This is a genomic window from Kitasatospora sp. NPDC048407 (genome assembly GCF_043200475.1).
In the GTDB taxonomy this organism is placed as follows: domain Bacteria; phylum Actinomycetota; class Actinomycetes; order Streptomycetales; family Streptomycetaceae; genus Kitasatospora.
This window is the reverse complement of sequence record NZ_JBICXW010000001.1, coordinates 231,300-345,269: the sequence shown is the minus strand read 5'-3', so window position 1 is coordinate 345,269 and position 113,970 is coordinate 231,300. Positions and strand designations below refer to the sequence as shown.

Here is a 113,970-nt window from a genome sequence, read left to right as displayed (position 1 = left end):
CTCGTCGGGGCGGCTGGCCATGGCCACCACGGCGGCGGGGCAGTCCGGTCCGTAGTGGGGGAGGAGTTCGTCCACCACGCTGTCGACGTAGCGGGCCGCCAGGTGCAGGACCAGCAGGGCGCCGCTCCTGCCGAGGACGGACAGTTCCTCGCCGGGCGGCATCGGCGTAGCCTGCCGGGCCACCCGGGTCAGGATCACCGTCTGGCCGACCGTCGGGACCGTCAGCTCCCGCTTCAGGGCCGCCGCGGCCGCCGCGAACGCCGGGACGCCCGGCACCACCTCGTAGGGGATGTCCGCCGCGTCCAGGCGACGCATCTGCTCGGCCATCGCCGAGAACACCGACGGGTCGCCCGAGTGCAGCCGTGCCACGTCCTGGCCCTCGGCATGCGCGCGGACGATCTCCGCGATGATCTGGTCGAGGTCGAGGTTCGCGGTGTCCACCAGGCGCGCCCCCGGCGGGCAGTCGGCCAGCAGCTCCTGCGGGACGAGGCTCCCCGCGTACAGGCACACCCCGCACGCCGCCAGCGTCCGTTGCCCGCGCACCGTGATCAGATCGGCCGCACCCGGACCGGCACCGATGAAATAGACCGTCACTTCGCTGCTCCTCCGAGTTCCTCGGCCGCACCGGACATCCCGGCGCCGCCGCCCTTGACCACGCTCCACTGAGTGACCGGCATCGCCTGCCGCCACCCCGTGAACCCGCCCACCGGCACCGCGTGTGCGACGCTCAGCTTCACCAACTCCCCGCCGTGGCGCCGGTACCACTGAGTGAGCAGCGCCTCCGACTCCAGCGTCACCGTGTTCGCCACCAGCCGCCCACCCGGGCGCAGCGCCGACCAGCAGGACTCCAGCACGCCCGGCACGGTCAGCCCGCCGCCGATGAACACCGCGTCGGGGACGTCCAGTTCGGCCAGCGCAGCCGGCGCCGCGCCGTGCACCACCCGCAGCCGGGGTACGCCCAGGGACGCCGCGTTGCGGACGATCCGCTCCACCCGCACCGGGTCGCGCTCCACGCTCACGGCCCGGCAACTGCGGTGCGCCCGCAGCCATTCGATGCCGATCGAGCCCGAGCCGCCGCCGATGTCCCAGAGCAGTTCGCCCGGCGCCGGGCCGAGCGCCGCCAGCGTCGCCGCGCGGATATGACGCTTCGTCAACTGGCCGTCGGATTCGAAGAGTTCGTCGCGCAGGCCGGAAGTCAGCTGCTGGCGTGGCGAGTTCGGGTCGATAGCCGCGCAGTCGATCGCCAGCACGTTCAGCGGATCGCCCGGTGGCAGCGACCAGTCGTCCGCCAGGCCCTCGCGCACCGTCTCGGCCGGGCCACCGAGTTGCTCCAGCACCCGCATCCGGCTCGGGCCGAAGCCGCGTTCCGTCAGCAGCTTCGCCACCAGTGCGGGGGTCGAGGCGTTCGCGCTCAACACCAGTATTCGGCGGCCGGGGTAGAGCGCGGCGTGCAGCGTCTCGGGGGCGCGGCCGACCAGCGTCACCACCTCGGTCTCCTCGACCGGCCAGCCCAACCGGGCGCACGCCAGCGACACCGAGGACGGATGCGGCAGCACCCGCAGCGACTCGGCCGGGACGCCGCACTCGATCAGCGTCCGGCCGATCCCGTAGAACATCGGATCGCCGCTCGCCAGTACCACCAGCCGCCGCTCCGCGAAACGATTCAGCAGCCCCGGCACCGACGGCCGCAACGGCGACGGCCACGGCACGCGATCCGCTGTCACCTCGGCGGGCAGCAGCGCCAGCTGCCGGGCTCCGCCCAGGACCGCCTCCGCCGTGTGCAACGCCGCCCGGGCCGCCTCCGACAGCCCCGGCCAGCCGTCCGCACCGACCCCCACCACGGTGATCGCAGACACGCGCAAACTCCTCACAGCTCGGGGGACCGGCAGCCGCAGCCTACCGGCAGTAGACCGTCATACCCCCCACGAGCTGCGGAGATCCACCGTGCGACATTGGCCACACCGGAGCTCCCGGGCTCCCGGGTTCCCCGGCTCCCCCGCTCCCGGGTTCCCCGGCTCCCCCGCTCCCGGGCTCCCCGGCTCCCGGAGCCGCGCGGCGCGCGGTCAGTCGGGCGTGGACACCAGTTGGACGGTGGGCGGCGTGGACGTGGTCGGCACCGTGGGGGCGGTGGGGAAGGTGCGGTGGAGGAGCAGCAGGGCGAAGATCTCCTGCTCGATGCCCTCGGGGTGGCGGGAGCGCAGGGTCTGGGCCGGTTGAGGCGGGGTCAGGTGGTCGAGCGCCGTTCCGGTGCGGGACTGGTGGGTGTAGCGGGCGGCGAGGTCGGCGGCCGGGGCGGCGGCCGGATCGAGCAGGCTGGTGAGCAGGCGGTGCGGCGGGGCGCTGCGGCGGTCGGTGTCGAGGGTGTAGTCGATGACGCGGACCTGGGCGGGGCAGGCGTGTTCGCGAGCCGGTCCGGTCGGGTCGGCCGCGCCGGTCGGACCGGTCAGACGGGAGCCGTCGTCCAGGCGTGCGGCGAGCGGGAGTTGAAGGCTGCCGGGCACCTGCCAGAGCAGGTCGGCACCGCCTGCGCGGGCAGCGTGCCAGATCGCCGGATCGGTAGTGCCGCGGTCGGCGAGCACGAGCATGTCGCGGGTCAGCGTCGGGTAGATGGCTGCGGCGAGGGCGCGCTCGTGGGTCGAGAGCGGGCCGACGTCGGCGGTGAGTGTGGTGTGGGTCCCGCACTCGACCAGGGCGCTGACCCTGGCCTGCGGGTAGTTGACCGGCTCCGGGACGGCGGGCCGCGCGGGAGGACCGCCGGTGGTGCGGGGAGCGGTGGTGCGGACGGATTTCCGGACGGTGCTGCCGAGCGTCCGGCCGAAGTGTGCGGCGTTCGGCGGCGTGTCCGGGACGTCGAGGATCGTGCCGTCGAGGGCGACCAGCCGCTTGCCGCGATACCAGGCGTCGGCGATGGTCCGGCCGGCCGGCGGCGGGCAGGTCCGTTCGAACAGGCGGCGCAGCGGTTCCGGGCCGAGCCGCAGCCGGGCCCGGCCGATCGCGGCGGGGGTGGGCAACTGGCGGGTCCTCGGCCACCAGCGTTCCCGCTCCAGCTCGTTGACCAGCAGTTGGGCGACGTCCGGGTAGCCGAGGTCGGCGAACATCGCCATCGCCAGCACGAAGTAGACCACCACGCGGGCCGGCAGCAGGCGGCTGCGCTGCTCGACCCGTCCACAGTCGATCAGTACCTGGTCGACCAGTTCGGGCGGGAAGGCGCGCGTCAGTATCCCCAGCGCGGCACGCTCCGCAGGCCGGATGTCCATCGGTGCGTTGGTCTGCCTTGGCACTGGCACGACCCGTTCAACGAGCCGCCCACAGCGAAGTCACCGCGAACCCGGCCCGGGATGCCAGGCTCCGCAACGCGCGGCGGCCGGAGGTCTGTTGGCGGTGGTTCCGGGCCGGGCGGTGGTCGGACCCGGCGGAGGAGGCACCGCGCATCCTCACTGTCAGTCGAGGTCGTCGGCGGCGTAACGGATGGCGCTGATGGCGCGAGCCAGGAGGTGGCGCAGCTGGTCCCGTTCGGCGGCGGTGAACTCCTCGGACAGCGCCTCCTCGATGGCGCTGGCGCGGTCGTCGGCGAGTTCCAGCGCGGCGCGGCCGCGGTCGGTGAGACGGGTCGCCAGGATGTTGCGGTGCCAGCGGTGCGGGGCGCGTTCCACCAGGCGGCGTTCGGTGAGGTGCTTGAGCGTCATGGCCATCGCCTGCGGGGTGACCTGGCAGGCCCGGGCGAGCGCGGCGCCGCTGATGCCCGCGTTCTCGGCAAGCATGAACAGGGCCGCGTACTGCGGCACCGTCAGTCCGGCGGGTTCGACGGCGGTGCGTTTCGCGGCCAGCAGCTCCTGGACGGCGAGGTTCAGATCGATGCCGAGACGGTCACTGGCAGGCATTCCCATGCGGCGATGCTACAAGGGCTGGTCGACGTATAAGCGTTGACAGTCATCAACTGATTGATGATGATCGGGGTGTTGAGCATGCGGGGGAGCGGATGCTGTGCCGCTGCCGTTCCTCCCAGCATGTTGATTTGTCGATCTGTCAGCCCGGCTGACACCCGTGCCCCGGAGGGCCGCACACCGATGACCGACCTCTCCTTTCTCTCCGCCCCCGGTATGGCCGCCGGCTTCACCGCGGAGACCCGCCCACGCGCCCACGGTGCGGGCGTCGACCTGCACGAGTACGACCGGGTCACCGCGCCGCTGGAGTCGATGCTCCAGTGGCCCGACGTCTGCCGTGCGGCCGCACTCCGGCACCGCGCCGCTGCAGAACAGGCCGCCAAGGCCGGTCGCACCCGGACGGCCGGCGAGCGCCACCGCCTGGCCGCCCGCTGGTTCCACCTCGCGGCCCTGATGCCCGACCCGGACCGGGAGCGGGCGACGGAGGTCGCGAGGGAGGCGGACCGGTCGATGGAACAGTCGCTGGCCCTGCTCGAACCGCAGGCCCGCCGCCTGTCCGGCGACGGCTTCACCGGATGGCTGCGGACCCCGGCGGAGGCAGAGGGTAAGCGCTTTCCGGTCGCGGTGGTGATCCCCGGCATGGACTCCTCGAAGGAGGAGTTCCACGCCCTCGCGGACGCGCTGCTCCGGCGTGGCGTCGCCGTCCTGGCGATCGACGGACCCGGCCAGGGAGTCCTGGCCACCGAGACGCTGCTGGACGCGGAGGGCCACCGCCGCGCGGTCGTCCGTGCCCTGGACGCGCTCGCCGACGTCGCCGCGGCCGGCGAGGCGCCGATCGACCTCGGCCGGATCGCCGTGGTCGGCCTCAGCCTCGGCGGATACCTCGCCGCACGGGTCGCCGCCCACGACCGGCGGGTGCGCGCCGCCGCGCTGGTCAGCGGCCCGTACCGGCTGGACTGGGACGGACTCGTCCCGTTCGTCGCCGCCACCCTCGGCCAGCGGTGCGGCAACGCGGACGCCGCGCGCGCATTCGTCGACGGCCTGGACCTGGCCGCGCTCGCACCGCACCTGCGCTGTCCGTTGCTGCTGGTCGAGGGCGGGGAGGACCGGATCCCCGGCTTCACCAACGCCGAAGCGCTCACCGCGGACCTCCCGCACGCCGAGCTGCTGTACGTCCCGTACGGCAACCACCTGCTCGGCAACGCGCAGTCGGAGTGGCTGCCGGACACCGCCGACTGGCTGGCCGAGACGCTGCGGTCGGCATGACAGGTGCGGCGGAGCCTCCGCCCCGGCATCATCGACCGGATGGAGTCTCCGCTGCCCCTGCTCTACCTCGACGTCGACGGCCCACTGATCCCGTTCGGCGGCGACCCCGCCCGCCACCGCACCCACCTGACGGCGCGCCGGATCCGCGAACTGACCGGCGAGTCCAACCCCCTGCTGGCCCGCCTCGACCCCGCCGTCGGCCACCAACTCGCCGAACTGCCCTGCCACTTGATCTGGGCCACCACCTGGTTCGACGACGCCAACACCTGCATCGCCCCGCTGCTCGGCCTCCCCGCACTCCCCGTCCTGCCCGACCCGCCGCACACCACCCCCCGCCTCCCGCCCGGCGTCCACTGGAAGACCCCCGCACTCACCGCCCACGCCGCCGGAACCCCGTTCGCCTGGGTCGACGACGAGATCACCGAAGCCGACCGCGAGTGGGTCGCCCACCACCACCCCGGCCCGGCGCTGCTCCACCGCGTCAACCCCGAACTCGGCCTGACCGAACGGGATTTCACCATCCTCGAGGACTGGCTGCGCCACCCGGCCTGACGGCGGGCCTCAAGGTCGGTCGGGCGGGGCATCGGTCCCACGACCTGGGCCGATCCGAGGACGAGGCCTACGTCTTCAGTCCGTTATGCGGGCCTGGCGGTTCTGCGTACCGTCCCCAGCATGGATGTCACAGGGACGTTGGACGAGGCGCTCGAACGCCTGCACCGCTCGGGGCCCGAGCGGCTCGGGCGGCTGACCAATCACGCGCCGATGGCGGTGGAGGCCCTCGCCGCCCGCGGGCGGGCGGATGCGGTGCACGGTTGGCTCGACCGGTACGCCCGCATGCTGGAGGAGTTCCCGTCCGGGGTCGAGCGGGTCACGGCCGTCAACTGGCACGAGGCGCTGGGTGATCCGCGCCGTGCGGCCGACTGGATCGGCTTCTTCGAGCGCGAGGTCGCGGAACGTCCGTGGCGCGAGGTGCTCGGCGAGTGGTGGCCCCGCCTGCTGCCCGGGATCTACGGCGGCTCCACCCACCCCGTGATCCGGGTGGGCCACGCCGTGCGCACCCTGCTGTCCGGCGCGGTCACCGAACCCCGGCTGGCCGAGCTCGCCCACGGCCTCGGCTACTGGGCCGCCCGCCACCGGCCCGTCGCGGCTCTCACCCCGCTGCCCGGTGCCGACAGCGCGGCCGCCGCCCTCGGGCTGGTGCCGCGGATCGCCGTCCAGGACGGGGGCTTCCCGGCCCGGCTCGACCACGTCAGGGCCCTGCCGGTGTGGGCGGCCACGGCGATGGAACCGGCCGAGGCGCACCGCCGGCTCGTCGAACTGGTGCGGGCGGCAACCCACCGGTACGCCACCCACGGGCACGGGGAGGAGACGATGCTGGTCCACGCGGCCACGGCTCCCAACGCCGTCCTGCGCACCCTGCCCGCTCTGCCGCACGCCCTGTGGCCGTCGAGCCTGCGGGCCGCCTGGACGGCCTCGGCGGCCGTGACCGCGATGTACGCGCCGGCCGAGGCGGTCCGGTGCGTGCCGCTCGACGACCTCACCCCCGACGAGGTCGTCGAGCGGGCGCTGTCGCACGGCGACGAACACGTCATCAAGTTGACGGACACGGCCCTGGACGTGGGCGACGGGCCCGCGCTGGCGGCGGCGGTGCGCGCCATGGAGTTGACCGCTCCGATCGGATGATCGGACGGGCGGAGGGTCGGACGAGACGGAGTGGGAGGTCGGAACGGCCGGCTTCCCACTCCGGCGCAGCGTGCCTCAGCAGCGCGGCTCAGAGGACGAAGTAGCTCGTCCCGACGGCGTGCTTGGACATTCCGGGATCCACCTCCGCCGTCACCGGTCCCTGGCAGTTCGCGGCTGCGTGCACCAGCACGGCCGAGTTGGTGAAGTTCGTGATGGTCACCGGGGACGTGGTGCTGTAGCAGCCCCGCGCGGGGTTGTGGTGGGACACCCCGTTCACGATCAGCGTGCCCGTGGCGGCCTGGGCGGGGACGGCGAGGGCGAGCACGCCGGCGACGGCCAGCAGGCCGATTCCCGTGAGACGACGACGCATGACTGTTCTCCCTTCCGAGGGCGCCCGGCTGGGAGCGGGTGCCTCTTCGAACGGGGAATTCCCCGCACGGCCGGTTCGTCCCCGAACGGAACCGCCAATCGCTCGAATCGGCGAGCGTGCAAGGGTCCTGGGGGTGGTGGCCGACAGGCCGGACTCCCGGGGCTGCGCCACTGTCGGTCGGTGGCGCTAGCGTGCGCTGCCGTGGACGCTGCTGATCTTGATCGTTGTGCCGGGACGATTCCTCCGCCCCTGGTGGTCCGGCTGCTCGAGCTCGGGCACGCGGAGGAGGTGGAAGTCCAGGCCCGGCAGGGGGAGCGGTTCTGCGCGCGGGCGTGGGCGCGGGTGCTGGGTGAGCAAGGGCGGCAGGCGGAGGCGCTTGCGGTGCTGGTGCCGTACGTCGAGTCGGAGTGGTGGCCGGCCGTCGAGGCGCAGGCGGAGCTGCTGGAGGAGTGGGGACGGCCGAACGAGGCGAGCGCGCTGGTCCGTCGGCATGCGAGGGCCGGTGGGCGTCCGCTGGAGTTCCTCGGTCGGCTGCTGGCCCGGCAGGGGCGTGGCGTCGAGGCATTCACGTTGCTGAGCGCGGGAGTTGAGGACGCGGGCCTAGCCGCCGCGATGGTCGAGGTGGCCGGAGTGGCGGGCCGGGAGGAGGAGGCCGCCGCGCTGCTGGCCGCGAGGATCCCGGCCGGGCACCGGTGCGACAGTCCGTGGTGCTGTCGAGGGCTCCACCCCGGGACGGCGCTCGGCCTGCTGGCCACCGTCCGGGAGCGGCAGGGCCGGATCGCCGAGGCGATCGCCCTGCTTGGCACCGAGCAGCCGATCGACGAAGGCCGGCTGTCCGAACTGCTGGCGCGGCACGGCCGGTTCGAGGACCTGCGCGCGCACGCGGCGGCCGACCCCGGCGGGCCTGCGGCGCTGCATCTTGCCGGGGTGCTGGAGGAACGCGGCGACGTGGCGGGCGCCGTCGCCGTGTACCGCGCGGCCGGGGAGTCGCGGGACGCGGCCCTCGGGCACGCTCAACTCCTGGCCCGGCACGGAAGGTTGGCAGAGGCGATCGCGGTGATGCGAGCGCTGGTCGAGTCGTCCGGCGGGGCGGAGGACTGGATCGTCTCGGCCCTGTGCGCGCTGTACGTCGACCACGGTCGGCCGCAGGAGGGGCTGGCGCTCCTGGAGGACCTGACGGCCCATCATGAAAACGCAGAGGAGTGGGAGTTGTTCAGTTTGCGCCTCAGGCTGATGGCCGACTTTGGGCTGCTGGACGAGGCGATCGAGCTGGCTCTGGCGTACCCCGACGACGACCCGCCGTCCGCCGCTCAGGAGATCGCCGAACTGCTCGCCGACCGGGGGCGGTTCGAGGAAGCCGCCGCCCTGCTTCGGCCGCATGCGGATGACCCGTCCTGCCGCCGCCGGTTGGCCGGCCAGCTGATCGAACTCGGCTGCGTCCAGGACGCGGTGGCGCTGCTCCAGCAGGGTCGGACCACGCGGGGGGTCCGACCCGATCTGTACCGGCTGTTCCACCCCTGACCGGCGGCGAGCGGTGCGGTCAGCCGGTGGTGGGGAGCGGGCCGCCGAGGTGGCGGTTGCGGGTCCGGCGGGCCGCGAGGCGGGTGGGGGTGGGGAGTTGGGCGAGTTCGGCGAGGGCGTGGGTGATGGCGGTGGCCAGGTGGGTGCGCAGGTCGGCGGGATCGTCGGTCTCGGGGACGACCTGGTCGATCAGGCCGGTGGCGGCGAGCGCGGTGGCGGTGATGCCCTGGGCGCGGGCGAGTTGAGGAGCGTGCTCGCCGTCGCGGTGGACGATGGCGGAGGCGCCCTCGGGCGGGAGCGGGGCGAGCCAGGCGTGCTGGGCGGCGATGACGCGGTCGGCGGGCAGCAGCGCGAGCGCGCCGCCACCACTGCCCTGGCCGAGCAGCACGGCGAGGACGGGGGTGCGCAGGCCGACCAGGGTGGTCAGGCAGTGCGCGATCTCCAGTGCCACACCGTCGAGTTCGGCCTCGACGGAGAGTTCGGCGCCGACGGTGTCGACCACGGTGAGCAGTGGCATTCCCAACTCCTCGGCCAGCTCCGCCTGTCGGCGAACCGCCCGCAAATCGGCTGCCGTGAAGGGAAGTTCGGGCCGGTTGGGGCCGGAGCGCTGCTGGGCGACCACCATCACCGGGCGTCCGCCGATCAGCGCGAGCGCCCGGACGAGCGCGCTGTCGCCGTCCAGCGGGAGGAACAACTCGGCGGTGTGGGACAGGAGTTCAAGAGAAGAGAGGCGGTCGGGCCGGCGGCTGCGAAGCACCGACTCCCAGGCGTCCTCGGCGGCGATGGTCGCGGCGGGGGCGGCGGGTGGCGGTGAACTCGGCCGGGGCGGCCGGGTGGTGAGGATGGTGAGCGCGCGGGACAGGAACGCGTGCAGGCGGTCGGGCGGGACGATGGCGTCCAACCGGCCGTTGGCGGCCAGGGTTTCGGCGCGCTGGACGGCGGGCGGCAGCGGCTCGCCGCGCAACTCCTCGTAGACGCGCGGACCGAGGAAGCCCAGCCGGGCGCCCGGTTCGGCGAGGACCAGGTGGCCGAGGGTGCCCCAGGAGGCGAACACGCCGCCCATGGTGGGGTTGCGCAGGTAGGTGAGGTACGGCAGGCCGGCGGCGCGGTGGGCGTGGACCGCCGCGGTGACCCGGACCATGCACAGGAACGCGGCGGAGCCCTCCTGCATGCGGGTGCCGCCGGAGACCGGCAGGGCGAGCAGCGGGAGGCGCTCGGCGGTGGCGCGTTCCACGGCCCGGGTGATCCGTTCGGCCGTGGCGACGCCGATCGAGCCGCCGAGGAAGCCGAACTCGCAGGCGATCAGCGCCAGCGGTCGGCCGTCCAGCAGGGCGCGGCCGGTGATCACCGCCTCGTCCAGCCCGGTGCGGGCGCGGGCCCGGGCCAGGGCGTCCCGGTACTCGGGGTCGGCCGGCTCGGTGCCGATCGGCTCGTCCCAGGACGTGAAACTGCCGGGATCGACCAGCAGATCGAGGAGCTGACGTGCCGACACCTGGGGCCTCCGTCGCAGGCAGGGGGATGGGGCAGAAGTGGGGGAAGGGGCGTTGCGGCCCAAAGCTGGCGCAAAGCCGGTGCAGAGCCTATGGGCGGACGCGGGCCGTCGGCGGGTGCGGCGCACAGTGGTGACACGGATCACCGCCGGTGGGGCGGTTGGCTCGCGCGCCCTACCCAGCGCGCCCGGCGGTGGAACGTGACGCACCAGACACCGGGCTAATTGGTATCCAGGATGCTGAATTGGCTAGAGTCAGCGCCGTGAGGCTGACCAAGAGCACCGACATCGCACTGCGCATCGCAATGCGCCTGGCGGTGCTGGGCGAAGACCAGACCCCGACCACCCGCGAGGTGGCCGAGGCGGTCGACGTCCCCTACAACCACGCGGCGAAGGTGGTCAGTCGTCTCCAGCACCTGGGCGTGGTCGAGGCCCGGCGCGGGCGCGGTGGAGGGCTTGCCCTGACTGCCGCCGGCCGCAACGGATCGCTCGGCCGGATCGTCCGGGAACTGGAGGGCACAGGGGATGTGGTCGGCTGCGAGGACCAGCCGCCGTGTCCGCTGCGTCACTCCTGCCGGCTGCGCGGGTTGCTGCGTCAGGCGCAGGAAGCGTTCTTCGCGACGCTCGACCCGTTGACCGTGAACGACCTGGTCAGTCCGCCGACCGGCCCGGTCCTGCTGGGACTGCCCGGCCGTGGCTAGCCGGGGTCACCAGCGGTGATCAACAACAGTCAACAGTGCACATTCAGCAGTCAGTAGTGCGCAGTAGTAGTCAGTAGCAGTCACCTGTAGTCGTCAGCGGTCAACAGTAGGTGTTTCCACACCGTAAAATGCGCATCTCAGATGCGAGTTTGGAGCTTCGGATGCTGTCCGAGAAGTCCGCGCAGACCGTGCGTGCCACCCTGCCCGTGGTGGGGGCGGCCATCGAGGAGATCACCGGCTCGTTCTACGGCCGGCTCTTCGCTGCTCACCCCGAGCTGCTGCGCGACCTGTTCAACCGGGGCAACCAGGCCGACGGCAGCCAGAAGTCGGCGCTGGCCGGTTCGATAGCCGCCTTCGCGACCGCCCTGGTCAACAACCCCGACCAGCGACCGGACGCCATGCTCGCCCGCATCGCCCACAAGCACGCCTCGCTGGGCATCACCGCCCCGCAGTACCAGGTGGTCCACGACAACCTGTTCGCCGCCATCGTCGAGGTGCTCGGCGAGGCCGTCACCCCCGAGGTCGCCGAGGCCTGGGAAGAGGTGTACTGGCTGATGGCCAACGCGCTGATCGCCCTCGAGGCGCGCCTGTACGAGGAGAGCGGCACCCGCGGCGAGCGCCGCCCCTACACCGTGGTCTCGCGCACCGCCGAGACCGCCGACGTGGCGACCTTCCTGCTGCACCCGGCCGACGGCGGTGCCGTCCCGGCGCACAAGCCCGGCCAGTACGTCTCGGTGCAGGTCGAACTCGCGGACGGCGCGCGGCAGATCCGCCAGTACAGCCTGTCCGGCCAGCCCGACGGCGGCCTGCAGATCACCGTCAAGCGCGTCGCCGGCGACCCGGCCGGTGAGGTCTCCAAGCACCTGCACCAGCACGTCGACCAGGGCGACACCCTGCTGGTCAGCGCCCCGTTCGGCGACGTCCAGCTGGCCGATGAGGACCGCCCCGTGGTGCTGGCCTCGGCCGGCATCGGCTGCACCCCGATCATCGGGATGCTCCACCACCTCGCCGAGACCGGCGCCACCCGCAAGGTGATCGCCGTCCACGGTGACCAGCAGGAGTCCACCCACGCCTTCCGCGAGGACTTCTCCGGCCTGGTCGCGAAGCTGCCGAACGCCGAGGCGCACGTCTGGTACGAGCGACCCGAGGGTGAGTGGCCGGCCGACCGCACCGGCCGGGTCGACCTGAGCGGACTGGACGTTCCCGCCGGCGCCGTCGCCTACCTGTGCGGCCCGCTGCCGTTCATGCGCGCCGTGCGCACCCAGCTGCTGGAGGCCGGCGTGCCCGCCGCCGACATCCACTACGAGGTGTTCGGCCCCGACATGTGGCTCGGCCAGTAAGACCCCAGAGGTCGCTCAACTTCCGCGCCGGACACGGTAGCTGAAGCGGCGGACCCGACGGCCTCTCCTCCCCGGGGAGGCCGTTGCCTTTGACGGTGCCGAAAGCAGGCGCGCTCATCTCAGGACGTCGCGGATCGCCTCGCGCAGTTGCCCGGCGTCCGGTTGCAACGCCCGGTCCAGGCCGAGGGCGAACGGCAGCACCGCACCGTCCGGCCGGGTCACCCGGCGCGGCGGCGCGAGCAGGCGGCCCTCCTCGCCCGCGATCGCCAGCACCTCGGCGGCGAACCCGGCGAAGCGGTTGGAGTCGTCCACCACCACAAGCCGCCCGGTGCGCCGCAGCGAAGCCAGCAGCGCGGCCCGGTCCAGCGGGTACAGGGTGCGCGGATCGAGCACCTCCACCGACACCTCGCCCGCCAACTCCTCGGCCACCGCCAGCGCTTGATGCACCAGATGGCCGACCGCGACCACCGTCACGTCCGTGCCGGTCCGGTGCGTGCGGGCCACGCCCAGCGGCACCGGCGCCAGCGCCGCCGTCACGTCCTCCCGGACGCCCAGCGCGCCCGCCGGGGCGAACAGCACCACCGGATCGTCATCCGCGATCGCCGAACTCAGCAGCCCGTACGCGTCGGTGGGCGTCGCGGGTACGAGCGTCTTGAGGCCGACGTGCGCGAACAGGCCGTACGGATGGTCCGAATGCTGGCCCGCCCAGCCGCTGCGGGAACCCGAACCCGGCACCACCACGGTCAGCGGAACCCGCGCCTGGCCGCCCGTCATCAGCGAGAACTTGTGCGCCTGATTGGCGAGTTGCTCGAACACCAGGAACAGCAGCGACGGGATCTGCAACTCGATCACCGGGCGCATCCCGGACAGCGCCGCGCCGATGCCCGCCGAGGTGAACGCCTGCTCCGACAGCGGAGTGTCCACCACCCGCTCGGCCCCGAACCTCTGTTGCAGCCCCAACGTCAGCCCGGCCAGGCCCGCGCCCACGTCCTCGCCGAACACGCACACCGCGGGGTCGGCCGCCAACGCGTCCGCCAGCGCCCGGTTCATCGCCTTAGCGTACGACAGCAGGGTCACAGTGCCGCTCCTGACCGGGGCCGCAGCCCGCTCGCGTACAAGTGGTCGGTCGCATACAAGTAGTCGCCCGCCGTGGCCGGATCCGGCTCCGCCGAGGCACGCGCGAACTCGGCGGCCGAGGAGAGGAGTTCGCGTACCTCGTCGTCGATCGCGGCCACGCCGTCGGCGGGCAGTGCCGCGGCGGCCGGGACGAGCGGGTCGCGTTCGCGCCAGGCCGCCACCTCCTGCGGGGTGCGGTAGGCGAGCCGGAACCGGCGCTCCATGGTGTGGTGCGCCTCGAAGCGGTACGTCAGGCACTCCAGGAACCCCGGGCCGCCGCCCGCCCGTGCCCGGGCCGCCAGCCGTTCGGCCGCCGCCCGGACCGCCTCCACGTCCATCCCGTCCACCGTCTCCGCCGGAATGCCGAACGCCGCCGCCCGCCCGCACGCCGAACCGCCCACCGCCGCACCGGCCGGCAGCGTCGTCGCATAGCCGTTGTTCTCGCACACGAACAGCACCGGGGCCCGCCAGATCGACGCCAGGTTCAACGACTCCAGCAGCACCCCCTGGTTGAGCGCGCCGTCACCGAAGAACGAGGCCACCACCCGGGGATTTCCCTGCCGCTGCGCCGCCCAGGCCGCGCCGACCGCGATCGGCGCGCCCGCGCCGACGATGCCGTTCGCGCCGAGGATGCCCAGCGAGAAGTCCGCGGCGTGCATCGACCCGCCCCGACCCCGGTTCAACCCGCCTACCCGACCCGCCAGTTCGGCCAGCAGCCGCCCCGGATCGGCGCCCTTGGCGAGCACGTGCCCGTGACCGCGGTGGGTGGACGTCAGCTGGTCGTCCGCCGCGAGTGCCGCGCAGACTCCGACCGCCACCGCCTCCTGGCCGATGTACGGGTGGGTGCCGCCGACGATCAGACCCGAGCGCACCCACTCCAGCGCCAGTTCCTCGAACGAGCGGATCAGCCGCATCGCCCGGTACCGCCCGGCCTGGTCCGCCAAATGCGGCAGGCTCACCGGCCCGACCGCCACAGCACCGGGCAGAACTCCGGGTCCGCGTAGTCGGGTTGGCCGTCCGCCGTGCGCCGCACCACCGCGTCGTGGTTGTACACCACCGGCGAGCCGTCCGGCTTCAGGAACGACCGGTAGCGGTTCGAACCGTCCTGCAGGTGCAGCGAAACGGCGCGGCGTGGCTGGGCGGACCGGTTCGGGCCGGAGCCGTGATAGGTGCGGCAGTGGTGGAAGGAGACGTGCCCGCGCGGGATCTCCACCGGCACCGTGCGCACCTCGGCGCCGTTGAACTCGGCGTTCTCACGCAGGAGTTTGTCGAGTTCGGCGCGGTCGCGGGCGGCGAAGTGCCGGGTCGAGTCGTCGCCGCCGGGGAGTTCCTCCCAGCGGTGGCTGCCGTCCACCATGGTGATGGTGCCCATCTCCTCCGTGCAGTGGTGGAACGGCAGGAACGCCGTTAGCATCCGCTGCGAGGTGGACGTCTGCCAGTAGTGCTTGTCGAAGTGCCACGGCACCACGTTGCTCAACTCGTCCGCCACCGGCGGCTTGTAGATCAGCGTCGCCTGGAACACCCGGATCTCCTCCGCCTGTGCCAGGCGCGCCGCCACAGCGCCCAGCAGCGGCTTGCGAAGAATGCGGCCGATCTCCGCGTGCTCGTAGTGCACGTAGTCGTTGTGTCGCTGCACCGGCCCGTCGGCCGGCGTCCAGGCCGCCAAGTGCGGCGGCCGGGCGGGCAGTTCGCGGACCCGCTCGCCCGCGTAGTAGCGCTCGGTGGCGGCCTGTAGGGCGTCCAGCTCCTGGTCGCTGAACAGCCGCCGCGACAGGTACCAGCCGCGCTCCGCGTACTCCAGCACCTCCTCGGCGGTCGGCAGCAGCGCTGACTCCTCCTCCGACAGTCCGAACGGGTCGGTGGTGTCAGGCATTTGAGGGCTCCCCTCCGGTTAGTGGTTGCGTGGTCAGTGGTCGCGCGGTCAGTTGTGCGCGGTGGCGCGTTCGCGTTCGACGGCTTCGTACAGGGCCTTGATGTTGGCGGTGCCGAACGAGCCGGCGCCGCGCCGCTCCACCAGCTCCAGGAAGAACGTCCGGCGCGGGTGGCTGGAGCGGGCGAAGATCTGGAACAGCTCGCCGCCGTGGTCGCGGTCCACCAGCACGTTGGTCTCGCGCAGTTCGTCCACCGGGATACCCGTCGGGCCGAGCCGCGACTCCAGCGCCCGGTAGTACGCGCCCGGCGTGCTGAGGAACGCCACGCCGCGGTCGGTCAACTCCCGTACGGACGTGGTGATCGAGGCGGTGGAGAACGCCACGTGCTGGGCGCCCGCGCCGCCGTGCGCCTCCAGGAACCCGTCGATCTGGCCGGCGGTCCGCGAGGTGTCCGGCTCCAGCAGGGTGAACGTGACGGCGCCGCAGGGGCTTTGGACCACCCGCGAGTCCATCGCCTGGGTGCCGACCTCGACGTACTCGCGGAAGATCTCCTTGAAGCCCAGACCGCGCACCGCCCACTCGACCGAGGCGTCCAACTGCCCGCCCGGTACCGCGATCGCCACGTGGTCGAGGGACAACAGCCCTCCCCGGCCGGGGAGTTCGTCCGGCGGCAGGAGGTCCTGCGCGTCGGCGAAGCGCACCGCCAGGTCGCCGAACCCGGAGACCGTGCCCGCCCCGTCCAGGCAGCCGCCGCCCGCGTTCAAGGCCCGCTCGGCCGCCGCGGCCGCCGCCACCTTGTCGGTGTGCCGGAGCGCGACCACCGCCACGCCGTCGCCGTGCCGGCGCACCCACTCCGTCACCTGGTGCTCGGCGTCCACCGCCGAAGTCACCAGCAGCCGGATCGAGTTCTGGTGGGCCAGCACCTGCACCGTGCCCGGCGTGGTGCGAACCGGTTTGCTCAGCGTGAAGCCCCAGTCGTCGCGCAGTTGCGCGGCGTACTTGTGGGCGTCCTCCGCGTACAGTTCGAGGTAGGCGATTCCCGACACGGTCATGAGTTACCTCCGAGGTGCTTGGCCGCGATGCCGAGGTGCTCGGCGTCGATGCCGAGGTGCTCGGCGTTGATGCCGAGTTGTCTGGCCGCGATGCTCGGCGGGCCGAACACCAGGCTCAGGTTGTGCCCGCCGAACGCGAACGAGTTGGACAGCGTGTGGCGCACCGGTGCTCGCGCCGCCGAGCCGCGGACGTGCCGCAACTGGCAGTCGGCATCAGGCTGTTCGAGGTTCAGGGTGGGCGGCAGCAAGCCCTCGGCGACGGCCAGTGCGGACACCGCCGCCTCCACTGCCCCTGCCGCGCCCAGCAGATGGCCTGTCGCTCCTTTGGTGGAACTGACCAGCGGGCCCGCGTCGCCGAACACCTCGCGCAGTGCCGAGACCTCCGCCCGGTCGCCCAACTTGGTGCCGGTGCCATGGGCGTTGACGTAGTCCACCGCCGACGGGTCGAGCCCCGCCGAGCGCAGTGCCGCGCGCATCGCACTGGCCGCGCCGGCGCCGTCGGGGCGCGGCATGGTCGGGTGGTGGGCGTCGGTGGCGGCGCCCCAGCCGGACAGTTCCGCGTATGCCGAAGCGCCGCGGGCGGCCGCGTGTTCGGCCCGCTCCAGTACCAGGACGGCGCTGCCCTCGCCCAGGACGAACCCGTTGCGGCGGGCGTCGAAGGGCCGGGACGCCTGCGTCGGGTCGTCCCAACCGGCAGCAAGCGCGCGGGAGTTGTCGAAGGCGGCGGCGATGGTCGGGTGCAGCGGGGCCTCGGCGCCGCCGCACACCACCACGTCCGCGTCGCCGCCGCGGATCAGTCGCAGGCCCTCGGCGACCGCCTGTGCGCCGGCCGCGCAGGCGGTGATCACGGCCGAGCTGTAGCCGCGGATGCCGTGCGTGATGGCGATCCGGGCGGCCGCCATGTTGGACAGCATGCCCGGCAGCAGGTAGGGGCTGACCGCGGCCCGGCCGCGTTCGCGCCGTGCGGCGGCCTGCTGCTCGTAACTCTCCAGCCCGCCACCGCCGGTGGCCATCACCACTGCCACCCGCTCTGGATCGGCGTCCTGACGGATCGTCAGTTTTGCGTCGGCCAGGGCATCATCGGCGGCGGCCAGGGCCAGCAGCAGGAACCGGTCGGCGCAGCGGGTCTCGGTCGGCGGAAGCACCTCGGCGGCGGGCACGGGCGGGGCGATGCCGGCGGCCCGCAGCCACCCCGCCGCCGGGTGGTCCGGAGGCGGGGCGGTCAGCCCGGAGCGGCCGTCGGCGAGGGCACGGAACACCTCGGGGACGCCGCGGCCGAGGGGAGTCAGCCAGCCGATGCCGGTGATCTGGGCGGCGGGGCCGGTGGGATGCGGGGCGGGCGCGCTCACTCGGCGCCGGCCGAGGAGGAGAGGTGCTGCCGGCGCAGCAGGACCTTGCGGACCTTGCCGGTCGGGCCGAGCGGGATCCGGTCGTCCGGCACGGCGAGCACCGCGCGCACGGTGGCGGCGACGTGCGCCTCCAGCGCGGCTAGCACCCGGGCGGTGAGGTCGTCGGATTCGGCTGCATCCGGGGCGAGTTGCAGCAGCACGTCCGTGACCGCCCGGTCGCCGTCGCGGAGCGCCACCACCGTGCAGTCGAGGACGTCCGGGCAGACGGCGAGGACGCGTTCCTCGCAGGCGGCGGTGTGCAGGCGGCGGCCGTTGCCGAGGTCGACGGTGTCGACGGCGCGGTCCACGTGGTAGTAGTAGCCGTCCTCGTCGCGGTACATCAGGTCGCCGGTGAGGAAGTAGTCGCGGATCCGGGTGCGGTGGGTGGTGACGGAGTCGTTCCAGTAGCCGACCGCGAGGGTGGGGGAGCGGGTGCCGAGTTCGCCGACCTCGCCCGGGCCGAGCTCGTTGCCGTCCGGGTCGAGGATCGCGCAGTCGACGAACGCGTGCGGGCGGCCCACGCAGCGGCCGTAGCGGTCGGAGTCGACGGTGTGGGTGATGAAGAAGTGCGAGTGGCCCATCTCGGACGAGCCGAGGCCGTCGATGAACACCGAGCCTGCGGTGCGGACCCGGCCCTGCCGGGTGGCGGTCTCGCGTGAACCCTGGGCGACGAGGCGGCGGATGTGGGTCTCGTGCGCGCAGTCGCCGGTGTTCCACCACAGGCCGACGGAGGACAGGTCGCGGGTGGACAGGTCGTGCCGGGCGAGGTCGGCCCAGGTGGTGGCGAACCCGTACACGCCGAGCGGCTGCCAGCGTTCGATCGCGTCCAGTACCGCCGGGCCCGACTGGCTTGACAGCAGGTGGAGTTGGGCGTCGAAGCTGAGCGCCAGGTTGACCGCGATCAGGGTGGCGGCGTGCGCGGCGGGCAGTGCGCTCAGCACCCGGTCGATGCCCTGCGGGCGGGGCAGCAGCAGCCGGTGCCGGATCGCTGCGTACAGGCTCTGGTGCGAGTGCAGTACCGCCTTCGGCAGGCCGGTGGTTCCCGAGGAGTGGGTGATGGCGACCGGGTCGGTGGGCCAGTGCCGGTACGGGGTGGGTGCCGACTCCGGGTCGCCGTCGGCGAGTTGGGCGGTGTCGGCGAGCAGTGTGGTGCCGAGGTCGAGGCCCGCGAGCGCCTTGGCGTGTTCGGCGTCCGCGAGCAGCCCGGCCGCGTTCAACCGGCGCAGGTAGCGGGCCGAAGTGTCCGCGTCCAGTGCCGGGTTGAGCAGTGCCGGGATGGCGCCGAGCCGGGACAGGGCGAGGAAGGTGAGCACCTGGTCGGCCGCCGCGGACGCCTGCACCGCCACCGGATCGCGTCGGCGCACCCCAAGCGCGTGCAGTGCGGACGCCCGTGCCCTTACGGCGAGGTCGAGTTGACGGAGCGTCAGCATTGTGTTGGCGGGGTAGCCGTCGACGGGGGTGTCGAAGGTGAGGGTCGGCGAGTCGAGGCCGAGGCCCTGCTCGACCCGGGTGGTCAGGACGTTGCCGGCGCCGACGGAACTGTCCTCGGACAGGACGGCGCGCAGGGTGCGGAGGCTCATGGATCCCGTTCTTCTCGTGGTGCGGGACTCGTGGTGATTCGTGGTGCGGGACTCGTGGTGCGGGGCTCGCGGTGATTCGTGGTGCGGGGCGTCGGCGGGTGTGAACGACGTGGGGGGTGTCAGGGGGCGAGCAGGACGGCGGTGGCGCGGTCGGGCGGGCCCTGCGCGGCGGTGATCAGCAGGACCTGCTCGGCATCCCCGTCCTCGATCAACAGGCGGGCCCGGTCGTGGAGTTCGGACTCGGTGTCGAAGCCGGGGCCGAGCGCGACGACCGGGCCGTCGAGCTGCCAGCGGGCGGCGAGATGGCCGAGGACGGCGTTCGGGTTGGACTGGAAGAACAGCAGGGGCGCGACGCGCCGGCCAGTGGTGGTGGCTCGGTCGAGGGCGTCCGCCGTGCCGGTGTCGCCGGTCGGGCTGGCCAGCAGCAGGGCGGTGCGGGGTGCGCCGAGGGCGGGCGGCGGCCCGTAGTGGCGGCGCAGGCAGCGTTCGGCGGTCTCGGCCACCAGCGGATTGAAGCTGGACTCCACGAACCCCGCGATGGACGGGAGTTGGTCGTCCGGACGCTCGGGCCAGGCAGCGGACGCGAGCACCCGCAGCGGGCCGGTCAACTCCCTCGTCGCTAGTGCCGCGTCAGGCAGCCTTTGCCCGTCAAGGAGCGGCGTTCGGTGCGTGCTATCGGCGTGCCGGACGGAAGCCCTCGTACTGGATGTACTTGGGTTTTCGACCGGTGCGGCGAGAGTGCGTGCCTGGGGGTACCTCTCAGCCCCCCAAGGGCTGGGGGCGCGTCGCGACGGGGCGAAGGTTGTCTGACGCGGCACTGGCCGCGGAGTGTCGTCGGAGGTGGTGATCACGCGGCGGCCACCAGGAGTGCGGTGTTCGCGCCGCCGAACGCGGAGTTCAGGGTGAGGGCCAGGCCGGGGGTGGCCGGGCGGGGTTGGTCGAGGACCAGGTCGAGCGGGCAGTCCGGGTCCGGGTGCTGCCAGCCGGCGTTGACGGGCAGCAGCCCGGCCTGCAGGACGCCGACGGTGACGGCGAGTTCGAGCAGCGCGGAGGCCTCCAGGGCGTGGCCGTGCACGGACTTGGTGGAGCTGACCGGCGGGGTGCCGGACGGGAACAGGGTGCGCAGCGCGGCGGCCTCGGCCAGGTCGCCGAGCTTCGAGCCCGCCCCGTTGGCGTTGACGTAGCCGATGGCGTCGGGCCGGGCGCCCGCGCGGGCGAGGGCGTCGCGGACCGCCCGGGCCAGGCCGGTGCCGGCCGGGTGCGGCCGACAGACGTGGTGCGCGTCCCCGGTGCGGGCCCAACCGGCGATCCGGGCCAGCGGGTTGCGGCCGCCGCGACGGTGCAGCGACGGCACGGACTCGAGGACCACGGCCACTACCGCGTCGCCGAGCAGCATGCCCTGCCGGCCCAGGCTGAACGGGCGGACAGCGCCGTCCCCGGCGAGCGCCCGGCCGGCGTCGAACACCGCGAAGGTGTCCGGCTCGACCAGGTAGCCCGCGGCGACCAGCACGCGTTCGCGCCGGCCGGAGGCGATCAGCGCGGCGGCGTCGGCGACGGCCGTGGCGGCCGCCACGCACGCGCCGGTGTACACCCTGGGCCGCAGCCCGGTGCGTTCGGCGACCTCCGCGGCGACCGGTCCGGCCCGCCGGTCGCCGTGCAGGGCGAGCAGCAGTTCCTCGGGCGTGCCGGAGGGTGCTCCGGCGGGCGCGCCGTCGGGCCGGTGGCGCAGTGCGCCCGCCTCGGCGAGCACCGACACCAACTGGTCGGCCAGCCGGGCCGGTTCGGGTGCGACGGCGGCCCGGTCGGTTCGGTGTCCGACGGTGCTGAAGCGGTCCACCGGGACGAACGCCGGCCGTCCGGCCAGCACCCCGTCCAGCAACGCCGCGAGCCCCGGGCCGAAGGCCGAGCGGACACCGATGCCGCCGACCAGGACGGTGCGCCGCGGCGGACCGTTCCGGATCGCGCTCCCATTCATGCGTGGAGCTGCGGATCGAGTGGCGATTCGGGCTGTGACTTGAGCTGGGTGCCGAGGGCGGCCACGGCGTCGTCCACTGTGCGGATGGCGTCCAAGCTGTGGTCGTCCAGGTCGAGTTGGATGCCGTAAGCCTGCTCGACCTCGGCGATCAGCCAGGTCAGTTCGAGCGAGCCCAGGTGTTCGTCGACCTGTTCGGGGGCGCGGTCGCCGTAGCGGGCGAGCATGGCGATCGCCTCGGAGCGTCCGAAGCGGACCTCGGATTGGGTGTTCATCAGGCCGTGCCCACCGTGGAGTTGGCGATCCGGGCGGCGACCTCGGTGCTGAACTCGTCGATGGTCATCAGCGCGGTGGACTCCATGTCGTCGAGCTCGAAGCGGATGCCGAACTCCTCCTCGACCTGCACCGCCAGGTCGGCCAGTGCGAGTGACTCCAGGTCGAGGCCGGCGGGGCCGAGGTCGGTTTCCGAAGTGACCTGCGAGACGTCGTAGTTCATCGCCGCCAGCGTGGTGAGGACGAACGAGCGGATCTGTTCCTGCATGGACTTGCTCACTCCAGCGCGTCGGGGTGTAGGGGGTGTTGGGGTTCGGTGTGGTGCGGGCAGGGCGCACCGACGGACGGGCGGACGGTGTCTGGAGCCGTCCACCCGGCCGGGCGCACTGCGCGCGGAAGGGGGAGTGCGGATCAGCGGGTGGCGTCGACCTGTCGGCGCAGGGCGGCGACGTCCCGCAGCAGCTTTCCGGTGGCGGTCCGGGGGAGCTGCGGCATCAGGTGCAGGCGGCGAGGCAGTTTGTAGCCCGCCAGTTCCCGGCCCAGCAGTTCGCGCAACTGCTGGGCCGCGCCGTCCCGTTCGGACGGTGCGGGGGAGGTGCCGTCGGCGGTCGCGGCGTAGGCCTCGATCGCGCCGTCGGCGAACACCACCACGGCCTCGACCACGCCGGGAAGCGCGGTCAGGGTCTGCTCGACCTCGTTCAGGTCGACCTTGAGGCCGCCGATGGAAATCTGTGAGTCGCGCCGCCCCAGTACCGTCACCCGGCCGGTGTCGGCGTCGAGCAGCGCGGCGTCCCGGGTGTGCAGCAGGCCGTCCGACCAGCGGGTCGGGTCGGTCGGGCCCAGGTACGGGGAGTGCGGGCGGCTGATGTGCAACTCGCCCGCCTCCAACGACAGTTGGAGGCCGTGAACGACTTGCAGGGCCGGATGATGGCGGCCCGACAGGTCGGTGGCGATGACCCCGGTCTCGGTCATCCCGTACATGGCGCCCAGCGGCACACCGTAGCGCTCGCGGAACGCGGCGGGAAGACCGGGGCGGATCAGTTCGCCGGCCACGATCATCCGCCGCAGCTGCGGGAGTTGGGGCGGCGCGGCCACCGCGGCCAGCAGCTCGGCGTGGAACGGCACCCCGATCACGGTGGTCGGGGCGGTGCCGTCGGCGATCGCGGTGAGGATGCCCGCGGGGGTCATCCGCTGCGGCACCACCAGCTCCACGCCCGCGTGCAGGGCGTGCAGCAGCCCGCCGACCAGGCCGAGTACGTGCACCGTGGAGGACAGCAGCACGGTGCGTTCGCCCCGGGTCGGGAACTCGGGCAGCCGTGCGTAGCAGTCGAGTTCGCGCAGCAGGTCGCCCGCCGTCCGGCCGATCACCTTGGACGGGCCGGTCGAGCCCGAACTGAGCTGCACCAGCACGTGGTCGCCGAGTGCGAGCGGCCCGGCGGCCCCTGGGTCGTTCGCGGGCGGCCGGTCCTGCGAGGCGTCCGGTGGCGGCCTGAACTGCGGCCGCCCGCCGACGAGTTCGACCAGCACCCGGGGGCGCAGCCGGTCCACGGCGCGGTCCACCTCGACGGCGGTCAGCCGGTGGTCGAGCAGAACGGCCCGCGCGCCGGCCCGCCAGGCGGCCAGCAGTACCGCGACGAACTCCGCCGACGGAGGCATGCGCAGAGCAACCGTTCCGTGTTCGCCGAGACCGGCCGCGGCCAACTGCCGCTGCCGCTCGGCCACCAGGGCCCGCAGCGTCCCTCTGCTCACCGGAGCGCCGAAGCGCAGGCACGGTTCGCCGTCCGGTCCGGCGAGTAATTGTTCGTCCACCCAGTCCGCGGCAACCGTGCGGCCGCGCACCGGGGTTGGGATCAGCGTCAACGCAACTCCACGCGCTCGGATGGGAAGCATGGGTCGGAAGTTGTGATGCTTCAGTGTGGATCCCCCGTCGGTGCCGACCTTTGCACGGGAGCGCATCGAGGGTCAAGGTCTATACCAGTGGCGGTCGGACCCCTACGCTGTCCCTCGTTTTCGCACGGGGTGACGGATCATCAGGAGGTTCGGAGACGATGGTTCCGCGATCTCTGGCGGAGCGCGGCGCGCCAGCCTCGACAGCCGGCGTCGCCACGTCCTGCGCGCGTCACTCCCCTTATATAGGGGAGCATGACAAGACACCGACAATCGGCCGCTGCCGGACCCCCGATCAAGCGTGAAAGGACCCCGTGGCCACCACCGCAGAACCCGAGCCGGCCCGATCCGAGGCCGCCCGATGCGAGCACGCCCGACCCGAGCACGCCCGACCCGAGCCCGCCCGACCCGAAACCGCCCATCCCCTGTTCGCGGACTGGGACTGGGAAGACCCCGCAGGGCTCGAAGCCCGCACCGAAGCGTTCACCGAGAACCTCGCCCGGTGCACCAGGATGGAGGTCGTCCGTCCCGAAATGCCGTACACGCACCAGGACTTCCAGGAGCTCGGGGTCACCGGCATCGAGTTCGCCGCGTTCCGCACCCGGCACCCGCACGGCCTCGGCACCGATCTCGTCGGCCTGCACGCCGACAGCGAGGCCACCCGCCCCGGACCGGTCTACCGGATCGACGGCGCCGCGCTGTTCACCCAGCTCGACGTCAGTCGCCCGCTCCCGATCGCCGACCACAGCGTGGACTGGGTGTACGCCGAGCACCTGATCGAACACGTCCCGCTCGGCACCGCCGTGCACTGGCTCGCCGAAGTCCGCCGCATCCTGCGGCCCGGCGGCCTGCTCCGCCTCACCACCCCCGACCTGGCGCGCTACATCGACGGATACCTCGACGGGCAGGAGCAGTTCTTCCGCCGCCACCGCCGCCGTCTGCGCACCATGCGGGTGGGCCCGCCGATGCCGGAGCGCCGCGCCTTCATGCTGAACCAGATCTTCTACCATTTCGGGCATCGGTGGATCTACGACGAGGCCGAACTCCGGCACGTCCTCGACCGCGCCGGCTACCACGAATTCGCCATCCAGCGACGGGAGTTCCAGCTCGGCGCACGCCCTGACGTGGCCGATCTCGACACGGCCTTCCGCAAGGACGAGTCGATCTACTTGGAGGCCGTTGCCCCCGGAGGACCGCACTGATGCCGTTGCCCCCGGAGGGCCGCACTGATGCCATTGCCCCCGCAGGCCGAAGCCTGGCGTGCCCGCCGGGCCGCCACTGGCACCCCGCCGCTGTACACCCGCACCCTGGACGAGGCCCGCGCCGCCGACCTCGCCGACCTGCGCGCAGGCACTGGCGCCGGTGAACCCGTCGCCGCCGTCGAGGAGTTCACCATCGACGGCCCGGGCGGCCCGCTCACGGTGCGGCACTGCCCTCCGCAGCGCGCAGCCGCCGATGCCGACCGCCCCGGCCCCGCGCTGCTGTACCTGTACGGCGGCGGCTGGGCGCTCGGCTCACTGGAGACCGGCGACCCGATCTGCCGCTTGCTCGCCAACGCCACCCGCGCCGACGTCCTCGCCGTCGGCCACCGGCACGCCCCCGAACACCGCTTCCCCGCCGCCGTCCACGACTGCTGGGCCGCACTCGACTGGCTTTCCCGCCACGCGCCCCGGCTCGGCCTCGACCCGGCCCGGATCGCCGTCGGCGGCGACAGCGCCGGCGGCAACCTCGCCGCCGCCCTCACCCTGCTCGCCCGCGAACGCGGCGGACCGGCCATCGTCCACCAGCTGCTGAGGCAGGGGAGTTGACGCGGCAGCGGCGTGCGGGGCCCGGCGTGTGGTGCCGGGCTCCGCTTCGTGGTGGGCCGCGCTTCGTGGCGGGCCCGTCTCAGCGGATTCGGCGGGCGAACAGCCGGGCCGCCCAGGCCACCGCGAGGACCGTCATCAGGCCGGTCAGCAGCAGGCCGCGCCACACCTCGGGTGCGTCCAGGTGGCCGGCGAACAGGGCGCGCATGCCCTCGACGGCCCAGTAGCAGGGGTTCCAGGACGCGGCGGTGCGCAGCCAGGCCGGGGCGAGTGCGATCGGGAGGAGGGTGCCGGAGAGCAGCGCCAGCGGCTGGGCGATGGTGTTGACGACGGGGCCGAGGGCGGCGTCGGTGGGCACCAGCAGGGCCAGGCCGTAGGAGACCGAGGACGCCATCAGGGCCATCAGCGCGAGCAGCGCCATGGCGAGCAGCAGATCGGTGAGGCCGACGGTCAGCCCGAACGGGATGGCCAGTACGGCGATCAGCAGGGACTGGACGAGTAGCGCGGTGGTCTCCCGCAGGGCGCGGCCGAGCAGCAGCGCGACCCGGCTGACGGGCGTGACCCGGGAGCGTTCGATGACGCCGGCGTGCAGTTCGCCGAGCAGCGTGAACCCGGTGAACAGGCCGCCCATCACGGCCAGCGCGGACAGCAGGCCGGGCACGTAGATCCGGTAGGCGTCGGCGGTGCTGTGCGCGCCGGAGGCGGCCAGTGCGGAGGTCAGCAGCGGGGCGAACAGCAGGAGGTAGCACAGGGGTTGGAGCAGTCCGACGGCCAGCCACGCGGGCGAGCGGGCCATCAGGAGGAGTTGGCGCTGGTAGACCAGCCAGGTGTCGCGGGCGAGTTTCACGGGGACCTCACGGGGGCGGCAGAGGGGAATTGACGGACCGTCAGTTGTAAACCGGCGGGCGCCCGGTGAGGGCGAGGAACACGTCGTCCAGGCTGGGGCGTTGTAGCTGGACGTTGTCCGGCTCCAGGCCGGCCGCGGCGAGTGCGCGCAGCAGCTGCGGGATCGCGGTGGCGGCGGAGTCCACGTGCAGGCGCAGTCCGTCCTGCTCGGGCAGGGCCTCCAGGCGCTGGACGCACGGGAGTTCGTTGAGGGCGTGGGTGGCGCGGGCGGTGTCCTCGGCGGCGGGCAGGCCGATGGTGACGGCGTCGCCGGAGATCTGCTGCTTGAGCTGCTCGGGGGTGCCCTCGGTGACGATGCCGCCGTGGTCGACGATGCCGATCCGGTCGCACAGGGCGTCGGCCTCGTCCAGGTAGTGGGTGGTGATCAGCACCGTCATGCCCTGTTCGCGCAGGCGGCGGACCTCCGTCCAGACCTGGGCGCGGCTGCGCGGGTCGAGTCCGACGGTGGGTTCGTCGAGGAACAGCACCTTGGGGCGGTGGACCACGCCGAGGGCGAGGTCGAGGCGGCGGCGCTGGCCGCCGGAGTACGTCTTGGAGGCGCGGTCGCCGAACTCGGTGAGGTCGAAGGCCGCCAGGCCCTGTTCCGCGCGTTGCAGCGCCTCGGCCTTGCGGATGCCGTACATCCGGGCCTGGAGGACGAGTTCCTCGCGGGCGGTGGCGTGGTCGGTGGTGCCGCCGCCCTGGGCGACGTAGCCGATCCGGCGGCGGACCTTGCCCGGCTCGGTGCGCAGGTCGGCGCCGGCCACGGTGGCCGCGCCACCGTCGGGCGCCAGCAGGGTGGCGAGCATGCGCAGCGTGGTGGTCTTGCCTGCGCCGTTCGGGCCGAGGAGGCCGTAGATCTCGCCCTCCGCGACGTTGAGGTCGAGGCCGCGCACCGCGTCGACGGTGGCGGCGCCGCGGCGGGGCCGGAAGGACTTGCGCAGCCCCTTGGTCACGATCAACCCGGACTCCTGTGCTCGGTCGGTGGGTTCGGATGCGGTTGCGCTGAGGGGAAGAGGGTGAGGGGAAGAGGGTGGGGCGGCTGATGCCGGAGCAGACCCTAGGGCCCGACCCCACCCGCCGACAATGGTCTGGACCAGGCGGACGGCGCGGACTCAACGCGGTGCGCGCGTGAACCGCTCCAGCCGGTCGACGGCGGCCACCGAGCCTCCACCAGCGGCCAGTTGACGTCCCAGGCGCCGTGCGGCGGCCCGGAACCCCGGGTCGTCGAGGACGGCTCGCAGCGCCGCGCGCAGCTGCTCGAAGGTGGCGGTGGCGAAGTCGACCCGGACGGCCGCGCCGAGTGCCGCCAGCCGGCCGGCCGTCACCGGCTGGTCGTGGCGGATCGGGGCGACCACCAACGGCCGTCCGTGGACCAGGGATTCGGCCACGGTGTTCATCCCGCCGTGGCACAGTACGGCGTCCACCGTCCCGCGCTCAAGCAGTTCCAGCACCGGGACCCGATCGCACGCCACCGCGTCCGGTGGCAGCGGGGCGTCCGCCGGGGCCGCCACCACGGCCTGTGCGTCCGGGAGTTCGGCGAGCGCGGCGGCCGTCCGGTGCAGGAAGTCGCCCGCGACCTCGGCCGACAGCGTGCCCATGGTGACCAGCACCCGGCGGCGTCCGGGCTCCAACCTCTCCCAAGGGAACGGGAGTTCGGTGCGCGCCGCGAGCAGCGGCCCCACCAGGGCGTATTCGGCGGGAACGCGGTCGAGTCCGGCGAGCTCCCGGCAGGTCGGGGTGATCAGCAGGCCGGGGGAGAAGCGCGGGTCGGTGAACTCGTCGGCGGGCAGGCCGGCCCGCTCCCACAGGCCGCGCAGCACCCCGTCCCGCCAGGACGTCAACTCGCCTTCGCCGCCCAGCGGATCGCCGATCTCCAGCGAGGACGGCGCGAACGTCGCCCACCGCACGCCCGCGCCGTGAGCGGCCAACGCGCCCGCCGGGCTGTGCTGATCGACCAGCACCACGTCCGGCCGCCACTCCCGCACGGCCCGGCGCACCGCGCCCAGGGTGAACCTGGTGTGCGGCACCACGAACCCGTCCCAGAGCGAACGCACCGCCGCCGCCCCGCCCACCGCCTGCTCCCGGAACAGCCGGCCGCCCGTGGGATGCACCAGCGCGTCCGGGCCGAGTACCGGGCGCAGCGCCGACTCCGGCCCCACCCAGGAGACTTGGTGTCCGCGGCCGGCCCACTCCAGGGCCAGCGCCCGGGCCGGCAGCAGGTGTCCGGCGAGCGGGGGGACCACGATCAGCAGGCGCAGCGGGGAATCGACGGGGGGCATGGTGGAGTCCTTCCGGGAGGAGCGGCAGAGGTTCAACGGTGCGGCAGAGGTTCAACGGCGCGGCAGAGGTCGCGACTTGCCGGGCCGGTCGAGAAATTCGCACGAGTCGTGTGCAAACGACGGGGAACTGGTACAGACCACAAGGGGGAGTCGGGAAGGAAGCGCCGGAGATCCCTTGTGCGGGCCGGTGAGGCGTGGGAATACTAGCCCGCGTGACCGCTCTGGAAGCAGTCGCCGTCCACCTTCCGCCCGTCGCGGAACCGATCGAACTGGTCGGGGAACGCCTCGGACTGACGGATCGTCAGATCAGGCTCTTCCGCCGGTTCCACGGCCTCGACCAGGTCAGGGTGGACCACGACGGAGACCTGTCCGACCTGCTCACCGCCGCAGCGAAGGCCCTGGCCCCGCTACCCGGCCACGAACACCGCGTGAAGTACGTGCTGCACGCGCGCAGCCTGCCGATCGCGGCGCCCTACCCGCACAACCCGCTGCACGACGTGCTCGGCCGTCTGGGGCTGAGCCACGCCCGTGCCTTCACCATCACCCACCACGCCTGCGCCGGCTCGCTGTTGGCGCTCGACGTGGCCGGTCGGCTGCTGGCGGCAGACCCCGACCCCGAGGCGCTGGCGTTGATCCTGGCGGGCGAGAAGACCTTCACCCGGGACGCCCGCACCGTCCCGGACACCGCCCTCTTCGGCGAAGGGGCAGCGGCAGCCCTGGTACGGGCCGAAGGTGAACACGACCGGGTGCTGTCCTACGCGGTCGACCAGCGCGGCGAGTTCGACGGGCGACTCGCCGACGATCCGGACCTGATGCAGCGCTACCAGCGCAGCTACCCGGAGCTGATGATCGCGGTGATGGAAGCCGCGCTGAACGAAGCCGGCGAGAGCTGGGAGTCGATTCGGCTGCTGCTGCCGCACAACGTCAACCAGATCTCCTGGAAACGGATCTGCCGCCAGATCGGGTACCCGCCCGAACAGGTGGTGCTGGACAACGTCCCGGCGGTGGGGCACAGCTTCGCCGCCGACATCCTGCTCAACCACCACACCGCCACCGGCCGCGGCCTGCTCCGCCGCGGCGACCGCTACCTGGTCGCCGCGTCCGGACTCGGCGCGACCTTCGCCGCCATGGTGCTCCAGCACTGAGGCGCCGCGCACTCCGGGCTCCCCGGCTCGGCGCGGCCGAGCGAAGGCGACGCGCCGATGGCGGCCGTGTGAGCGCCGCTCCCGGCCCGCACATCCGGGCCCCGCCGACAGGGAATCGCCATGACCGACCCCGCCACCGACCGACCCGCCGACCCCTCGGACCCGGCCCACCACGCCATCGACCCCGAGCTGCGCAGCCGCGCACTCGACGGGATCATCCAGCTGCTGCCCCGCGTCCTCAAGCGCGAACTGCCCGAAGTCACCGAGAGCGCCTGCCTGTTCGACGAGGTCGGACTGACCTCGGCCGCCACCCTGGAACTCATCCTGGAACTCGAGGACCACCTCGACGTGCAGATCGACGTCGAAGGCATCGACCAGGACGACCTCCGCTCGGTCGGCACCCTGGCCGGCTTCGTCGCCGGACACGTCATCGCCGAGGACTGAACGTGCGCGTCCGCGGACCGCTCCCCGCCACCACCCTGCCGCGCACCGCCTCCCCGCTGCGCCTGACCACCGCCCACTCCTTCGACCTGGCCGGCCACTCCCCACTCGCCACCGACCCCGACCTGCGCACCTTCACCGCCGACCTGGCCCGCCCCTACGGCGTGGCACTCGACGAGGGCGCGCTGACCGGGGCCCGCGGCCAGTCCTACCTCGCACTCGGCGAACTCGCCGTACGCGAACTCGCGGACGCGGCCCGGCCGGTCGATCTGCTGGTGCTGGTGTATGCCACGCCCGACGTCCGACCCGGGCAGTCGGTGGCGATCCAGCTCGCCGGAGCGTGCCCCGGCGAACCCCTCTCCTTCGCCGTCTGCGACGAGGGCGCCGGCGGCACGTTCAGCGCGCTCGCCATCGCCGACGCCTACGCCCGCACCGGCGGCGCGCGCCGCGCACTGCTGATCACCGTCGAACAGGCCGACCTGCACCACCGGCCGCACCGGCCGGCCCGGTTGCCGGATCGGCACTCCGCTGCGGCGCTGCTCTGGGAGGCCGATGGTCGCGGTCGTCCGCTTCAACTGCTGCTCAGTAAAGCGGATGTGACGGAGCGTCAAAGTGAAGTGGCGTTGGCCGAGTTGTGCGCCGGACTGCCGGAGCGTTCGCTGCTCGTGTTCGGCCCCGGCCTCGCCGACGTGTCGGCTCCCGGCGGCGTGGAGGTCCGGCGGGCCCGCCCTGGCAACCCGTACACCGGCGGCTGGGCCGCGCTCGGCGACGCACTGGCCGACCCGCAGTTCGCGGGCCGCCCGCTCGCGCTCGCGGACCGGGAGCCCGAGACCGGCCGGCTCGACCTGGCCTGCTGGGCGCCCGAGGAGGCCGCCTGATGGTCGAGGTCTGGTTGATCGCCACCGACACCACTCCCGAACGGGCCCGCGCCCTAATGGAGTTGCTCGACCCGGACGAACGCGACCGCGCCGCCCGCACCCCCGACGGCCCGCACCGTCACCGCTGGATCGCCGCGCACGCCGCCGCCCGCCGACTGACCGCCGCGGCCGCGGGCGTTCCGCCGGAGCGTGTCCGGTGGCGGCGTGGCCCACACGGGCGGCCCGAACCCATGGGCCTGGAAAAGGAGTTGAGCGTCGACCTTAGTACTGCCGGCCCATGGGCGCTGTTCGCCGTCCAGCAACGTGCCGACGGAGACGGCGATATCGGCACGGACCTGGAACCCGTCCCGGCCGAGCAGGCCGCCGCCCGGCTCGCCCGGCGCTACTATCCGCCGTCCGAAACCGGCGGCGGGGCCGCCGAGTTCGCCCTCCGCTGGACCCGCAAGGAGGCGTACACCAAGGCCTACGGCGGACGCCTCGCCGACGGCTTGCGCACCTGGGTCGGGCCGACCGGCGGCCCCGGTCCGTACCGGATCGACGGCCCGCTCGGGCCCTGCGCCGTCCACGACCTGCCCGCACCGTCCGGCTATCGGGCCGCCGTCGCCCGGACCGGCAGCCGGCTGCTCCGGTCGACGCCGCTGTGCCACCCGCCGGATCTGGCCGAGGAGTTCGCCGCCCTCGACACGCCCACCCCCGCCCCCGGAGGCAGACCATGACCCGCCACCCAGACGACGCCACCCCGCTGCCGACCGCCGCCCCTGGCGTCCAACTCCAGTCCGCCGCCTACGAGAAGCTGCTTGCCGCTCTGCGCGAGTCGATCGCCCGGCTCGCCGACGACGAACCGTTCGAGCGGTTGGTCGTCCCGCCCGTGATCTCCCGCGCCACCATCGAACGGGCCGGCTACGTCGCCTCCTTCCCGCACCTGCTCGGCACCGTGCACAGCTACACCGGCAGCGCCGCCGACTGGCGTCAACTCGCCCCGCTGATCGCCGAGTCCGGCCCCTGGCACGCGCAGCAGACGGTGTCCGACCTGGTCCTGCTGCCCGCCGCGTGCTACCCCGTGTACGCCACCCTCGCCGGTCAGGACCTCCAGCTCCCCGCCCGGTTCAGCGTCGAGGCGCAGTGCTTCCGGCAGGAGGCCACCGCCGAACCCGGCCGCCTGCGCACCTTCCGGATGGCCGAACTCGTCACGGCAGGCACCCCCGCGCACTGTCTCGACTGGCGCGAGCGCTGGCTGGAGCGGGTCGCCGCCTGGCTGGAGACGCTCGGGCTCAAGCCCTTGATCGAGCTGGCCGACGACCCGTTCTTCGGCGGCGGCCGCCGCCTCTACCAGGCTGCCCAGCGCGCCCAGGAGTTGAAGTTCGAGCTGCGCGTGCCCGTTGCCGACGGGCTGGTGCAGGCGATCGCCTCCGCCAACATCCACAAGGACCACTTCGGCGAAGCCTTCGCGTTCACCGCCGACGGCGCGCCCGGCCACACCGCCTGCACCGCCTTCGGCCTCGACCGGATCGCCCTTGCTCTGCTGCACGTCCACGGCCCCCGGCCCGTCGACTGGCCCCAGGCCATCAGAACCGCCCTGAACGGAGACTGAGCACGTGTCCCAACAGCAAGACGTCGTGGTGGAGTTCAGTGCAGAAACACCCGAGGTGGAGGGCCCGCTCACCCTCGGCCAGGACAACATGATCCGCTGCCTGCGCCACGACGAACCCTCGCACATGAACAAGCAGGCCACCTGGACCGTCCCCGCCGGCGCCGACCTGCCGACCTGCGTGCGCGCCTTGGAGATCCTCGCCGAACGCCACGCCGCCCTGCGCACCGTCTTCCCCGGCCCCGCCGACCGCCAGCCCGAACGCCAACGCGTCCGATCCGCAGGCGAGTTCAGCGTGCACGTCATTGCTCTGGGTGACGACGAGGACCCGGCCGAGCGTGCCGAACGGTTCTGCTGGGACGGTCGCCGCCAGGCCTTCGACCTGGCGGAAGACTTCCCGTTGCGGTGCGCTCTGCTCACCCGGCACGGCGTCCCCGTGCTGCTCGCGGTGGTCATCTGCCACGCCCAACTGGACGGCGTCGCCACCGGGTTGCTCTACCAGGAGTGGCTCACGCTGGCCGCCGGCGGCACCCTGCCGCCACCCACCGCGCCCACCCCCGTCGAGGTCGCCGAGCAGGAGAGGTCGAGCTCCGGGCAGCGCCGCACCCGCGCCGCCCTGCGGCACTGGGAGCACATCCTCGCCGACCAGCCGTCCGCCGTGTTCGCCGACGACCGGATCGGCCCCAACGACACCCTGCTGCCCACCCTCGGCGTCCGCTCACCCGCCGGCGCCGCCGCCCTCGCCCGCGCCGCCCAGGGCACCGGCGCCTCCAACTCGGCCGTGCTGCTGGCCTGTTACGCCGCCCTGGCCGCGCACCGCGCCGCCCGCACCACAGTCGTGATGGCCGCGCTCTCCGCCAACCGCCACCGTCCCGGCCTCGCCGAGCACATCGGCACCCTCGCCCAGGACGCCCTGCTCGCCGTCGACACCGACTGCCCCGACCTGGACACCCTGATCGGCCGCACCCAGGCCCAGGCGCTGTCCGGCTACTGGCACGCCACCTTCGACGCCGAACGCATCTGGCAACTCATCGAGGACGTCGCTCACCGCCGCGGCGCCCGGTTCGCCCGCCACGTCGTCGTCAACGACCTCAGCGCCACCGTCCCCGAGGCCGTCGCCGCCACCAGACCCGACCCGACCGCCGACCCCGACCTGGCCTGGTACCCCGCCGAACCCACCCCCACCCGGCTGATGCTCAACATCTGGCGCACCACCGGCTGCCTCGAGTTCACCCTGCACACCCACCCCGACGTCCTCGACCGCGACGAGACCGAACTCTTCGCCCACGCCCTGCTCCGCCTGCTCGACCTGGCCGGCCGCCGTACCGTCCGACTCGGCCCCGACGGTGAACTCGCCGCCCTGACCGGCCTCCCCGTCGGCCGCCGCGACAAGGGCCGCTGGCAGCAGCTCGGCACCAACTGGATCGACCTGGACGCCGTCACCGACCTCTTGCGCACCGCACTCGATGCCAGGAACGTCGAAGTGAACGTCCAGGATGGAGAGTTGACGGCGACAGTCGACATCGGAGAGGCGACAATCACTCCCGAACAGGCGCACGCCGCCGTGATGGCCGCACTGCCCGGGCACGACACCGCGATGGCACCGCACCGCTATGTCCTCAACGGTGGCAGCGGCAGCGGACGGGACTGACCGCGCACCCGGGTGGAGCAGTCTCCCGGCCACCCGGGCGCGTCGTGCCCGGGCGGCGCGGGACGCCCCGTGAGGATGGGACGCGACACCGTCCCCAACTCACCTCAGCCGGAGCCCACCATGGAGCTGTTCCCGCCCCTGCCCCTGGAGTCCTGGCGGGACACCAAGGAGACCCTGCACCGATTCGCCCAGGTCATCGGCAAGATCCGGCTGGCCGGCAGCCCCCGCCGCAACCACTGGTGGAACGTACCCTTCCACCTCACCGGACGCGGCATCACCACCCGCCCCACCGGCCCGACCCGCGGCGGCGACGCCTTCACCATCGACTTCGACTTCACCGACCACCGGCTGTACATCCGCACCCTCGACGGCGCCGAGGACTCGTTCCCGCTCACCGGCCGCTCCGTCAGCGACTTCTACCGCGACACCCTGCGGGCACTCATCCACCTCGACATCGACATCGTCCCCGAGCACCCCTACCCGTACGACCTGCCCGACGCGCACCGCCCGTTCGCCGACGACGACGAACACCGCAGCTACGACCCGGCCGCCGTCACCACCTACTGGCACATCCTCAGCCAAGTCGCCCTGCTGCTGGAGGAGTACGCCGCCGGCTACTCCGGCAAGACCAGCCCCGTGCACCACTTCTGGCACACCTTCGACCTCGCCGTCACCCGCTTCTCCGACCGCGAGATCGACCAGCCCACCGCCGTCGATCCCGTCACCCGCGAGGCCTACTCCCGCGAAGTCATCAGCGCCGGCTTCTGGTTCGGCGACGACAACGTCCCCGAGCCCGCCTTCTACTGCTACACCGCCCCCGAACCCGCCGACCTGACTGCTCGCCCCCTGCACCCCGCCGCCGCCTCCTGGGCCACGAACCGCGGCAGCCACCTCGCCCTCCTCAAGTACCAGGACGTCCGAACCGCCGCCGACCCCTGGACGACCGCACTCGACTTCCTCGACTCGGCCTACCGCGCCGGCGCCGACCTGGCCGGCTGGGGCCGCGAACGCGAATGCCCGGGCGGCGTGACCGACACCGTGCTGCGCGTCGAGCCGTCGGCCTAGCCGGTTCGGATCAGTAGAAGTGCCGCAGCTGGGACCAGAGTTGGGACCAGGGGAGGCGCGGGCCCGTGCACAGCAGGACCGGGGCGTTCTGCTCCTCGTTGGCCAGGCTGTGGCCGTTGTCGACCCGGGCGACGTCGTGGCAGCCGGTGAAGGCCTGCTCGACCTGCGGGTAGGGCGCGGGGTGGATCAGCAGGACGGGGCCGGTCGCGGAGTCCGGCGGCGGGCCCCAGTCCGCGAACGACATGTGGCCCGAATACGGCGCGGGCAGAGCGTACTTGGCGCCGTAGCGGGCCAGCGCTCCTGCCTCGCCGTAGTTGGTGGTGAAGACCACGGCCCGGCTCCGCTGCTCGGGCGGGATCGCCGCCCAGCCCGTGCCCGCCGCCTCGGCCAGCTCCGGCCAGCCGACCTGCTCCGCCGACTCCTTGTACACCCAGGCCACGGCCGGGAGTTGATGCGCGGGAAGCACCGGCAGGGTGATCACCGAGTTCAGCGTCGCCGCGAGCAGCAGCAGTCCCACCAGCCGTACCCGGTTGCGCCGCACCGGCCACGCCCGGTCGGCCACCGGCTGGCACCCGGCCGCCATGACCAGCAGCAGTGGGGGCAGCGCGTAGTAGGGCTTGCCGCCGAGCAGCAGCACCAGCGCGGACAGGCCCAGGTAGCCGAACGCCAGCGGCCGCGCCCAGCGCAGCTCGGGCTCCTGCCGCAGGCGGCGCAGGCCGCCCAGCCACACCGTCACCAACACCGGTGACAGGTACAGCAGTTGCATCGGCACGAAGGTCAACCGGTTGGCCAGGCCGTCCTGCCCGCTGATGCCCGAGGCCACCGTCAGCTGCGGCCAGCCGTGCGTGGCCTGCCAGTACAGGTTCGGCGCGGCCACCAGCAGCGCCAGCAGCGCACCCAGCGGCAGCCAACGCCCGCGCAGTACCTGCCGGTTGCCGGTGAACCAGATGGCCGGCAGCAGTGCCGCCGCCAGCAGCAGCACCAGGTCCTTGTTGAGCAGCGCGACACCCACCGCCGCACCGATCGGCACCCACCAGCGGCGGTCACCGGTGCGCAGCAGCCGCAGGACCAGCACGCCGATGCCCGTCCAGGCGAACAGGTCGAAGCTCGCCGTGGACAGCATGTGGCCGAGCGCCAGCACTATCGCCGACACCGCCGCGCCCGCCGCCGCCAGCACCTGGCCGCCCCGGCGCGCCCCCAACTCCCGTGCGGCCAGAGCCGTCAGGACGATCGTGGCGGCGGCCAGCAGCACCGCGACAACCCGCAGACCCGCCGGGCTCTCGCCGAACAGCGCCGTCGACAGCCGGGCCAACAGCGGTGTCAGCGGCGGCTGGTCGACATAGCCCCAGGCCAAGTGCCGCCCGGCGGCCAGGAAGTAGAGCTCGTCCCGGTGGAAGCCGTACCGCCCCGTCAATGCCAGTTCGAGCGCCGCGACACCCGCCGCGACGGCGAGCACCGGCCCGAACGAGAATCGCGACAGCCTCGTGGGCGTGGCGACGCTGGTGGATCCATCCCCCCGAATGTCCATGCCGGGGAGTGTGACAGATGCGGCGGGCCGTGCCGCTTCATGAACGGTAAAAACCTGAACGATTGTTCGGCCACGGCCGTCCGGTTAGGCTCGGGCGCTGTGAACGGCACCCCGCACCCCAGTGACCCGCCCATCTCGTCCAGCGCGGACCTCAACCGGCCTGTTGCCGCGGACCTGGCCGCGCTCGCCGGGCTGGCCACCGAGACCCGGCGGCCCGAGCACGCGGGCATCGACCTGCTGCCGACGCTGGAGATCGCCCGGCTGATGAACGCCGAGGACCGCACCGTCCCGGACGCGGTCGCCGCCGAGCTGCCCGCGATCGCGGCCGCCATCGACGCGATCGCCGAACGGATGGGCCGCGGCGGCCGGTTGATCCACGCCGGCGCCGGAACGGCCGGCCGGCTCGGCGTTCTCGACGCCGCCGAATGCCCGCCGACCTTCAACACCGCGCCCGGCGAGATCGTCGCGCTGATCGCCGGCGGCCCCGCCGCCTTCACCGCCGCCGTCGAGAACGCCGAGGACGACCGCGCCGCCGCCGTCGCCGACCTCGACGCCCTGCAACTCACCGCCGCCGACACCGTGGTCGGCATCTCCGCCTCCGGCCGCACCCCGTACGCCGTCGCCGCCGTCGAGCACGCCCGCAGCCTCGGCGCGCTCACCGTCGGCCTCTCCGGCAACCGCGATTCCGCGCTGGGCACCGCCGCCGAGCACGGCATCGAGGTCGTCACCGGCCCCGAACTGCTCACCGGATCCACCCGGTTGAAGGCCGGCACGGCGCAGAAGCTGGTGCTCAACATGATCTCGACGATCACCATGATCCGGCTCGGCAAGACCTACGGAAACCTGATGGTCGACCTCCGCGCCACCAACGAGAAACTCCGCGACCGCAGCCGCCGCATCGTCGCCCTCGCCACCGACGCCGAACCGGCCGCCGTCGCCGCCGCACTGGACGCCACCGGCGGCAAGGTGAAGGACGCCATTCTGCTGCTGCTCGCGGATGTCGACGCCACCACCGCGGCCGCGCTGCTCACCGCGCACGGTGGACGCCTGCGCGAGGCCGTGCAGGCCGCCCTCAAGAACTGACGGGATCAGAGCTGCTGTTCGGCCCAGATGGTCTTGCCGCGCGGCGTGTGCCGGGTACCCCAGTTCCGGCACAGCTGCGCGACCAGCAGCAGGCCGCGGCCGCCCTCGTCGTAGGTGCGGGCCCGGCGCATGTGCGGGGCCGTGCTGCTGGCGTCCGACACCTCGCAGATCAGGGTCCCGCCGTCCCGGATCAGCCGCAGGCCGATCGGCGGCAGGCCGTAGCGGACCGCGTTGGTGACCAGCTCGCTGACCACCAGCTCGGTGACGAACGCGGCCTCTTCGAGCCCCCAGTCGGTGAGCGTCATGGTGGCCAGTTTGCGGGCCCGCGCCACCTCCGCCGGGTCGCGCCGCAACTCCCAACCGGCGACGTCCTGTTCGTGCAGTGCCCGGGTGCGGGCCAGCAGCAGTGCGACGTCGTCGCTGGGCGCGGCCGAGCCCAGCGTCGCGTCCAGCACCCGGTTGCACAGCGCCTCCAGCGAACCTGTGGGCTCGGCGAGCGCCGACGCCAGCCCGTCCAGGCCCAGCGCCGGATCGCCGTGCAACTCCGAGGCCCGCAGCAGGCCGTCCGTGTACAGCGCCAGTACGCTGCCCTCCGGTACGGCCAACTCCATTGACTCGAACGGCAGTCCGCCGAGGCCGAGCGGCGGTCCCGGCGGCAGCTCCGGGAACGTCACCGCGCCGTTCGGGTCGACCAGTACCGGACCGGGATGGCCCGCCCGGGCCATCGTGAACGTCCGCCCCACCGGGTCGTACACCGCGTACAGGCAGGTCGCGCCCACGCTGCCGCCCGCCCAGGTGGTGGCGCTGTCCGGCAGTTCCTCCAGATCGATCCGCAGCACCAAGTCGTCGAGGTGGGTGAGGAGTTCGTCCGGCGGCATGTCGATGTCGGCGAGCGTCCGGACCGCCATCCGGAGCCGGCCCATCGCCGCCGACGCGGGCACCCCGTGCCCCACCACGTCACCCACCACCAGCGCCACCCGGGCGCCCGACAGCGCGATCACGTCGAACCAGTCGCCGCCCACGCCGTCCCGGCCGTTCACCGGCAGGTAGTGGAACGCCACCTCCACCGCCGCCTGCCGGGGCGTCCGGGCCGGCAGCAGCGAACGCTGCAGGGCGAGCGCGGTGTCCCGCTGCTGGGTGTACTGGCGGGCGTTGTCCACGGACAGCGCCGCCCGCGCCGTCAACTCCGTGGCCAGCACCAGATCGTCGTCGTCGAACGCCTCCGGCGAACGGTGTCGCAGGAAGATCGCCACGCCCAGCGTCACCCCGCGTGCCGTGAGCGGCACCAGCAGCGACGAATGGATCCCGAACCGCTCCGCCGACCTCAGCCGCCGCGGCTCCCGCTGCATCCACGTCCGCATCTTCTGATCCCGCATGTCCGTCCGCACCGGCCGGCCCGCGGACAGTACCTGCGCCATCGGCGACTCCGGCAGGATCACGTCGCGCGCCCCCACGGCCACCGCCGACTCCGGGCAGCCCGGCAGCACCGACTGCTGCGCCACCCGGTAGAACACCAGGCCCGCGCTGGACGGCGGACCGCTGCCGAACACCGTCTCCAGCAGGTCCACGCCGACGAAGTCCGCGAAGTCCTCCGTGCCGACGTCCGCCAACTCCTGGGCGGTGCGCTGCACTTCGAGGGTCGAACCGATCCGCAGACCGGCCTCGCCGAGCAGTGCCAGGCGACGCCGGGCCAGATCCTCCGGGCCGGCCTCCCGCTCGGACACCTCGGTGATCGCGGCCGGCGGATCCGCCCCCAGCGGCTGCAACGGCTGCGCGGACACCACCCAGCTCTGCTCGCCGCTCGCGGTCAGCACCGGGACGATCGCCAGCTCCACCGCCACCGGATCGCGCTCCGCGCGGGTCAACCGGACCATGCCGGTGAACGGTTGGCGGCGAACCACCGCGCGCAGGACGGCGATCGGCGCGTCACCGGCGAGCAGATCGAACGCGGAACGCCCCAGTACCCGGTCGGCCGAGAACCCCGACATGCGCTCGGCCGCCGCCGACCATCCCGTGATCGAGCCGTCGCCGTCCACCGTCGCAGTAGCCGCACGGCCCGGTACCCGTGTCGCCATGTCCGCACATTCCCCTTCGGTGCAGCAACCCCCAGGCCATGCCTTCAGCATCGCCCCGCGACACAGACGCCTCAAACCGCCACGCCGAGCCGGAGCCGGGGCCGCGTGCTGTTGCGGGAGGTCGAACGCGGTGGTAACGCCCGGCTTCGCAGGCCGGATGTGCGGCGTTGATCGGACGGTGTGATCAGCGGATCGGTCGGATGTGTGGACCCGGTACGCTGCCGCGCATGAACGGCGGTGGCGGAAGCGAACGGGAGGCCGAGGTGCTGGCCGCGCTCGCCGAACTGGACCGGATCGAACGCGCACGGAACCACCGGATCGGAATGCTGGACGCCCGGCGCACCCTCCGGGCCGTCGCCGAACGGGCCCGCACCGAGCACGGCTTCGAACTCGGCCTCGGCGGCCTGGTGGAGGGCCGCGACCTGGTGCTGCGGGCCTGGTCGGGGACGCTCCACACCACCCTGCACGACCTGCGGATCCCGCTCGGACTCGGCGTCGGCGGCCGGGTGGCGGCCGTCGGCAGCGCCGTCGTGGTCCGCGACTACTACCGCTCCAGCCGGATCACCCACGACTTCGACCAGCAGGTCGGCAGCGAAGCCGTCACCGGCATGATCGGCCTCCCGATCGGCACCGGCCCCGCCCGCGGCGTCCTCTACGGCGCCATCCGCGGCAGCGGCCAGATCGGCGACAGCGCCATCGACGGACTGACCCGACTCGCCCACCTCGCCACCCTCGCCGTGGACGTCGCCGACGGCGCCGCCACCCTCGCCGACGCCGCCGTCACCGGCGAACGCCGCCGGATCGCCGCCGAACTGCACGACGGCGTCGGCGCCATGCTGTTCGGCCTCGGCAGCTCCGTCCGCGACCTGCGCGCCGACACCGCCCAGCACCCCGAACTCGCCGACCGCCTGCGCCGCCTCGAACGCGAACTCGGCGACGCCGCCGCCACCCTGCGCGCCTCCGTCGCCCGCCTCCATCACGACCGGCCCGCCGCCTCCGACGGCACCGCCTCCGACGGCGACCGGCTCGCGGCGGACCTCGCCGAGACACTCCGCGACTTCGAACGACGCACCGGCACCCCCGCCACCTTCGTGCCCATCGGACCCGCCCCGCGCCTGGACGCCGAACGCGCCGCCCTGCTGCGCCGCACCGTCGCCGAGGGCCTGCTGAACGTCGAGAAACACGCCCGGGCCGACTCGGTCGCCGTCACCCTCACCCACGACCGCAACCGACTCGGCCTCGCCGTCATCGACGACGGACCCGGCCCGGAACCCAACGGGAAACCGCTTTCCCGCTGGGGTTCGGCCCCGCACGCACCCGCCACCGGCGCAGGCCTGCCCGCCCTGCGGGCCCAGTACGAACGCCTCGGCGGCACCGTCCACCTGCACAGCGACGAGGACGGCACCACCCTGCGCGGCGAACTCCCGCTCCCCGCCCCGCCGGCCTGAGGACGCGGCCCGACCGGCTGCCCGCTTGCCCCGCCGGCCTGACGGCGCGGCCCGACCGCCTGCCGCGCCGGCCTGACGGCGCGGCCCGACCGCCTGCCCCGCCGGCCTGACGGCGCGGCCCGACCGCCTGCCCCGCCGGCCTGACGACCGGGCCTGATCGGACGCCCCGGCCGTTCCGGTCAGAGCAACTGCTCCTGCTGCGCCCGCCGGATCGCCTCGACCCGGTTGCGGGCCCCGAGCTTCTGCATCGCCGTCTGCAGGTACGTCTTCACGGTGTTCCGGGCCAGCCCGAGCTCCTCGGCGATCTCCGGGTTGGTGCGGCCCGTCGCGGCCGACCGGATCACCTCGTACTCGCGCCGGCTGAGCGACAGCCGGAACAGCCGGGCCTGCAACTGGGCCGGGGCCGAACCGTTCAGGCGCGGGTCCATCACCCGCCGTCCCGCCGCGGCCAGCCGCAGCTGGGCGACCAGGTCGGTGTCTGTGACGTCCTTCAGCAGGCAGCCGTGCGCACCGGCCGCAAGGGCAGCGGAAAGCGCATTCCGGTCCTCGAACGCAGTGAAGATCACCACCCGCGCATCCGGTGCGGCCGCCCGCAGCAGCGGCACGGTGCGCGAACCCGGCAGGTCCGGCAGCCGCAGATCCAGCAGCACCACGTCAGGGTGCAGCGTCGCGGCCAGCGCCACGCCCTCGCGCGCCGTCCGGGCCGAGCCGACCACGGACACGTCCTCGGCCCGCCGAATCAGCGCGGACACGCCGTCGCACACCACTGGATGGTCGTCGACCACCAGGACCCGTACGGTACGACCAGTGGAGCCATCCGCCATCCGAGCGAACTCTCCTCTCCAGGTGGGGGGACCGCAGGCTTGCGACCGGCGGAAATATTGGGTGCGACGGTAACTGAACGCAGAGGGGTCAGGCCATGGGCTCAGCCGAGAACGTCGATAACAATGAGCAACTGCCGTCCCGGCCGGGCGACGGCGCAACCACCGCGGCAGGCTCCGGGGCGCGGCTCGACCGCGCCGCGTCGGTGGCCAACTTCCGGGCCGCCCGCGAGGTGCTGTGGCAGCACGCCACCGACTACGACACCGCGTACCGCACCTTCCAGTGGCCCGAGTTGGGCGAGTTCAACTGGGCGCTCGACCACTTCGACCCGATGGCGCGCGGCAACGACAGGGCCGCGCTGTGGGTGGTCGAGGCGGACGGCAGCGAGCGCATCCACAGCTTCGACCAGCTCGCCCGCCGCTCCGACCAGGTCGCCAACCACCTGCGCGCGCTCGGCCTCGGGCGCGGCGACCGGGTGCTGGTGATGCTCGGCAACGTCAGCGAACTGTGGGAGGTGATGCTCGGAGCGATCAAGCTCGGCGTGGTGCTGATCCCCGCCACCCTGCTGCTGTCCGCCGAGGACCTCGCCGACCGCCTGGAACGCGGCGAGGTGCGCGCCGTGATCGCCGCCGCCGAGGTCACCGACCGCTTCGCCGGCCTCCCCGGCGCCCCGCTGCGGATCGCCGTCGGCGCGACCAGCGGCGCGACCAGCGATGCGACCGGCGGTGCGACCGTCAGCAGCGCGACCGTCGGCGGCAAGCCCGTCGAGGGCTGGCACGACTACGCCGAGGTCGACAACGCCGCCGAGGAGTTCACCCCCGAGGGCGTCACGCTCGCCGACGACCCGCTGCTGCTGTACTTCACCTCCGGCACCACCTCGAAGCCGAAGCTGGTCGAGCACACCCACGCCTCGTACCCGGTCGGCCACCTGTCCACCATGTACTGGATCGGGCTGCGCCCCGGCGACATCCACCTCAACATCTCCTCGCCGGGCTGGGCCAAGCACGCCTGGAGCAACCTGTTCGCGCCGTGGAACGCCGAGGCCACCGTCCTGGTCTTCAACTACGGCCGGTTCGACGCCCAGCAGTTGCTCGAGGTGATCGCCCGCTGCCGGGTCACCACACTGTGCGCCCCGCCCACCGTCTGGCGGATGCTGATCCAGGCCGACCTGGGCGCGCACCGCACCGAACTGCGCGAACTCGTCGGCGCCGGCGAACCGTTGAACCCCGAGGTGATCGAACAGGTCCGCGCCGCCTGGGGGTTGACCATCCGGGACGGCTTCGGCCAGACCGAGACCACCTGCCAGATCGGCAACAGCCCCGGCCAGCCCGTCCGCCCCGGCTCGATGGGACGGCCGCTGCCCGGCTACCGGGTCGCCCTCCTCGACGCGGACGGAAAGCCCGGCGAGGAAGGCGAGTTGAGCCTCGACCTGGCCCACCGCCCGCTCGGCCTGATGCGCGGCTACCGGGGCGACCCGGAGCGCACCGCCGACGCCATGCGCGACGGCCACTACCGCACCGGCGACGTCGCCGCGCGGGACGCCGACGGATACATCACGTACGTGGGCCGCGCCGACGACGTGTTCAAGGCCAGCGACTACCGGATCTCCCCGTTCGAGCTGGAGAGCGTCCTGATCGAACACCCCGCCGTCGCCGAGGCCGCCGTCGTCCCCTCGCCCGACCCGCTGCGCCTGGCCGTCCCCAAGGCGTACGTGGTGCTGGTCGACGGCCGCACCCCCAGCCCCGAACTCGCCCGCGACATCCTCGCGTTCACCCGCGAGAAGCTCAGCGCCTACAAGCGCATCCGCCGCCTCGAGTTCGCCGACCTGCCGAAGACCATCTCCGGCAAGATCCGCCGCGTCGAACTGCGCACCCACGAGGCCGACCGCACTGAGAACCGCAACCCGAACGAGTACTGGGACAGCGACTTCCCGGAGCTCCGCCAGGGCTGAGCCGGAGCTCCGCCAGGGCTGAGCACGCCTGCTCCGCCGAACGGGAAACCGCTTTCCGCATGCCGTCGCCGACTTGTTGGCAGGGGCGTGCGGAAAGCGGTTTCCCGTTGGGTCGGGGGCCAAAGCGGAAAGCGGTTTCCCGTTGCGTCGGAGCGGAGCGGAAAGCGCTTGCCGACCGCCCCGCGCCGACCGGTAATATCCTCCCAACCTCCCGGGCGTAGCGCAGAGGCAGGCGCGCCGCGCTTACATCGCGGACCACGCCGGTTCGAATCCGGCCCCCGGGAGGCTCGGGCGTCGGGCCCGTAGCGCAGAGGCAGACGCGCCGCTTAGCTAAAGCGGAACACGCCGGTTCGAATCCGGTCGGGCCCGGCCTCGTTGACGCACCGCCACCCGGAGGACCCCCGATGAGCACGCCCGCGCCGGACGAGACGGACGAGACGGACGAGACGCTCGACCCCCACGGCCCCACCGAGGCGGAACTCGCCGCGCTCGACCGCACCATCCGGCAGCTTCGCGCCCTCCCCGCCGACCACCCGTCGCGACTGCGCGCCGAACGCGTCGCCGAGTCCTTCGTCCGCGACGGCCGCCAGCAGCGTCGCCGCGAACGCCGCACCGAGGCCGCCCTCGCCGACACCGAACTGACCGCCGCCACCGCCACCGGCGGCGCCGCCCGCCGAGAAGACGCCCCGCTGCCCACCGCCGCCGGGCACACCCCGATCGGCGAACTCGCCCGCCCACAGCGCTGCTACGTCTGCAAGCAGTTCTACCGGCAGGTCGACGGCTTCTACCACCGCCTCTGCCCCGACTGCGCCACCGACCACACCGCCCGCCGCAGGCTCAGCACCGACCTGGCCGGGCGGCGCGTCCTGCTCACCGGCGGACGTGTCAAGATCGGCTTCCAGCTGGCTCTGATGATGCTGCGCGACGGCGCCGAGCTCATCGTCACCAGCCGCTTCCCGCACGACACCCTTCGCCGCTTCCAGGCCGCGCCGGGCAGCGACCGCTGGCTGCACCGGCTCCGGATCGTCGGCATCGACCTGCGCGACCCGCGCCAGGTCCTCGGCCTGTGCGAGCAACTGCGCGCCGAGGGACGGCCGTTGGACATCCTGGTGAACAACGCCGCGCAGACTCTGCGCCGCCCGCCGGAGTCGTACGCGCTGCTCGCCGCCGGGGAGCGTGGCACGGTACCCGCGCAGGTCGGGCACGCGCCCGGATTCCGCCCGATGCCCGCCCTCGCCACCGCCTGGCCCGCCGCCGAACTGGTCTCCGAGGAAAGCGCGTTGGCGCTGCCCGGGGTCACCGCCACGGCGGTGGACGAGGCCGGGCTGCTGCCCGACACCGCCCCGCAGAACTCCTGGTCGGCGACGCTCGGCGGACTCGACCCGGCGGAGGTACTGGAGACCCAACTGGTCAACGCACTCGCCCCCGCACTGCTCTGCGACCGGCTGCTGCCGCTTCTGGAGGCATCCCCGCACCCCGCCCGCTACATCGTCAACGTGACGGCGGTGGAAGGCCGTTTCGCGGTCCGCAACAAGATGCCCGGCCACCCCCACACCAACATGGCCAAGGCCGCGCTCAACATGCTCACCCGCACCAGCGCCGCCGAACTCGCCGACCGCGGCGTCTACATGTGTGCGGTCGACACCGGCTGGATCACCGACGAGAACCCGGCGCCCAAGAAGTCCCGGCTGGCCGACCACGGCTTCCGCACCCCGCTGGACATCGTGGACGGCGCGGCCCGCGTCTACGACCCGATCGTGCGAGGCGAGGCAGGCGAGCCGTTCGTGGGCGTCTTCCTGAAGGACTATCGAGTGGCGGAGTGGTGAACGCAGCCCGTACCATCGCCGCGACGGGGCCGTAGCACAGAGGCAGGTGCGCCGGTCTCCAAAACTGGAAGACGTCGGTTCGAATCCGACCGGCCCCGTCACCTCGGGGAGGGGTCGTAGCACAGCGGCAGATGCGTCGGCTTGCCAAGCCGGAGGACGCCGGTTCGAATCCGGCCGGTCCCGCACCCGGAGGCAGCGCCCGGGCGCCCCGGCGCGATGGCCCGGCGCGAGGGCCCGGAACGACCGAGTGAGCACGGCAAGGAGCGGAAGTGGTGCAGGAGTTCGCCGGAGTCCCGTCGGTCGTGCCCCGCCCGGTCGGCGAACTCGCCCCGCTGCTGGCCTGGTTGCGCACCGGCGCCGGCACCGACCGGCGGATCGACTTCCCGGCCGGCACCGCCCTGCCGGACGGCCGACTCGACCTGTGCAAGCAGCAACTCGGCCCACACGGCGCACAGTTGGTCGCCGACGCCCTCGCCGAAGCAGCAGAAGCAGCAGAAGCAGCCGGCGCAGCCCGTACGGCCCCCGACGGCGGTGAGGCCCCCGTCCGGCACCTGCTGCTCGGCACCGACGGCCTCGGCGACGACGGCGCGGCCGCTTTCGCCGAACGCGCCGCCGAAATACCCGTCCGCACCCTCTACTTGGGCTGCAACGGCATCACCGCCGCCGGTGCCTGCCGGATCGCCGACCGGCTGCGCGCCTCCACCCAGACCGTCCGCGCGCTCTGGCTCAAGCGCAACCCGCTCGGCATCAGGGCCGGCCAGGCTGCCGCCGAACTGATCGCGGCCGTCGAGCAGTTGCGCACCCTGGACCTGGTGCAGACCGGCCTGGACGCGGCCGGCCTGACGGTCCTCGTCGATGCCCTGCTGGCCGGCGGTCGGCACTTCGAACGGCTCTACTTCAGCGGAAATCCGCTCGGCCCGGCCGGAGCCGAACCGCTGGCCCGGCTGGTCGCCGCCGGCGCCACCGACGAGCTGTACGCCTCCGCGGCCGGCCTCGGCGACGACGGCGCGCACACCCTCGCGGCCGCGCTGCGCACCGCCCCGCACGGGCGGCTGCGCCGCCTCTCGCTGGCCAGCTCAGGTCTCGGGCCGGTCGCCGCAGCCGAGTTGACGGCCGCCGCGGCCGCCGCCGGAGTGGAACTGCTCGATCTGGGCCGGGTCCCGGCCGCCCACGTGCTGGGCGCCGCCGACAACCGGATCGACCTGGCCGCCGCCGACCGGATCGGGGCCGCGCTGGCCGCCGCCCCGCACCGCCTCGACCACCTGGTGCTCACGCACACCGGCCTCCGCAGCCGCGAGGCGCACCGCCTGCTCGACCACGCCGCGGTCGCCGCGTCCCCCACCCGCTACGTGCTGGGCAAGGGCATCGCGAGCAGCATCCGCAGCCGCCTGAACACCCTCAGCGCCACCGTCCCCGCGCCCGTCCCCGCCCCGGACGTGGCGGCGGTGCACAGCGTGCACCGTACCGCCGCGCCCGGAGCGGAACAGGGCTGAGCAGGCGTCAGCGCGCGGACATCCGCAGCGCGCCGTCCATCCGGATCGTCTCGCCGTTGAGGTAGTCGTGGTCGGCGACCATGGCCACCAGGCGGGCGTACTCCTCGGGGTGGGCGAGGCGCTGCGGGAAGGTGACGGTGGCGGCCAGGCCGGACCGGATCTCGTCGGAGAAGCCCGCCATCATCGGGGTGTCGACGATGCCGGGCGCGATGGTGACGACGCGGATGCCGAACTGGGCGAGGTCGCGGGCGGCGGTGATGGTCATCCCGGCGACGCCGGCCTTGGACGCGGCGTACGCGATCTGGCCGACCTGGCCCTCGAACGCCGCGATGGACGCGGTGTTGACGACCAGGCCGCGCTGGCCGGTCTCGTCCGGCTCCTGGCCGGACATCGCCTCGGCGGCGAGCCGCATCACGTTGAAGGTGCCGATCAGGTTGACGTTCAGCACGGTGCGGAACAGGTCCAGGTCGTGCGGGCCGCGGCGGCCGACGATCCGGGCGGACGGGGCGATGCCCGCGCAGTTGACGGCCAGGCGCAGCGAGTGGCCGTCGAAGGCGATCCGGGCCAGCGCGTCGCGGACGGGCTGTTCCTCGGTGACGTCCGCGCCGAGCAGGGTCACGCCCTCGGGCTGGGCGGGGGCGGACTCGACGGCCTTGGGCAGGTCCAGGCCGTAGACGTGGGCGCCGAGGCCAGCCAGGTGGGCGGCGGTGGCCGCGCCGAGGCCGGAGGCGGCACCCGTGACCAGGGCGGCGGTACCGGTGAGCTGCATGCTGGAAAGCCTTTCCGAACGGATGGTGACGAACCGACTGGGGGAGTGGGTCAGCGAGCGAACTGGCGGCTGATCACCAGGCGCTGGATCTGGTTGGTGCCCTCGAAGATCTGCATGATCTTCGCCTCGCGCATGTACCGCTCGACCGGGAAGTCCCGGGTGTAGCCGTAGCCGCCGAGCACCTGCACCGCGTCGGTGGTCACCTTCATCGCGGCGTCGGTGGCGATCAGCTTGGCCACGCTGGCCTGGCGGCTGAACGGGCGGCCGAGGTCGCGGCGGCGGGCCGCGTCCAGGTAGGTGGCGCGGGCGGAGTCCACGGCGGCGGCCATGTCGGCGAGCAGGAAGCCCAGGCCCTGGTGGTCGACGATCTTGCGGCCGAAGGTGGTGCGCTCGTTGGCGTACGCGACGGCGGTGTCCAGCGCGGCCTGGGCGAGGCCGGTGGCGCAGGCGGCGATGCCGAGGCGGCCCGAGTCGAGGGCGGAGAACGCGATGGACAGGCCCTGCCCCTCGGCGCCGATCAGGCGCTCCGGCCCGAGCAGCGCACCGTCCCAGTAGGCGGCCGTGGTCGGCACGCCGTTGAGGCCCATCTTCTCCTCCGGCGGGCCGAAGGTCAGGCCCTCGGCCTCGCCGGGCGCCAGGAAGCAGGAGATGCCGTGCGCGCCGGGCGCGGTGCGGGCGAACAGGGCGTAGAAGTCGGCCTTGCCGCCGTGGGTGATCCACGCCTTGGTGCCGGTGATCCGGTACCCGTCCTCGACGGGTTCCGCCTTGCAGGTCAGCGCGGCCGCGTCGGAGCCCGCCTGCGGCTCGGACAGGCTGTAGCCGCCGATCAGTTCACCGGCGAGCATCCGGGGCAGCCACTGCTCCTTCTGCTCCGGCGTGCCGAACGCGTTCAGCGGGTGGCAGGCCAGGGTGTGCACGCTGGTGGCGACCGCGACGGCCGCCCAGCGCGACGCCAGCTCCTCCAACACCTGGAGGTACACCTCGTAGGGCTGCCCGCCGCCGCCGAACTCCTCCGAGTACGGCAGACCGAGCAGGCCGGCCTGGCCGAGCAGCGCGAACAGGCCCTCCGGGTACAGCTCCTGCTTCTCGTGGGACTCGACCTTCGGGGCGAGTTCCTTGTCGGCGAGATCGCGGGTCAGTGCGATCAGGTCGGCGGCTTCCTCGGTGGGAAGCAGGCGGTCCACGGCCATGTTCCGGCTCCAAGCGGTACGCAAAGCGGTACGTCAGTACCGGTGAGGGTAGCGCAGCAGAGCCCGCAACGGGGGACCCGGGAACGGTGAACAGGGAAAAGTCCGAGAAGGGACGGGGAAAACGTGGGCACGGGGGGCGCGGGGCCGGGCCCGGGTGCGCGCGGCGGCCGGATCTGCGGCGGCGGAGAGGCCGACTGTCATACTGGCCGGGTGATCGACAGCGCCGCCGCACCTCAGACCAGTGGACGGGGCGCCGCACGCCGCAGCGCCCTCTTCGAGGAACTCGTCGCACTCTTCGTCGCCGAGGGCTTCGCCCAGTTCACGCTGGACGACCTCGCCGCCCGGCTGCACTGCTCCAAGCGCACCCTGTACGGGCTGGCCGGCTCCAAGGAACAACTGGTCCGGGCGGCCGTCGTGCACTTCTTCCGGAGCGCCACCGCCCGGGTGGAGGCCGCACTGGCCGCCGAGACCGACCCGGCCGCCCGGCTGGCCGCCTACCTGCGTGCCGTCTCCGCCGAACTCGCCCCCGGCTCGGCCCGGTTCTTCGACGACCTGGCAGCCTTCGAACCCGCCGCCGAGGTCTACGGCCGCAACACCCGCGCCGCCGCCCGGCAGATCCAGCGGCTGATCGACGACGGCGTCGCGGAAGGCGCCTTCCGCGAGACCCATGTGGCGTTCGCGGCGGACGTCATCAGCTCGGTGATGGTCCGCATCCAGCGGCGCCAGGTCGCCGAGGCCACCGGCCTCGCCGACGCCGAGGCGTACGGGCACCTGGCCGAGCTGCTGCTGCACGGCCTGCTGCGCTGAGAGTCCTCCCGCTCAACTCCCGCGCGGCCTGCTGCGCTGAGAGTCCTCCCGCTCAACTCCCGCGCGGTGGCTCCGCGGCGGACTCGACCGGCCCGGAATCGCAGACCGGGCACCGCCCGCCCTCCCGCACCTTGCCGCACTCCTCGCAGACCAGATTCAGCCAGCAGGCGGGCTCGCCGCCCTCGCTCTCGACGCGCTCCACGGGGTCCATGACCTCCAGTGTGCCGCCGACGTCCGGCAGGTGGGAGAACGAGGTTCGCGGGCGGCCGCGAAACTCCGTGCACGGCAAGAGCGTTGGCCTCTATCTTGGGCGGATGATCGACAAGGAACTCGCTGTTCCACCTCCTACCGTCTTCATGCCCCGGCGCGGCAGGGTCTGGCGTCAGCCGGCCACCGCTGCGGCCGTCTTCGTAGTGGCCGCGCTGGTCGTCGCGGCGCAGCTGACCCCGATCCTGGTACTCCTGGGGGCGATCGCCCTTCCGGTATCCGGGCTGCTCGTGGTGATCGGCCTGAACACCCTGATCCGACGGACGCCCCAACTGCTCATGGACGCCGAGGGGTTGACGGTCCCACAGCTGGGACGGATCCACTGGGACGAGATCGCGGGAGTCCGCCCCTCGACGGCAGGCACCCACGAGGTGATCCTGCTGACCGGCCACCCCGGCGCACCCTTCCCGCCCCGCCCCCCGATGCTCGGACGCCTGGCCGTCCGCACCAACCGCCGGACGGGCACGCGCGAGGCCATCTTCACCGTTGCCGCGCTGCCGATGGACGCGAAGGCGCTCATCGCGGACATGCGCCGGTGCCACCGCGGCCTGACGGTCCTGCCGTCCGAGGACTGACGGCGCCGCCGTCGCGGTGGGCGAGCAGGCGGGCGGTCAGGCAGGGGAGCTGCGGGGATTGCCAAGATTTGGGGACGGAAGCCCTCGTGGCCCGGGAGCCCGATCGCTAGCTTGTACGCGTGATCGACAAGGAACCCGCTGTTCCACCCCCCCACCGTCCACCTCCCCCGGCGAGGGAGGCTCGGGCGTCAACTGGTGCTTTTCGCCGCCATCTTCGTGGTGGCCGCACTGGTGGTCGTCGCCGCGCGGCCGTATCCGGTCCTGGTGATGCTGGGGGTGATCACCCTTCTGCTCTCCGGGCTGCTCGTGGTGGTCGGGCTGAACGCGATGATCCGGCGGACGCCGCTACTGGTGCTGGACGCCGACGGGTTGGAGCCCCCGCAGCTGGGACGGATCCACTGGGACGAGATCGCGGCGGTGCGGGCCGCGATGCTCGGCAGGAACGAGGTGATCCTGCTGATCGGCCACCCCGGCGCACCCTTCCCGCCCCGCCCCTCGATGCTCGGACGCCTGGGCCTCCGCACCAACCGCTGGATGGGCCTGCGCGTGACCTTCTTCGTGGTCACCTCCCTGCCGATGAACGCGAAGGCGCTCATCGAGGACATGCGCCGGTACCACCCCGGCCTGACGGTCCTGCCGTCCGAGGACTGACGGCGCCGCCGTCGCGGTGGGCGAGCAGGCGGGCGGTCAGGCAGGGGAGCTGCGGGGATTGCCAAGATTTGGGGACGGAAGCCCTCGTGGCCCGAGGGCCCGATCGCTAGCTTGTGCGCATGATCAACGACGTACCGGCGGTCCTGCCACCCACCGTCCACCGTCTCCCGCCCGCCAGGCGCACCCTGGTCCTGTGTGCGCTGTTCGTCGCGGCGGGCCTGGTGCTTGTGGTGTCGGGCGAGTCGGTGACGGCCGGTGTGGTCAGCATTCTGTTCTTCGGGCTCGGCGGCGCGGCGATGCTGGCGGTACGGATCCAGTGGGGCCCGGAACTGGTGCTGGACGCCGACGGGTTGGAGGGCCGCCAGCTGGGCCGGATCCACTGGGCGGAGATCCGGACGGCGCGGTGCAGGGTCGCAGGCAACAAGTGGATGGTCGAACTCACTGGCCACCCCGGTGCGCTCTTCCCGCCCCGGCCGTCGAAGTTCGGCGCCTGGGTGACCCGCGCCAACCGCAAGGCGGAGTTCGGCACGGTCCAGATCCACCAGGACGTCCTGCCCGTCAACGTGGCAGAGGTCCTCGGCCAAATGCTCTTGTACCACCCGGACTTGACGGCCCTGCCGCTCGCGGAGAGGACGATCGAGACCGCTCTGCGCACCCGCGTCGCCAAACCTCGAAACCGCCCCGAGAAGGACCGGCCCGAACCCATGCCGCCCACCCCGCCGCCCCCGGCCGAACCTGCGGAACCGGCCGAACCGGCCGACGTCGACCGCCTGGTCGCGGCCTTCCCGCCCCAACTGGCCGACGACGTCCGCGCGGCGCTGGTCGTCCTGCCGCCCGCCGGGCACCTGACGTCCCACGGGTTCACCGTCCAGGTCTCCGGCCGACCGGTGGCCATCCCCGTCCGGATCTACCACGACGAGCCGTCCGCCGAGGCGGTGAACGCGCTGACCCCGCGGCAGCGGCAACTCCTGCACTGCCTCTACACCCGGCACCACGACGGCCGGATCCGCCAGCGCCACCTGGAACGGATCGTCGGCTCGACCGACCCGTGGGTCGCCCCGTTCGTCCTCCAACTGGCCGGCGAATACGTGCTGGTGATCCTGCGCCTGATCCACGACCACCTCACCGAACTCGCCGCGCCCGGCACCGAGGGCCGCCGCGTCTACGGGCGGTTCGTCGCCGACAACCCGGCGTACTTCGCGCTCACCGGGCAGCGCGTACTGAGCTACTGGAACGCCTACCACCGCGACGCGTACCCGGACTTCCGGACCTACCCGGGCAGCGCCCTCCTCGACCTGCTCCGCGCCGCCGCCGACGACGCCGCCGACGACGACGAGCCGCCACGAGTGAACCGGGTGCACCAATGAGGCGCCGGGAAACCACCGTTACCGAATCTTGATCTTGATGGCGCGACGGACGGCCCGGATGCGGCGTGTATTCAGCACGTCGACGAACACCTTTCCATCCGGGGGACCACATGACCGAGGGACTCGGCTTCGACGAGTTCGCGGCCAGTCGGGCACGCCGCCTGTTCCATCTCGCGTACCTGATGTGCGGGGACTGGCACCAGGCACAGGATCTCGTGCAGACCGCACTGTCCAAGATGTACCCGGTCTGGGGGCGGCTGCGGCGCGCCGACGGGGACGCCGGAGTCGACGCCTACGCGCGGAAGGTGCTGCTGCGCTGCTACCTGTCGCACCGCCGGCTGCGCCGCTCCACCGAACTCGCCGTCGCGGAGTTCCCCGAGGAGCCGGTGGTCGGCGCCCGGGAGGGCAGTTCGGCCGCCCTGCGGATCACCCTGGTGGCCGCGCTGCGCCAACTGCCGCCCAGAAACCGGGCCGCAGTGGTCCTCCGCTACCTGGAGGACTACAGCCTGGAGGAGACGGCGGAGGCGATGGGCATCACCGTCAGCGCCGTGAAGAGCCTCAACTCCCGTTCGATGACCCGCCTGCGCGCGATTCTCGGCCCGGACCGCGCCCTGCTGCTCCAGGACTGACCCGGGGCCGACGCCCCACCCCTCGGCCTCAGCACCCCCGGCCACTTCTGTGACATACACCTGCCAGACCGGAAGGCATCGGACATTGGACCTGGACCTGGAGCTCTCCCGGATGATGGAGACGAGCGTCAAGGAACTGAGCGTCCCGGTTGCCGTGATCGTCGCCGAGAGCAACCGCCGGGGCCGCCGGCGCAGACTGGCCCGGCGGCTGCGGGTGGCGGGCGCCGCGCTCACCGTCGCCGCGCTGGCCGCGGTCGGCGCGAACGTCGGACTGTCCACCGTGGCCTCGAACCTGCCCGCCCACAGCACCGGCCCGGCCGGCGTGGGCATGCCCTCGCCCACCACCTCGCCGAGCCCGTCCGACGGCGCCGCGGCGAGTTCCGGGACCGAGTCCGGGACCGAGTCCGGGACCGAGTCGGGTCCGATGCTGGAGATGCCCCCGGCGTCCACGCTCGGCCGGCCGCCGAGCAGCGGCACCTCGGCCCCCAAGAGTCTGCAGACGTTCACGCCCGAGGCGGTGTTCGAGGCGCTCGGCGCCATGCTTCCCACGGACTACCGGTTCCTCAAGGACGCCGTCGTCCACCCCGGCCCGCTTCCCAGCGGCACCGCCGGGGTGGTGATGAAGTTCGTCGACGGCACCGGCCGACCCGCCACCCTGGAAATGACGATGCGCCAGTCGCGGCTGGTCTTCCCGAAGAACGGGCACGCGCCCACCGACCCCGGCGACCTGCCGTTCCAGTGCGCGGAGAGCGTCCTGGGCAACGGAGCCCGCACCGTCATGGGCTGCGAGTACGGCTTCCTGCCCGACGGCACCTGGGAGATGGTGGAGAGCAACGACGCGGTGGCGCCGACCCTGTACAGCTACCGGGTCCGGCTGTGGCGGATCGACGGCACCGTGCTCGAGTTCACCGAATACAGCGGGACCCGCGACTTCACCGGCGACGGGGAGACCTTCGCCCGTGGCGACCAGCCGATGAACGCCCGCACCACGCCGCCGATCCCGATGCCCATCTGGCGCGGCGTCGCCGAGAGCCAGGACTGGCGCTGGTTCACCCTCCCCAAGGACTGACACCCCGCCCGGTTGCGGCGTCTCCCGGTCAGGGCCCGTGCCACCGCGTAGGGTTGGCGCGTGACCGAACAGACGCGCAACGTGGTGGGCGACCACGCCCGGGTGGACACCGTGGTGCAGGCGCAGCACGTCAGCACGGTGAACATCCACCAGGCGGCCGCCGTCGTCCACGCCCCGGCCTTCGAACTGCCGCCGGAGCGCGCCCACTTCGTCGACCGCACCGAGGAACAGGCCCGCATCGCCGAGCTCCCCGAGCCGGACGGCGCCAACCAGGGCACCCCGCAGGTGGTGACGATCAGCGGCCTGGGCGGCATCGGCAAGACCGCCCTGTGCCTGCGCGTCGGCCACCGCCTCGCCGAGCGCCACCCGGACGGCGCGCACTACGTCGACCTGGACGAGTACCGCCGCGACGGCGCGGTCGACCTGGCCGCCGTCCTCGCCGACCTGCTCTCCGGCCTCGGCGTCGAACGGGCCTGGCTGGCAACGGACTTCCGCTCGCTGGCCCGCCAGTACTGGGCCCGCACCCGCGGCGGCCGCCGACTCCTGGTGATCGACAACGCCCGCACCGGCGCCGAGGTCCAGCCGCTGCTGCCCGCCTCCGCCGCCAGCCTGGTACTGGTCACCAGCCACGGCCCGCTGTACGACCTCGGCGACACCGCCCCGCTGGAGCTCGCCCTCGCGCCGCTCTCCACCGACCACACCGCCGAACTGCTGCGCCTGCTGTTCGGCGACAAGCGCTGGGCCGCCGCCGACCCCGCCACCGTGCACACCCTGGCCACCGCCTGCGCCGGACTCCCCAAGGCCGCCGAGGTGGCCGGCGAACTCGCCCGCCGCGTCCCGCACCGCACCCTCGCCGCGCTCGCCGAACGCCTCACCGCCGAACTCCACCAGCAGGGAAGCAGGCCCGTGGAAGCCGTCTGGGACGCCGCCTACGCCGAACTCGGCGACGACGCCGCCCAGTTGTACCGCACCCTGGCCGAGTGCCCCGGCCCGTTCGCCACCGAGTACACCGCCGCCGCGCTGCTCGGCCAGGGCCTGGCGGCCACCGAGGACGCCCTCGCCGAACTCGTCGCCGCCGGACTGCTCGACTACCGGGCCGGCGGCTACCGCCGACACGCCCTGGTCCGCGGCCACGCCGACCGCCGGGCCCGGCAGGCCGACCCGGACGGCACCGAACGGGCCGACGCCCGCCGCCGCGTCCTGCACTGGCTGCGCCGCCAGAGCGCCCGCGCCGACCTGGTGATGGCCGGCGCCCGCCTCACCGTCGAAGCGGAGGTGCCGCCGCTGCCGGGCGTCCCCGACGCCGACCTCGGCACCGTCAAGTCCCAGGCGCTGCACTGGATGGAGGCCAACCGGCAGGCCCTGTACGGCGCCGTCGCGCTCGCCCACGACAGCGGCCGCGACCAGGACGCCGTGGCACTCGCCGAATCGCTGTGGACGCACTTCCTCGACCACCCCCGGCACGCCGACGCCATCGAGGCCTTTGCCGCGGCCGTGGCCGCCGCCGACCGCGCCGACCGGCTGCCCGCCCGGATCCGCACCCGCTGCCTGCTCGCCCGGCCGCTGTGGGAGACCGCCCGCTTCGAGGAGGCCGCCACCGCCGTCGACCGGGCCCGCGCCCTCGCCGACCTGCTCGGCGACGCCTCCGCCGACCGCCGACTCGCCGCCTCCGCCATCGACTTCCACGGCCAACTCGCCCTCGCCGAAGGCCAATGGGCCACCGAACACCGCGACGCCGACACCGCCCGCGCGCACTTCGCCACCGCCCGCGCCGACTTCGACGCGGCCCGCGCGATCCACCAGGAGATCGGCAACGCGTACGGCGCCGCGCTGCAGACCTACCAGTGCGCCAAGGCCGCTGCCGCCGCCGACCAGCCGGACGCCGCCGACCTGTTCGCCCGGGCGTACCAGGCGTTCACCGGCATGCCGGGCCGTCAACGCATCTCCGCCCGCGCCCGCTTCGGCCTCGGTCTGGCCCTGCTGCGGGCGGGCCAATTCCTGGACGCAGAGCCCCACTTGACCGCCGCACTCGCCGACGCCGAAGCCCGCCGCTCCACCTTCGACGAGGCCCGCATCCGCACCGACCTCGCCACCCTCGCCGAGCGCACCGGCCACCCCCAGGACGCCGCCCGCCATCGCGCCAGGGCCGCCGAACTGCGCGCCGAGCACGGCGGTGTACCGGACGGCGGTGTACCGGACGGCGAGTAGGCCGCGGACCGGACCGCGATCAATCTGCGGGTTCTGCCCCCGCAGCGGGTCCCGGTCCGGTGGGCCGTTCTGCGTGCCGTGAGTTCAACTGCCGGATGCAGAAGGGGAGTTCGCCGAGCCATTGCTTGACATGCGCACGGTGTGCTGTCCGGGCCTCGGACTGTCCGATCGGCGACAGCCGAAGGCCCTCCCGGGCCGCTGTCGGATGGGCGAAGCCATTGATCGCCGCCAGGGAGACCGACCGGGCGGCGAACCCGAGCGAGTGCCAACCGCGGGGCGCTGCGGCCTCGGCCGGGGCTGATCCGGCGGCCGTGGTCGCCCGCGGCCACCCGGCCGTACTCCTGCCGGCCCGTCGCTGATTCCCATCAGCACCGGCTGTCGGCCGAACTCTTGGCGTCGGCACCCGGACGCGATCGCTGTTCCTGCGGGACAGCCGTCTGCCGGCCCGCACCGGGCCGAACCCGGACGCCCGGGACGCCGCTCCACCGTCCGAACCGCCACGAGGCACTCCACGTGCCCTCACGGTGCGATGCCGGCTGCCCCTGCTGGGCAGCCGCCCCGCCCCGCCTCCGTGCCGCCCCGCGACGCCACCGCTCGAGCGGATGCCCCGCGACGCCACCGCTCGAACGGATGCCCCGAAGTGCGGGCACCGCCATGCCTTCTTACGTTTTGTCAAGGAGTCCCCATGTCTAGCCCTACCCTTCGTGTGGCCGCCGCGTTCGCTGCCGCGTCCGCCCTGCCCATGGTCCTGAGCCCCGGCGCCCAGAGCGCCTCCGTGAGCCCGCTGCCCGCCAAAGGCCAGACCGTCACCAGCTCGCCAACGCCCGGTATCGCCTCGAAGGGATACGGAACCGCGTTCACCCCGACCGTCAAGAACCCCGCGACGGCCACCCAGGCCGAACTCGCCGCAGCCGGCGTCGCGAAACCCCAGGGCCTCTCCGCCGGAGCTGCCGCTTCCGGGGTCAATGGCGCGATCACCCGCGACGAGGTCATCGCCCGCGCCCAGTCCTGGGTCGACCAGGGCGTCCCGTACAGCCAGACCAGCTACTGGACAGACTCCAACGGCACCTACCGCCAGGACTGTTCCGGATTCATCTCGATGGCCTGGCACCTCTCGACGGCCGGCACCAACTACGGCGACACGACCTGGACGCTGCCCAACTACGCTACGCAGCTCGGAAGTTACGACGACCTGAAGCCCGGCGACATGCTGGACAACATCGACACCCACGTCGTGCTCTTCAAGGAATGGGCCGACTCGGGCCACACCGTCGCCACCGTGATGGAGGAAGCCCACAGCGGCACCAACGCGCGCATCTCCACCCGGACCCGCAGCGATCTCACCTCGGGCAACTTCAGGCCCTACCGCTACGACAACATCGTGGACAGCGCCCCGGCCCCCACGTCCCTGTCGCACTCCTCCTCGACGGTGGTGGACCAGAACGGCACGGTGCGGGTCTACCGTCGCGGGGCGGACAGCCACATCTACGAGAACCACCTGGACAAGGGCGGCCCGTGGTCGGGCTGGTGGGACATGGGCGGCAACGTGGCCGGTCAGCCGGCCGCGACGGTGGCCAAGGACGGGACGATCATCGTTGTCGGCGTGGGTGCCGACCATGTCCTCTACGAGGCCGACCTGCGTCCGTTCCAGGGCTGGAACAAGTGGATGAACCTCGGTGGCAGCAACCTGGACAACAACCCTGCCGCGGTCACCGACAACAACGGCACCGTCCGGGTGTACGCGCACGGCACCAACGGCCACCTGTACGAGAAGACCGTCGTCCCGGGTGAGCCGTGGTCGGTGACGTGGGACATGGGCGGCGACAACTACCTGACCGGCTCTCCCTCCGCCACTGTCGCGGCGGACAACACCGTCATCGTGGTCGCCGTCGGCGCCGACCACAGGCTCCACGAGAACGACCTCCGCCCGAACCAGAAGTGGAACGTCGGCATGGACCTCGGCGGCAGCAACCTTGACCACAACCCCGCCGCGATCACCGACAACAACGGCACCGTCCGGATCTACGCGCACGGCACCAACGGCCACCTGTACGAGAAGACCGTCGTCCCGGGTGAGCCGTGGTCGGTGACGTGGGACATGGGTGGTAACTACAACCTGGTCGGCTCGCCCTCCGTCGCCATCGGCCAGGACAACACCGTCATCGTGGTCGCCCACGGTGCCGACCGGAAGCTCTACGAGAACGACCTCCGTCCGAACCAGCCCTGGAACATCGGCATGGACCTCGGCGGCGAAATCCTCGCCGGTTCGCCCTCCACGGTCACCGACACCGACGGCACGGTCCGGGTCTACTCCGGCGCCACCAACGGCAACGTCTTCGAGAAGTCCGTCGTCCCCGGCCAGCCCTGGTCCGTGATGTGGAGCCTGGGCGGCAGCTTCCCCGCCTGATCGCCGGTCACAGCTCCGCTTCGAGCTCCTCCGCGCGGGCCGGGCGGACGGTGAGGCGGGCGGTGAACGGGCCCAGCACGCAGTCGAGTTCGAAAGGGCCGTCGGCTGTCGGGTGGGCGCCGAGCCAGGCGTGGACGGCGGAGACGGCGGCGGTCGGGTCGATGCGGTGGATGCGCCCACCGGACCGGCCCGGGGCGAGCTGCACGGTGAACGGGCCGCGGTGGCGGTGCCGCAGCACGAAACGGTCGGCGGACAGGACGGCCGCGGCGGTCAGGCAGGCGGGGAGTTCGGCGAGCACGTGGGCGGTCCAGCCGGCCACCGTCCAGCGGCCGGAGCCCGGGCGCCGCCACAGCACGGCGGCGCTGCGCACCTGGGCCAGCGCGGCCACCGGGTGCTCGGCGGACAGGTGGTGGATCGGCAGCTCGGTCGCGGCCGGGAAGCGCTCCACCCGCACCCGCTGCCCGTCCACCTCGGCGCGCACCGCGAGCGCCGGCGCGGCCGACCGCGGCACCGACGGCAGGGGCAACGGCTGGGCCAGCACCGGCTGCCGCGGGGGTGTCAGGTCGAGCAGCCGGTACAGCTCGGTGCGCAGCAGGCCCAGCGCCTGCCCGGGCCGGTCGAACGCGTCGGCGGCCGGGCCGGGGGGAGCGGTGGCCGGGGTGAGGTCGCGGACGGTGTCCAGCCCGGTGAAGCGTGGTGCGGCGGCCAGCAGCCGGGCCATCGGGGTACCGGCGATCAACTCCCGGCCGCCGTCGTAGGCGTTCAGCACCGGACGGCCGAGCGCGGCGGCGTACAGCGCGGTGGAGCCGTGGTCGGTGATCACCGCGTCTGCGGCGACCAGGACCGCCGCCCAGTCCTGGTGCGGGGACGGCAGCAGCAGACCGGCCCGCAGCTCGGGACGGAACTGCTCGGCGAGATCGAGCCGACTGCGCTCGCCGACCTCGTTGGGGTGCACCAGCAGCGCGACCCGGTACCGGTCCACCGGCAGGCCGAGCACCAACTCGCCTGGTAGGTCCGGGCGTTGGACCAGAAGACTCTCCGGCCCCCAGGTGGAGAGCACCGCCAGCAAGGTCCGGTCGCCGAGGTCGAGCGCGGCCCGGTACGCCTCGCGGCGGGGGTCGGACTCCAGCATCCGGTCCAGCGTCGGATCGCCGACGACGACCGCGCGGGTGGCCGCCGGCGGGCAGAACTCGGCCAGCCGGGACAGCTGTTCGGCATGACCGAGTCCGTGCAGATCGGCCCACGGCGCGCCGTCGGAGAGCAGGAACGCCGGGTCGAGGCCGGACGGCAGCTCGGGCGAACCCTCCTCGCGCAGCGCCTTGTTGAAGCCCGCGCCGTGCGGCAGCAGCGCCCGGGCCCGAGCGGACAGGCTGGCCAGCGCGCCCTTCGGGCTGGTGGTCAGGACCAGGTCGAACGGCCGGGCGGTGGCCTGCTCGAAGTCGATCACCCGGGCGCCGGAACGGTCCAGCGCTGCCAGCGCCTCCAGGTCGAACCGGGAACCCGGCACCAGCGTGAACCAGCGGGAGATCCGCCCGTCGCCCTCGAACACCGGCAGTACGTCCAGCAGTCGGTGCAGTGCCACCGCCGAGCGGAACGCCAGCAGCACGGAGCGCCGCTGGTCCCCGCCGGTGTCACGCATGGGCCGATGGTATCCGTGCGCCCGCCGGGACGCCCTCCGGGACACGGCCGCTGATGGCCGGTCGGGCAGCGCGAGGCCCGGCCTGATCCGCCGTCGGAAAGGCTCGGGCCGGGACAAGGAAACGCCTGCCGCCGGTGCCCGATTGACGAGACATCGGGTACCGGCGGCGGGTGTTGTGAATGGTCAGACCGTGTTGGCGACCTGCAGGGCGGCCTCCACGCCGGAGGCGATCGCGCCGGCGATCCACGCGTGGTAGCGCGGCTGGCAGTGGTCGCCGGCGAAGAACAGCTTCCCTTCGACGGGCGTCGCCACGTGCGGGCCGAGGCTGAGCAGCTGCCCGGGCGTCTCGATGACGGCCTCGCCCAGCGCCCAGCGGTTGCGCAGCCAGGACTGCGAGACGTGCCGGTCGGTGACGTAGCGCCGGATCCGCTCGCCGTACAGGCCGGTCAGGTGCTCCAGCGCCTCGGTGTGCCGGTCGGCGGGGGTGAGGGCGTCGAAGCGCAGCGCGTCCTCCGCCCAGTTGTAGGCGGCCAGCACGACACCGCCGGGCGCGCCGCCGTCGCTGGGGTGGGAGGGGAAGTAGATGAACCGGCTGGCTTCGTCGGAGATGCAGCCGCCGCCGACCGCGGCCACCGCCGCGCCGTGCGGGGCGGGCTTGTAGTCGTTGCCGAGCTTGCTCTTCCAGGTGTTCTCGTCCCACTCCCACCAGCGCTCGGTGAACTCCAGCAGCACCTTGTGCGCGGTGTCGTGCTTGAGTTCGTTGATCGCGCGGCGCTTGCCGTAGGGGAGCAGCGGCTCGAAGTCGACGTGCCGCAGCGCCGCGAACGGCACCGCCAGCACCACCATGTCCGCCCGGTAGTCGGTGGACTTGCCGCCGATCGCGCCGTCGCAGGCCTCGTCCTCCGGGCCGCTCTCGGGCTCGGCCGTCACCGTCACGCCGTGCTCGTCGGTGCGGACCCGGGTGGCCACCTGGCCGCGCGCGATCGTCAGGCCCTTGGAGAGCGCCTCGGTGAGGGCGTCGGTGCCCGCGTTGAACTCGAAGTAGGTGACGGACGGGTTGATGTCGCCCGCGTCGAACACGGAGTGCAGGAAGCCGTAGGACAGCCGGCTGGTCAGGTTCTCCAGCGTGCCGACCGCCTGGATCTGGGCGTCGCCCCAGCCCTCGCCCTCCTGCAGGTAGCGCAGCAGCGAGTAGCCGTCCATGTCGTACAGCAGCTCGGCCATGCCGGTGACGCGCTCGGCGATCGGCTTGTCCGTCCAGGTGCCGTCCTTGTTCTTGTCCATGGTGTAGCCGCGGGCGGTGTCGAGCGCCTTGTCGAAGGCGTTCGAGGTGGTCTGGTTGCTGTCCCAGCCGAAGCTCTTGTTGATCGGCGCCGGGTCCTGCGCGTACTGCTGCTTGGTGACGGTCTGCCCGTTGACGTGCAGGAAGCGGTTGCCGAGACCCTTCGGCGCGACGTACGCGGGCGCTTCGCCGCTGGCGAACTCCTCGCCCGTCCACGACTTGTAGACCACCTTGGCGTCGTGCGAGACCTGGTCCGGCACCGGCGGGAGGTCCACCAGGTCGAACGGGCGGCGCGGCACCTTCAGGTGGTCGGCCAGCGCGAGGGTGAGCACGTGGCTGGACGGGATGCGCATCGCGCCGGCCTCCGCGTGCAGCCGGGAGTCCTGCCACACCTCGCCGCGGAAGGTCTTCACCCGGCCGCCCACCCGGCTGCGGTTCGCCTCCAGCACCCGCACCTTGTGGCCCGCCGCCTGCAACAGCCGGGCGCACACCATGCCGGCCACGCCCGCGCCGACCACCAGGACGTCGCGCGTCTCGGTCTTCTTCACGCGCTGACGGCCGGTCAGCAGCTTCAGGTACTCGAGCGTCAGGTCATTGTGGTCGGCGTCGGTCAGCAGGATCCGGCGCGCCATGACGAGCGCCGCCGCCTTCCGCGCCGGGTCGGACGGAGCCGCGTCCGCCGCACGAGAGGTGTCGGCCCCGGGGCCGGCCAGGGCGGCGGCCGTCACCGCGCCGCCGGAGGCAAAGAGGAGTCCGCGTCGAGAGATCATCGGCCCAGCGTGGCAGCGCGCCGCGCCCCGGAACGCGCGCTCCGCCCATCGAGTCCCTTTCACCACTCGCACAGGGGGCGCTCGTCGCACCCGCCCAGCGCGCCCCTCCCGACATGTGCGCCGGGCGCTCGTTCAGCACACCCAGTCGGCGGGGTACGCCTCCCGGAACGCCGTCAACTCCTCGGCGGTGCGCGCGTGGACGTGCAGCCAGCACAGGTCCTCGCCGCCGTCGTGCCGCATCAGCAGGCCCGGGGCGGCGTACCAGCGCAGGAACGCCCATGCGGCGTGCTGGTCGGGCAGGCCGCCGCGGAGGGCGAGCGCGGCGTCGGGGGAATCCTGGGCGTCGGGGCGAGTGTGCACGGCCGGGGACGGTAGCAGTGCGGTCGGACGCGGTCTGCCGGGAGGGGCGGCCGATATGGTATTCCACAGAACCATGGAGAATCGAGGAACGTCCGTGACCAGTACCACCGCGCCGCCACCCGCCGAACTCGCCGCCGACCCCGCCGTTCAGCGGCACATCCTGCGGGTCCTGGTCACCTCCCAGATCCTCAGCGGAGCCGGACTGGCCGCCGGCATCACCGTCGGGGCGCTGCTCGCCCAGGACATGCTCGGCAGCACCGGGCTGGCCGGGCTGCCCAGCGCGCTGTTCACCGCCGGGAGCGCGCTCGCCGCGATCGTGGTCAGCCGAATATCCGCCGCCCGCGGCCGACGTCCCGGACTCGCCCTCGGGTACGCCACCGGCGCCGTCGGCAGCGTCGGCGTGATCGCCGCCGCCGCGCTCCACAGCCCCGTCCTGCTGTTCCTCGCGCTGTTCGTCTACGGCGCCGGAACCGCCACCAACCTCCAGGCCCGGTACGCCGGAGCCGACCTCGCCGCACCCGGGCACCGGGCCCGGGCGATCTCCACCGTGCTGGTCGCCACCACCCTCGGCGGTGTCCTCGGCCCCAACCTGGCCGACCCCACCGGCGCCCTCGCCGAGGCCCTGCACCTGCCCCGCCTCGCCGGACCGTTCCTGCTGGGCGGCGTCGCCTACGCCGCCGCCGCGATCGTCCTCGCCACCCGGCTGCGCCCCGACCCGCTGCTGCTCGCCCGCGCCGCCGCCGCGGCCGCCCCGACCACCGAGGCCGACACCTCCGCCGCCACCGACGCCACGTCAACCGCCCGCGTTCGCAACCGCGTCCTGCTCGGAGCGCAGGTCATGGTGGTCACCCAGCTCGTCATGGTCGGCGTGATGACCATGACGCCCGTCCACATGCACGACGCCGGACAGAGCACCGCCGCCGCCGGATTCGTCATCTCCCTGCACGTCGCCGCGATGTACCTGCCCTCCCCGCTCACCGGACGGCTCGTCGACCGGTACGGCCCGCTCGCCATCGGCGCCGCCGCCGGACTCACCCTGCTCGCGGCCGGCACGCTTGCCGCCGTCGCCCCCGCGGACTCCGCCCCACTGCTCGCCCTCGCGCTCGTTCTGCTCGGCCTCGGCTGGAACTTCGGCCTGGTCTCCGGCACCGCGATCCTCACCGACGCCGTCCCGCTCGCCACCCGCGCCAAGACCCAGGGCAGCATCGACGTCGCCATCGCCATCTCCGGCGCCACCGGCGGCCTCGCCTCCGGCACCGTCGTCGACCTGGCCGGCTACCCCGTCCTCGCCTTCGGCGGCGGCCTGCTCGCCCTGCTGATCCTCCCCGCCCTCGCCACCGCCGCCACCCGGGCCAAGCGATGACCGACCACCAGACGCCCCAACTCACCGTCGACGGACGCGGATTGCTCTGCGTCACCCTGCTGCTGCGCCTGCGCGCCGCCATCACCGACGCCCCCGCCGGCACCATCGTCCACGTCCACGCCACCGACCCCGCCGCCCCCCTCGACCTCCCCGCCTGGTGCCACCTCACCGGCCACCACTACCTCGGCCCCATCTCCGCCGAGACCTACGCCCTCCGCCTGACCGCCACCCCCACCCCCACCCGCCCCGACGCCCCATGGCACCGCCCGGCGGACTGACGCCCCTCCGGGCGGACGCCGGGTGGTCCCGCCGCTGCCGAGCCCTGCGCGCCGCGCCCGGCCGCGGACCCGTCCCTCACCCGCGCCGGACGCCCCATGGCACCGCCCGGCGGACTGACGCCCCTCCGGGCGGACGCCGGGTGGTCCCGCCGCTGCCGAGCCCTGCGCGCCGCGCCCGACCCGCGCCGACGCCCCGTGGCGCCCCCGGCGGATTGATGCCTTTGGGGTGGAGCGCCTCGCGGTCGTGTTGCTGCCGGGTTCGTTTGTGCTGCGCCTGGTGGACTGCCGCCACTCCACGCGGAGCGCCCTGCGGTCGCGTCGCTGCCGAGCCGTTCGCGTTGCGCCCGGCAGCCGATCCGCCCCCCGACCCGTGCCGCGTGGACTGACGTCACTCCACGCGGAGCGCCCTGCGGTCGCGTCGCTGCCGAGCCGTTCGCGCTGCGCCCGGCAGCCGATCCGCCCCCCGACCCGTGCCGACGCCCCGTGGCACCGCCCGGCGGACGTACACCCCTCCGGGCGGGCGCAGGGCAGGGCGCCTCGCGTGACCTCCCCGCCCGTCACGGCTACTTCGTTCCCGTCGCCGTCGAGGCGTTCGCGCCTGCCCATCGACCCGCCCCCACCCGCCCCGACGCCCGCCCCGACCCGCCCCGACGCCCGCGCCGACGCCCGGCGGACCCGGTCCCGTCGCCGTCGAGGCCTTCGCGCTGCGCCGGCCGCCGGTCCGACCCTCACCCGCCCGACGCGTCGTGGCTGCCCGGCGAACTGACCCCCTCGGGGGCGTGACCTCCCCACCGGTCGCCCCCGTCCCGCCGCCGCCGAAACCCGCGCGTCAGATCATCGACCCGCCCCGACGCCCTGCGGGCCGACAGCTCCCAGGCCTCCCGGCCGGAGGGCGGACTGAGCACCTCGGATGGGGATATAGGCTGGTCGGGCAGCGGTTCGCCCCCGTCCGAGCCAGGGCTGGAGCGTCGCAAGAGGGAACCTGGTGCGAGTCCAGGACTGCCTCGCAGCGGTGAGCGGGAACGACCGCCGTCACATGCACTGGGCCCGACCGGTCCGGGAAGCGACGGCCAGTAGACAGGCCCTCCTGGGGAGATGCCCGCGAGTCCGAAGACCTGCCGCCGCCCGCGGTGCCCACCGGCGCCGCGGATCGTCCAGCCGTGACTCGCGAAGGAGAGTTGACGTGGCAGATCAGACCGTCGCACCTGTGGTGTCCGCCGCAAAGCCCGCAAAGCCCGCACAGGCGTCCGAGGTGACGCTCGCGCACATCATGAGTGAGCACGACACCAACCTCTACGGCACCATCCACGGCGGCGTGGTGATGAAGCTCATCGACGACGCCGCCGGCGCGGCCGCCGCCCGGCACGCCGAAGGCCCGGCGGTCACCGCCGCCGTGGACAGCATGACGTTCCTGGCCCCGGTCCGGGCCGGCGACCTGCTCACCGCGCACGCCGAGCTGGAGCGGGCGGGGCGTACCTCGATGACCGTCCATGTCACCGTCACGGCCGAGCGCTGGAACGCCACGGGGCCGGTCACCCGGGTCGCCACCGGCCGGCTCACGTTCGTCGCCATCGACGCCGACAGCCACCCGCGTCCCGTCCCGGCCCTGCTGGAACCCGCGGCTGCCTGACGCGGCGCCACCGTCCGTGAGCCCGGAATGCCGTCCCACCTGGCGTTCCGGGCTCATGGCTGTCGTCGCCGCAAGGTGATCACCCTCACGTAGGGACAAACCGCACCATTGCGGACGGCGTGTGATCGACATGTTCCGTTCAAGCTCCGATTACCCCACCATGGCAGCGTGTGCCCGCCTACGCGCGTAGCGCACCGCACCACACCCCATGGTTCCTGTGGTCCTAGGAGATTGACAGATGATCAGAACGTGGAAGGCCGCCCGCCCGCTGGCCCTCGCCGCCGCCGCACTGGTGGTCGCCGCCGGCGCGAGCGCCGTCCCGCAGCACGCCACCGCGGCCACCCCCAAGAACGCCGCCGCGGCCGCCACCGGCACCCCGAAGCGGGTGCTGTTCGACAACACCAAGGCGGAGACCGCGGGCAACGCGGACTGGATCATCTCCACCAGCCAGCCCGACCCGCTGGCGCAGAACGCCAACCCGACCAGCGAGACCAGCTGGACCGGCGCCATCTCGGCCTGGGGCGTGGCGCTGCAGAAGACCGGCAACTACAGCCTGAAGACGCTGCCCGCCGGCAACACCATCACCTACGGCACCGGCGGCGCGCTCGACCTCGCCAACTTCGACGAGTTCGTGATCCCCGAGCCCAACATCCGCCTCAGCGCGGCCGAGAAGACCGCCGTGATGACGTTCGTGCAGAACGGCGGCGGCCTGTTCCTGATCTCGGACCACACCCAGAGCGACCGCAACAACGACGGCTGGGACTCCCCGGCCATCATCAACGACCTGCTGACCAGCAACGGCGTCAACAACAACGACCCGTTCGGCTTCTCCGTCGACCTGCTGAACATCACCACCGACAACCCGCGGGCGATCTCCTCCGCCACCGACCCGGTGATCAACGGGCCGTTCGGGACCGTCACCGGCTCGATCATCCGCAACGGCACCACCTTCACCCTGAAGCCCGCCGACAACCCGAACGTCAAGGGCCTGGTCTACCGCACCGGTTACAGCGGCAACACCGGTGCGGCGTTCGTCACTTCGACGTTCGGCAAGGGCCGGGTGGCGATCTGGGGCGACTCCTCGCCGATCGACGACGGCACCGGCCAGCCCGGCAACACCCTCTACAACGGGTGGAACGACCCGGCCGGCACCGACGCCGCGCTCGCCCTCAACGCCACCGACTGGCTCGCCCAGGGCGGCGGCTCCGGCGGCAACACCGGCTCGGTCTCGCTGACCAACCCGGGCGCCCGCACCGCCACCGTCGGCACCGCGACCAGCCTCCAGCTGTCCGCCACCGACACCGCCGGCGGCACCCTGTCCTACGCGGCCACCGGCCTGCCCGCCGGACTGACCGTCAACCCGGCCACCGGCCTGATCAGCGGCACGCCCACCACCGCCGGCACCAGCACGGTGACCGCCACCGCCACCGACTCCACCGGGCCGTCCGCCACCGCCACCTTCACCTGGACGGTCGCCGCGAGCGGCGGCACCACCTGCACCCCCGCCCAGCTGATCACCAACCCGGGCTTCGAGACCGGCAGCACCTCCGGCTGGACCGAGACCAACAGCGGCGGCGCCAGCACCATCAACAGCAGCACCAGCGAGCCCGCCCACTCCGGCACCTACGACGTCTGGCTGGACGGCTACGGCGCCGCCAACACCGACACCCTCGCCCAGACCGTCACCCTGCCGACCGGCTGCGCCAACTACAACCTCAGCTTCTGGCTGCACATCGACACCGCGTCGTCCCCGACCACCGTCTTCGACACCCTCACCGTCGCGGCCAACGGCACCACCCTGGCCACCTACTCCAACGTCAACGCTGCCGCCGGCTACCAGCAGCGCACCTTCAACCTCGCCGCCTACGCCGGCCAGAGCGTCACGCTGAAGTTCACCGGCGCCGAGGACTACACCAAGCAGACCTCGTTCGTCCTCGACGACATCACGCTGAACGTCTCCTGACGCACCGTCAGCGCCCTCATCGCCCCGGGCCGGGCAGCCCCATCCGGTCCGGGGCTTTGCCGTTCGCTTACCTGGGCATCGAAATCCGAACTGCTTTGTGAAGGTCTTGCCATGAGGATCTTCACCTTCCTAGACTGCGGCAATCCATACCAGGCGCGTCCATGTCACGGATTTGGGGGTGGGCCGAGATGAAGCGTTTCCGCTTACTCGTCGCGGGCAACGCGGTTTCCGCGTACGGCAGTTATCTGAACATGGTGGCGCTCAACGTCTTCGTCTACCACCTGACGGGCAGCGCGCTGACGGCCGGTCTGTACATGGCGGTGCGGCTGCTGACGAGCGTGGCGTCCGGGGTCGTCGCGGGCGCTCTCGCGTCGCGGATTCCGCGCAAGCGGCTCATGGTGGGGGCGGATCTCACCCAGGCCACCGCGTTGGTCCTGCTGCTGCTGGCGCCGTCGGGCGCCCGGGTCGCGCTGCTGTTCGGGCTGGCCGTCATCGCCGGCGCCTGCTCGACGGTGTCGGGGGTGTCGCTGCGCAGCGCGGTGCCCGAGATCGTCGGGGCGGAACTGCGGACCAGGGCCAACAGCCTTCTGGCGACCGGCCGTTCGCTCGCGATGGTGGCCGGGTTCGGCTCCGCGGGCATCATCGTCTCCCAACTCGGCTACCGCTGGGCCTTCGCCTTCGACGCGCTGTCGTTCGTCGTCTCGGCGAGCGTGCTGCTGTCGCTGCCGATCCGGACCGAGGCCGCGCGGGAGAAGGAGACCCCGGCCGCCGCGAAGGCCGAGCCGGCGGGCGGCGGCGGACGGTGGGCCACGCTGGTGCTGCTGCGGTCGATGCCCGTGGTGGCCGTGATGGTCCTGGTCCGGGCGGTGGACGGCCTGGGCTCCTCGTCCCACAACGTGGCCCTGCCGATCTACTCCGACGCGCTCGACCACGCCCATCCGGCCGCGTTCATCGGCCAGTTCTGGGCGACCTGGGCGATCGGCAACATCGCCATGCAGCAGATCCTGTCCCGCTGGACCTCCCGTACGGGCCGCAGCCCGGGTGAGCGGATCTTCGCGCTGGGCGCCTGCGTGATGTCGGCCGCGTTCATTCTCGTCTTCAGCGGGCTGCCGACCGCCCTCGCGGTCGTGGTGTCCCTGGTGGCGGGCATGGCGGACGGCCTGACCGAGGTCGCCTACGTCTCGCGGCTCCAGACCACCCCGGACGCGCAGCGGGCCCGGCTGTTCGGCCTGTCGGCGTCGGTGGAGAACCTGGGCTTCGGCCTCGGCATGATCCTCAGCGGCGCGTTACTGGAGCACTTCTCACCGCTGCAGGTGGTGGGCGGCCTGCACGGGCTGGCGATCCTGCTCTGCGTCGGGTTCCTGCTGCTGCTGGTGCGCGGCGCGGTCGCGGGACGGGCCACCCCGGCGCGTGAGCGGAAGACGGAGGAAGCGGTCGACGACCGGGTCCCCGCGTCCGAAGGAGGACGGACATGACCGCTCCCGACGACCGCCGGGTCGCCGTCATCGGGCTCGCGCTCCGCCTTCCCGGCGCCAATACCGCAGACGGCTTCTGGCGGCTGATACGCGAAGGCGAGGACCGCGTCCGGCATTTCACGGAAGAAGAACTCGCCGCCGCCGGAATCCCGCCCGAGAAGTACCGGGCACCGGATTTCGTGGGCGCCAGCGCCGTCCTGGACGACATCTCGCATTTCGACGCACCGTTCTTCGGCATGAGCGGCCGAGAGGCTTCCTACACCGATCCGCAGCACCGCCTGTTCCTCGAAGTCGCCTATCACGCACTCGAGAACGCCGGCTACCCGCAGGAGCGCCCGGGTGCGCGCATCGGTGTCTGGGCCAGCACCGGGTACCAGCTGTATCCGATGCAGACCTACCTGCTCAACAACGTGTTCCAGGGAGCGCTCGCGGACGACTGGCTCTCCCGCCTGCAGGTGGTGATCGGCAACTCTCCCGACTTCACCGCCACCCGCACCTCCTTCCGGCTGGACCTGACCGGCCCGTCCGTCAACATCCAGACGGGGTGCTCCAGTTCGCTCGTCGCGGTGAAGACCGCCGCGCAGGCGGTGCTGGACGGCGAGACCGACATCGCGCTGGTCGGGGCCGCGGCCGTGCACACGCCGCAGGTGCTGGGCTACGAGTACGTCAAGGGCTCGATCCTGTCGAGGACGGGCCGGGTGCGGGCGTTCGACGGGTCGGCGGACGGCACGGTCGGCGGCAACGCCGTGGCCGCGATCGTCCTCAAGCGGCTCGACCGGGCCGTCGCCGACCGGGACACCGTCCACGGCGTCATCAGCGGCTGGGGCGTCAACAACGACGGCGCCGCCAAACACACCTTCAGCGCGCCCAGCGCGGTCGGCCAACAGGGCGCGATCCGGCGGGCGTTGGAGACGGCCGGGGTCGGCGCGGACGAGATCGGCCTGCTGGAGACCCACGGCACCGGCACGCTCAAGGGCGACCCGATCGAGTTCGACGGCGCCACCGCGGCGTACCGCGTCGACACCGACCGCACCGGCTACTGCGCACTCGGGTCGACCAAGGCCAACATCGGCCACCTGGACGTCGCTTCGGGCCTGGTGGGCCTGATCAAGGCGATGCTCGCGGTACAGCACGGGGTGATCCCGCCGATGGCCAACTTCGAGCACCCCAACCCGGCGCTCGACCTCGACACCAGCCCCTTCTACATCCCCCGCGAAGCCCGGCCGTGGCCGCAGGACGGCCGCCCGCGCCGGGCCGGGGTCACCTCGCTGGGCATGGGCGGCACCAACGCCCACGTCCTGCTGGAGGAGCCGCCGCCCGCGTCCCCCCGGCCGGCGGACGACGCCCACCCCACGCCCGGCGTCCTGCTGGTCTCCGGACGCGACCCGCAGGCGCTCACCGCGAACGCCCGCGCCCTCCGCGCCCACCTGCGCCGGCACCCGGACACCGCCCTGCCCGACCTGGTCACCACCGCCGCCCTCGGCCGCACCCACGGACGGCACCGGCTCGCCGTGCGCGGCGACAGCCCGGCGGCACTCGCCGCCGCGCTCGACCGCTGGTTGACCGGCCCGGCCCCCGCGGGCGGCGGGCGCGGTCCGGTGTGGACCGGCCTCGCCCCGCGCGAGGGCGCGACCCCCGTCGGCTTCCTGTTCGCGGGCCAGGGCAGCCCCTCCCGGGGCATGGCCGCCGCCCACGACGGCAGGTTCCGGGAGGTCGCGGACGTCCTCGACGCCTGCGAGGCCCAGTACCGCCGGGAGTACGGCACACCGCTGCTGGGCGCGTTCCGCACCGGCACCGAAACCGCCGAGCACCAGACCTGGCCGACCGGCACCGCGCAGCCCGTACTGTTCGCCCTCCAGGCGGCACTCACCCGGATGTGGGACCGGGCCGGCGTGCGGCCCGCGATCGTCGCCGGGCACAGCGCCGGCGAGTACGCGGCGCTCGCCGCCGCCGGGGCACTCACCGTGGCGGACGGCCTGCGGCTCACCGCCGAACGCGGCCGACTCATGCAAGGCTGCCCGCCCGGCGCGATGGTCGCCGTCGCCGCCGACCGGACCACCGCCGAACAACTGGCCGCCGAGATCCCCGGACTCGAGATCGCCGTCGCCAACGGCGAACGCTCGCACGTCCTGGGCGGACCGGTCGAAGCGGCCGAGAAGCTTCTCGCGCTGCTCGCCGAACGCGGCATCCCCGGCGAGCAGCTCCCCGTCGACCGCGCCTTCCACACCGCGCTGACCGAACCGGCGCTCGGAGCGTTCCGCACGGTCCTGGAAGGCATCGACTTCCGGCCGCTGACCATCCCCTTCGTGAGCGGGCTGGACGGCAAGCTCCGCCCTGCGGGCTGGGTACCGGACGCGGACTACTTCCTGCGGCACACCCGGGAAGAGGTGCGGTTCGACGCCGTACTCGCAACGCTCGGAGCGGGCGATCCCGTGCTGCTCGACATCGGCCCGCACCACACCCTCGGCGGCCTGGCCCGACGCGCCCTGCCCACCGCCACCGTGGCCTCGGCGATGCGCCGCGGCGCGGGCACCGACCCCCTGTGGTCCGCAGCCGCCGCCCTGCACTGCGCGGGCGCGCCCGTGGACTGGCACCACCTGCTGGAAGGCACCGGCGGCGGCCGCACCCCGCTGCCCGCCTACCGCTTCCAGCGCCGGCACTACTGGACAGGCCCCGAACCGGCGATCAGCGCATTCGGTGAACCAACGGAAGACGAGGACGCAGTGGAACTGAGCAACGCAGGCACGATCACCGCCGACGACGTGTGCCGTCACATCGTCGAAGTGACGGTCGGTCAGCTGGGGGCGGAACCCGGGACGGTGAACGACGACACCTCGTTCTTCGACCTGGGCGCCGACTCGTTGCAGCTGATCCACATGCTGCGGCTCATCGAGCAGGAACACCAGGTCAAGATCGCCATGCGCGAGCTGTTCGAGGAGGCCGGCACGCCTCGGCTGCTGGCCGAGCTGATCGTGGGCCGGATCCCGGGCGCCCCGGCACCCGCCCCTGCTGCGCCCGCCGCTCCCGCCCCCGCGCCCGTCCCCGTCCCCGTCCCCGCTCCTGCCCCCGCGCCGGTCGTCCCCACGCAGGTCGCCCCCGCGGTTCAGCCCGCCGCCCCGGTGTACGCGACACGTCAGGAGATCGAAGACCTGGCCCGCCAGATCCAGCAACTCACCCAGATCCAGCTCCAGATGATGACGCAGCTCTCCGAACTGGTGACCCGCCAGCTCGCCTCCCTGCCCGGCGGCGCGTCCACTCCGGCCGGTGGCCGATGAGCGCCCGGCAGCACCAGGACGGCATCGCGGCCGTCACCGCCGCGGCCGACAGCGACCTCTCCGCGATGGCGGAACTCTCGCGACGGATCGCCGAGCAGCTGGCCGGCGCAGCCCCGACCGCATCCTTGACCGCCGCCGCGCCGTCCGAGCCGACCGCGCCCGTGCCGTCCGGCGCCGCACCGAAGATGCACGGCCCGCGGGTCGCCGTCGACCGCGCCTCCGGCATGGCCAGCGGCACCGGGCCGGAGAGCCGCAAGCGGCACCTGGACGAGCTCGTCCGCCGGTACACCGCGAAGACGCTGACGTCGAAGGAGCTGGCGCAGCGCCACCGCCGGGTGCTGGCCGACAGCCGGGCCGTGGTCGGCTTCCGCTCCAGCACCAAGGAGATGCTGTACCCGATCGCGGCGCGCGGCGCTTCCGGCGTGTCGATCACCGACATCGACGGCAACAGCTACACCGACATCACCATGGGCTTCGGTGTGCTGATGTTCGGCCACGAGCCGCCGTTCGTCCGCGAGGCCGTACGCGAACACCTGTCTCGCGGTGTGCAGTTGGGGCCGCGCAACGCCGAGACGGGCGAGGCGGCCGAGCTGCTCGCCGAGATCACCGGCATGGAGCGGGTGGCGTTCGCCAACTCCGGAACGGAGGCCAACTCGGCCGCGATCCGGCTCGCCCGCGCCGCCACCGGACGCCGGAAGATCGTGACGTTCCACGGTTCGTACCACGGGCACGCGGACAACGTCCTCGGCCGCGCGGCGGGGACGGGCGAGGAGCACGCGACCGCGCCCGTGTCGATCGGCATCCCGGACAGCGCCGTCGCCGACCTGCTCGTCCTCGACTACGGCGACCCGGCGTCGCTGCGCGTCATCGAAGAGCAAGCGCCGTTCATCGCCGCCTGCATCATCGAACCGGTGCAGAGCCGCCACCCGTCCCTGCAACCGGTCGAGTTCGTCCGGGAGTTGCGCGAACTCACGCAGCGCCACGGCATCATCCTCATGTTCGACGAAATGCTGACCGGCTTCCGCCCGGCGCTGCGCGGCGCGCAGGAGCTGTACGGGGTGACGCCGGACCTCGCCACCTACGGCAAGCTGCTCGGCGGCGGCTTCCCGATCGGCGCGATCGCCGGACGGGCCGACATCATGGACGGCGTCGACGGCGGCTACTGGAACTACGGCGACGCCAGCTACCCGCCAGGCGAGACGACCTTCTTCGGCGGCACCTACATCCAGCACCCGGTGTCGATGGTCGCCGCCCGCGCCGTCCTCACCCACCTCAAGACGCAGGGGCCGTCGCTCCAGCAGCGCCTCAACGACCGGACGGACCGGTTCGCGGCCGGGCTCAACGGCTTCTTCGAGGCCGAGGAATTCCCGCTGCGGCTCGCCCACTTCGGCTCGATGTTCCGCTTCGAGCACCGCGCCGACATGGAACTGCTCTACCACCACCTGCTGCTGCGCGGGGTGTTCGTCTGGGAGTGGCGGAACTTCTTCCTGTCCACCGCGCACACGGACGAGGACCTCGCCGTCGTCACGGACGCCGTGCAGGGCTCGCTGCGCGAGCTGCGCGACGCCGGGTTCTTCCCGGGCGCCCGCCCGCTGACCCGGCCGGCCGCCGCACCGGCCTCCGCGCCGGTCGTCCCCACTCCGGTGGCCCAGGCGCCCGTCGCGCCGCAGGCACCGGCACCGGTCGCGCCGATGCCCCTCTCCGGTCCGGCCCGCGACCGCACCCCGGCCCCGGCCACGGTTCCGGCCGCCGCTCTGGCTTCGGCCGCCGTCCCCGCCACGGTCCCGGCCTCGGCCACCGTCCCGGCCACGGTTCCGGCCGCCGCTCTGGCTTCGGCCGCCGTCCCCGCCACGGTCCCGGTCCCGGCCTCGGCCACCGTCCCGGCCACGGTTCCGGCCGCCGCTTTGGCCTCGGCCGCCGTCCCCGCCACGGTCCCGGCCCCGGCCACCGTCCCGGCCCCGGCCACCGTCCCGGCCCCGGCCACCGTCCCGGTCCCGGCCCCGGCCACCGTCCCGGTCCCGGCCCCGGCCACCGTCCCGGTCCCGGCCCCGGCCACCGTCCCGGTCCCGGCCCCGGCCACGGTCCCGGCCCCGGCCACGGTCCCGGCCGCCGCTCTGGCCTCGGCCGCCGTCCCCGCCACGGTCCCGGCCTCGGCCGCCGTCCCCGCCACGGTCCCGGCCTCGGCCGCCGTCCCGGTCCCGGCCTCGGCCACGGTCCCGGCCGCCGTCCCGGCCCCGGCCGCCGCTCTGGCCACGGTCCCGGCCGCCGCTCTGGCCCCGGCCCCGGCCGCCGTCCCGGCCCCGGCCCCCGCCCCGGGGTCCGTCCAGCCCCGCACCGCCGGTCCCGGCCCCGACTTCAGCATCTACTTCTTCGGCGACTACCCCCAGGAGGACGCCCCCCGCCTGGACAAGTACGCCATGATCCTGGAGACCGCCCGGTACGCCGACACCCACGGTTTCCACTCCCTCTGGATGCCCGAACGGCACTTCCACTCCTTCGGCGGCCTGTTTCCCAACCCCGCCGTGCTCGGGGCGGCCCTCGCCCGGGAGACGGAACGCGTCCGCATCAACGCGGGCTCGGTCGTCCTGCCGCTCCACGACCCGATCCGGGTCGCCGAGGAGTGGTCGATGGTGGACAACCTCTCCGGCGGACGGATCGGCATCGGCTGCGCGAGCGGCTGGAACGCCAACGACTTCGTCTTCTTCCCGGAACGGTTCGGCCGTCACCGGGAGTCGATGTTCGACCAGCTCGCCGAGGTCCGGAAGCTGTGGCGCGGCGAGGCCCTCACCCGCACCGTCGGGGACGGGAGCGAGACCGAGCTGCGGCTGTTCCCGCAGCCGGTCCAGGACATGCCGCCGATGTTCACGGCGGTCGTCGGCAACCCGGCCTCCTACGAGTCGGCGGCCCGCCACGACCTCGGCATCGTCACCAACCTGATGTCGCAGACCATCGACCAACTGCGCGAGAACATCGCCCTCTACCGCCGTGCCCGCGCCGCCCACGGCCTCGACCCGGCCACCGGGCGGGTCGCCATCCTGCTGCACACCCTGCTCGGCGCCGACCACGACCGGGCGCGCGAGGCGGCGTTCGAGCCGCTCTCGCGGTACATGCGGGCCTCGCTCTCGCTGTTCGGCGGGGTGGCGAACAGCCTCGGGTACAAGGTCGACATGTCGTCGCTGAGCCAGGACGACCAGGACGTGCTGTTCGAACGCGCCTACCGGCGGTACTGCGACGACCGGGCACTGATCGGCACGGCCGACAGCGTGCGGCCCGTCGTGGACGCCGTCAGGGCGGCCGGTGTCGACGAGATCGTCGCGCTGGTGGACTTCGGCGTCCCGGCGGCCACCCTGCGGGCCGGGCTGCCCCACCTCGACTCGCTGCGCCGCTCCTACGCCCGGCCCACCGCCGCGCAGCCCGTGCCCACCGCCGCGCAGCCCGTGCCCACCGCCGCGCAGCCCGTGGTGGCCGTCGCAGCACCGCCCCGCACCACCGACACCCCGGCACCCGAAGCGCAGCAGCAGCACCCGCTCTCCTTCGGCCAGCAGCGCATCTGGATGCAGGAGCAGATCCTGCCGGGCCGCACCGCCTACAACGAGTCCAAGGCCCTGCTCCTGGACGGCCCGCTGGACGTCCCCGCGCTCCGGTCCGCCGTGCGTGCGCTGGTGGCCCGTCACGAGAGCCTGCGGACCGTCTTCCGCGACGCCGGCTCGGGCGAGCCCGTGCAGGTGGTGCTGCCGCCGCACGAGCCGGACTTCGAGGTGATCGACCGCTCGGCCGAGACCCCGGCGGGGGCCGACGCGCACGCCGCCGTCCAGGACGTGCTCGACGCGGAGAGCGCCCGCCGCTTCGACCTCGCGAACGGGCCCCTCTTCGTCACCCGGCTGGTGAAGCTCGCCGAGCAGCGGCACGTCCTGGTGCTGTCGCTCCACCACATCGTGGTGGACGCGGCGTCGGCGACCGTCATGACCCGCGACCTCTCCGCCTTCTACCGGGCCGAGACGGCCGGCCGGACCGTCCCGGACGGCGAGCTGCCCGCACTCACCTGGTCGTACACCGACCACGCCCGTGCGCAGCGGGACGCCGCCCGGAGCCCCGGGGCGTCGGCGGACCTCGCGTACTGGCGGGAGACCCTCGGCGGCGACCTGCCGGTGCTGGACCTGCCCGCCGACCGTCCCCGCCCGGCGGTGATGAGCTCCGAGGGCAAGGCCGTCTTCCGCGCCCTGACGCCCGAACTCTCCGACGGGCTGCGGGCGTTGAGCCGGGGCCGGCGGGCCACCCTGTTCATGACGCTGATCGCGGGCTACGCGGCGCTGCTGCACCGCCTCACCGGCGACCAGGACGTGGTGATCGGCACGCCGATCTCCGACCGCCCCGAGGGTTCGGAGGACCTAGTCGGCTTCTTCATCAACACCCTGGCGCTGCGCGTCGATCTGTCCGGCGACCCCGACTTCGGCACCCTGCTCGACCGGGTCCGGCGCACCGCGCTGGACGCCTACGACCACGCCGACGTGCCGTTCGAGTCGGTCGTGAGGGAGCTGGCGCCGAGCCGCGCCACCGACCGCACACCGGTCTTCCAGGTGCTCGCCGAGTTCGAGCGGGACGAGCCGTTCCGCCTCGACCTGCCCGGCGTGCGGGCCACCGCGCTGGACGCCGGGGCCGACAAGTCCCTCGCCGACCTGTGCGTGTACTTCACCGACGGCGGACCGTCGGAGGGCATCCGCTGCCACCTGGAGTTCAACACCGACCTGTTCGACCTCGCCACGATCGACGGCTGGTTCACGGCGTTCTCCGGCATCCTGACGCAGGCCGTGGCCGACGCTTCGACGCCGCTTTCGCAGTTGGGCGCGAGCACCGCCGACGGCTGGCTCCGCGGCCCGGTGCGCGAGGTGCCCGCCACGACCGTGCACGCCTGGATCGCCCGGCAGGCGGCCCGCCACCCGGGGCGCCCGGCCGTCGTGGACGGCGAAACCGTCCTGACGTACGGCGAGTTGGAGCGCCGGGCGACCCGGCTCGCCGCCGTCGTCCGGGACCGGATCGGCGCGCCGGTGCCCGGCGTGCACCGGCCGGTCCCGGTGTGGCTGAACCGCTCGCCCGAGCTGATCGTCGCGCTGCTCGCCGTCCTCAAGGCCGGCCACGGCTTCGCGCCCATCGACCCGGACCTCGGGCTCGCCCGCGCCAAGGCCGTGCTGGCCGACTGCGCCTCGCCGGTGCTGCTGACCACAGGCGACGCGGCGGCCGCCCTCGACCTGCCCGCCGACGTCACCGTGCTCGACGTCACCGTGCTCGACGTCAACGACCCCGGCACCGCCCCCGCCGCGGCCGACGACCCGGCGACGTCCTCCTCGCTGTGCTACGCGCTGCACACCTCGGGGACGACCGGCCGGCCCAAGGGCGTCGCCGTCCCGCACAGCAGCCTGGTGTCGTTCTGCCAGTGGCACCACCAGCACTTCGCGACGACGTCCGAGGACCGCACGGCCCTGGTGTCCAGCGTCAGCTTCGACGGCTCGCTGATGGAGATCTGGCCGACCCTGACGGCGGGCGCCACGCTCGTCGTCGCCGACGCCGAGACCCGCAAGGACCCGCTGGCGCTGGCCCGTTGGTACACCGTGCACGGCATCACCTTCGCCTTCCTCACCACGGCCTTCGCCGAGTCGCTGCTCGGCCTCGACGAACGCCGCCAGCCGCCGCTGCGCCATCTCGCCGTCGGCGGCGACGTACTGAGGGTGCGGCCGCACGCGTCGGCGGCGTACCGGGTCACCAACGTGTACGGGCCGACGGAGGCCACCATCCTGTGCACGGTGGCGACCGTCGCCCCCAAGGGCGCCCAGGCCGGCCCGATCCCGATCGGCCTGCCCGTCGACAACGTCCGGATCCGGCTGGTGGACGCCGACGGCAGGCCGGTGCCCGACGGGACGCCCGGCGAGCTGTACGTCGCCGGAGCCGGAGTCGCGCACGGCTACCTGGACCGGCCGGACGAGACCGCCGCACGGTTCCTGCCCGACCCCGAGGGCCCGATGTACCGCACCGGCGACCTGGTGCGGCGCAACCCCGCCACCGGGGAGCTGGAGTTCTGCGGGCGCGCCGACGACCAGGTGAAGATCCGCGGGTTCCGGGTCGAACCGGGCGAGGCGACCGAGCAGTTGCGTCAGGTGTGGGGCGTGCGGGAAGCCGCCGTCCTCGCCCGCCGCGACGCCCGCGGGGACGCCCACCTGGTCGGCTACCTCGTCCCGGCCGAACCACTGGGCGGCGACGACGCGACGGCCGCCGCACAGCGCACGGCCTTCGCGACCCTGGCCGCCGGGGCGCTCGCACGCCGGGTGCCGGACTACCTGGTGCCGCGGGCCTGGGCGGTCCTCCCGGCGCTGCCGCTCAACGGCATCGGCAAGCTGGACCGTCCCGCCCTGCCCGAGCCGGACATCACCGTCCCGACGACGCCCGCCCCGCCGACGGCGCCCGCACCGGCCCCCGCCCCGTCGCCGACCCTCCAACGGGTGCGCCGGCTGTGGGCGGCCGAGTTCGGCATCGACGCGACCGCGGTCGACCCGCAGACGTCGTTCTTCGAGCTGGGCGGGCACTCGATCACCGCGATCCGGCTGGTGAACCGGGTACGCGAGGCACTCCAGGTCGACGTGCCGGTGACCCGCCTCTTCCAGCAGCCGACCCCGGCGGCGATGGCCGCCTTCGTCGACGCGTCCCGCCCGTCGGCGGACGAAGCCTCCGCTCCGGCCGCCTCGCCCGACCGCCCCCCGCTCACCGCCACCCAGGGGAGGTTCGCGGACCGCATCGGCAAGCTCCCCGTGCCCGAGGTGTTCAACGTTGCGATGCGGCTCCTCATCACCGGCCCGCTGGACGTCGCCGCCCTCCACACCGCCCTCACCGGCCTGATCGAGCGCCACGAGTCGCTGCGCACCAGGTGCGTCCGCGACGACCGGACCGGGGAATGGTGGCAGGACGTCCTGCCCGCCGTCCCGGTCGAGCCCCCCGTGGAGGACCTGCGCGGTCTGCCGGAGAGCGAACGCGAGGCCGAGCTGTCCCGGATCAGCACCGAGGCCGCCAGGCACCCGTTCGACCTCGAAGCGGGCGTCCTTCCGGCCGTCCGGCTGGTGCGCACCGGCGAGGAGTCCTGGGCGCTGGTGTTCGTCATGCACCACTCGATGTGCGACGGCTGGGGCGTCAGCGTCCTGTTCAAGGACCTCGAGACCCTGTACCGGGCCGCCCTGACCGGCGAGCCGCACAGCCTGCCGCCGGCGACCCAGCAGACCGACTACGCCCGCTACGAGCGGAGCCTCGACGAGGCCGACCGCGAGGACGACATCGCCTACTGGGAACGCCAGTTGAAGGACGCGACGTTCACCCACGACTTCCCGCTGGACCACCCGCGACCCGAGCAGCTCAGCGGCCAGGGCCAGGTGGCACAGTTCACCGTGTCACCCGAAGCACGAGGCCGCATCGAGGAGTTGGCCAAGCGACTGGGCACCACCCCGTTCGCCGTCACCGTCACCGCCCTGGGCCGCTTCATGGAAACCCTCAACGGCCGCGCCGACAACCTCCTCCAGGTCGCCTACGCCAACCGCGCGCGCCGCGAGGACGAAACACTGCTCGCCTGCACCGTCTCCTCACTGCTGCTGCGCCTGCGCACCGACAACTCGACCCCGTTCGCCGACCAGGTCCGCGCGACCGCCCGCTCCGCCCACGAGGCGCTGGAACACCTGATGCCGCTCTCCCGCTCCGGCCCCCAGCTCCGCGAACGCGGCTACCCGAACGTCCCCGACCGGCTCGCCCACGGCTTCCAGTACCAGAACTCCCTGGAGACCGACATCGACCTCCCCGGCCTCACCGTCCAGGTCGAGGACCTGATGGTCCCGGCCGCCCGCGGCGAATTCAACCTCGGCCTCGTCCCGGCCGGCGACGCCCTCGCCGGCTACCTCGAGTACACGACCGACCTCTGGAACCCCGAAACCATCACCACCTGGACCACCCGCTACACCACCCTCCTGGACAACCTCGTCACCCAGGCCCTGACCGACACCCCCGAAGCCAGCTAGCCCCACCGAAACGCGAAAGACCCCCAGGGGAACCTGGGGGTCTTTCACTCGGTGTCCGAGGGGGACACGCACCGTCCCGGTCACGTCCCGGCGGAACCAAGCGCGATCTCCGTGTCCCGCCCGCCCCAGCCGTCCGGACTGCGCCAGATGACGTGAACGTCGAAGATGTCGCGGATGGTGTCGGCCGACCAGTCCTCGGCGGGCGGCTCGGAGAGCACCAGGTAGAGACCGTCTCCAGCAATCTGGTCGCACCCGAACGCAGGTCCGCGTAGGTGGAGTGGCCCCTGCAGTTCGGAGAGGCGGGTACGCGCATCGGAGACGTCGCCGTCGTTCTCGATCAGTTCGTCCAGGACGCTCAGTACCGCGATGTACCGCTTCGCCATAGTGTCCGAGACGGGTGCCCGGGGGGCGGCGACCTTCGTCCGCGAGGCCTATCCCGTACTTCCCCGCATGGACGGACCGACGTCCCGTAGCCTCTTGGGCACGGACGAGGGGCCTGGACAGGGTGGGGACATGGAACGACAGGGCGGGGAACAGCGGCTCGGCTACTGGCGAGTGGAGAACGGCTCGGCCGTGGCTGTCGGCTATGCGGAAGCCCTGGCCGCGTGGCGTGCGGCGGCGTATCCGGTTCTGGTCCAGGTCGCGGGGAGGTATCGCGCGGTCATCACCTACCGGGAACTCGGCGAAGCCGTGCAGGAGGCATCCGGTGTTCGCACCAGGGCGCTCCTGCACAACTGGATCGGGCGGGTACTCGGCGGAGTCGTCCACGAGGCGCACCGCCGTGAGGACCCGCCCCTGACAGCGCTGGTGGTCCACAGTACTGACGGCATGGTTGGGGAGGGCTACAACGAGGTTCTGCAGGTCGCCGGCCTGCCTGCCGCGGCGGACGCGCACGACCGCGAGGTCCACGCCGCCACCTCCCGGCTGGCGTGCTACCGCGCGTACTGCACCGCACTGCCTGCCGACGGCGGGAGCCCGGCGCTGGCACCCCGCTATCAGGACACCGTCGCCCGCCGACGCACAGCTGCCGCTCTCCGCGACCCGGTGCCGGTATGCCCGTCCTGCCACGTCCAGCTTCCTGCCACCGGTATCTGCGACAACTGCGACTGACGCCGGCCGCGGGGCGCATTTCTGGGTTGCCTACCCCATGGCCAGACCATGATCATTAGTCGCATACGGGAATATCTGCGTTGCGGCATGGACGGCCCCCTTGCGTCCGTCCTAGCGTCTCCAGGGAGGCGGGGGAGGTCCCTTGCCGACAGGGAGGGGGGCACGATGGCACGCGAGGAACTGACGCGCCTCACCGGCAACGGCTCGGGGGAGTGCAACCAGAACGATTGCCCGAACGTGTACCGGACCGAGCGGGGCTCGTTCGTCATCCAGGGCGACGTCACCGAGGTGTTCACTCCGCCGACCGGCGAGGGGCTGGTGGAGATCCCGGAGGCGACTCTGAGGGAGGCGTTCCGTGCTCTTGGATGGTGAGGCGTGGGCAGCCAGGTTTCGCGACTTCGAGAGGGAAGCGTGGAGGCTTGAGACCCTGCCCGCCTACAACGTCCCGCAGGAAGCTGAGGAGATCCGCGCTTTCAAGGCAGGCGAGCGAATCGACCCGCGCACCCACTCGAATTCCTACACCGAGGATCTCCGGCGAGTAAGGCGAGAGGGGAAGTCAAAGGGGCGCGTGCACATCGTCACACGACCTCTTTCGGACTACCTCCTCTACGAGTTCATGTACTACGAGGCCCACGCCATGGCGGGCGAAGAAATTCGGATCATGGATGTTACCGGCCGGAGCAATCCGTTGGTTGGCGTCCCGGATTTCTGGATGTTCGACAAGAGGGAAGTGGTCCTCATGAACTACCAGGCCGACGGGACGCAAATCAGCCGGGAAGTGTATGGCGGCGATCCGGCCGAGTTTGTCGAATACCAGAGAACCGCCCTAACGGAGTCGGTTCCCTTTGAGGAGTACGTGAAGGGCCTTGCTTGACCCTGAGGAGCTGGGGCAGTCAAATGCTGACCTGGCGGCAATACTGCGTGAGCTGCGAAAGCGAGCTGGACTCTCCGGGGTCCAGCTCGCTCAGTGCGTTCACATGTCTCAATCCAAGATTTCGAAGATTGAGACCGGACGGGCCACCCCTTCGCTTGTCGACGTGGAACTGATCCTGAGAGCGCTGCAAGCACCTCCGGAACTGGTCGCTCATGTCACGGCGCTTGCGCGTATCGCCAACACCGAGTGGCAGGACGCGCGATCGCTGCGACGGAAGGGGCTGGAGAAGAAGCAGGTAGAGCTTGCGACGCTTGAGAAGACTTCGGTCGAACTCCGGTACTTCCTGCCGACGATGATCACAGGACTCCTCGCCACGCCGGACTACATCGCGGCGAGCCTAGCCATGTACCCGGGCGACCACTCGAAGGCGATCAGCAAGAAGCTGGAAAGACAGGCTGTCCTTTACGATCCGGCGAAAAGGTTCACCTTCATTCTGACCGAACAGGCATGCCGTTGGCCGCTTGTGCCGGCTCAGGCCATGGCAATGCAGCTTGACCGGCTCGTCTCGGTATCTCGACTTCCTAGTGTCAGTCTCGGGGTGATCCCGTTGTCTGGGCACCTTCCGTGGGGCCCACTCAACGTATTCACCGTGTACGGCCGTGAGCTTGCGACGGTTGAAGTGTCCACCGGCGCCCTTGTCTTTAGGGATGCGAGGGACATTGATGAGTATCTGAGCGAGTTTCAAGTGTACGAGCAGTTTGCACTCTGGGGAGACGAGGCCCGCGAGACGATTTCGAGCTGGGCTGACAGGTTCCGTCAAAATGTCTAGTCGAAATCGGGAATATTGTTGTACGTGACTCCGAAGCTCCCCTAATTTGGTGGCTCGCCCGATGAATCTGAGAGCCACGGGGAGCCACGGAATGCCTGTCACAAAGCCGGACGAGAGGCGGCCCAGCCGCACAACGAACAAGGGATGTGCCAAATGTGCACGGCTGGCTGAACAGGCCCAGGCCGCGGTACTGACGGTTGACCGCTCGCGACTGTCCGATGTGCGGGTGATGGAGCGTCGCCACCGCGACGAGGAGCACGGCCCACAGGAGTGCGCGGCATGACCCGCGCTGTGTTCCGCTTCCGGAACTACACGATGTCCAGCGACGAGACAGCCGCTCCGACCTACGAGGCAACGTGCGTCGCGGGCGAGGACACCGACTGTGGATCGGTGTCCGGGGAACACCTCGACCCCACGCCGGTCGAGAAGTGGATTGCTGAGCACACCCGGGACACGACACGCACCCGCCACCGGCGCACGTTCAGCGACTACACCGACGTGCAGCCCGATCAGTGGCTCTGAGCACTGGGCATCCCTCAAGACTTCCGCCCGGTTCTCGGGTGGAGATCGGCCGTCTTCGGCCACGTACACAGGAGGTAGCACTGTGGAGCGCATCGACCTGTACGAACTCCCGATCGGAACGCTGGAGTTCCGTCGTGCCTGCGGCGGCAACCAGGGTGGCGGGGACGACACCGAGACGTGCGTGACGCTCGCCCCGATCCCCGATTCTCCGGGCGCGTACGCGCTGGGCGACAGCAAGCGGCCCGACCGTGAGCCGCTGCTCTTCACCGCCGACGAGCTGAGCGCCGCCGGAATCGACCCGGCCCGGTTCGGCCTGTCGGTCTAACCGCCGAGACAGCCCCGGTCGGCCACACCCCCGCTTCGGCCGGCTGGGGCTCACCCTTCCCCGAGGAGAGGCGCAGTGCAGCAGCACATTCACGGCTACCGGTGGACCGGTCGGGGCCAGGACCTTGCGAGCGAGGAAGGGCGGCGGCCCGAGCATCCGGAATTCGATCCGAAGCACCCGAGCATCGCAGAGCGGAAGCGGCCCGTACTCCTGTTCCGGCATGACGACCGGCCACCGCTGATGGTGCATCACTGGTTGCTCAAGCCGGTTCGGCCGCACGAGACCTTTCAGCTGCCCAAGGAGGCGGCTGACTGGTTGGCCGAGGAATGGCGGACGTCCGGCGCTGAGGCGGCCGACTATCTGTCTACGGCGGTGCGCAGGGACGGGGCGGAAGATCAGTTGGACCAGGGAAGTGATGTGGTGTGGTCCCTGTGGCTGCCCTCCGGTGCGGTTGTCTACCGGGCCTGTGTGTCCTGTCCGCCTCGTGGCGTACACGGGCCCGTGGTGCCGTGCCCGATCGGCCTGTGAGCCGTTGACGGCTGAGAACCAACGAAAGAACGCCCCGGCCGATATGGCCGGGGCGTTCGTTTGTTTGTCTGTCCGTCACAGAAGTGCGCGGAAGGGATTTGGTGCAGCGGGGGTTGCGGGTACCGGGACTCGGGCCGGAGTGGTCTTGGCGGGTCGGTAGGCGTCCATGCGGACGACGCGCGCGGGTCGGTTCTTGTCACTGTGGGCATTTGGCCGGCTGAGCGGAGCGTGACGGGAATCGTTGGCCGTGGTGAGGGTGTAGACGGTGGCCGGGCGGCCCAGGCCGGAGCGGTCGAGCGTGACTGTGACACCGGGCAGGGCCCGGACCGGGGGAGAGCCCTGTAGAGGCGCCGGCGAACGTCCGGCACCACTCGCCGGGCTGCACGATGGCCCGGTACGGGCACAGTCGTAAGGACGGGGCCCACAAGCTGGCCGCGAGCAATGCCGACCGGATCGGCCTGTCTTCCCTGGTCCAGCAGCGGATTCGGTGGGCTGTTGGTCACGTGGTTGGTCACGCCACGGCCCGGAAACGCAAAAAACCCCAGATCAACTGGGGTTCCTGCTGGTGTCCGAGGGGGGACTTGAACCCCCACGCCCGATAAAGGGCACTAGCACCTCAAGCTAGCGCGTCTGCCATTCCGCCACCCGGACTAGGTGTTGTCTTCGCGGGGCGTTCCCCGCGGCGACATGGACAACAGTAGCAAAGATCGCCTGGTAGACCCAAAACCGGGGGCGGTGGGGTGGGCCGGGCTTCGAAAGCGGGGGTGTCCGGGGCCGCACCCTTGGGGTGGGGCGGGTGCTGGGGGAGGATGGCGGGATGGCGCCCGCGGCTCCCGGCCGGGCCGGGGCGGCGCGGGCCGCAGCCGCGCCGGGCGGGCCGAGGTTAGGTGGGAGCGATGAGTGTGGGCAGCGAGCGCGCGGTGACGGCCGAGTCGGAGGTCGCCGAGATCTGCCGTGACCTGATCCGTATCGACACCAGCAATTACGGCGACGGCTCGGGCCCGGGGGAGCGGAAGGCGGCCGAGTACGTCGCCGAGCAGCTCGCCGAGTTCGGGCTGGAACCGCAGATCTTCGAATCGGCGAAGGGCCGCGCCTCCACCGTGGTGCGGATCGAGGGCGAGGACCGCTCCCGTCCCGGGCTGCTGATCCACGGCCACACCGACGTGGTGCCCGCCAACGCCGCCGACTGGACGGTCCACCCGTTCTCCGGCGAGATCACCGACGGCTGCGTGTGGGGCCGCGGCGCGGTCGACATGAAGGACATGGACGCGATGACCCTCGCGGTGGTCCGCGACCGGCTGCGCACCGGCCGCAAGCCCCCGCGCGACCTGGTGCTGGCGTTCCTCGCCGACGAGGAGGCCGGCGGCACCTACGGCGCCCGCTTCCTGGTGGACCGTCACCCCGAGCTGTTCGAGGGCGTCACCGAGGCGATCGGCGAGGTCGGCGGCTTCTCCTTCACCGTGAACGACCAGGCCCGGCTGTACCTGATCGAGACGGCGGAGAAGGGCATGCACTGGATGCGCCTGACCGTCGAGGGCCGCGCCGGGCACGGCTCGATGGAGAACGACGACAACGCCATCACCGAGCTGTGCGAGGCGGTGGCCCGGCTCGGCCGGCACCAGTTCCCGCTGCGCATCACCAAGACCGTCCGGGCGTTCCTGGACGAGCTCTCCGACGCGCTCGGCGTCCGGCTCGACCCGGACGACATGGACGAGACGCTCCGGGTGCTCGGCGGCATCTCCAAGATGATCGGCACCACCCTGCGCAACACCGCCCAGCCCACCATGCTCGGCGCCGGCTACAAGGTGAACGTGATCCCCGGCCAGGCCACCGCTCACGTGGACGGCCGCTTCCTGCCCGGCTACGAGGAGGAGTTCCTGGCCGAGCTGGACAGCGTGCTCGGCCCGCGCGTCAAGCGGGAGAGCCTGCACTACGACAAGGCGCTGGAGACCAGCTTCGACGGCGCCCTGGTCGAGGCCATGCAGACCGCGCTGCGCGCCGAGGACCCGATCGCCCGGGCCGTCCCGTACTGCCTGTCGGGCGGCACCGACGCCAAGTCCTTCCAGGACCTGGGCATCCGCTGCTTCGGCTTCGCCCCGCTCCAGCTCCCGCCGGACCTGGACTTCGCCGGCATGTTCCACGGCGTGGACGAGCGGGTGCCGGTGGACGGCCTGAAGTTCGGCGTCCGGGTGCTGGACCGCTTCATCGACCTGGCCTGACGGCACGCGACGGCACGTAACGGCATGTGAGGGCACGTAACGGCACGTGAGGGCACGTGAGGGCGCCGGAAATCCCGGAAAATATGAGAAGCAGTCGAGCGTGAGAAATGCCGATCAGCTGTTCGCTTGATCACTTCAACGGGTGAATGTCGGCCCGGCCCCGCATCCCGGGTGCCGGGCCTTCGTTCTTCCGTGTGCAGCCCGGGGGAACGGGCTGGAAACGACCAGGAGGAACAGTCAGATGAAGGTCAAGAAGATCGCTGCCGTCGCCGCCGCCACCGGTGGTCTGGTGCTCGCCGGCGCGGGTGTCGCCTCGGCGCACGGCGGGGCGCACGCGGAAGGCTCCGCGGTCGGCTCCCCGGGCGTGCTCTCCGGCAACCTGATCCAGATCCCGGTGCACGTCCCCGTCAACGTCTGCGGCAACACGATCAACGTGATCGGCCTGCTCAACCCGGCGTTCGGCAACGGCTGCGCGAACTTCTGAAGGGATTGCTGACGGCGTTCCGTCGACGAACGACGGGGCGACCGACGCCCTGAACTCCCGCCCCCGTACGGCTTCTGCGCCGTACGGGGGCGGACGCGTGTCCGGGGTTGTTCGGCGGCTCCTCGTGCGGGTGAACGTCGCGGTTCCCGGAATACCGGAGACCTCACTCGATCGGATGAACCGACTGCAACTGGCTCAACCTTCACCACCGAGGGTCGTTGAACGTAGTGCTGCCGCAATTGCGGCACGGAATTCCGACTATCGGATCGATGAGTGGTCCCGGCTGACGGAATGCCGAAGTCATCGGAAGTCGGTTCAGCAATCCACCGGCATCAGTCCACCGGACAGAGAAAACAAGGGGAGTCAATGCGACAGGTCGCCAGGAAAGGCCTCCTCACGGCCATGGCCACCGGCAGCGTGCTGGCCTCGACCGCGGGCTACGCCCACGCCACTGCCGACGCCCACGGCGTGGCCGCGAACTCGCCGGGCGTCGGCTCGGGGAACGCGGTGCAGGTCCCTGTGGAGCTCCCCGTGAACGCGTGCGGAAACACCCTCAACGTGATCGGCCTGCTCAACCCGGCCTACGGCAACAACTGCGCGAACCACAGCGGCTCCGGCACGGCCGGCACCGGCTCCACCGGCTCGAACAACGGCGGTTCGGGATCCGCCGGCGGTTCGGGATCCACCGGCGGCTCGGGGACGTCCGGGACGGGCGCCTCGGCCGGTGGGACGGCCACGAACTCGCCGGGCGTCGGCTCGGGGAACCAGGCGCAGGTGCCGGTCGACGTGCCGGTCAACGCGTGCGGCAACACGATCGACGTGGTGGGCCTCGGCAACCCGGCGTTCGGCAACAACTGCGGCAACCAGGTCGCGCCGCCCGTCGTGCCCCCCACCCCGGTCGTCGAGACGCCGCCGCCGGGCTGCACCCCGCCGAGCGGCGAGTGCACGCCACCGGTCACCCCGCCCGTCACTCCGCCCGTGACCCCGCCCGTGACCCCGCCCGTGACGGAGCGCACCACCCCGCCGGCCACCCACCACGCGGGCGGCGAGGTCCGGGCCGCCGCGGACAACACCGGCCAGCAGCTTGCCTCCACGGGCGCCTCCGGCCTGGAGATCCTGGCCCCGGCCGGCATCCTGCTGCTGCTCGGCGGCGGCGTGCTGTACCGCCGCTCCCGGGTCCTCGCCCGCCGCTAGAACAAACCCGCCCGGCCCCGGCGGTCGACGCCGGAACACCCGCGCCCGGGCCGCCCCGTCGCACGATTCGACGGGGCGGCCCGGGCGCGGGCATGCGCGCTACCAGGTGGAGCGGACCTGCCGGATGATGCGCCGCTTCAGTCGGACCGTCCGGCTGCCGTCGGGATACAGCCGGAGCCGGTCGAGCTCCCACTGCCCGTACTCGGCGTGGTCGGTGAGCAGTTGACGCGCGGCGTTGCGGGACGTGCCGCGCGGCAGACGAAGCGACTGGTACTCGTACTCCGGAAGCCGGACCGGTTTGGTAGGGATCAAGACTTTTCCTCCGCTGCTGTGCTGCCTGCAAGCCTACGGCGCGCCGCCGGCCGGTGGCCGGTTCGGGTCCTTACCGCCCCGGGCGGCAGGACGAGCCTTGCCCGGGCCGGAGCTGACCGTCAATCAGTTTTCCCCTCCGGTAGGGATACCCGCCCCGGGCCGCGCTGATGCGCGGCCGAGGAGTCCCCAACAGGGCCGGAGCGCCCTCGTGAAGCGCGGTGACAGAAAGGGGCGGAACGGACATCCAGGGTGAACTTGCCTGATTTTCAGGGCCGTAGGTGACAACCGCTGTGCGTGTCGTCGCCAGGTGGATATAGCGTCTGCACCATGTCTGATGCCGCGCAGCTGACCATCACCGAGGTACGGGCCGCCGCAGAGGCGGTCAAGGCCGCTATCGACCGCCACCTGCAGGCCGTCTCCAGCTCCACCGAGCCCGGGGATCCGGTCGTCGTGCACGCCTACGAGGAGCTCGCGGCGGCCGCCATTGCCTACGACCAGATCCTTTACGAGGTCTACGACGAGGTCACCCCCTTCGAGATCCCGGGCGACGAGTCCGGGACGGGTTACCAGGGCCCCGAACAGCCCGAGGCGATCAGCGTGCTGATCCGCCGCGACTACCTGATCACCGACCCGAAGCGCCTGCGTGCCCAGGCCGAACGGGTCGACGAGGCGCTCACCCCCGGCGGGGGCAGCGAGGCCGAGGTGACCGCGGCGATCGGCGTGCTGTTCGGCGAGTACGAGCCGGACGAGATCGCCGCCCGGGCCGAGGAGTTCGGCCTGGAGGAGGGCGACTCCACGCTGTGGGTGTCGGCCACCGACCCTGCCGAGCCCGGCGAGTGGCTCCCCGAGCCGTTCGACGGCGCCGACCCGGAGCTGCTGATCTGCCGCTTCGACGTCAGCGAGGTCTACGACGACGAGCTGGACGACTGACGGACCACCCGCCCGACCCGGGAACTCCGAGGGCGAAGGGCCCGGGACGCATCGGCGGCCCGGGCCCTTCGCCGTCCACCCGGCGGCTTCCTGCAGCGGCTTCCTACTGGTCGGCGAGGACCGACCGCAGGCGGGTGGTGCGGTCGGCGGCGGGGCGGTCGGCGACCGCCTGGGCGAGCGCCGGGCCCGCCGCGTGGACCACCGACAGGTGCCGCTCGGCCCGGCCGAACGCCGTGTACACCCACTGCCTGGTCAGCTGCCCGGCCGCGTCCTCCGGCAGTACCACGACCACCGCCGGCCAGCGCCGGCCGACCGCCTGATGGGCCGTCATCGCCCAGCCGTGGCGCAGCTTCGCGGCCTGCTGCGGGGAGAGCGTCAGCCGCCCGCCGTCAGCCAGCTCCAGGTGCAGGCCGGCGGCGTCGCCGTCCAGCACCCGCCCGGGCAGGTTGACGCCCAGCGCGGGGGAGTGCACCACCCGGTCGCCCGGGTCGAAGCCGCCGAACCGGCCCGGGCCGGGGTTCAATCTGGCCTTCGCGGCGGCGTTCAGCGCCCGGGTGCCGGCCGGGCCGCCGTGGCCAGGCGTCAGCAGCACCGTCTGCTCGGACGGGATCGACAGGGCGCGCGGAATGGAGTCGGTGAGCAGCTGCACGGCGCGGTGCACGGCCTCGCCGCCGTCCTTGGCGGTGAGGATCACCACCTCCTTGTCGGGGGCGTCCACCGGCTGGAGCTCGCCGATGCCGATGCCCGAGACCAGCTCGCCGATCGGCCCGAAGTCCGGCGTGCGGGAGGCCACCGCCGGGCACGCCTTGGCGGCCAGCAGGTCGGCGAAGAACCGGCCCGGGCCGGCCGACCACAGGCCGCCCGGGTCGCCGGACAGCACCAGCCGGGTGCCGTCCGCGAGCGCCTCCAGCAGGGTGGCGGCGGTCTCCACGTCGAGCAGCGGGGCGTCCAGCACCACCAGCACGTCCAGCGGCAGGGTGCCGTCCACCGCGCGCGGGAGCCGCTCGCCGTACAGCAGTTCGGCCAGGGTGCCGATCCGGTCGGCGGCGGGGGAGCCCTCGGGGAGCAGCGCGGCCAGCGCGTCGCGGCCCTGACCCGTCCAGGTCGCCGCCCAGGCCCGCAGGCCGAGCCCGGCGGCGGCGTGCAGCAGCGCGGCCGGTTCGGCGCGGGCCGACTCGCCGCCGGTGTGCAGCACCAGACCGGACCCGGCGGCGTTGCGCACCAGCTCCTGCGCCGACCGCGACGGCGCGGCCTCGGCCGCCGCCTCCCACGCGGCCGGGCCGGGCTGCTGCACAGGGGCTTCCGCAGCCGCGCCCTCCTCGACGGTCTCCTCGGCAGCGTCCTCGACCGGCTCCTCGTCCGGCGCGAACTCGTCCGTGTCCTCGCCCGGCGCGAAGGTGGACAGCAGCCGGACCAGGCCCTCGCCGAGGCTCTCCTCCGCCAGCGCCAGGCGCTCCAGGGCGAGCAGGGTGCGGACGGGCGGCTCCTCGTCCTCGTCGTGGCTGCCGGGCGGCATCGGCAGTTCCTCCTGGAACGGCATCACCCGTCCGTCCTCCAGCACCGCCTGGAGCGCGCCCGCCGGGTCGGGGACGTGCTGGGCGCGCAGCGCCTCGGAGACCTCGCCGAGCTCCTGCGCGGAGTGCCCGCGCAGCGCGGCCTGCTCCAGCAGCCAGGCCACCAGCGCCTGGGCGCGCCGCGGGTCGCCGGGCTGCGCCTTCGGGCCGAGCAGCCCGCGGGCGAAGCCGTCGGCGTGCTCGGGGCGGACGCCGGGCAGCGAGAGCACCGCCCACGGGTCCTCGCGCAGCTGCTCGGCCGCGTCCTCACCGAGCGCGGCGACCGCGGCGGGGGCGAGCTGCGCGGGCGCGCCGCCGGCCGCCAGCACCTCGGCGACGGCCGTCAGCGCGGCCCGCCGCTGGGCGTCGGCGGTCGGGCCGTCGGCGCGCGGCGCGGCGGACGAGCCGGGGGCGGACGGCTCGTCAGGGCTGCCCGAGCCGCTCCGGCCGACGGCCCGGATCGCTTCGGCGAGGGCGGCGACGGTACCGGCGTGCTGCTCGGCGGCCGGGGCCGGGCTCTCCTCGGGGGTGGTCATGCGGAAGGCTCCTTCAGCGGGCCGGACGGCTACAGCTCCGTCCAGCCCTGGTCCGGGTAGCGGTGCACCGGGGCCGACACGTCGTCCAGGGCAGCGCGGATCTCACTCGGAAGCGTAAGGGCCTCCACCGACAGTGAGGACTGCAGCTGGGCGGCGGTGCGGGCCCCCAGCAGGGCGGCCGACACGCCGGGGCGGTCGCGGACCCAGGCGAGCGCGACCTTCAGCGGCGTGGAGGCCAGACCGTCGGCGGCGGTCGCCAGTGCGTCGACGATCCGGCGGGACGTCTCGCCCAGGTACGGCTTGACCGGCCCGGCGGGGTGCTGGCCGGCGCCGCGCGACTCCGCCGGCACACCGTGCCGGTACTTGCCGGTGAGCACGCCCCGGCCGAGCGGCGAGGCGGCCAGCAGGCCCACCCCGGCGTCCAGCGCGGCGGGCAGCGCCTCGCGTTCGATACCGCGCTGGAGCAGCGAGTACTCGAGCTGGACGGCGGCCAGCGGGGCGCGGCCGGGCGAAGCGCGCTGCCAGGCCGCGGACTTGGCGAGCTGCCAGCCGCTGTACTGGCACACCCCGGCGTACCGGGCCCGGCCGGAGGAGACCGCCAGGTCGAGCGCGTGCAGGGTCTCCTCGGTGGGCGTCGCCGGGTCGTACGCGTGCACCTGCCACAGGTCGACGTGGTCGGTGCCGAGGCGGCGCAGCGAGGCGTCCAGGGCGTTCAGCAGGTGGCCGCGGGAGCTGTTGTGGCGCCCGGAGCCGGGCAGCAGGCCGGCCTTGGTGGCGATCACCAGCTCGGAGCGCGGGACGAGGCCGTCGGTCAGCCGGGACAGCAGGTACTCGGCGCCGCCGTCGGCGTAGACGTCGGCGGTGTCCACCAGGGTGCCGCCGGCGTCCACGAAGGCCTTCAACTGCTCGGCGGCCTCCTGCTCGTCGGTGTCCCGGCCCCAGGTGAGGGTGCCCAGGCCGAGCCGGGAGACCCGCAGACCGGTGCGCCCGAGCTGTCGCTGTTGCATCGCGTCCCTCCGTCAACCCTGCTGCGCCACCCGCGACGGCGCAGGTCGGGGGCGGTGGCCCCCACGTGCGTGAGAGTAGCGGCGAAACCGGTTGCCGCCCGGGACGACCCGCCCGGCCGACAGGCTCAGCAGTACGTCTCGACGAACAGCAGGACGCGGCCGTGGTCGTCGGTGAACTCGTACGTTTCGTGGATGGGCAGCTCGGCGGCGCCGAACCGGGCCCGCGCCGCCAGCCGGGCGGCCGGGCGCTCGTCCGCCGGGAGGAAGCGGGGGAGCCACTGCCCGGCCCGGTCGTCGTAGGCCACGTCCATCGCCATCCGGTCGGCGGTGACGGCGAGCCGCTTGGCCCGGCGGGGGTCCAGCGGCCCGCCCGGGTGAGACGCCAGTGGCAGCCGTCGGCGACGGGCATCGGGTGGCAGGAGACCTCGGGCTGCTCCTCCGGCGGTGCGGGCATGGCCGCCACCAGGGCGGCGAAGGTCGGGGCAGGTGGTCGCTTCTTGGGCATCCGGGCAGCAGTTCAGGGCGGTGTGGGGGACAACGTGGCTACCGGCCAGTAGTGTGACCGCCGACACGGGGGCTACTCTCACCGCACCACCTGGACCGGAAGGCAGTGGGCACATGCGACTCGGGATCAACCTCGGCTACTGGGGACTCGGCCTGGACGCCGACAACATCGCCGTCGCCCAGGAGGCGGACCGCCTCGGCTACGCGGTCTGCTGGGCCGCCGAGGCGTACGGCTCGGACGCCGCCACCGTGCTGTCGTACGTCGCCGCGAAGACCGAACGGATCGACGTCGGCTCCGCGATCTTCCAGATCCCGGCCCGCACCCCCGCGATGACCGCGATGACCGCCGCCACCCTCGACACCCTCTCCGGCGGCCGCTTCCGGCTCGGCCTCGGCGTCTCCGGCCCGCAGGTCTCCGAGGGCTGGTACGGCGTCAGGTTCGACAAGCCGCTGGCCCGCACCCGCGAGTACGTGGAGATCATCCGCAAGGCGATGTCCCGCGAGCGGCTGGTCCACGACGGCGCCAACTGGACGCTGCCGCTGCCCGGCGGGCCCGGCAAGGCCCTCAAGCTCACCGTCCACCCGGTGCGCGAGCACATTCCCCTCTACATCGCCTCGATGGGCCCGAAGAACCTCGAACTCACCGGCGAGATCGCCGACGGCTGGCTCGGCCTGTTCTTCTCCCCCGAGCACGCCGCCCTCTCCGTGGACGCCCTCGCCGCGGGCCGTGCCAAGGCCGGCCTCGGTCTGGACGGTTTCGACCTCTGCCCCACCGTCAACATCGCGGTCGGCGACGACATCCACGCCGCCGCCGACACCCTGCGCGACTACACCGCCCTCTACCTCGGCGGCATGGGCAGCAAGGAGAAGAACTTCTACAGCCAGCTCGCCCGCCGGATGGGCTTCGAGCAGGCCGCCGACGAAGTCCAGACCCGCTACCTCGCCCACGACAAGCCCGGCGCCGCGGCCGCGGTCCCGCACGACTTCATCGACGCCACCGCCCTCCTCGGCGACACCGCCCGCATCGCCGACCGCATGCAGGCCTACGCCGCCGCCGGCGTCACCACCTTGACCCTTGCTCCCGCAGGCTGGACGCTCGACGAGCGGATCGCCGCCCTGCGCACGGGAGTTGACGCCCTGGAGCGGGCCGGCCTCGCCTGACGCAGCCGATGGTGCTGTCAGGTGGTGTCCCCGTTCGGGTGCGGAGGGCTGCTGGTGGGTCCGCTCGGATCGCTCGGGTTGCTCCGGCCGCGCGATTCGAGCCAGCGGCGGTACCGTTCGGCCGGGTCGGGCCGGGGTCTCCACTCGGTGATCGGGCCGTGCGATGGGTTCGGAGGGGGAATCGGGCTAGGAGTAAACTTGGGCGGTTCGTAGTATTTGCAGCCGATGCCGTGGGGCCCGGGATCTATAGTCAGATCGCTCATTCTTGTGGGGCCGGTGGGGCCGTGGTAGCTGCTGCCTTCGGAGGCGGCGCCGGGTTTGTTGAATGTCGGTGGGCGGTCCTGGTCCCCGTCCCCGCCGGCGCGGGTGAGGTCGGAGTGCGGGCCGCCGTCGGGGCCGGGCGGGGCGCTGTGGTGCTTGGCCGAGGCGGCGCCGGCGTGCAGGCCGGCGCCCGCGCCGCCGGAGAGGCCGGAGCCGAGCAGGGAGGAGGTGTCGACCTTGCCGGTGGTCAGGTACTGGGTGGCGGCGTCGGCGCCGACCCCGGTGGCCGCACCGATCGCCGCCTTCCCGGGCAGCGACCGCGCGGCGCTGCCCAGGCCGAGCCGGCCGGCCGCGCCGCCCAGCCCCTTGCCGACCAGGTGACCGGAGGCACCGCCGATCGCGCCGGCGAGGGCGTTCTGGCCCAGCTCCTTCAGGTCGATGTTCCGGCGGTGCCCCTCGGCGAGCTCGATGCCCTGGGCGAGCAGGTCGATCGCGGCCATCTGGGCGGCCTGCCTGGCCGCCATCGCCAGCGTCTCCTTCAACAGCGTCTTCAAAACCGTCGAAACCGCCGTCCGGCCCGCCGCGACGAACGCCGGTATCTGCGCCATCGAAGCACCGGCGGTCACCGGAGCCTCGGCCTCGGCGGTGGCGATCTCGAACGCCAGGATGCCCAGCTGTGCGACGATCTGGATCTTCGCCGTCTCCGCCGCGTTGGCGACCTGCTCCAGCAGGTCGCCCATCCCGTCCAGCGCGTTGACCACACCACCGAGCCGGCCCGGGTCGTCCACGCTGCCCGATCCGACCGAGAACCTGACCCAGTACGCGCCCAGCGCGTCGGCCGCGGCACCCTGCTGCCCGTCGAGAGCACGCCGAACCGCCGAATCCGCGCCCTGCGCAGCCTCCTTGAGCCCCTCGGCCGCCCGGCGGCAGTGCTCGGCCATCTCCCGCAACCGGTCCTCGTCCGCCTCCGGCCAACGGCAACCCGCCAGCAAAAGCAGGACCCACTGAAGCGGCTCGGGGAGTTCAACGGCCACGGACTGGTACCTCCGACTGCGAACGGTCCACGACGGCGCCCGGCCGCCACCGCGCCCGGAACAAGCCGTCCGGAGAAGCGGGTTCGAGCAGGAGCGAAGGTATCCGGCCCGACCACTCGCGTCCCGGCGGAACCACCGGCAGAAGTACGGGCCGCCGATTCCTGCCGGTGCGCGCCGCGCTGGTATGTTCCTGACGCATCATCCGCCGACGCGCCAACAGAGTCGCCGCCGCGACCCGCGCAGGCGGCCGGCACCACGGTCAGGGGCGCAGTCCTCGAACCGTCCCGGCGCCCGCCGTAAGGAGCCCGTCGTGCCGCTCACCCGCCAGGCGCCGCGCATCGCGCCCGCCGTCCGGCCGTGACCGCCCCCGGCGAGTTCGGCGCACTGCTGCGCCGACTGCGACTGCGCGCGGGCCACAGCCAGGAACACCTCGCCAACGCCGCCGGGCTCGGCGTGCGTACCCTCACCGACCTGGAACGCGGCAGGGCCCGCGGGCCGCAGCGCCGCACCGTCGAGGCACTCACCCGGGCCCTGGCCCTGGACCCGGACGACGCCCGCGCGCTGGAGGCCGCCGCCGCCCTGGGCCGCCCGCGCGCCGTGCGCGCGGCGCCACTCGCCGGTACGCTCGCCCTTCCCCGCGACCTGCGGGACTTCACCGCGCGTACCGAAGCACTCGACAAGGTGCGCGAGGCGGCGTCCTGCTCCGACCACGGCCCGGCCCCCGTCGCCCTGATCACCGGTCAACCGGGCCTGGGTAAGAGCGCGTTCGCCGTCCACGCGGCGCACCTGCTCGCCCCCGAATACCCCGACGGCCAACTCGCCCTCGACCTGCGCGGCACCGACGAGCAGCCGACCGACCCGCGCGAGGCACTGGCCCGGCTCCTGCGCGCCCTCGCCGTGGACGAGAGCGCCATTCCCCGCAGCACCGAGGAACGCTCCGGCCTGTGGCGCACCCTCACGGCGGACCGACGGCTGCTCGTCCTCCTCGACAACGCCGCGGACGAGGACCAGGTACGCCCGATGCTGCCCGACCGGGGCAACTCACTGACCCTGGTGACCAGCCGGCACTCGCTGGCCGGTCTGGAGTCGTCGCACCGGACGGACCTCGGCCTGCTGCGCCGGGAGGAGGCCGTCCACCTGCTGACCCGCATCCTCGGCGCCGACCGGGTCGCCGCCGAGGAACAGGCCGCCCGCGATCTCGCCGACCTGTGCGGCCGGCTGCCACTGGCCATCCGGGTGGCCGGCCAACGGCTGGCCGCGCGACCGGCCGAACGCATCGGCACCCTCGTGTCGCACCTCACCGACGAGGAAAGACGGCTGGACGCCCTTCGCGCCGGCAGCCTGGAAGTCCGCGCGGCGTTCGCCCTCTCCTACCGCCGCCTCGCGCCCCCCGCACGCACACTGCTGCGCCGCGCCGCGCTCGCGCAAGGACCGGACTTCAGCGCCCACACCCTCGCCCTGCTCGCCGACCTGCCCCTGCGCCGAGCACGGCAACTGGCCGAGGACCTCGAACAGCAGGGACTGCTGCAAGCCACCCCGCAGCCGGACCGCTACCGCTTCCACGACCTGCTGCGCCTGTTCGCGGCCGAGCAGCTCGCCGAGGAGGACGACCCCGCCGCGATCGAACGGATCCGATCGCAGGCCGCCCGCTGGCTACTGGCCCGGGCCGAGGCCGCCGCCGCGCACTTCGACGCCGAACACGACCGCCCCGTCACCAGTGATCCCGACCCGGCCACCGCGCCGGCAGACGCCGGACAGGCCCGCGCCTGGCTGGAGGCCGAACGGGAACAGTGGCTGTGGGCCCTGCGGCACGCCCACGACCGCGGGCTGCACCGCGAGGTCGTGGACACCGCCGAGGCCATGCACTGGTTCTCCGACCGCACCCAGCACTGGGAGCAGTGGACCGAGGTGTTCGAGCTGTCGGCGGCATCGGCCGAAGCCCTCGGCTCCCGCGCCGAGCAGGCCGCCCACCTCAACTACCTGGCCTGGGCGCACAACCTCCGCACCTACGACCACCAGCGGGCACTGGAGACCGCCGACCGGGCCCTCGCCGCCGCGCTCGCCGCCGGAGATCGCCTGCAACAGGGCTGGGCCCTCGGCTACGGAGCCGGAGCCCTGCACCGCCTGGGCCGCACGGAGGAGGCCACCGCCCGGATGCGGTCCGCCGCCGACTGCCACCAGCACAATCCCGACCCGCGCAGCCGGCTCGCGGAAGTGAGCGCCTGGAACGCCCTCGGCACCCTGCTGCGCGACGCGGGCGAAGCCGGAGAGGCGCTCACGGTCCACCGCCGCAGCGAAGCCATCTGCCACGCCGGGATCCCCGGCCAGACCCCCACACTCCACACCGTCTACCTCGCCATCACCGAGCACCAACTCGGCTGCGACCTGGCCGCCCTGACCCGCTGGAGCGAAGCCGAGCCGCCGCTGCGCCGGGCGCTGGCCGCTTTCGAGTCGCTCGACATGCCGGCCTGGAGCGAGCCCGTCCGGCTCGACCTCGCCGTCGCCCTGCACCACCAGGGACGCCGCGACGAGGCCCGGGCCGAGCTGACCACGGCCCATCGCGCGCTCGTCGGCCTCAACCACCGGCGCCACACCGAAGCGGCCGACCTGCTGCACAAGTCGGCCACCGAACCTGCGGGCTGAACCCCCGAAAGCCGCACCCCCCCGGCAGGCCGCCGAGCCGGGGAGCGCGGCCGTTCGGCCTGGTGGCCGCCTCGCACGACGGCCTCGACACCGGGCAGGGCGATCGCCGGGGCGCGCGAGAACCGCCGGCCCGGCACTCGCCCCGGTCAGGCCCTTCGGAGCCTCGCCGGGGCGAAGTGCTGCCTCCCGGCGGGCGCGTTCGTCCAGCCGCCGGGCCGCCCGGGCGCTCGACGGGCGGATCGCCGTGCGGCGCACGGGAGGTGACGCCCCGGAGAGGCCGGGTCCGGCCCTGGACGGATCGAGCACCGGCCCTCGAACAGCGAGTAAAGGTGCTGGCAAGAAAGCGTTTTGACGGGGTAAGTGGTTCCGATACGATCACCCGCGTTCGCCGCCGTGGCAGTGCGCTCCGGCGAAGGGCGACACACCTCTGAACCACTGTTCCTTGGGGGAACGTTGAGCATACGCCGTTCGATCGCCGCAGCCGTCTTCGTCGCCGCGGTCTCCGCTCCGACCGTCCTCGGCTCCACCCCCGCCCTTGCCGACAGCGCGCCCGCCCCCACCGGCCAGTCCCTGCCGGACGCGCCCGTTGCCGACGCCCCGGCGGCGGACGCCCCGGCGGAGACCGGCCCCGCCACGCCCGCGCCCTCCACCGTCATCTCGCCGGAGGAGGAAGCCGAACTGCGGGCCCGGCTGGCCAAGGTGATCGAGGAGCCGGGGCACAGCCGGTACTTCTACGAGCACGCCAAGGCGGCGATGGCCGGCACGGCCGAGGACGTCAAGCACTTCCTGGACGTCGAGATGGCGCAGATCATCCGCAGCGACAAGCGCGTCCGGGTCTCGCAGATCCTGGAGCAGGCCACGCCGGGCAGCCGCCTGGCGGAGGCCGCGAGCAAGGCGCTGGACGGCGACGACGCGGCGATCGACCACTTCCTGGAGGTCGAGGCCCCGAGGCTGCTCGCCAACGACCGCTGGTGGAAGGTGCTCCACCAGCTGGTCCGGCCGGGCAGCTCGCTCACCATCACCGAGGCCGCCGCCCAGGTGCTGAGCGCGGACGACGCCGAGGCCTTCCGGTCCGACCTGAAGAACGTCAGTGACGACGACGCCCGGCTGTGGCTCTCCCAGGCCATGTCGCTGGGCGGGCCCGAGGTCCGGAAGGCCGCCGGTGAGGCCCTGGACGCGAACACCTCCGAGGCCTTGCACACCTTCCTGCTCACCGGCCTGGCCGAGGCCCAGGCCCGGGACACCGCCAACGCCCAGGAGACGGGCGGCGGCAACAACGGCGGCGGCAACAGCGGCGGCGGCAACAGCGGCAACACCGGCGGCACCGGCGACGGCACCACCCCGAACCAGGGCGGCCAGGGCGGCGGCACCACCGTCACCCCGGCGTCCGACACGACCCAGACCGGCACCGGCACGGGTACCAACTCCGGTACCAACACCTCCGGCACGGGCACCTCCGGCACGGGCACCTCCGGCACGGGCACCCTCGCCTCCACCGGCGTCGACGCCCCGCTCGGCACCCTGGCCGCCACCGGCGCGGCCTCCGTGGCCCTCGGCAGCGCCCTGGTGGCCGCCCGGCGCCGTCGGCAGCGGCAGTCCTGACCCCCCGTCCGCCGAACGCTCGGGTCGGCCGGCCCGGCCCCACAGCACCCCCCCCTCGCGGCGTCGAACAGTAGGTAAAGGAAAAGGCAAGAAAACCCCGCAGTGGGCAAGTGGTTTCGATACGATCACCTCGTCCGTCGCCGTGACAGCCCGTCACAGCGGCGGACGACGCGTCTTATGGAGCACTGTTCCTTGGGGGGACCTTGAACATTCGCCGTTCGATCGCCACCACCGTCCTCGTCGCGGCGGTCTCCGTCCCGACCGGCCTCGGCGCCACCCCGGCCCTGGCCGACACCACGCCCGCGCCCGCCGCGCAGTCACAGTCGGCCGCCGGGTCCGCGCTCTCCTCCGACATCACGCCGGAGGAGGAGATCGAGCTGCGGGCCCGGCTGGCCAAGGTGATCGCGGAGCCCGGGCACAGCCGGTACTTCTACGAGCACGCCCAGGCGGCGATGGCAGGCACGGCCGAGGACGTCAAGCGCTTCCTCGAGGTCGAGATGCCGCAGATCATCCGCGACGACAGGCGCGTCAAGGTGGTCGTGATCCTCTCCAAGGCCACGCCCGGCAGCCCGATCGCGGCGGCCGCGAACAGGGCGCTGAGCGGCGGCGACGCGGAGATCGACTACTTCCTCGTCGTCGAGTACCCGCAGCTCCTCGACGACGAGCGCTGGCGGAAGGTGATCGACCGGCTGATCCGGCCGGGCAGCTCGCTCACCCTCACCGAGGCCGCCACCCAGGCGCTGAGCGCGGACGACTTCGCGGCGTTCCAGGCCGGCCTGGACACCATCGGCGACAGCGACATCCGGGTGCGGCTTGCCCGGGCCATGTACCTCGGCGGCCCCGAGGTCAAGAAGCTCGTCAACGAGGCCCTGAGCTCGAACGACTCCGCGTTCCTGCGCCACGTCCTGCTCGTCGGCCTGGCCGAGGCTCAGGCCCGCGACGCCGCCAACGGCTTCTGAGTCGGCCGCGGCAGTCCCGACGATCGGCCCGAAGGCCCGGCACCCCCGCCGGGCCTTTCGGCCTTCGGTGGGTGCGCCTACAGCCAGCCCGCGCGTTTGAACAGGCGGTGCAGGACGACACAGACGCCGCCCATCACGGCCAGCGCGGCGGGGTAGCCCCAGGGCTGGCTGAGTTCCGGCATGTGCTCGAAGTTCATGCCGTAGATGCCGGCGATCATGGTGGGGACGGCGGCCAGGGCGGCCCAGGCGGAGATCTTCCGCATGTCGTCGTTCTGCTGGACGCTGACCTGGGCGAGGTTGGCGGAGAGGATGTCGGAGAGCAGCCGGTCCAGGCTCTCCACCACCTCGTTGACCTTGGCCAGGTGGTCGGCGACGTCCCGGAAGTAGGGGCGCAGTTCGGCGGGGACGAAGGGCACCCTGACCTCGCCGACGGCGGTGCCGGTCCGGGTGAAGCGCAGGGCGGGCTCCATCAGCGGGTAGGTGGCCTTGCGGAAGTTCACCACCTGCCGTTTGAAGGCGTAGATGCGTTCGGCGGCGCCGCGGACCCGGCCGGGGGAGAAGATCTCGGCCTCCAACTCGTCCAGGTCCGTCTGGAGTTCGGTGGCCACGTCGAGGTACTGGTCGACCGCCATGTCGCAGATCGCGTAGAGCACGGCGGCGGGGCCGTGGGCGAGCAGTTCGGGCTGCTTCTCGAGGTTGGCCCGCAGGTCCTTGAGGGGGCTCTCCGGCCCGTGGCGGACCGTCATCACGTACGAGTCGCCCAGGAATATCATCAGCTCGCCGATGGAGACCGACTCGTCCTTCGGGTGGTACCCGGCGGTCTTCAGAACGGTGAACACCGAGTCCTGGTAGATGTCCACCTTCGGGCGCTGATGCGCCGTCAACGCGTCCTCGACCGCCAGCGGGTGCAGGCCGAACTCGTCGACGGCATGGTCGAATTCGGCCCTCGTCGGGTCCGCCAGGCCGATCCACACGAAGCCGTCGCCGGACGCCCGGACCGCCTCCAGCGCGTCCGAGAAGTCCTCCGGTCCCTCGGTGCGCCGCCCGTCCCGGTAAGTGCCGCAATCCACGATCATGCCCGCCATTGTGACCCGAACCCCCGGGCCGCCGGGAGGGGTGCACCCCGTACGCTTGCGGTATGCCCACCCTGCTGCTCGTGCGCCACGGCCGCTCCACCGCCAACACCGCCGGAATCCTGGCCGGCTGGACGCCCGGCGTCGACCTGGACGACACCGGCCGCGCGCAGGCCGCCGCCCTGCCCGAACGGCTGGCCGGACTGCCCGTCGCCCGCCTGGTCAGCAGCCCGCTGGAGCGCTGCCGCCAGACCCTGGAACCGCTGGTCGCCGCCCGCCCCGAACTCGGCCCGCCCGACCTCGACGAGCGGCTCGGCGAATGCCACTACGGCGACTGGACCGGCCGCCCGCTGTCCGAACTCGCCGACGAGCCGCTCTGGCGCACCGTCCAGGACCACGCCTCGGGCGCGGCCTTCCCCGGCGGCGAATCGCTGCGCACGCTCAGCCACCGCACCGTGGACGCCGTCCGCGAGTGGAACGAGAAGATCGCCGTCGAACACGGCCCGGACGCGCTCTGGGCGGTCGCCACCCACGGCGACGTGATCAAGGCGATCGTCGCGGACGCCCTCGGCCTGCACCTCGACCACTTCCAGCGGATCTCCGTCGAGCCGTGCTCCGTCACCGCGATCCGCTACACCCCGAACCGCCCGTACCTGCTGCGCCTCGGCGACACCGGCACCCTGGCCTCGCTCGCCCCGCGCCCGCACGGCCACTCGGCCGGCGACGACGCGGTGGTCGGCGGCGACACCGGCACCGTCTGAGCCCGGCCGGGCCGGCACCGCACCAGCCCCACCGTCCCCACCGGGAATCCGCGCCACCCGCGCCCCACGGCAGGCCCGTTTGGCCGTAGGGTGAGAGGCGAGAAGACCGCACACCCCCGTACCGGAGCGAGCAGCGTGTCCCGTCAGGTCCACTTCTACGACCAGCCCGAGCGGTTCGTGGCCGGCACCGTCGGCCAGCCCGGCGCCCGGGCGTTCTACCTGCAGGCCTCCTCGCGCGGCCGGATCACCAGCGTCCTGCTGGAGAAGGCCCAGGTCGCCGCCCTCGCCGAACGCATCGAGGAAGTCCTCGACGAGGCGCTGCGGCGCAGCGGCGGCGACGCCTCCATCCCGGCCGCCGCGCCCGTCGACCTGCTCGACGCCGCCCCGCTCGACCTGCCGCTGGAGCAGGAGTTCCGGGTCGGCACCATGGCCCTCGCCTGGGACGCCCGCGAGGAGTGCCTGGTGATCGAGGCGCAGGCGTACGTCGAGGAGTCCGAGGACGAGGACGAGATCGAGGTCTTCGACGACGAGAACGGCCCCGACCTGCTGCGGGTGCGGCTCAGCGGCGCGATGGCCCGGGTGTTCGCCAAGCGCGCCCTCGACCTGGTCGCGGCGGGCCGCAAGCCCTGCCCGTTCTGCAACCTGCCGCTCGACCCCGAGGGCCACCTGTGCCCCCGCGCGAACGGCTACCGGCGCTGAACGAGCAGCGCGCCGTGGAAGCCCCCGGCACCGACCCGGCCACCAGCGCCGCACTGGCCGCCGACACCCCCGCCGCCCTCGCCCTGCTGCGCGAGGGCGCGCTGGCCGTCCACGGCCGCGTCACCGACGCCTCCAACGCCGTCCTCTACTGCACCGCAACGCTCGACGGCGTCACCGCCCCCTGCGTGTACAAGCCCGTCGCCGGCGAACGCCCGCTGTGGGACTTCCCCGACGGCACCCTGGCCGGCCGGGAGACCGCCGCCCACGAGGTCTCCGCCGCCACCGGCTGGCAGCTGATCCCGCCGACCGTCCTGCGCGACGGCCCGGTCGGCCCCGGCATGGTCCAGCTGTGGATCGAACCCGACCCGGACGCCCCCGAACTCCTCGACCTCCAGCCCCTGGACGGGCCCGCCGACGGCTGGCTCCCCATCGTCCGCGCCGAGGTCGACGCCGGACGCCAGGCCTGGCTGGTGCACCGCGACGACGAACGGCTGCGCCGGCTCGCCGTGCTGGACGCCGTCCTCAACAACGCCGACCGCAAGGGCGGCCACTGGCTGCCCGCCGCCGACGGCCGGATCTACGGCATCGACCACGGCGTCACCTTCCACACCGAGCCCAAACTCCGCACCCTGCTGTGGGGCTGGGCCGACCGCCCGCTCACCGCCGAGGCCCTCGAGGTCCTCGGCCGGCTCGCCACCGACCTCGACGGCGCCCTCGGCGAGCGGCTGCGCCCGCACCTGACCCCCGTCGAACTCGACGCGCTGCGGGCCCGGACCGGCGCGCTGCTGGCCTCCGGACGGCATCCGCTGCCGTCGGCTGACTGGCCGTCTATTCCCTGGCCGCCGGTCTGATACCGATCCGAAACAGAGAACAAGCGGAATCAAGCCGATCATGCCAACAGGTTGGTCTTTCAAATCAGTGCACGGTTAGAGTCGGTGCCATGCATGCCTGGCCCACTTCCGAGGTTCCCGCCCTGCCCGGTCAGGGGCTTCCCCTGCGCATTTACGACACCGCCACGAGCAGTGTCCGAGAGGTCGTTCCCACCGGCCCGACCGCCCGGCTCTACGTCTGCGGCATCACTCCCTACGACGCGACCCACCTGGGCCACGCAGCCACCTACAACACCTTCGACCTGGTCCAGCGGGTCTGGAAGGACGCCGGCCACGACGTCCTGTACGTCCAGAACGTCACCGACGTCGACGATCCGCTCCTGGAGCGCGCCGTCGCCACCGGCCAGGACTGGACCGAACTCGCCGCCCGCGAAACCGCGCTGTTCCGCGAGGACATGACCGCGCTGCGGATGCTCCCGCCCGCGCACTACATCGGCGCCGTCGAATCCATCCCGTGGATCGTCCCGCTGGTGCAGCAGCTGCTCGCCTCCGGCGCCGCCTACGAGGTCGACGGCGACATCTACTTCTCCGTCGAGTCCGACCCGCACTTCGGCGAGGTCTCCGGGCTCACCCGCGAACAGATGCTGCCGATCTTCGCCGAACGCGGTGGCGACCCCGAGCGCCCCGGCAAGAAGAACCCCCTCGACGCGCTGCTCTGGCTCGCCGCCCGCCCCGGCGAACCCGCCTGGGACACCGAACTCGGCCACGGCCGGCCCGGCTGGCACATCGAGTGCGTCGCCATCGCGCTCAAGTACCTCGGCATGGAGTTCGACCTCCAGGGCGGCGGCAGCGACCTGTCCTTCCCGCACCACGAGATGGGCGCCTCGCACGCCCAGGTCGCCCTCGGCACCCACCCCTACGCCCGCGCCTACGTGCACGCCGGGATGGTCGGCCTCGACGGCCACAAGATGTCCAAGTCCCGCGGCAACCTGGTGTTCGTCTCGGCCCTGCGACGCGACGGCATCGACCCCGCCGCGATCAGGCTCGCGCTGCTCGCCCACCACTACCGCAGCGACTGGGAATGGACGGCCGAGGACCTCGACACCGCCCTCACCCGCCTCGCCACCTGGCGCGCAGCGGTCTCCCGCCCCGACGGCCCCCCCGCCACCGCACTGCTCGCCGAGCTCCGCGAGGCCCTCGCCAACGACCTCGACGCCCCCGCGGCCCTCGCCGCGGTGGACCGCTGGGCGGCGACCGCCCACGCGAACGGCGGCGAGGACATCGGCGCCCCGGGCCTGGTCTCCCGCGCGGTCGACGCGCTCCTGGGCGTAGCCCTTTAAGGGAGCGCACCATCAGGGGCGCGGGGAACTGCGCGACAAGCGCGAAGCCCGTCCGCAAGGTCGCGATCAAGTGCAGGTCATTGTCCTGCGTCGCGATCTTGCGGTTGGGTGCCTTCCGCTTCGCGCCGTTCCCCGCGCCCCCGGTTTCGCGCCCGCCTGCCTTACATCCCTACTCGTCGTCCTCGTCCTTGGGACGCTCCGTCGCATGCCCAGTAATGGGCTTCTCGCCCTTCGGCCCCTGGTTCTCGCGGCGCCGCAGGTACCTCTCGAATTCGCGGGCGATCGCGTCCCCGGATGCCTCCGGCAACTCCGCGGTGTCCTGCGCCTCCTCCAACTGCTGCACGTACTCCGCGACTTCGGAGTCCTCCGCGGCGAGCTGGTCGACGCCGAGCTGCCAGGCGCGGGCGTCGTCGGCGAGTTCGCCCGGGGGGATGCGGAGGTCGAGGAGGTCTTCCAGCTTGTTGATCAGGGCCAGGGTGGCCTTGGGGTTGGGCGGCTGGGAGACGTAGTGCGGGACGGCGGCCCAGAAGGTGACGGCGGGGACGCCGGCGTGGGCGCAGGCCTCCTGGAGGACGCCGACGATGCCGGTGGGGCCCTCGTAGCGGCTCTCTTCGAGGTCGAGGCTGCGGGCCACCGTCGCGTCGGAGGTGACTCCGGAGACCGGGACCGGCCGGGTGTGCGGGGTGTCGCCCAGCAGCGCGCCCAGGACGACGACCAGTTCGACGCCCAACTCGTGGGCGAAGCCGAGCAGTTCGTTGCAGTAGGAGCGCCAGCGCATGCTGGGCTCGATGCCGCGGACGAGCACCAGGTCGCGCGGCTTGGGCTCGGTGACCCGGACCACCGAGAGTCTGGTGGTGGGCCAGGTGATCCGGCGGACTCCGCCGTCGAGCCAGATGGTGGGCCGGTTGACCTGGAAGTCGTAGTAGTCCTCGGCGTCGAGCGCGGCGAACACCTTGCCGCCCCAGGTCTCGTCGAGGTGTCCGAGCGCGGCGGAGGCCGCGTCGCCGGCGTCGTTCCAGCCCTCGAAGGCGCAGATCATCACCGGGTCGATCAACTCGGGCAGGTCTTCCAGCTCGATCACCCGGCATCTCCCTCCGTCCGTGGCGGGGGCACTGCCGCCCCCAGGTCCCTACCTGCCCAGCCTACGGGCTTTGAATGCCACCCGTGGCCGGGCAAGGGGCCCAAGCGTACGCCGTGAGCGGACGGGGCACCGGGTCTCAGTCGACGGGTTCGGCGCAGGCGATGGTCGGGTTCATGGCGAGGGTGCCGGGCGGGGCGGGGATGGTGAAGGAGACGGTGGCCTCCTCGGGGCAGGTGTGCTCGGTGCTGCCCTTGAGGCTGACGGTCTGCTTGACGTACTCCTTGTCGACCTTGTACTCGGGCTTGTGGTCGCCCTTCCCGTCGCACCGGGTCTCGGCGACGCTGTCGGAGCCGCTGGCGCTCTTGACGGCGTAGACGCAGTCGCCCACGACGATGCCCACTCCGCCGCCACCGCCGGGGTCGCCCGGGTGCGGGTCGTGCAGGTTGCGCAGGCAGGCCCAGGCCGACTTGTTGCGGGCGACGTTGGTGAGCGCGTTCTGGGTGAGGTCGAGGGCGACGTCGGTGCCGTCGGGGCAGTCCGCGCCGTGCGGGAGGGCGGCGGCGACGCCGGTCAGGGTGCCGCTGCGCTTGGTGACCTTGGCCTCGGCGTTCGGGCTGTCGCAGGGCACCATCTCGTAGTGCGAGGTGGTGCCGCTGCCGCCCGGGTTGAGGGCGCGGGCGCATTTGCCCTCGGCGAAGTACGAGTCGTCGAGCTGCGGGGTCGACGGGGTACTGGCGGCCGGGGTCGGGGCGGTGGTCGAGACGGTGGGGGAGGGGCTGGGCGGCGGTGCGGCCTTGGCGTGCTTGGCGGGTTCGCAGCCGACCAGGAGCAGGCCGGCGGTGAGCAGCGCCAGTCCGGTTCCGGCGGTGCGCAGGAGTGTGCGGGGCATATGGTTCCTCCGTGCCCGAGTGGTGTGCGGCGGGCGGCGTGGCTGCCCAACCCGCCTGGAAATGCCGGGCTTTGGTCAACGCTACCTTGACGGGCCGTCAGGTCGGCGAGGGGATCTCCGCCGCGGTCGGCGCGCCCGTTCGCGGTTCCCCGCCCGAACCACCAGGCTGATCCGCAGAGATGGTTCCGTCTATCGGATTTACCGTTCTGCGAGGGGAGAAGGCCATGAAGGCAGCTGTGGTCCGGGACTTCACCGAGCCGCTGGAGATCGAGGAACGCGAGGTGCCGACCCCGGCGCCGCACCAGGTGCTGGTCAGGATCGAGTGCTCCGGCCTGTGCCACACCGACATTCACGCCGCCCGCGGCGACTGGCCGGTCAAGCCGTCCCCGCCGTTCGTGCCCGGCCACGAGGGCGTGGGCATCGTGGAGGCGGCCGGTTCGAACGTCCGGCACGTCGAGGTCGGCCAACGGGTCGCCATCCCGTGGCTGGCCGACGCCTGCGGACGCTGTGACTACTGCGTCACCGGCTGGGAGACGCTCTGCCTGTCCCAGCACAACTCCGGCTACTCGGTGGACGGCGCCTACGCCGAGTACGCCCTCGCGCACGGCGACTACGTGGCGCCCGTCCCCGACGGCGTGGACCCGATGGACGCCGCCCCGCTGTCCTGCGCGGGCGTCACCACGTACAAGGCGGTCAAGCTGGCCGGCGCCCGGCCCGGCACCCGGGTGCTGATCTCGGGCATCGGCGGCCTCGGCCACCTCGCGCTCCAGTACGCGCGGATCTTCGGCGCCGAGACCGTCGCGGTGGACATCACCGACGACAAACTGAAGCTCGCCGAGGACCTCGGCGCCGACCACGTCATCGACGCCCGCACCCAGGACGTCGCGCAAGAGGTGCACAAGCTCGGCGGCGCCGACGCCGCCGTCTCGCTGGCCGTCAGCAACGCGTCCTTCCGCGCCGCCTACGACTCGCTGCGCCGCGGCGGCACCCTCGTACTGGTCGCGCTTCCCGCGGAGGGCGAGCTGACGCTGCCGGTGTTCGAGACGGTGCTGAACGGCACCAAGGTGATCGGCTCGATCGTCGGCACCCGGCAGGACCTCGCGGAGGTGTTCCGGCTGCACGGGCTGGGCCGCACCAAGGTGATCCGGGAGACCCGCAAGCTGGAGGACGTCAACTCCTGCTTCGAGGACGTGCTCGCGGGCAAGGTCTCGGCCCGCCTGGTGTTCGACCTGCGCTGACCCCAGCGGCGGAGAGGGGGACGGGACACCCGTCCCCCTCGACGACACCGCGTCAGGCAGAAGCCCGCCCGGTCATCAGGGCGGTGATCTCCGCGGCGAGCTCCGGGCCGAGCTCGCCCCAGCCCTCCTTGTAGCCGTACACGCCGGCCAGGGTGCGGGCCTCGTAGTCGCCGTTCAGCACCTCGATGTCCTCGGCGGTGATCAGCGACGGGTGCGCGACGCCGAGCGCCGAGGAGACCTTCGTCAACTCCTTGCGCAGGGTGCGCAGGTAGACCGCCGCCCGGGCCGACTTGGAGACCGGGTCGACGCCGCGGGCCAGCCACGGGTTCTGGGTGGCGATGCCGGTCGGGCACTTGTCGGTGTGGCACTTCTGGGCCTGGATGCAGCCGATCGACAGCATCGCCTCGCGCGCCACGTTGATCATGTCGGCGCCCAGCGCGAACGCCACCGCCGCGTTCTCCGGCAGGCCGAGCTTGCCGGAGGCGATGAACGTCAGCTCGTCGGTCAGCCCCAGCTCGGCGAAGGTGCCGTAGACCCGGGAGAAGCCCATCCGGAACGGCAGGGACACCGAGTCCGCGAACATCCGCGGCGCCGCGCCGGTGCCGCCCTCGCCGCCGTCGATCGTCACGAAGTCGACGCCCCGGTCGCCGCGCGCCATCCGCGCGGCCAGCTCCTGCCAGAAGTCCAGCTCGCCGACGGCGCTCTTGATGCCGACCGGCAGGCCGGTCTCGGCGGCCAGCAGCTCGACGAAGTCCAGCATCGAGTCCACGTCGCCGAACGCCGAGTGCCGCGACGGCGAGGCGCAGTCCTCGCCCACGGGTATGCCGCGGATCTTCGCGATCTCGGGCGTCACCTTCGCGCCCGGCAGCATGCCGCCCAGGCCCGGCTTGGCGCCCTGCGACAGCTTGATCTCGATCGCCCGGACCGGCGCCCCCGCCACCACGTCCTTGAGCTTGTCGAGGTTGAAGGTGCCGTCCTCGTTGCGGCAGCCGAAGTACGAGGTGCCGAGCTGGAGCACCAGGTCGGCGCCGTTTCGGTGGTACGGCGACAGGCCGCCCTCACCGGTGTTGTGCATCGCGCCGGCCTGCGCCGCGCCCTTGTTCAGCGCGGTGATGGCCGCGCCGGAGAGCGAGCCGAAGCTCATCGCGGAGATGTTCACCACGCTGCCCGGCCGGAACGCCTTGGCCCGCCCGCGCGGCCCGCCCAGCACCTTGGCCGACGGCAGCGGCGCCTGCGGGTCGTGCCCGTCCGGCAGCGGCCCGGCGAAGGTGCGCTGCTTCAGGTAGGCGCGGCCCTGCGCCTGAGCGACGTCCACCTCGGTGCCGAACCCGAAGTAGTTGTTCTCCTCCTTGGCGGAGGCGTAGATCCAGCTCCGCTGGTCACGGCTGAACGGCCGCTCCTCCTCGTTGGAGGTCACGATGTACTGCCGCAGCTCCGGCCCGATCGTCTCCAGCGCGTACCGGGCGTGCCCGAGCACCGGGAAGTTCCTCAGCAGTGCGTGCTTCTTCTGGAGCAGGTCGCGGGCGGCGAGCGCCGCCACCGCGGCGGCGGCGGCAGCCGCGCCGATCTTCCGGGCTTGCATGGACGTTCGTTCCTCCTGGGTGCAGGCCCCTTCCCCACACGGCGGAGCCGAGAGCGATGCTAGGAAACCCTCCGGACCGTCCCGCGCACCGGGGGCCGGACGGCCGGATCGCACCAGGTCAGAGGCACCAGCCGTCCCGGTACGCCGCCCAGTGGTCCGGGGTCGCCGCGAAGTCCACGTACAGCGCCAGCCCGAAGTTCTGCCGCGAGCCCGGGCCGAGCGCGAGGCGGGCGCCGCGGACGGCGGCGCGGACCGTCTCGGCGTCGCCCCGGTGGGCCGGGGTGTCGTCCCAGTACGCGGGCAGACCCATCAGCAGATCGGTCCCCGGCGGGGTGTTGGCCAGCGCCAGTTCGGTCTGCCGGGCGACGTAGCCGCCGTACAGCGACTCCACCGGCATCGAGGTGTCGTAGGACATCACCGCGACCTGGTCGACCCGCCGCGCGGCCTGCGCGAAGTACCCGGCGCTCCACCACTTGCCGTGGTCGGTGAGCGCGAAGGTCACCCGGCCGATCATCGGGACGGGCTCGATCTGCGGCGCGGCGATGGACAGCGGCACGCCCCGGGCGGCGGTCAGCGCGTGCACCTGGTCGAGCAGCGCGAGGAACCCGGGGGAGTCGTTGTGCACCGGTTCCAGGTCGAAGTGGACGCCGTCGAAGCCCAGGTCGAGGACCTGTTTCGCGGAGGCGGTGATCCGCTCCCGCACGTCCGGCCGGTCCAGGTGCAGGCCCACTTTCTCCGGCGCGACCACGTCGCCCAGCCAGGACTGGATCCGCACCCCCGGCATCGCGGCCCGGGCCCGCTCCAGGAAACCGGCCACCCCCGGGGCCAGCTTCGGATCGAGCGAACCGTCGTGCTCCAGCGGGCCGGTGTGCACGTACAGGTCGTGGATGCCGGTGCCGCGCACCCGCGACGCCAGCATCGTCAGATCGGCGTCGGTGCGCCGCCCGTCCACCCAGGCGTGGCCCAGCCAGATCGCGTCCCGGCCGCGGGTGCGGGCGTCGGCCGCCGGGTCGCCGGAGTAGTACCAGCGCAGCGCCAGACCCGCGCCCACCAGCGGCACCACCAGCATCGCGAGCACCACCACGCACGCCGTCACCACCCGGCGGCGCCGGGTCCAGCGGGTGCGGCGGCTCCAGCGGCGACGCGCCCGGGCGGGCACCGTCCGCCATACGGACGGCCCAAGGGCACGGACACGGTGACGCCACCTGCTCGAACGCGATGAAGCGGGCATGGACGGGCTCCCTTCCGGTGGATGGGGACGCCCACGATGCGAAATGGGTTCCATCACACCGCCGTCGGGCGGATACCCTGACCGGGTGCGTCCCCGGTCAAGGGGGGCCGCATAGCCGACAGCCGTCGCACTCAGGGAGCAGCCTCATGGCCACCGTTGTATCCGCGTCCACCCAGCAGGACCGCGCCACCGCCTTGCGCGAGGCCCTCGCCACCCGGGTGGTGGTAGCCGACGGAGCGATGGGCACGATGCTCCAGGCCCAGGAGCCGACGCTGGAGGACTTCCAGCAGCTCGAGGGCTGCAACGAGGTCCTCAACCTGACCCGCCCCGACATCGTCCACTCGGTGCACGACGCGTACTTCGCGGTCGGCGTGGACTGCGTGGAGACCAACACCTTCGGCGCCAACCACTCGGCGCTCGGCGAGTACGACATCTCCGACCGGATCTTCGAGCTGTCCGAGGCCGGCGCCCGGATCGCCCGCGAGACCGCCGACGAGTACACCGCCAAGGACGGCCGCACCCGCTGGGTGCTCGGCTCGATCGGCCCCGGCACCAAGCTGCCGACGCTCGGCCACACCACCTTCGAGACGGTCCGCGAGGGCTTCCGGCAGAACGCGGCCGGCCTGATCGCGGGCGGCGCCGACGCCCTGCTGGTCGAGACCAGCCAGGACCTGCTGCAGACCAAGGCCTCCGTGCTGGGCTGCCGCGAGGCACTCGCCGAGGCCGGCCTGAACCTGCCGATCCTCGCGCAGGTCACGGTGGAGACCACCGGCACCATGCTGCTCGGCTCGGAGATCGGCGCCGCACTGACCGCGCTGGAGCCGCTCGGCATCGACTTCATCGGCCTGAACTGCGCCACCGGCCCCGAGCAGTACAGCGAGCACCTGCGCTACCTGGCGAAGAACGCCCGGATCGGCCTGTCCTGCATGCCGAACGCGGGCATGCCGGTCCTCGGCAAGGACGGCGCGCACTACCCGCTGACCCCCGAGGAGCTCGCCGACGCGCACGAGGTGTTCGTCCGCGACTACGGCCTGGCGCTGGTCGGCGGCTGCTGCGGCACCACCCCCGAGCACCTGCGCCAGGTCGTCGAGCGGGTGCAGGGCCGGCCGATCACGCCGCGCGAGCCGAAGCCCGAGCCGGCCGCCGCCTCGCTGTACCAGACGGTGCCGTTCCGGCAGGACACCTCGTACCTGGCGATCGGCGAGCGCACCAACGCCAACGGCTCGAAGAAGTTCCGCGAGGCGATGCTCGCCGCCGACTGGCAGGCCTGCGTGGAGATCG

General features: G+C 72.9%; 96 protein-coding genes, 5 tRNA genes and 1 riboswitch (2 of these 102 running past the window's edge). Of the genes, 60 read left to right on the top strand and 41 right to left on the bottom strand.

Annotation, left to right across the window (positions count from 1 at the left end; translation table 11 throughout):
- The 4 genes from cobM to ACGFWJ_RS01665 all read right to left on the bottom strand — a co-directional run.
- Positions 1 to 594, bottom strand: partial view of a precorrin-4 C(11)-methyltransferase gene (cobM, locus tag ACGFWJ_RS01680; RefSeq protein WP_392944145.1) — the 5' portion only. The gene continues 147 nt to the left of window position 1, outside the view; 594 of the gene's 741 nt are visible here — the first part of the coding sequence; it begins with the start codon at positions 592 to 594; the stop codon falls past the left edge of the window.
- Positions 591 to 1,856 (bottom strand): precorrin-6y C5,15-methyltransferase (decarboxylating) subunit CbiE, encoded by a 1,266-nt coding sequence (gene cbiE, locus ACGFWJ_RS01675; RefSeq protein ID WP_392944143.1) that lies wholly within the window; start codon positions 1,854 to 1,856, stop codon positions 591 to 593. Before cbiE ends, cobM begins: the two co-directional genes overlap by 4 nt.
- Before the next feature lie 207 nt (positions 1,857 to 2,063).
- Positions 2,064 to 3,257, bottom strand: a complete 1,194-nt coding sequence (locus ACGFWJ_RS01670; protein ID WP_392944141.1) for an IS4 family transposase — start codon at positions 3,255 to 3,257, stop codon at positions 2,064 to 2,066.
- Between the two features lie 183 nt (positions 3,258 to 3,440).
- Positions 3,441 to 3,887, bottom strand: a complete 447-nt coding sequence (locus tag ACGFWJ_RS01665) for a MarR family winged helix-turn-helix transcriptional regulator (RefSeq protein WP_387634200.1) — start codon at positions 3,885 to 3,887, stop codon at positions 3,441 to 3,443.
- Between the two features lie 180 nt (positions 3,888 to 4,067).
- On the opposite strand from ACGFWJ_RS01665, the gene ACGFWJ_RS01660 reads away from it, so the two are divergent.
- The 3 genes from ACGFWJ_RS01660 to ACGFWJ_RS01650 all read left to right on the top strand — a co-directional run bounded on the left by ACGFWJ_RS01660 (position 4,068) and on the right by ACGFWJ_RS01650 (position 6,833).
- Positions 4,068 to 5,150, top strand: a complete 1,083-nt coding sequence (locus ACGFWJ_RS01660; protein WP_392944139.1) for an alpha/beta hydrolase family protein — start codon at positions 4,068 to 4,070, stop codon at positions 5,148 to 5,150.
- A gap of 39 nt (positions 5,151 to 5,189) precedes the next feature.
- Complete coding sequence (locus tag ACGFWJ_RS01655; RefSeq protein WP_392944137.1) at positions 5,190 to 5,702, top strand: HAD domain-containing protein; 513 nt, start codon at positions 5,190 to 5,192, stop codon at positions 5,700 to 5,702.
- Between the two features lie 120 nt (positions 5,703 to 5,822).
- Positions 5,823 to 6,833, top strand: a complete 1,011-nt coding sequence (locus tag ACGFWJ_RS01650; RefSeq protein ID WP_392944135.1) for a questin oxidase family protein — start codon at positions 5,823 to 5,825, stop codon at positions 6,831 to 6,833.
- 88 nt (positions 6,834 to 6,921) lie between these two features.
- Here the strand turns inward: ACGFWJ_RS01650 and ACGFWJ_RS01645 are convergent, their stop codons facing one another.
- Positions 6,922 to 7,203: a hypothetical protein gene (locus ACGFWJ_RS01645; RefSeq protein ID WP_392944133.1), complete on the bottom strand. Its 282-nt coding sequence runs from the start codon at positions 7,201 to 7,203 to the stop codon at positions 6,922 to 6,924.
- A 252-nt stretch (positions 7,204 to 7,455) separates the two neighbouring features.
- On the opposite strand from ACGFWJ_RS01645, the gene ACGFWJ_RS01640 reads away from it, so the two are divergent.
- Positions 7,456 to 8,724, top strand: a complete 1,269-nt coding sequence (locus tag ACGFWJ_RS01640) for a tetratricopeptide repeat protein (RefSeq protein ID WP_392944131.1) — start codon at positions 7,456 to 7,458, stop codon at positions 8,722 to 8,724.
- 19 nt (positions 8,725 to 8,743) lie between these two features.
- On the opposite strand, the gene ACGFWJ_RS01635 is transcribed toward ACGFWJ_RS01640, so the two are convergent.
- Positions 8,744 to 10,216, bottom strand: a complete 1,473-nt coding sequence (locus tag ACGFWJ_RS01635) for a carboxyl transferase domain-containing protein (protein WP_392944129.1) — start codon at positions 10,214 to 10,216, stop codon at positions 8,744 to 8,746.
- A gap of 260 nt (positions 10,217 to 10,476) precedes the next feature.
- Here ACGFWJ_RS01635 and ACGFWJ_RS01630 point away from each other — a divergent pair, with 260 nt between their 5' ends.
- Positions 10,477 to 10,914: an RrF2 family transcriptional regulator gene (locus ACGFWJ_RS01630; RefSeq protein ID WP_392944128.1), complete on the top strand. Its 438-nt coding sequence runs from the start codon at positions 10,477 to 10,479 to the stop codon at positions 10,912 to 10,914.
- A 161-nt stretch (positions 10,915 to 11,075) separates the two neighbouring features.
- Positions 11,076 to 12,254 (top strand): globin domain-containing protein, encoded by a 1,179-nt coding sequence (locus ACGFWJ_RS01625; protein ID WP_392944126.1) that lies wholly within the window; start codon positions 11,076 to 11,078, stop codon positions 12,252 to 12,254.
- 114 nt (positions 12,255 to 12,368) lie between these two features.
- Here the strand turns inward: ACGFWJ_RS01625 and ACGFWJ_RS01620 are convergent, their stop codons facing one another.
- From ACGFWJ_RS01620 to ACGFWJ_RS01570, 11 genes are all read right to left on the bottom strand, one after another.
- The gene (locus ACGFWJ_RS01620; RefSeq protein ID WP_387859914.1) at positions 12,369 to 13,331 is read right to left on the bottom strand and encodes an alpha-ketoacid dehydrogenase subunit beta; all 963 of its coding nucleotides are present in this window, start codon (positions 13,329 to 13,331) and stop codon (positions 12,369 to 12,371) included.
- On the bottom strand, positions 13,328 to 14,329 hold the full coding sequence (locus ACGFWJ_RS01615; RefSeq protein ID WP_392944123.1) for a thiamine pyrophosphate-dependent dehydrogenase E1 component subunit alpha: 1,002 nt from the start codon (positions 14,327 to 14,329) through the stop codon (positions 13,328 to 13,330). The genes ACGFWJ_RS01620 and ACGFWJ_RS01615 overlap by 4 nt, the downstream gene beginning before the upstream one ends.
- Positions 14,326 to 15,243 (bottom strand): phytanoyl-CoA dioxygenase family protein, encoded by a 918-nt coding sequence (locus ACGFWJ_RS01610; protein ID WP_392944122.1) that lies wholly within the window; start codon positions 15,241 to 15,243, stop codon positions 14,326 to 14,328. Before ACGFWJ_RS01610 ends, ACGFWJ_RS01615 begins: the two co-directional genes overlap by 4 nt.
- A 48-nt stretch (positions 15,244 to 15,291) precedes the next feature.
- Complete coding sequence (locus ACGFWJ_RS01605) at positions 15,292 to 16,293, bottom strand: 4-hydroxyphenylpyruvate dioxygenase family protein (protein ID WP_392944120.1); 1,002 nt, start codon at positions 16,291 to 16,293, stop codon at positions 15,292 to 15,294.
- Positions 16,290 to 17,642: a beta-ketoacyl-[acyl-carrier-protein] synthase family protein gene (locus ACGFWJ_RS01600; RefSeq protein WP_392944118.1), complete on the bottom strand. Its 1,353-nt coding sequence runs from the start codon at positions 17,640 to 17,642 to the stop codon at positions 16,290 to 16,292. The genes ACGFWJ_RS01605 and ACGFWJ_RS01600 overlap by 4 nt, the downstream gene beginning before the upstream one ends.
- Positions 17,639 to 19,261, bottom strand: coding sequence for a class I adenylate-forming enzyme family protein (locus tag ACGFWJ_RS01595; protein WP_392944116.1), 1,623 nt, complete (start codon positions 19,259 to 19,261; stop codon positions 17,639 to 17,641). Before ACGFWJ_RS01595 ends, ACGFWJ_RS01600 begins: the two co-directional genes overlap by 4 nt.
- Before the next feature lie 119 nt (positions 19,262 to 19,380).
- On the bottom strand, positions 19,381 to 19,869 hold the full coding sequence (locus ACGFWJ_RS01590; protein WP_392944114.1) for a hypothetical protein: 489 nt from the start codon (positions 19,867 to 19,869) through the stop codon (positions 19,381 to 19,383).
- A 239-nt stretch (positions 19,870 to 20,108) separates the two neighbouring features.
- Positions 20,109 to 21,236, bottom strand: coding sequence for a beta-ketoacyl synthase N-terminal-like domain-containing protein (locus ACGFWJ_RS01585; RefSeq protein ID WP_392944113.1), 1,128 nt, complete (start codon positions 21,234 to 21,236; stop codon positions 20,109 to 20,111).
- Positions 21,233 to 21,508, bottom strand: coding sequence for an acyl carrier protein (locus ACGFWJ_RS01580; protein WP_392944112.1), 276 nt, complete (start codon positions 21,506 to 21,508; stop codon positions 21,233 to 21,235). Before ACGFWJ_RS01580 ends, ACGFWJ_RS01585 begins: the two co-directional genes overlap by 4 nt.
- Positions 21,508 to 21,774, bottom strand: a complete 267-nt coding sequence (locus tag ACGFWJ_RS01575) for an acyl carrier protein (RefSeq protein ID WP_387634164.1) — start codon at positions 21,772 to 21,774, stop codon at positions 21,508 to 21,510. Before ACGFWJ_RS01575 ends, ACGFWJ_RS01580 begins: the two co-directional genes overlap by 1 nt.
- A 143-nt stretch (positions 21,775 to 21,917) precedes the next feature.
- Positions 21,918 to 23,366, bottom strand: a complete 1,449-nt coding sequence (locus tag ACGFWJ_RS01570) for a class I adenylate-forming enzyme family protein (RefSeq protein ID WP_392944111.1) — start codon at positions 23,364 to 23,366, stop codon at positions 21,918 to 21,920.
- A gap of 341 nt (positions 23,367 to 23,707) precedes the next feature.
- On the opposite strand from ACGFWJ_RS01570, the gene ACGFWJ_RS01565 reads away from it, so the two are divergent.
- Together ACGFWJ_RS01565 and ACGFWJ_RS01560 are read left to right on the top strand one after the other, a co-directional pair.
- Positions 23,708 to 24,595, top strand: a complete 888-nt coding sequence (locus ACGFWJ_RS01565) for a methyltransferase domain-containing protein (RefSeq protein WP_392944110.1) — start codon at positions 23,708 to 23,710, stop codon at positions 24,593 to 24,595.
- A 27-nt stretch (positions 24,596 to 24,622) separates the two neighbouring features.
- On the top strand, positions 24,623 to 25,201 hold the full coding sequence (locus ACGFWJ_RS01560; protein WP_392944109.1) for an alpha/beta hydrolase fold domain-containing protein: 579 nt from the start codon (positions 24,623 to 24,625) through the stop codon (positions 25,199 to 25,201).
- 79 nt (positions 25,202 to 25,280) lie between these two features.
- Here the strand turns inward: ACGFWJ_RS01560 and ACGFWJ_RS01555 are convergent, their stop codons facing one another.
- The 3 genes from ACGFWJ_RS01555 to ACGFWJ_RS01545 form a co-directional block, all read right to left on the bottom strand.
- Positions 25,281 to 26,045 carry an ABC transporter permease gene (locus ACGFWJ_RS01555; protein ID WP_392944108.1) on the bottom strand — a complete coding sequence of 255 codons (765 nt, stop codon included), beginning with the start codon at positions 26,043 to 26,045 and terminating at the stop codon, positions 25,281 to 25,283.
- Positions 26,046 to 26,085: 40 nt separating this feature from the next.
- Entirely contained in the window at positions 26,086 to 27,039 is a 954-nt protein-coding gene (locus ACGFWJ_RS01550; RefSeq protein WP_392945444.1) for an ATP-binding cassette domain-containing protein, read from the bottom strand.
- 159 nt (positions 27,040 to 27,198) lie between these two features.
- Complete coding sequence (locus ACGFWJ_RS01545; protein ID WP_392944106.1) at positions 27,199 to 28,365, bottom strand: glycosyltransferase; 1,167 nt, start codon at positions 28,363 to 28,365, stop codon at positions 27,199 to 27,201.
- A 212-nt stretch (positions 28,366 to 28,577) separates the two neighbouring features.
- On the opposite strand from ACGFWJ_RS01545, the gene ACGFWJ_RS01540 reads away from it, so the two are divergent.
- From ACGFWJ_RS01540 to ACGFWJ_RS01510, 7 genes are all read left to right on the top strand, one after another.
- Positions 28,578 to 29,510 carry a 3-oxoacyl-[acyl-carrier-protein] synthase III C-terminal domain-containing protein gene (locus tag ACGFWJ_RS01540; protein WP_392944105.1) on the top strand — a complete coding sequence of 311 codons (933 nt, stop codon included), beginning with the start codon at positions 28,578 to 28,580 and terminating at the stop codon, positions 29,508 to 29,510.
- A 120-nt stretch (positions 29,511 to 29,630) separates the two neighbouring features.
- On the top strand, positions 29,631 to 29,954 hold the full coding sequence (locus ACGFWJ_RS01535; protein ID WP_392944104.1) for an acyl carrier protein: 324 nt from the start codon (positions 29,631 to 29,633) through the stop codon (positions 29,952 to 29,954).
- Between the two features lie 2 nt (positions 29,955 to 29,956).
- Entirely contained in the window at positions 29,957 to 30,829 is an 873-nt protein-coding gene (locus ACGFWJ_RS01530) for a hypothetical protein (RefSeq protein ID WP_392944102.1), read from the top strand.
- Entirely contained in the window at positions 30,829 to 31,545 is a 717-nt protein-coding gene (locus tag ACGFWJ_RS01525) for a 4'-phosphopantetheinyl transferase family protein (protein ID WP_392944100.1), read from the top strand. The genes ACGFWJ_RS01530 and ACGFWJ_RS01525 overlap by 1 nt, the downstream gene beginning before the upstream one ends.
- Entirely contained in the window at positions 31,542 to 32,420 is an 879-nt protein-coding gene (locus tag ACGFWJ_RS01520) for an aminoacyl--tRNA ligase-related protein (protein WP_392944098.1), read from the top strand. The genes ACGFWJ_RS01525 and ACGFWJ_RS01520 overlap by 4 nt, the downstream gene beginning before the upstream one ends.
- Positions 32,421 to 32,424: 4 nt before the next feature.
- The gene (locus tag ACGFWJ_RS01515; RefSeq protein WP_392944096.1) at positions 32,425 to 34,068 is read left to right on the top strand and encodes a condensation domain-containing protein; all 1,644 of its coding nucleotides are present in this window, start codon (positions 32,425 to 32,427) and stop codon (positions 34,066 to 34,068) included.
- A 120-nt stretch (positions 34,069 to 34,188) separates the two neighbouring features.
- Entirely contained in the window at positions 34,189 to 35,133 is a 945-nt protein-coding gene (locus ACGFWJ_RS01510; RefSeq protein ID WP_392945442.1) for a DUF5996 family protein, read from the top strand.
- Between the two features lie 10 nt (positions 35,134 to 35,143).
- On the opposite strand, the gene ACGFWJ_RS01505 is transcribed toward ACGFWJ_RS01510, so the two are convergent.
- On the bottom strand, positions 35,144 to 36,661 hold the full coding sequence (locus ACGFWJ_RS01505; RefSeq protein ID WP_392944094.1) for an ArnT family glycosyltransferase: 1,518 nt from the start codon (positions 36,659 to 36,661) through the stop codon (positions 35,144 to 35,146).
- 99 nt (positions 36,662 to 36,760) lie between these two features.
- On the opposite strand from ACGFWJ_RS01505, the gene murQ reads away from it, so the two are divergent.
- Positions 36,761 to 37,744, top strand: a complete 984-nt coding sequence (gene murQ / locus ACGFWJ_RS01500) for an N-acetylmuramic acid 6-phosphate etherase (protein ID WP_392944092.1) — start codon at positions 36,761 to 36,763, stop codon at positions 37,742 to 37,744.
- Between the two features lie 5 nt (positions 37,745 to 37,749).
- Here the strand turns inward: murQ and ACGFWJ_RS01495 are convergent, their stop codons facing one another.
- A complete protein-coding gene (locus tag ACGFWJ_RS01495) occupies positions 37,750 to 39,819 on the bottom strand; it encodes a SpoIIE family protein phosphatase (RefSeq protein ID WP_392944090.1) in 2,070 nt (689 codons plus the stop codon).
- Positions 39,820 to 40,046: 227 nt separating this feature from the next.
- Between ACGFWJ_RS01495 and ACGFWJ_RS01490 the strand changes: the two genes are divergently transcribed.
- Entirely contained in the window at positions 40,047 to 41,267 is a 1,221-nt protein-coding gene (locus ACGFWJ_RS01490; RefSeq protein ID WP_392944088.1) for a sensor histidine kinase, read from the top strand.
- Positions 41,268 to 41,446: 179 nt separating this feature from the next.
- Here ACGFWJ_RS01490 and ACGFWJ_RS01485 read toward each other — a convergent pair whose 3' ends face one another.
- The gene (locus tag ACGFWJ_RS01485) at positions 41,447 to 42,091 is read right to left on the bottom strand and encodes a response regulator (RefSeq protein ID WP_392944086.1); all 645 of its coding nucleotides are present in this window, start codon (positions 42,089 to 42,091) and stop codon (positions 41,447 to 41,449) included.
- Positions 42,092 to 42,186: 95 nt separating this feature from the next.
- Between ACGFWJ_RS01485 and ACGFWJ_RS01480 the strand changes: the two genes are divergently transcribed.
- The 7 genes from ACGFWJ_RS01480 to ACGFWJ_RS01450 all read left to right on the top strand — a co-directional run bounded on the left by ACGFWJ_RS01480 (position 42,187) and on the right by ACGFWJ_RS01450 (position 47,359).
- Positions 42,187 to 44,040, top strand: coding sequence for an AMP-binding protein (locus ACGFWJ_RS01480; protein WP_392944085.1), 1,854 nt, complete (start codon positions 42,187 to 42,189; stop codon positions 44,038 to 44,040).
- 210 nt (positions 44,041 to 44,250) lie between these two features.
- Positions 44,251 to 44,324: transfer RNA gene (locus ACGFWJ_RS01475), tRNA-Val, on the top strand.
- Between the two features lie 12 nt (positions 44,325 to 44,336).
- Positions 44,337 to 44,409, top strand: a tRNA-Ser gene (locus ACGFWJ_RS01470).
- A gap of 35 nt (positions 44,410 to 44,444) precedes the next feature.
- Positions 44,445 to 45,866: an SDR family NAD(P)-dependent oxidoreductase gene (locus ACGFWJ_RS01465; RefSeq protein WP_392944083.1), complete on the top strand. Its 1,422-nt coding sequence runs from the start codon at positions 44,445 to 44,447 to the stop codon at positions 45,864 to 45,866.
- Positions 45,867 to 45,891: 25 nt separating this feature from the next.
- Positions 45,892 to 45,964, top strand: a tRNA-Trp gene (locus tag ACGFWJ_RS01460).
- A gap of 12 nt (positions 45,965 to 45,976) precedes the next feature.
- A tRNA-Gly gene (locus ACGFWJ_RS01455) sits at positions 45,977 to 46,049 on the top strand.
- Positions 46,050 to 46,135: 86 nt separating this feature from the next.
- Positions 46,136 to 47,359, top strand: coding sequence for a ribonuclease inhibitor (locus tag ACGFWJ_RS01450; RefSeq protein ID WP_392944081.1), 1,224 nt, complete (start codon positions 46,136 to 46,138; stop codon positions 47,357 to 47,359).
- Between the two features lie 7 nt (positions 47,360 to 47,366).
- Here ACGFWJ_RS01450 and ACGFWJ_RS01445 read toward each other — a convergent pair whose 3' ends face one another.
- Positions 47,367 to 48,128 (bottom strand): SDR family NAD(P)-dependent oxidoreductase, encoded by a 762-nt coding sequence (locus ACGFWJ_RS01445; RefSeq protein ID WP_387634126.1) that lies wholly within the window; start codon positions 48,126 to 48,128, stop codon positions 47,367 to 47,369.
- Positions 48,129 to 48,178: 50 nt separating this feature from the next.
- Complete coding sequence (locus tag ACGFWJ_RS01440; RefSeq protein WP_387634124.1) at positions 48,179 to 49,318, bottom strand: acyl-CoA dehydrogenase family protein; 1,140 nt, start codon at positions 49,316 to 49,318, stop codon at positions 48,179 to 48,181.
- Between the two features lie 210 nt (positions 49,319 to 49,528).
- Here ACGFWJ_RS01440 and ACGFWJ_RS01435 point away from each other — a divergent pair, with 210 nt between their 5' ends.
- Positions 49,529 to 50,125, top strand: a complete 597-nt coding sequence (locus tag ACGFWJ_RS01435; RefSeq protein WP_387634122.1) for a TetR/AcrR family transcriptional regulator — start codon at positions 49,529 to 49,531, stop codon at positions 50,123 to 50,125.
- A 52-nt stretch (positions 50,126 to 50,177) separates the two neighbouring features.
- Here the strand turns inward: ACGFWJ_RS01435 and ACGFWJ_RS01430 are convergent, their stop codons facing one another.
- Complete coding sequence (locus tag ACGFWJ_RS01430) at positions 50,178 to 50,336, bottom strand: hypothetical protein (RefSeq protein WP_392944078.1); 159 nt, start codon at positions 50,334 to 50,336, stop codon at positions 50,178 to 50,180.
- Between the two features lie 103 nt (positions 50,337 to 50,439).
- Between ACGFWJ_RS01430 and ACGFWJ_RS01425 the strand changes: the two genes are divergently transcribed.
- From ACGFWJ_RS01425 to ACGFWJ_RS01395, 7 genes are all read left to right on the top strand, one after another.
- The gene (locus ACGFWJ_RS01425; RefSeq protein ID WP_392944076.1) at positions 50,440 to 50,967 is read left to right on the top strand and encodes a hypothetical protein; all 528 of its coding nucleotides are present in this window, start codon (positions 50,440 to 50,442) and stop codon (positions 50,965 to 50,967) included.
- A gap of 195 nt (positions 50,968 to 51,162) precedes the next feature.
- Entirely contained in the window at positions 51,163 to 51,618 is a 456-nt protein-coding gene (locus ACGFWJ_RS01420) for an STM3941 family protein (protein ID WP_392944074.1), read from the top strand.
- A 119-nt stretch (positions 51,619 to 51,737) separates the two neighbouring features.
- Complete coding sequence (locus tag ACGFWJ_RS01415) at positions 51,738 to 52,985, top strand: STM3941 family protein (protein WP_392944072.1); 1,248 nt, start codon at positions 51,738 to 51,740, stop codon at positions 52,983 to 52,985.
- Positions 52,986 to 53,095: 110 nt separating this feature from the next.
- A complete protein-coding gene (locus tag ACGFWJ_RS01410) occupies positions 53,096 to 53,614 on the top strand; it encodes a SigE family RNA polymerase sigma factor (protein ID WP_387634113.1) in 519 nt (172 codons plus the stop codon).
- An 85-nt stretch (positions 53,615 to 53,699) separates the two neighbouring features.
- Positions 53,700 to 54,683, top strand: coding sequence for a hypothetical protein (locus ACGFWJ_RS01405; protein ID WP_392944070.1), 984 nt, complete (start codon positions 53,700 to 53,702; stop codon positions 54,681 to 54,683).
- Positions 54,684 to 54,743: 60 nt separating this feature from the next.
- Positions 54,744 to 56,891 carry a hypothetical protein gene (locus ACGFWJ_RS01400; RefSeq protein ID WP_392944068.1) on the top strand — a complete coding sequence of 716 codons (2,148 nt, stop codon included), beginning with the start codon at positions 54,744 to 54,746 and terminating at the stop codon, positions 56,889 to 56,891.
- 685 nt (positions 56,892 to 57,576) lie between these two features.
- Positions 57,577 to 59,298, top strand: a complete 1,722-nt coding sequence (locus ACGFWJ_RS01395) for a hypothetical protein (RefSeq protein ID WP_392944066.1) — start codon at positions 57,577 to 57,579, stop codon at positions 59,296 to 59,298.
- Between the two features lie 7 nt (positions 59,299 to 59,305).
- Here ACGFWJ_RS01395 and ACGFWJ_RS01390 read toward each other — a convergent pair whose 3' ends face one another.
- The 3 genes from ACGFWJ_RS01390 to ACGFWJ_RS01380 all read right to left on the bottom strand — a co-directional run bounded on the left by ACGFWJ_RS01390 (position 59,306) and on the right by ACGFWJ_RS01380 (position 63,349).
- Positions 59,306 to 60,937, bottom strand: a complete 1,632-nt coding sequence (locus ACGFWJ_RS01390; RefSeq protein ID WP_392944064.1) for a translation initiation factor 2 — start codon at positions 60,935 to 60,937, stop codon at positions 59,306 to 59,308.
- A 183-nt stretch (positions 60,938 to 61,120) separates the two neighbouring features.
- Positions 61,121 to 62,989 carry a flavin monoamine oxidase family protein gene (locus ACGFWJ_RS01385; RefSeq protein ID WP_392944062.1) on the bottom strand — a complete coding sequence of 623 codons (1,869 nt, stop codon included), beginning with the start codon at positions 62,987 to 62,989 and terminating at the stop codon, positions 61,121 to 61,123.
- Positions 62,990 to 63,121: 132 nt separating this feature from the next.
- Positions 63,122 to 63,349, bottom strand: a complete 228-nt coding sequence (locus ACGFWJ_RS01380; protein ID WP_392944060.1) for a hypothetical protein — start codon at positions 63,347 to 63,349, stop codon at positions 63,122 to 63,124.
- Positions 63,350 to 63,443: 94 nt separating this feature from the next.
- Here ACGFWJ_RS01380 and ACGFWJ_RS01375 point away from each other — a divergent pair, with 94 nt between their 5' ends.
- The 7 genes from ACGFWJ_RS01375 (at position 63,444) to ACGFWJ_RS01345 (ending at position 81,378) form a co-directional block, all read left to right on the top strand.
- Positions 63,444 to 64,712 carry an MFS transporter gene (locus ACGFWJ_RS01375; RefSeq protein ID WP_392944058.1) on the top strand — a complete coding sequence of 423 codons (1,269 nt, stop codon included), beginning with the start codon at positions 63,444 to 63,446 and terminating at the stop codon, positions 64,710 to 64,712.
- The gene (locus ACGFWJ_RS01370; RefSeq protein WP_392944056.1) at positions 64,709 to 64,990 is read left to right on the top strand and encodes a sulfurtransferase TusA family protein; all 282 of its coding nucleotides are present in this window, start codon (positions 64,709 to 64,711) and stop codon (positions 64,988 to 64,990) included. Before ACGFWJ_RS01375 ends, ACGFWJ_RS01370 begins: the two co-directional genes overlap by 4 nt.
- 972 nt (positions 64,991 to 65,962) lie before the next feature.
- Positions 65,963 to 66,107: riboswitch (cobalamin riboswitch) on the top strand.
- 66 nt (positions 66,108 to 66,173) lie between these two features.
- Positions 66,174 to 66,620 (top strand): acyl-CoA thioesterase, encoded by a 447-nt coding sequence (locus ACGFWJ_RS01365; protein WP_392944054.1) that lies wholly within the window; start codon positions 66,174 to 66,176, stop codon positions 66,618 to 66,620.
- Positions 66,621 to 66,858: 238 nt separating this feature from the next.
- Entirely contained in the window at positions 66,859 to 68,583 is a 1,725-nt protein-coding gene (locus ACGFWJ_RS01360) for a putative Ig domain-containing protein (protein ID WP_392944052.1), read from the top strand.
- 188 nt (positions 68,584 to 68,771) lie between these two features.
- Entirely contained in the window at positions 68,772 to 70,058 is a 1,287-nt protein-coding gene (locus ACGFWJ_RS01355; protein ID WP_392944050.1) for an MFS transporter, read from the top strand.
- On the top strand, positions 70,055 to 73,333 hold the full coding sequence (locus ACGFWJ_RS01350; RefSeq protein ID WP_392944048.1) for a type I polyketide synthase: 3,279 nt from the start codon (positions 70,055 to 70,057) through the stop codon (positions 73,331 to 73,333). Before ACGFWJ_RS01355 ends, ACGFWJ_RS01350 begins: the two co-directional genes overlap by 4 nt.
- Entirely contained in the window at positions 73,330 to 81,378 is an 8,049-nt protein-coding gene (locus ACGFWJ_RS01345; RefSeq protein WP_392944046.1) for a MupA/Atu3671 family FMN-dependent luciferase-like monooxygenase, read from the top strand. The genes ACGFWJ_RS01350 and ACGFWJ_RS01345 overlap by 4 nt, the downstream gene beginning before the upstream one ends.
- 80 nt (positions 81,379 to 81,458) lie before the next feature.
- On the opposite strand, the gene ACGFWJ_RS01340 is transcribed toward ACGFWJ_RS01345, so the two are convergent.
- A complete protein-coding gene (locus ACGFWJ_RS01340; RefSeq protein WP_392944044.1) occupies positions 81,459 to 81,761 on the bottom strand; it encodes a hypothetical protein in 303 nt (100 codons plus the stop codon).
- A gap of 130 nt (positions 81,762 to 81,891) precedes the next feature.
- Between ACGFWJ_RS01340 and ACGFWJ_RS01335 the strand changes: the two genes are divergently transcribed.
- The 7 genes from ACGFWJ_RS01335 to ACGFWJ_RS01305 all read left to right on the top strand — a co-directional run bounded on the left by ACGFWJ_RS01335 (position 81,892) and on the right by ACGFWJ_RS01305 (position 85,566).
- Entirely contained in the window at positions 81,892 to 82,488 is a 597-nt protein-coding gene (locus ACGFWJ_RS01335) for a hypothetical protein (RefSeq protein WP_392944042.1), read from the top strand.
- A gap of 165 nt (positions 82,489 to 82,653) precedes the next feature.
- Positions 82,654 to 82,860, top strand: coding sequence for a hypothetical protein (locus ACGFWJ_RS01330; protein ID WP_392944040.1), 207 nt, complete (start codon positions 82,654 to 82,656; stop codon positions 82,858 to 82,860).
- A complete protein-coding gene (locus ACGFWJ_RS01325; protein WP_392944038.1) occupies positions 82,844 to 83,362 on the top strand; it encodes a DUF6879 family protein in 519 nt (172 codons plus the stop codon). Before ACGFWJ_RS01330 ends, ACGFWJ_RS01325 begins: the two co-directional genes overlap by 17 nt.
- Positions 83,355 to 84,191 (top strand): helix-turn-helix domain-containing protein, encoded by an 837-nt coding sequence (locus tag ACGFWJ_RS01320; protein WP_392944036.1) that lies wholly within the window; start codon positions 83,355 to 83,357, stop codon positions 84,189 to 84,191. The genes ACGFWJ_RS01325 and ACGFWJ_RS01320 overlap by 8 nt, the downstream gene beginning before the upstream one ends.
- 279 nt (positions 84,192 to 84,470) lie before the next feature.
- Positions 84,471 to 84,713 carry a hypothetical protein gene (locus tag ACGFWJ_RS01315; RefSeq protein ID WP_392944034.1) on the top strand — a complete coding sequence of 81 codons (243 nt, stop codon included), beginning with the start codon at positions 84,471 to 84,473 and terminating at the stop codon, positions 84,711 to 84,713.
- Between the two features lie 82 nt (positions 84,714 to 84,795).
- Positions 84,796 to 85,038, top strand: a complete 243-nt coding sequence (locus tag ACGFWJ_RS01310; RefSeq protein WP_392944032.1) for a DUF397 domain-containing protein — start codon at positions 84,796 to 84,798, stop codon at positions 85,036 to 85,038.
- Positions 85,039 to 85,113: 75 nt separating this feature from the next.
- Positions 85,114 to 85,566: a hypothetical protein gene (locus ACGFWJ_RS01305; protein ID WP_392944030.1), complete on the top strand. Its 453-nt coding sequence runs from the start codon at positions 85,114 to 85,116 to the stop codon at positions 85,564 to 85,566.
- A 563-nt stretch (positions 85,567 to 86,129) separates the two neighbouring features.
- Here the strand turns inward: ACGFWJ_RS01305 and ACGFWJ_RS01300 are convergent.
- Positions 86,130 to 86,217 (bottom strand) — tRNA-Leu (locus ACGFWJ_RS01300).
- Positions 86,218 to 86,462: 245 nt separating this feature from the next.
- On the opposite strand from ACGFWJ_RS01300, the gene ACGFWJ_RS01295 reads away from it, so the two are divergent.
- The 3 genes from ACGFWJ_RS01295 to ACGFWJ_RS01285 all read left to right on the top strand — a co-directional run bounded on the left by ACGFWJ_RS01295 (position 86,463) and on the right by ACGFWJ_RS01285 (position 89,463).
- On the top strand, positions 86,463 to 87,785 hold the full coding sequence (locus ACGFWJ_RS01295) for a M20/M25/M40 family metallo-hydrolase (RefSeq protein ID WP_387634082.1): 1,323 nt from the start codon (positions 86,463 to 86,465) through the stop codon (positions 87,783 to 87,785).
- A 241-nt stretch (positions 87,786 to 88,026) separates the two neighbouring features.
- Positions 88,027 to 88,269: a chaplin gene (locus ACGFWJ_RS01290; protein ID WP_387634080.1), complete on the top strand. Its 243-nt coding sequence runs from the start codon at positions 88,027 to 88,029 to the stop codon at positions 88,267 to 88,269.
- Positions 88,270 to 88,635: 366 nt separating this feature from the next.
- Entirely contained in the window at positions 88,636 to 89,463 is an 828-nt protein-coding gene (locus ACGFWJ_RS01285; protein ID WP_392944027.1) for a chaplin, read from the top strand.
- A 99-nt stretch (positions 89,464 to 89,562) separates the two neighbouring features.
- Here the strand turns inward: ACGFWJ_RS01285 and ACGFWJ_RS01280 are convergent, their stop codons facing one another.
- Positions 89,563 to 89,772 carry a DUF5703 family protein gene (locus ACGFWJ_RS01280; RefSeq protein WP_043912690.1) on the bottom strand — a complete coding sequence of 70 codons (210 nt, stop codon included), beginning with the start codon at positions 89,770 to 89,772 and terminating at the stop codon, positions 89,563 to 89,565.
- Between the two features lie 330 nt (positions 89,773 to 90,102).
- Between ACGFWJ_RS01280 and ACGFWJ_RS01275 the strand changes: the two genes are divergently transcribed.
- Positions 90,103 to 90,705, top strand: coding sequence for a hypothetical protein (locus ACGFWJ_RS01275; protein WP_387634076.1), 603 nt, complete (start codon positions 90,103 to 90,105; stop codon positions 90,703 to 90,705).
- Between the two features lie 103 nt (positions 90,706 to 90,808).
- Here the strand turns inward: ACGFWJ_RS01275 and ACGFWJ_RS01270 are convergent, their stop codons facing one another.
- From ACGFWJ_RS01270 to ACGFWJ_RS01260, 3 genes are all read right to left on the bottom strand, one after another.
- Positions 90,809 to 92,794 (bottom strand): helix-hairpin-helix domain-containing protein, encoded by a 1,986-nt coding sequence (locus ACGFWJ_RS01270; protein WP_392944025.1) that lies wholly within the window; start codon positions 92,792 to 92,794, stop codon positions 90,809 to 90,811.
- 29 nt (positions 92,795 to 92,823) lie between these two features.
- Positions 92,824 to 93,801 (bottom strand): aldo/keto reductase, encoded by a 978-nt coding sequence (locus tag ACGFWJ_RS01265; protein ID WP_392944023.1) that lies wholly within the window; start codon positions 93,799 to 93,801, stop codon positions 92,824 to 92,826.
- Positions 93,802 to 93,926: 125 nt separating this feature from the next.
- On the bottom strand, positions 93,927 to 94,118 hold the full coding sequence (locus tag ACGFWJ_RS01260; RefSeq protein WP_392944021.1) for a hypothetical protein: 192 nt from the start codon (positions 94,116 to 94,118) through the stop codon (positions 93,927 to 93,929).
- A gap of 301 nt (positions 94,119 to 94,419) precedes the next feature.
- On the opposite strand from ACGFWJ_RS01260, the gene ACGFWJ_RS01255 reads away from it, so the two are divergent.
- Entirely contained in the window at positions 94,420 to 95,466 is a 1,047-nt protein-coding gene (locus ACGFWJ_RS01255; protein ID WP_392944019.1) for an LLM class F420-dependent oxidoreductase, read from the top strand.
- 17 nt (positions 95,467 to 95,483) lie between these two features.
- Here ACGFWJ_RS01255 and ACGFWJ_RS01250 read toward each other — a convergent pair whose 3' ends face one another.
- Positions 95,484 to 96,761, bottom strand: coding sequence for a hypothetical protein (locus ACGFWJ_RS01250; RefSeq protein WP_392944017.1), 1,278 nt, complete (start codon positions 96,759 to 96,761; stop codon positions 95,484 to 95,486).
- A gap of 357 nt (positions 96,762 to 97,118) precedes the next feature.
- Here ACGFWJ_RS01250 and ACGFWJ_RS01245 point away from each other — a divergent pair, with 357 nt between their 5' ends.
- From ACGFWJ_RS01245 to ACGFWJ_RS01235, 3 genes are all read left to right on the top strand, one after another.
- Positions 97,119 to 99,404, top strand: a complete 2,286-nt coding sequence (locus tag ACGFWJ_RS01245; RefSeq protein WP_392944015.1) for a helix-turn-helix domain-containing protein — start codon at positions 97,119 to 97,121, stop codon at positions 99,402 to 99,404.
- A gap of 453 nt (positions 99,405 to 99,857) precedes the next feature.
- Positions 99,858 to 101,006 carry an ALF repeat-containing protein gene (locus tag ACGFWJ_RS01240; RefSeq protein WP_392944013.1) on the top strand — a complete coding sequence of 383 codons (1,149 nt, stop codon included), beginning with the start codon at positions 99,858 to 99,860 and terminating at the stop codon, positions 101,004 to 101,006.
- A 203-nt stretch (positions 101,007 to 101,209) separates the two neighbouring features.
- The gene (locus ACGFWJ_RS01235; RefSeq protein ID WP_392944011.1) at positions 101,210 to 101,965 is read left to right on the top strand and encodes a hypothetical protein; all 756 of its coding nucleotides are present in this window, start codon (positions 101,210 to 101,212) and stop codon (positions 101,963 to 101,965) included.
- Between the two features lie 77 nt (positions 101,966 to 102,042).
- Here the strand turns inward: ACGFWJ_RS01235 and ACGFWJ_RS01230 are convergent, their stop codons facing one another.
- Positions 102,043 to 103,041 carry a magnesium and cobalt transport protein CorA gene (locus ACGFWJ_RS01230; protein ID WP_392944009.1) on the bottom strand — a complete coding sequence of 333 codons (999 nt, stop codon included), beginning with the start codon at positions 103,039 to 103,041 and terminating at the stop codon, positions 102,043 to 102,045.
- 62 nt (positions 103,042 to 103,103) lie between these two features.
- Between ACGFWJ_RS01230 and ACGFWJ_RS01225 the strand changes: the two genes are divergently transcribed.
- The 4 genes from ACGFWJ_RS01225 to mshC all read left to right on the top strand — a co-directional run bounded on the left by ACGFWJ_RS01225 (position 103,104) and on the right by mshC (position 106,668).
- A complete protein-coding gene (locus tag ACGFWJ_RS01225) occupies positions 103,104 to 103,799 on the top strand; it encodes a histidine phosphatase family protein (protein WP_387634050.1) in 696 nt (231 codons plus the stop codon).
- 135 nt (positions 103,800 to 103,934) lie between these two features.
- Positions 103,935 to 104,498: a DUF3090 domain-containing protein gene (locus ACGFWJ_RS01220; RefSeq protein ID WP_392944007.1), complete on the top strand. Its 564-nt coding sequence runs from the start codon at positions 103,935 to 103,937 to the stop codon at positions 104,496 to 104,498.
- Entirely contained in the window at positions 104,468 to 105,349 is an 882-nt protein-coding gene (locus ACGFWJ_RS01215) for an SCO1664 family protein (RefSeq protein WP_392944005.1), read from the top strand. The genes ACGFWJ_RS01220 and ACGFWJ_RS01215 overlap by 31 nt, the downstream gene beginning before the upstream one ends.
- A gap of 89 nt (positions 105,350 to 105,438) precedes the next feature.
- Positions 105,439 to 106,668 (top strand): cysteine--1-D-myo-inosityl 2-amino-2-deoxy-alpha-D-glucopyranoside ligase, encoded by a 1,230-nt coding sequence (mshC, locus tag ACGFWJ_RS01210; RefSeq protein WP_392944003.1) that lies wholly within the window; start codon positions 105,439 to 105,441, stop codon positions 106,666 to 106,668.
- A 169-nt stretch (positions 106,669 to 106,837) separates the two neighbouring features.
- On the opposite strand, the gene ACGFWJ_RS01205 is transcribed toward mshC, so the two are convergent.
- Together ACGFWJ_RS01205 and ACGFWJ_RS01200 are read right to left on the bottom strand one after the other, a co-directional pair.
- A complete protein-coding gene (locus ACGFWJ_RS01205) occupies positions 106,838 to 107,749 on the bottom strand; it encodes a PAC2 family protein (RefSeq protein WP_392944001.1) in 912 nt (303 codons plus the stop codon).
- 136 nt (positions 107,750 to 107,885) lie between these two features.
- Complete coding sequence (locus ACGFWJ_RS01200) at positions 107,886 to 108,638, bottom strand: hypothetical protein (protein ID WP_387864751.1); 753 nt, start codon at positions 108,636 to 108,638, stop codon at positions 107,886 to 107,888.
- A gap of 224 nt (positions 108,639 to 108,862) precedes the next feature.
- On the opposite strand from ACGFWJ_RS01200, the gene adhP reads away from it, so the two are divergent.
- Positions 108,863 to 109,876, top strand: coding sequence for an alcohol dehydrogenase AdhP (gene adhP / locus ACGFWJ_RS01195; protein ID WP_392943999.1), 1,014 nt, complete (start codon positions 108,863 to 108,865; stop codon positions 109,874 to 109,876).
- A 52-nt stretch (positions 109,877 to 109,928) separates the two neighbouring features.
- Here adhP and ACGFWJ_RS01190 read toward each other — a convergent pair whose 3' ends face one another.
- Positions 109,929 to 111,458, bottom strand: a complete 1,530-nt coding sequence (locus ACGFWJ_RS01190) for an FMN-binding glutamate synthase family protein (protein ID WP_392943997.1) — start codon at positions 111,456 to 111,458, stop codon at positions 109,929 to 109,931.
- Positions 111,459 to 111,576: 118 nt separating this feature from the next.
- Positions 111,577 to 112,617, bottom strand: coding sequence for a hypothetical protein (locus ACGFWJ_RS01185; protein ID WP_392943995.1), 1,041 nt, complete (start codon positions 112,615 to 112,617; stop codon positions 111,577 to 111,579).
- Between the two features lie 218 nt (positions 112,618 to 112,835).
- Between ACGFWJ_RS01185 and metH the strand changes: the two genes are divergently transcribed.
- Positions 112,836 to 113,970, top strand: the start of a protein-coding gene (metH, locus tag ACGFWJ_RS01180; protein ID WP_392943993.1) for a methionine synthase. The gene runs 2,369 nt beyond the window's last position; the window shows 1,135 of its 3,504 coding nt (coding positions 1-1,135); the start codon lies at positions 112,836 to 112,838; the stop codon falls past the right edge of the window.

Excerpts from the sequence above, each read along its gene's own strand:
- ACGFWJ_RS01200 (WP_387864751.1), bottom strand. The coding sequence starts at position 108,638 with ATGCCCCGCACACTCCTGCGCACCGCCGGAACCGGACTGGCGCTGCTC.
- ACGFWJ_RS01465 (WP_392944083.1), top strand. The coding sequence starts at position 44,445 with ATGAGCACGCCCGCGCCGGACGAGACGGACGAGACGGACGAGACGCTC.
- ACGFWJ_RS01230 (WP_392944009.1), bottom strand. The coding sequence starts at position 103,041 with ATGATCGTGGATTGCGGCACTTACCGGGACGGGCGGCGCACCGAGGGA.
- ACGFWJ_RS01480 (WP_392944085.1), top strand. The coding sequence starts at position 42,187 with ATGGGCTCAGCCGAGAACGTCGATAACAATGAGCAACTGCCGTCCCGG.
- ACGFWJ_RS01490 (WP_392944088.1), top strand. The coding sequence starts at position 40,047 with ATGAACGGCGGTGGCGGAAGCGAACGGGAGGCCGAGGTGCTGGCCGCG.
- ACGFWJ_RS01625 (WP_392944126.1), top strand. The coding sequence starts at position 11,076 with ATGCTGTCCGAGAAGTCCGCGCAGACCGTGCGTGCCACCCTGCCCGTG.
- ACGFWJ_RS01645 (WP_392944133.1), bottom strand. The coding sequence starts at position 7,203 with ATGCGTCGTCGTCTCACGGGAATCGGCCTGCTGGCCGTCGCCGGCGTG.
- ACGFWJ_RS01670 (WP_392944141.1), bottom strand. The coding sequence starts at position 3,257 with ATGGACATCCGGCCTGCGGAGCGTGCCGCGCTGGGGATACTGACGCGC.
- ACGFWJ_RS01485 (WP_392944086.1), bottom strand. The coding sequence starts at position 42,091 with ATGGCGGATGGCTCCACTGGTCGTACCGTACGGGTCCTGGTGGTCGAC.
- ACGFWJ_RS01415 (WP_392944072.1), top strand. The coding sequence starts at position 51,738 with ATGATCAACGACGTACCGGCGGTCCTGCCACCCACCGTCCACCGTCTC.
- ACGFWJ_RS01190 (WP_392943997.1), bottom strand. The coding sequence starts at position 111,458 with ATGCAAGCCCGGAAGATCGGCGCGGCTGCCGCCGCCGCCGCGGTGGCG.
- ACGFWJ_RS01335 (WP_392944042.1), top strand. The coding sequence starts at position 81,892 with ATGGAACGACAGGGCGGGGAACAGCGGCTCGGCTACTGGCGAGTGGAG.
- ACGFWJ_RS01440 (WP_387634124.1), bottom strand. The coding sequence starts at position 49,318 with ATGGCCGTGGACCGCCTGCTTCCCACCGAGGAAGCCGCCGACCTGATC.
- ACGFWJ_RS01330 (WP_392944040.1), top strand. The coding sequence starts at position 82,654 with ATGGCACGCGAGGAACTGACGCGCCTCACCGGCAACGGCTCGGGGGAG.
- ACGFWJ_RS01270 (WP_392944025.1), bottom strand. The coding sequence starts at position 92,794 with ATGACCACCCCCGAGGAGAGCCCGGCCCCGGCCGCCGAGCAGCACGCC.
- ACGFWJ_RS01665 (WP_387634200.1), bottom strand. The coding sequence starts at position 3,887 with ATGGGAATGCCTGCCAGTGACCGTCTCGGCATCGATCTGAACCTCGCC.
- ACGFWJ_RS01265 (WP_392944023.1), bottom strand. The coding sequence starts at position 93,801 with ATGCAACAGCGACAGCTCGGGCGCACCGGTCTGCGGGTCTCCCGGCTC.
- ACGFWJ_RS01585 (WP_392944113.1), bottom strand. The coding sequence starts at position 21,236 with ATGAATGGGAGCGCGATCCGGAACGGTCCGCCGCGGCGCACCGTCCTG.
- ACGFWJ_RS01340 (WP_392944044.1), bottom strand. The coding sequence starts at position 81,761 with ATGGCGAAGCGGTACATCGCGGTACTGAGCGTCCTGGACGAACTGATC.
- ACGFWJ_RS01295 (WP_387634082.1), top strand. The coding sequence starts at position 86,463 with ATGAGTGTGGGCAGCGAGCGCGCGGTGACGGCCGAGTCGGAGGTCGCC.
- ACGFWJ_RS01545 (WP_392944106.1), bottom strand. The coding sequence starts at position 28,365 with ATGCCCCCCGTCGATTCCCCGCTGCGCCTGCTGATCGTGGTCCCCCCG.
- ACGFWJ_RS01605 (WP_392944120.1), bottom strand. The coding sequence starts at position 16,293 with ATGACCGTGTCGGGAATCGCCTACCTCGAACTGTACGCGGAGGACGCC.
- ACGFWJ_RS01610 (WP_392944122.1), bottom strand. The coding sequence starts at position 15,243 with ATGCCTGACACCACCGACCCGTTCGGACTGTCGGAGGAGGAGTCAGCG.
- ACGFWJ_RS01410 (WP_387634113.1), top strand. The coding sequence starts at position 53,096 with ATGACCGAGGGACTCGGCTTCGACGAGTTCGCGGCCAGTCGGGCACGC.
- ACGFWJ_RS01345 (WP_392944046.1), top strand. The coding sequence starts at position 73,330 with ATGAGCGCCCGGCAGCACCAGGACGGCATCGCGGCCGTCACCGCCGCG.
- ACGFWJ_RS01260 (WP_392944021.1), bottom strand. The coding sequence starts at position 94,118 with ATGGCGATGGACGTGGCCTACGACGACCGGGCCGGGCAGTGGCTCCCC.
- ACGFWJ_RS01595 (WP_392944116.1), bottom strand. The coding sequence starts at position 19,261 with ATGAGCCTCCGCACCCTGCGCGCCGTCCTGTCCGAGGACAGTTCCGTC.
- ACGFWJ_RS01510 (WP_392945442.1), top strand. The coding sequence starts at position 34,189 with ATGGAGCTGTTCCCGCCCCTGCCCCTGGAGTCCTGGCGGGACACCAAG.
- ACGFWJ_RS01425 (WP_392944076.1), top strand. The coding sequence starts at position 50,440 with ATGATCGACAAGGAACTCGCTGTTCCACCTCCTACCGTCTTCATGCCC.
- ACGFWJ_RS01370 (WP_392944056.1), top strand. The coding sequence starts at position 64,709 with ATGACCGACCACCAGACGCCCCAACTCACCGTCGACGGACGCGGATTG.
- ACGFWJ_RS01395 (WP_392944066.1), top strand. The coding sequence starts at position 57,577 with ATGTCTAGCCCTACCCTTCGTGTGGCCGCCGCGTTCGCTGCCGCGTCC.
- ACGFWJ_RS01580 (WP_392944112.1), bottom strand. The coding sequence starts at position 21,508 with ATGAACACCCAATCCGAGGTCCGCTTCGGACGCTCCGAGGCGATCGCC.
- ACGFWJ_RS01275 (WP_387634076.1), top strand. The coding sequence starts at position 90,103 with ATGTCTGATGCCGCGCAGCTGACCATCACCGAGGTACGGGCCGCCGCA.
- adhP (WP_392943999.1), top strand. The coding sequence starts at position 108,863 with ATGAAGGCAGCTGTGGTCCGGGACTTCACCGAGCCGCTGGAGATCGAG.
- ACGFWJ_RS01660 (WP_392944139.1), top strand. The coding sequence starts at position 4,068 with ATGACCGACCTCTCCTTTCTCTCCGCCCCCGGTATGGCCGCCGGCTTC.
- ACGFWJ_RS01290 (WP_387634080.1), top strand. The coding sequence starts at position 88,027 with ATGAAGGTCAAGAAGATCGCTGCCGTCGCCGCCGCCACCGGTGGTCTG.
- ACGFWJ_RS01575 (WP_387634164.1), bottom strand. The coding sequence starts at position 21,774 with ATGCAGGAACAGATCCGCTCGTTCGTCCTCACCACGCTGGCGGCGATG.
- ACGFWJ_RS01390 (WP_392944064.1), bottom strand. The coding sequence starts at position 60,937 with ATGCGTGACACCGGCGGGGACCAGCGGCGCTCCGTGCTGCTGGCGTTC.
- ACGFWJ_RS01225 (WP_387634050.1), top strand. The coding sequence starts at position 103,104 with ATGCCCACCCTGCTGCTCGTGCGCCACGGCCGCTCCACCGCCAACACC.
- ACGFWJ_RS01520 (WP_392944098.1), top strand. The coding sequence starts at position 31,542 with ATGACCCGCCACCCAGACGACGCCACCCCGCTGCCGACCGCCGCCCCT.
- ACGFWJ_RS01445 (WP_387634126.1), bottom strand. The coding sequence starts at position 48,128 with ATGCAGCTCACCGGTACCGCCGCCCTGGTCACGGGTGCCGCCTCCGGC.
- ACGFWJ_RS01255 (WP_392944019.1), top strand. The coding sequence starts at position 94,420 with ATGCGACTCGGGATCAACCTCGGCTACTGGGGACTCGGCCTGGACGCC.
- ACGFWJ_RS01315 (WP_392944034.1), top strand. The coding sequence starts at position 84,471 with ATGACCCGCGCTGTGTTCCGCTTCCGGAACTACACGATGTCCAGCGAC.
- ACGFWJ_RS01385 (WP_392944062.1), bottom strand. The coding sequence starts at position 62,989 with ATGATCTCTCGACGCGGACTCCTCTTTGCCTCCGGCGGCGCGGTGACG.
- ACGFWJ_RS01560 (WP_392944109.1), top strand. The coding sequence starts at position 24,623 with ATGCCATTGCCCCCGCAGGCCGAAGCCTGGCGTGCCCGCCGGGCCGCC.
- ACGFWJ_RS01655 (WP_392944137.1), top strand. The coding sequence starts at position 5,190 with ATGGAGTCTCCGCTGCCCCTGCTCTACCTCGACGTCGACGGCCCACTG.
- ACGFWJ_RS01535 (WP_392944104.1), top strand. The coding sequence starts at position 29,631 with ATGACCGACCCCGCCACCGACCGACCCGCCGACCCCTCGGACCCGGCC.
- ACGFWJ_RS01495 (WP_392944090.1), bottom strand. The coding sequence starts at position 39,819 with ATGGCGACACGGGTACCGGGCCGTGCGGCTACTGCGACGGTGGACGGC.
- ACGFWJ_RS01355 (WP_392944050.1), top strand. The coding sequence starts at position 68,772 with ATGAAGCGTTTCCGCTTACTCGTCGCGGGCAACGCGGTTTCCGCGTAC.
- mshC (WP_392944003.1), top strand. The coding sequence starts at position 105,439 with ATGCATGCCTGGCCCACTTCCGAGGTTCCCGCCCTGCCCGGTCAGGGG.
- ACGFWJ_RS01430 (WP_392944078.1), bottom strand. The coding sequence starts at position 50,336 with ATGGACCCCGTGGAGCGCGTCGAGAGCGAGGGCGGCGAGCCCGCCTGC.
- ACGFWJ_RS01525 (WP_392944100.1), top strand. The coding sequence starts at position 30,829 with ATGGTCGAGGTCTGGTTGATCGCCACCGACACCACTCCCGAACGGGCC.
- ACGFWJ_RS01650 (WP_392944135.1), top strand. The coding sequence starts at position 5,823 with ATGGATGTCACAGGGACGTTGGACGAGGCGCTCGAACGCCTGCACCGC.
- ACGFWJ_RS01360 (WP_392944052.1), top strand. The coding sequence starts at position 66,859 with ATGATCAGAACGTGGAAGGCCGCCCGCCCGCTGGCCCTCGCCGCCGCC.
- ACGFWJ_RS01285 (WP_392944027.1), top strand. The coding sequence starts at position 88,636 with ATGCGACAGGTCGCCAGGAAAGGCCTCCTCACGGCCATGGCCACCGGC.
- ACGFWJ_RS01350 (WP_392944048.1), top strand. The coding sequence starts at position 70,055 with ATGACCGCTCCCGACGACCGCCGGGTCGCCGTCATCGGGCTCGCGCTC.
- ACGFWJ_RS01505 (WP_392944094.1), bottom strand. The coding sequence starts at position 36,661 with ATGGACATTCGGGGGGATGGATCCACCAGCGTCGCCACGCCCACGAGG.